This window comes from Streptomyces sp. NPDC057616, from assembly GCF_042800575.1.
Lineage (GTDB): Bacteria > Actinomycetota > Actinomycetes > Streptomycetales > Streptomycetaceae > Streptomyces.
This window is the reverse complement of sequence record NZ_JBHVGU010000034.1, coordinates 1-113313: the sequence shown is the minus strand read 5'-3', so window position 1 is coordinate 113313 and position 113313 is coordinate 1. Positions and strand designations below refer to the sequence as shown.

General features: G+C 70.3%; 107 protein-coding genes, 2 pseudogenes and 1 riboswitch. Of the genes and pseudogenes, 40 read left to right on the top strand and 69 right to left on the bottom strand.

The window, feature by feature from the left end:
• Positions 1 to 441, top strand: a pseudogene (locus ACFU97_RS34535) (2-oxoacid:ferredoxin oxidoreductase subunit beta); the annotation flags it as partial.
• Positions 442 to 451: 10 nt separating this feature from the next.
• Here ACFU97_RS34535 and ACFU97_RS34530 read toward each other — a convergent pair.
• Positions 452 to 847, bottom strand: coding sequence for a winged helix-turn-helix transcriptional regulator (locus tag ACFU97_RS34530; protein WP_384264512.1), 396 nt, complete (start codon positions 845 to 847; stop codon positions 452 to 454).
• A gap of 90 nt (positions 848 to 937) precedes the next feature.
• Here ACFU97_RS34530 and ACFU97_RS34525 point away from each other — a divergent pair, with 90 nt between their 5' ends.
• From ACFU97_RS34525 to ACFU97_RS34510, 4 genes are all read left to right on the top strand, one after another.
• Entirely contained in the window at positions 938 to 1792 is an 855-nt protein-coding gene (locus ACFU97_RS34525; protein WP_384264510.1) for an SDR family oxidoreductase, read from the top strand.
• 145 nt (positions 1793 to 1937) lie between these two features.
• A complete protein-coding gene (rarD, locus tag ACFU97_RS34520) occupies positions 1938 to 2885 on the top strand; it encodes an EamA family transporter RarD (RefSeq protein ID WP_384264509.1) in 948 nt (315 codons plus the stop codon).
• 42 nt (positions 2886 to 2927) lie between these two features.
• Positions 2928 to 3386 (top strand): VOC family protein, encoded by a 459-nt coding sequence (locus tag ACFU97_RS34515; protein ID WP_384264507.1) that lies wholly within the window; start codon positions 2928 to 2930, stop codon positions 3384 to 3386.
• 144 nt (positions 3387 to 3530) lie between these two features.
• On the top strand, positions 3531 to 4484 hold the full coding sequence (locus ACFU97_RS34510; protein WP_384264506.1) for a M28 family metallopeptidase: 954 nt from the start codon (positions 3531 to 3533) through the stop codon (positions 4482 to 4484).
• Between the two features lie 22 nt (positions 4485 to 4506).
• Here the strand turns inward: ACFU97_RS34510 and ACFU97_RS34505 are convergent, their stop codons facing one another.
• The gene (locus ACFU97_RS34505) at positions 4507 to 5988 is read right to left on the bottom strand and encodes a tetratricopeptide repeat protein (RefSeq protein ID WP_384264504.1); all 1482 of its coding nucleotides are present in this window, start codon (positions 5986 to 5988) and stop codon (positions 4507 to 4509) included.
• A gap of 254 nt (positions 5989 to 6242) precedes the next feature.
• On the opposite strand from ACFU97_RS34505, the gene ACFU97_RS34500 reads away from it, so the two are divergent.
• The gene (locus ACFU97_RS34500) at positions 6243 to 6758 is read left to right on the top strand and encodes a hypothetical protein (protein WP_384264503.1); all 516 of its coding nucleotides are present in this window, start codon (positions 6243 to 6245) and stop codon (positions 6756 to 6758) included.
• Between the two features lie 42 nt (positions 6759 to 6800).
• Here ACFU97_RS34500 and ACFU97_RS34495 read toward each other — a convergent pair whose 3' ends face one another.
• The 5 genes from ACFU97_RS34495 to ACFU97_RS34475 all read right to left on the bottom strand — a co-directional run bounded on the left by ACFU97_RS34495 (position 6801) and on the right by ACFU97_RS34475 (position 12356).
• Positions 6801 to 7679 carry an ABC transporter permease gene (locus tag ACFU97_RS34495; protein ID WP_384264502.1) on the bottom strand — a complete coding sequence of 293 codons (879 nt, stop codon included), beginning with the start codon at positions 7677 to 7679 and terminating at the stop codon, positions 6801 to 6803.
• Positions 7666 to 8640: an ABC transporter ATP-binding protein gene (locus ACFU97_RS34490; RefSeq protein ID WP_384264501.1), complete on the bottom strand. Its 975-nt coding sequence runs from the start codon at positions 8638 to 8640 to the stop codon at positions 7666 to 7668. The genes ACFU97_RS34495 and ACFU97_RS34490 overlap by 14 nt, the downstream gene beginning before the upstream one ends.
• Positions 8641 to 8686: 46 nt before the next feature.
• Positions 8687 to 9910, bottom strand: coding sequence for an outer membrane lipoprotein carrier protein LolA (locus ACFU97_RS34485; protein ID WP_384264500.1), 1224 nt, complete (start codon positions 9908 to 9910; stop codon positions 8687 to 8689).
• A 266-nt stretch (positions 9911 to 10176) separates the two neighbouring features.
• Positions 10177 to 11190 carry a CHRD domain-containing protein gene (locus tag ACFU97_RS34480; RefSeq protein ID WP_384264499.1) on the bottom strand — a complete coding sequence of 338 codons (1014 nt, stop codon included), beginning with the start codon at positions 11188 to 11190 and terminating at the stop codon, positions 10177 to 10179.
• Between the two features lie 155 nt (positions 11191 to 11345).
• Positions 11346 to 12356, bottom strand: coding sequence for a polyprenyl synthetase family protein (locus tag ACFU97_RS34475; RefSeq protein ID WP_384264498.1), 1011 nt, complete (start codon positions 12354 to 12356; stop codon positions 11346 to 11348).
• A 697-nt stretch (positions 12357 to 13053) separates the two neighbouring features.
• Positions 13054 to 13259: riboswitch (cyclic di-AMP (ydaO/yuaA leader) on the top strand.
• A gap of 4 nt (positions 13260 to 13263) precedes the next feature.
• Here ACFU97_RS34475 and ACFU97_RS34470 point away from each other — a divergent pair.
• Positions 13264 to 13746, top strand: coding sequence for a transglycosylase SLT domain-containing protein (locus tag ACFU97_RS34470; protein WP_384264496.1), 483 nt, complete (start codon positions 13264 to 13266; stop codon positions 13744 to 13746).
• Positions 13747 to 13752: 6 nt separating this feature from the next.
• Here the strand turns inward: ACFU97_RS34470 and ACFU97_RS34465 are convergent, their stop codons facing one another.
• The 3 genes from ACFU97_RS34465 to ACFU97_RS34455 all read right to left on the bottom strand — a co-directional run bounded on the left by ACFU97_RS34465 (position 13753) and on the right by ACFU97_RS34455 (position 17211).
• A complete protein-coding gene (locus ACFU97_RS34465; protein ID WP_384264495.1) occupies positions 13753 to 14559 on the bottom strand; it encodes an HAD family hydrolase in 807 nt (268 codons plus the stop codon).
• A 132-nt stretch (positions 14560 to 14691) separates the two neighbouring features.
• Positions 14692 to 15894, bottom strand: a complete 1203-nt coding sequence (locus ACFU97_RS34460; protein WP_384264493.1) for an FAD-dependent oxidoreductase — start codon at positions 15892 to 15894, stop codon at positions 14692 to 14694.
• A gap of 69 nt (positions 15895 to 15963) precedes the next feature.
• Complete coding sequence (locus tag ACFU97_RS34455; protein ID WP_384264492.1) at positions 15964 to 17211, bottom strand: ATP-grasp domain-containing protein; 1248 nt, start codon at positions 17209 to 17211, stop codon at positions 15964 to 15966.
• A 239-nt stretch (positions 17212 to 17450) separates the two neighbouring features.
• Here ACFU97_RS34455 and fahA point away from each other — a divergent pair, with 239 nt between their 5' ends.
• The 8 genes from fahA to ACFU97_RS34415 all read left to right on the top strand — a co-directional run bounded on the left by fahA (position 17451) and on the right by ACFU97_RS34415 (position 27149).
• Positions 17451 to 18686, top strand: coding sequence for a fumarylacetoacetase (fahA, locus tag ACFU97_RS34450; protein WP_384264491.1), 1236 nt, complete (start codon positions 17451 to 17453; stop codon positions 18684 to 18686).
• 471 nt (positions 18687 to 19157) lie between these two features.
• Positions 19158 to 20099, top strand: coding sequence for a M56 family metallopeptidase (locus ACFU97_RS34445; protein WP_384264489.1), 942 nt, complete (start codon positions 19158 to 19160; stop codon positions 20097 to 20099).
• Between the two features lie 171 nt (positions 20100 to 20270).
• The gene (locus ACFU97_RS34440; protein WP_384264488.1) at positions 20271 to 21059 is read left to right on the top strand and encodes a GntR family transcriptional regulator; all 789 of its coding nucleotides are present in this window, start codon (positions 20271 to 20273) and stop codon (positions 21057 to 21059) included.
• Positions 21060 to 21101: 42 nt separating this feature from the next.
• Complete coding sequence (locus tag ACFU97_RS34435; RefSeq protein WP_030180763.1) at positions 21102 to 21329, top strand: ferredoxin family protein; 228 nt, start codon at positions 21102 to 21104, stop codon at positions 21327 to 21329.
• A gap of 16 nt (positions 21330 to 21345) precedes the next feature.
• A complete protein-coding gene (locus ACFU97_RS34430) occupies positions 21346 to 22689 on the top strand; it encodes an ABC transporter substrate-binding protein (protein ID WP_384264486.1) in 1344 nt (447 codons plus the stop codon).
• Positions 22686 to 23564 (top strand): ABC transporter permease, encoded by an 879-nt coding sequence (locus tag ACFU97_RS34425; protein ID WP_384264485.1) that lies wholly within the window; start codon positions 22686 to 22688, stop codon positions 23562 to 23564. The genes ACFU97_RS34430 and ACFU97_RS34425 overlap by 4 nt, the downstream gene beginning before the upstream one ends.
• Positions 23548 to 24315: an ABC transporter ATP-binding protein gene (locus ACFU97_RS34420; protein WP_384264484.1), complete on the top strand. Its 768-nt coding sequence runs from the start codon at positions 23548 to 23550 to the stop codon at positions 24313 to 24315. The genes ACFU97_RS34425 and ACFU97_RS34420 overlap by 17 nt, the downstream gene beginning before the upstream one ends.
• Positions 24316 to 24326: 11 nt before the next feature.
• The gene (locus ACFU97_RS34415; protein ID WP_384264482.1) at positions 24327 to 27149 is read left to right on the top strand and encodes a fumarate reductase/succinate dehydrogenase flavoprotein subunit; all 2823 of its coding nucleotides are present in this window, start codon (positions 24327 to 24329) and stop codon (positions 27147 to 27149) included.
• A 48-nt stretch (positions 27150 to 27197) separates the two neighbouring features.
• Here the strand turns inward: ACFU97_RS34415 and recQ are convergent, their stop codons facing one another.
• From recQ to ACFU97_RS34340, 15 genes are all read right to left on the bottom strand, one after another.
• Positions 27198 to 29189, bottom strand: coding sequence for a DNA helicase RecQ (gene recQ / locus ACFU97_RS34410; protein ID WP_384264515.1), 1992 nt, complete (start codon positions 29187 to 29189; stop codon positions 27198 to 27200).
• A gap of 189 nt (positions 29190 to 29378) precedes the next feature.
• Positions 29379 to 31037 carry an NADH-quinone oxidoreductase subunit NuoN gene (nuoN, locus tag ACFU97_RS34405; RefSeq protein WP_384264481.1) on the bottom strand — a complete coding sequence of 553 codons (1659 nt, stop codon included), beginning with the start codon at positions 31035 to 31037 and terminating at the stop codon, positions 29379 to 29381.
• Positions 31034 to 32605: an NADH-quinone oxidoreductase subunit M gene (locus ACFU97_RS34400; RefSeq protein WP_384264480.1), complete on the bottom strand. Its 1572-nt coding sequence runs from the start codon at positions 32603 to 32605 to the stop codon at positions 31034 to 31036. Before ACFU97_RS34400 ends, nuoN begins: the two co-directional genes overlap by 4 nt.
• A 5-nt stretch (positions 32606 to 32610) precedes the next feature.
• The gene (gene nuoL / locus ACFU97_RS34395; protein WP_384264478.1) at positions 32611 to 34506 is read right to left on the bottom strand and encodes an NADH-quinone oxidoreductase subunit L; all 1896 of its coding nucleotides are present in this window, start codon (positions 34504 to 34506) and stop codon (positions 32611 to 32613) included.
• 14 nt (positions 34507 to 34520) lie between these two features.
• Positions 34521 to 34820: an NADH-quinone oxidoreductase subunit NuoK gene (gene nuoK / locus ACFU97_RS34390; protein WP_242779136.1), complete on the bottom strand. Its 300-nt coding sequence runs from the start codon at positions 34818 to 34820 to the stop codon at positions 34521 to 34523.
• Complete coding sequence (locus ACFU97_RS34385) at positions 34817 to 35656, bottom strand: NADH-quinone oxidoreductase subunit J (protein ID WP_384264477.1); 840 nt, start codon at positions 35654 to 35656, stop codon at positions 34817 to 34819. The genes nuoK and ACFU97_RS34385 overlap by 4 nt, the downstream gene beginning before the upstream one ends.
• A complete protein-coding gene (gene nuoI, locus ACFU97_RS34380; protein WP_384264476.1) occupies positions 35653 to 36294 on the bottom strand; it encodes an NADH-quinone oxidoreductase subunit NuoI in 642 nt (213 codons plus the stop codon). Before nuoI ends, ACFU97_RS34385 begins: the two co-directional genes overlap by 4 nt.
• Entirely contained in the window at positions 36287 to 37651 is a 1365-nt protein-coding gene (gene nuoH, locus ACFU97_RS34375; RefSeq protein ID WP_384264474.1) for an NADH-quinone oxidoreductase subunit NuoH, read from the bottom strand. The genes nuoI and nuoH overlap by 8 nt, the downstream gene beginning before the upstream one ends.
• Positions 37648 to 40152: an NADH-quinone oxidoreductase subunit G gene (locus ACFU97_RS34370; RefSeq protein WP_384264473.1), complete on the bottom strand. Its 2505-nt coding sequence runs from the start codon at positions 40150 to 40152 to the stop codon at positions 37648 to 37650. The genes nuoH and ACFU97_RS34370 overlap by 4 nt, the downstream gene beginning before the upstream one ends.
• Positions 40149 to 41495, bottom strand: coding sequence for an NADH-quinone oxidoreductase subunit NuoF (gene nuoF, locus ACFU97_RS34365; protein WP_384264471.1), 1347 nt, complete (start codon positions 41493 to 41495; stop codon positions 40149 to 40151). Before nuoF ends, ACFU97_RS34370 begins: the two co-directional genes overlap by 4 nt.
• The gene (gene nuoE / locus ACFU97_RS34360) at positions 41495 to 42364 is read right to left on the bottom strand and encodes an NADH-quinone oxidoreductase subunit NuoE (RefSeq protein WP_384264469.1); all 870 of its coding nucleotides are present in this window, start codon (positions 42362 to 42364) and stop codon (positions 41495 to 41497) included. The genes nuoF and nuoE overlap by 1 nt, the downstream gene beginning before the upstream one ends.
• Complete coding sequence (locus ACFU97_RS34355; protein ID WP_384264467.1) at positions 42361 to 43683, bottom strand: NADH-quinone oxidoreductase subunit D; 1323 nt, start codon at positions 43681 to 43683, stop codon at positions 42361 to 42363. The genes nuoE and ACFU97_RS34355 overlap by 4 nt, the downstream gene beginning before the upstream one ends.
• Positions 43680 to 44435 (bottom strand): NADH-quinone oxidoreductase subunit C, encoded by a 756-nt coding sequence (locus ACFU97_RS34350; RefSeq protein WP_384264465.1) that lies wholly within the window; start codon positions 44433 to 44435, stop codon positions 43680 to 43682. Before ACFU97_RS34350 ends, ACFU97_RS34355 begins: the two co-directional genes overlap by 4 nt.
• Entirely contained in the window at positions 44432 to 44986 is a 555-nt protein-coding gene (locus ACFU97_RS34345; RefSeq protein ID WP_384264463.1) for a NuoB/complex I 20 kDa subunit family protein, read from the bottom strand. Before ACFU97_RS34345 ends, ACFU97_RS34350 begins: the two co-directional genes overlap by 4 nt.
• Before the next feature lie 14 nt (positions 44987 to 45000).
• Complete coding sequence (locus ACFU97_RS34340; protein WP_003992243.1) at positions 45001 to 45360, bottom strand: NADH-quinone oxidoreductase subunit A; 360 nt, start codon at positions 45358 to 45360, stop codon at positions 45001 to 45003.
• A 764-nt stretch (positions 45361 to 46124) separates the two neighbouring features.
• On the opposite strand from ACFU97_RS34340, the gene ACFU97_RS34335 reads away from it, so the two are divergent.
• Positions 46125 to 46925: a C40 family peptidase gene (locus tag ACFU97_RS34335; RefSeq protein ID WP_384264462.1), complete on the top strand. Its 801-nt coding sequence runs from the start codon at positions 46125 to 46127 to the stop codon at positions 46923 to 46925.
• 76 nt (positions 46926 to 47001) lie between these two features.
• On the opposite strand, the gene ACFU97_RS34330 is transcribed toward ACFU97_RS34335, so the two are convergent.
• Positions 47002 to 48816 (bottom strand): FAD-dependent oxidoreductase, encoded by a 1815-nt coding sequence (locus ACFU97_RS34330; protein ID WP_384264460.1) that lies wholly within the window; start codon positions 48814 to 48816, stop codon positions 47002 to 47004.
• A gap of 123 nt (positions 48817 to 48939) precedes the next feature.
• Here ACFU97_RS34330 and ACFU97_RS34325 point away from each other — a divergent pair.
• A pseudogene (locus tag ACFU97_RS34325) lies at positions 48940 to 49068 on the top strand (peptide deformylase); the annotation flags it as partial.
• Position 49069: 1 nt separating this feature from the next.
• On the opposite strand, the gene ACFU97_RS34320 reads toward ACFU97_RS34325, so the two are convergent.
• Entirely contained in the window at positions 49070 to 50362 is a 1293-nt protein-coding gene (locus ACFU97_RS34320; protein WP_384264459.1) for a geranylgeranyl reductase family protein, read from the bottom strand.
• A 98-nt stretch (positions 50363 to 50460) separates the two neighbouring features.
• Between ACFU97_RS34320 and ACFU97_RS34315 the strand changes: the two genes are divergently transcribed.
• Both ACFU97_RS34315 and ACFU97_RS34310 read left to right on the top strand, forming a co-directional pair.
• Positions 50461 to 50985 carry a GNAT family N-acetyltransferase gene (locus tag ACFU97_RS34315; protein WP_384264457.1) on the top strand — a complete coding sequence of 175 codons (525 nt, stop codon included), beginning with the start codon at positions 50461 to 50463 and terminating at the stop codon, positions 50983 to 50985.
• A gap of 110 nt (positions 50986 to 51095) precedes the next feature.
• Positions 51096 to 51404, top strand: a complete 309-nt coding sequence (locus tag ACFU97_RS34310; protein ID WP_384264456.1) for a PASTA domain-containing protein — start codon at positions 51096 to 51098, stop codon at positions 51402 to 51404.
• On the opposite strand, the gene ACFU97_RS34305 is transcribed toward ACFU97_RS34310, so the two are convergent.
• From ACFU97_RS34305 to ACFU97_RS34290, 4 genes are read right to left on the bottom strand one after another with little or no spacing between them, the layout of a single operon-like run.
• Entirely contained in the window at positions 51391 to 52086 is a 696-nt protein-coding gene (locus ACFU97_RS34305; protein WP_384264454.1) for a demethylmenaquinone methyltransferase, read from the bottom strand. The genes ACFU97_RS34310 and ACFU97_RS34305 overlap by 14 nt on opposite strands.
• 23 nt (positions 52087 to 52109) lie before the next feature.
• A complete protein-coding gene (locus tag ACFU97_RS34300) occupies positions 52110 to 53210 on the bottom strand; it encodes an acyltransferase (RefSeq protein WP_384264453.1) in 1101 nt (366 codons plus the stop codon).
• A gap of 1 nt (position 53211) precedes the next feature.
• Positions 53212 to 55500 carry a bifunctional polysaccharide deacetylase/glycosyltransferase family 2 protein gene (locus tag ACFU97_RS34295; RefSeq protein ID WP_384264452.1) on the bottom strand — a complete coding sequence of 763 codons (2289 nt, stop codon included), beginning with the start codon at positions 55498 to 55500 and terminating at the stop codon, positions 53212 to 53214.
• A 19-nt stretch (positions 55501 to 55519) separates the two neighbouring features.
• Positions 55520 to 55807 carry a hypothetical protein gene (locus ACFU97_RS34290; protein WP_384264450.1) on the bottom strand — a complete coding sequence of 96 codons (288 nt, stop codon included), beginning with the start codon at positions 55805 to 55807 and terminating at the stop codon, positions 55520 to 55522.
• Between the two features lie 388 nt (positions 55808 to 56195).
• On the opposite strand from ACFU97_RS34290, the gene ACFU97_RS34285 reads away from it, so the two are divergent.
• Positions 56196 to 57218, top strand: a complete 1023-nt coding sequence (locus ACFU97_RS34285) for a chitinase (protein WP_384264449.1) — start codon at positions 56196 to 56198, stop codon at positions 57216 to 57218.
• Here the strand turns inward: ACFU97_RS34285 and ACFU97_RS34280 are convergent.
• The 4 genes from ACFU97_RS34280 to ACFU97_RS34265 form a co-directional block, all read right to left on the bottom strand.
• The gene (locus ACFU97_RS34280; protein WP_384264447.1) at positions 57215 to 57661 is read right to left on the bottom strand and encodes a hypothetical protein; all 447 of its coding nucleotides are present in this window, start codon (positions 57659 to 57661) and stop codon (positions 57215 to 57217) included. The two genes, ACFU97_RS34285 and ACFU97_RS34280, sit on opposite strands and share 4 nt — an antisense overlap.
• Positions 57662 to 57678: 17 nt before the next feature.
• Positions 57679 to 58878: a cyclic dehypoxanthinyl futalosine synthase gene (gene mqnC, locus ACFU97_RS34275; protein ID WP_384264446.1), complete on the bottom strand. Its 1200-nt coding sequence runs from the start codon at positions 58876 to 58878 to the stop codon at positions 57679 to 57681.
• A 125-nt stretch (positions 58879 to 59003) separates the two neighbouring features.
• On the bottom strand, positions 59004 to 59747 hold the full coding sequence (locus tag ACFU97_RS34270; protein ID WP_384264444.1) for a prepilin peptidase: 744 nt from the start codon (positions 59745 to 59747) through the stop codon (positions 59004 to 59006).
• On the bottom strand, positions 59744 to 62713 hold the full coding sequence (locus ACFU97_RS34265; protein ID WP_384264443.1) for a BTAD domain-containing putative transcriptional regulator: 2970 nt from the start codon (positions 62711 to 62713) through the stop codon (positions 59744 to 59746). The genes ACFU97_RS34270 and ACFU97_RS34265 overlap by 4 nt, the downstream gene beginning before the upstream one ends.
• Positions 62714 to 63045: 332 nt before the next feature.
• On the opposite strand from ACFU97_RS34265, the gene ACFU97_RS34260 reads away from it, so the two are divergent.
• Positions 63046 to 63690 (top strand): hypothetical protein, encoded by a 645-nt coding sequence (locus ACFU97_RS34260; protein ID WP_384264442.1) that lies wholly within the window; start codon positions 63046 to 63048, stop codon positions 63688 to 63690.
• 2 nt (positions 63691 to 63692) lie between these two features.
• Positions 63693 to 64751, top strand: a complete 1059-nt coding sequence (locus tag ACFU97_RS34255; protein ID WP_384264441.1) for a hypothetical protein — start codon at positions 63693 to 63695, stop codon at positions 64749 to 64751.
• 157 nt (positions 64752 to 64908) lie between these two features.
• On the opposite strand, the gene ACFU97_RS34250 is transcribed toward ACFU97_RS34255, so the two are convergent.
• The 15 genes from ACFU97_RS34250 to ACFU97_RS34180 all read right to left on the bottom strand — a co-directional run bounded on the left by ACFU97_RS34250 (position 64909) and on the right by ACFU97_RS34180 (position 75182).
• Complete coding sequence (locus tag ACFU97_RS34250; RefSeq protein WP_384264440.1) at positions 64909 to 65781, bottom strand: hypothetical protein; 873 nt, start codon at positions 65779 to 65781, stop codon at positions 64909 to 64911.
• The gene (locus ACFU97_RS34245) at positions 65778 to 66209 is read right to left on the bottom strand and encodes a hypothetical protein (RefSeq protein ID WP_384264439.1); all 432 of its coding nucleotides are present in this window, start codon (positions 66207 to 66209) and stop codon (positions 65778 to 65780) included. The genes ACFU97_RS34250 and ACFU97_RS34245 overlap by 4 nt, the downstream gene beginning before the upstream one ends.
• A gap of 17 nt (positions 66210 to 66226) precedes the next feature.
• Positions 66227 to 66634, bottom strand: a complete 408-nt coding sequence (locus ACFU97_RS34240) for a hypothetical protein (protein WP_384264437.1) — start codon at positions 66632 to 66634, stop codon at positions 66227 to 66229.
• 133 nt (positions 66635 to 66767) lie between these two features.
• Positions 66768 to 67010 (bottom strand): barstar family protein, encoded by a 243-nt coding sequence (locus ACFU97_RS34235; protein ID WP_384264513.1) that lies wholly within the window; start codon positions 67008 to 67010, stop codon positions 66768 to 66770.
• 238 nt (positions 67011 to 67248) lie between these two features.
• The gene (locus tag ACFU97_RS34230) at positions 67249 to 67668 is read right to left on the bottom strand and encodes an SsgA family sporulation/cell division regulator (RefSeq protein ID WP_384264436.1); all 420 of its coding nucleotides are present in this window, start codon (positions 67666 to 67668) and stop codon (positions 67249 to 67251) included.
• Positions 67669 to 67934: 266 nt separating this feature from the next.
• Positions 67935 to 68402: a TadE/TadG family type IV pilus assembly protein gene (locus ACFU97_RS34225; protein WP_384264434.1), complete on the bottom strand. Its 468-nt coding sequence runs from the start codon at positions 68400 to 68402 to the stop codon at positions 67935 to 67937.
• Positions 68402 to 68821, bottom strand: a complete 420-nt coding sequence (locus ACFU97_RS34220) for a TadE/TadG family type IV pilus assembly protein (RefSeq protein WP_384264433.1) — start codon at positions 68819 to 68821, stop codon at positions 68402 to 68404. Before ACFU97_RS34220 ends, ACFU97_RS34225 begins: the two co-directional genes overlap by 1 nt.
• A gap of 3 nt (positions 68822 to 68824) precedes the next feature.
• A complete protein-coding gene (locus ACFU97_RS34215) occupies positions 68825 to 69286 on the bottom strand; it encodes a TadE/TadG family type IV pilus assembly protein (protein ID WP_384264432.1) in 462 nt (153 codons plus the stop codon).
• A gap of 25 nt (positions 69287 to 69311) precedes the next feature.
• Entirely contained in the window at positions 69312 to 69563 is a 252-nt protein-coding gene (locus ACFU97_RS34210) for a hypothetical protein (RefSeq protein WP_384264430.1), read from the bottom strand.
• A 122-nt stretch (positions 69564 to 69685) separates the two neighbouring features.
• Entirely contained in the window at positions 69686 to 70609 is a 924-nt protein-coding gene (locus ACFU97_RS34205) for a type II secretion system F family protein (protein ID WP_384264429.1), read from the bottom strand.
• Positions 70606 to 71577, bottom strand: coding sequence for a type II secretion system F family protein (locus ACFU97_RS34200; protein ID WP_384264428.1), 972 nt, complete (start codon positions 71575 to 71577; stop codon positions 70606 to 70608). The genes ACFU97_RS34205 and ACFU97_RS34200 overlap by 4 nt, the downstream gene beginning before the upstream one ends.
• Position 71578: 1 nt before the next feature.
• Complete coding sequence (locus ACFU97_RS34195; protein ID WP_384264426.1) at positions 71579 to 72886, bottom strand: CpaF family protein; 1308 nt, start codon at positions 72884 to 72886, stop codon at positions 71579 to 71581.
• Complete coding sequence (locus ACFU97_RS34190; RefSeq protein WP_384264425.1) at positions 72883 to 73740, bottom strand: hypothetical protein; 858 nt, start codon at positions 73738 to 73740, stop codon at positions 72883 to 72885. Before ACFU97_RS34190 ends, ACFU97_RS34195 begins: the two co-directional genes overlap by 4 nt.
• A gap of 19 nt (positions 73741 to 73759) precedes the next feature.
• Complete coding sequence (locus ACFU97_RS34185) at positions 73760 to 74488, bottom strand: hypothetical protein (protein WP_384264423.1); 729 nt, start codon at positions 74486 to 74488, stop codon at positions 73760 to 73762.
• A gap of 487 nt (positions 74489 to 74975) precedes the next feature.
• Positions 74976 to 75182, bottom strand: coding sequence for a hypothetical protein (locus ACFU97_RS34180; protein ID WP_384264422.1), 207 nt, complete (start codon positions 75180 to 75182; stop codon positions 74976 to 74978).
• 43 nt (positions 75183 to 75225) lie between these two features.
• Here ACFU97_RS34180 and ACFU97_RS34175 point away from each other — a divergent pair, with 43 nt between their 5' ends.
• Together ACFU97_RS34175 and ACFU97_RS34170 are read left to right on the top strand one after the other, a co-directional pair.
• Positions 75226 to 77097 (top strand): hypothetical protein, encoded by a 1872-nt coding sequence (locus ACFU97_RS34175; protein WP_384264421.1) that lies wholly within the window; start codon positions 75226 to 75228, stop codon positions 77095 to 77097.
• Positions 77087 to 78340, top strand: coding sequence for a hypothetical protein (locus tag ACFU97_RS34170; RefSeq protein WP_384264419.1), 1254 nt, complete (start codon positions 77087 to 77089; stop codon positions 78338 to 78340). Before ACFU97_RS34175 ends, ACFU97_RS34170 begins: the two co-directional genes overlap by 11 nt.
• On the opposite strand, the gene ACFU97_RS34165 is transcribed toward ACFU97_RS34170, so the two are convergent.
• The 9 genes from ACFU97_RS34165 to ACFU97_RS34125 form a co-directional block, all read right to left on the bottom strand.
• The gene (locus tag ACFU97_RS34165) at positions 78333 to 78929 is read right to left on the bottom strand and encodes a hypothetical protein (RefSeq protein ID WP_384264418.1); all 597 of its coding nucleotides are present in this window, start codon (positions 78927 to 78929) and stop codon (positions 78333 to 78335) included. The two genes, ACFU97_RS34170 and ACFU97_RS34165, sit on opposite strands and share 8 nt — an antisense overlap.
• Positions 78929 to 79627, bottom strand: coding sequence for a hypothetical protein (locus ACFU97_RS34160; protein WP_384264417.1), 699 nt, complete (start codon positions 79625 to 79627; stop codon positions 78929 to 78931). Before ACFU97_RS34160 ends, ACFU97_RS34165 begins: the two co-directional genes overlap by 1 nt.
• Positions 79624 to 80427: a hypothetical protein gene (locus ACFU97_RS34155; protein WP_384264416.1), complete on the bottom strand. Its 804-nt coding sequence runs from the start codon at positions 80425 to 80427 to the stop codon at positions 79624 to 79626. The genes ACFU97_RS34160 and ACFU97_RS34155 overlap by 4 nt, the downstream gene beginning before the upstream one ends.
• Before the next feature lie 13 nt (positions 80428 to 80440).
• The gene (locus tag ACFU97_RS34150) at positions 80441 to 81223 is read right to left on the bottom strand and encodes a hypothetical protein (RefSeq protein WP_384264414.1); all 783 of its coding nucleotides are present in this window, start codon (positions 81221 to 81223) and stop codon (positions 80441 to 80443) included.
• 113 nt (positions 81224 to 81336) lie between these two features.
• A complete protein-coding gene (locus ACFU97_RS34145) occupies positions 81337 to 82746 on the bottom strand; it encodes a hypothetical protein (protein WP_384264413.1) in 1410 nt (469 codons plus the stop codon).
• Positions 82743 to 83045 carry a hypothetical protein gene (locus ACFU97_RS34140; RefSeq protein ID WP_384264412.1) on the bottom strand — a complete coding sequence of 101 codons (303 nt, stop codon included), beginning with the start codon at positions 83043 to 83045 and terminating at the stop codon, positions 82743 to 82745. Before ACFU97_RS34140 ends, ACFU97_RS34145 begins: the two co-directional genes overlap by 4 nt.
• A gap of 241 nt (positions 83046 to 83286) precedes the next feature.
• Complete coding sequence (locus ACFU97_RS34135) at positions 83287 to 83670, bottom strand: hypothetical protein (protein ID WP_384264411.1); 384 nt, start codon at positions 83668 to 83670, stop codon at positions 83287 to 83289.
• A 52-nt stretch (positions 83671 to 83722) separates the two neighbouring features.
• Positions 83723 to 88180 carry an RHS repeat-associated core domain-containing protein gene (locus tag ACFU97_RS34130; protein ID WP_384264409.1) on the bottom strand — a complete coding sequence of 1486 codons (4458 nt, stop codon included), beginning with the start codon at positions 88178 to 88180 and terminating at the stop codon, positions 83723 to 83725.
• An 11-nt stretch (positions 88181 to 88191) separates the two neighbouring features.
• Complete coding sequence (locus ACFU97_RS34125; protein ID WP_384249926.1) at positions 88192 to 88503, bottom strand: hypothetical protein; 312 nt, start codon at positions 88501 to 88503, stop codon at positions 88192 to 88194.
• Between the two features lie 441 nt (positions 88504 to 88944).
• On the opposite strand from ACFU97_RS34125, the gene ACFU97_RS34120 reads away from it, so the two are divergent.
• From ACFU97_RS34120 to ACFU97_RS34065, 12 genes are all read left to right on the top strand, one after another.
• Complete coding sequence (locus tag ACFU97_RS34120; RefSeq protein ID WP_384264408.1) at positions 88945 to 89598, top strand: hypothetical protein; 654 nt, start codon at positions 88945 to 88947, stop codon at positions 89596 to 89598.
• Positions 89586 to 90650 carry a hypothetical protein gene (locus ACFU97_RS34115; protein ID WP_384264406.1) on the top strand — a complete coding sequence of 355 codons (1065 nt, stop codon included), beginning with the start codon at positions 89586 to 89588 and terminating at the stop codon, positions 90648 to 90650. Before ACFU97_RS34120 ends, ACFU97_RS34115 begins: the two co-directional genes overlap by 13 nt.
• A 156-nt stretch (positions 90651 to 90806) precedes the next feature.
• On the top strand, positions 90807 to 91358 hold the full coding sequence (locus ACFU97_RS34110; protein ID WP_384264405.1) for a hypothetical protein: 552 nt from the start codon (positions 90807 to 90809) through the stop codon (positions 91356 to 91358).
• 207 nt (positions 91359 to 91565) lie between these two features.
• Positions 91566 to 91772, top strand: coding sequence for a hypothetical protein (locus ACFU97_RS34105; protein WP_384264404.1), 207 nt, complete (start codon positions 91566 to 91568; stop codon positions 91770 to 91772).
• On the top strand, positions 91769 to 92299 hold the full coding sequence (locus ACFU97_RS34100) for a hypothetical protein (protein WP_384264402.1): 531 nt from the start codon (positions 91769 to 91771) through the stop codon (positions 92297 to 92299). Before ACFU97_RS34105 ends, ACFU97_RS34100 begins: the two co-directional genes overlap by 4 nt.
• 37 nt (positions 92300 to 92336) lie before the next feature.
• Positions 92337 to 92990, top strand: coding sequence for a hypothetical protein (locus ACFU97_RS34095; protein WP_384264400.1), 654 nt, complete (start codon positions 92337 to 92339; stop codon positions 92988 to 92990).
• Positions 92991 to 93412: 422 nt separating this feature from the next.
• Positions 93413 to 93715, top strand: coding sequence for a hypothetical protein (locus tag ACFU97_RS34090; protein ID WP_384264398.1), 303 nt, complete (start codon positions 93413 to 93415; stop codon positions 93713 to 93715).
• A gap of 58 nt (positions 93716 to 93773) precedes the next feature.
• A complete protein-coding gene (locus ACFU97_RS34085) occupies positions 93774 to 94967 on the top strand; it encodes an enoyl-CoA hydratase/isomerase family protein (RefSeq protein WP_384264396.1) in 1194 nt (397 codons plus the stop codon).
• A 41-nt stretch (positions 94968 to 95008) separates the two neighbouring features.
• The gene (locus tag ACFU97_RS34080) at positions 95009 to 95926 is read left to right on the top strand and encodes a hypothetical protein (protein WP_384264394.1); all 918 of its coding nucleotides are present in this window, start codon (positions 95009 to 95011) and stop codon (positions 95924 to 95926) included.
• A gap of 281 nt (positions 95927 to 96207) precedes the next feature.
• A complete protein-coding gene (locus ACFU97_RS34075; protein WP_384264392.1) occupies positions 96208 to 96696 on the top strand; it encodes a hypothetical protein in 489 nt (162 codons plus the stop codon).
• 2 nt (positions 96697 to 96698) lie between these two features.
• Positions 96699 to 97589: a hypothetical protein gene (locus ACFU97_RS34070; RefSeq protein ID WP_384264391.1), complete on the top strand. Its 891-nt coding sequence runs from the start codon at positions 96699 to 96701 to the stop codon at positions 97587 to 97589.
• A gap of 125 nt (positions 97590 to 97714) precedes the next feature.
• Positions 97715 to 98278, top strand: a complete 564-nt coding sequence (locus tag ACFU97_RS34065; RefSeq protein ID WP_384264389.1) for a hypothetical protein — start codon at positions 97715 to 97717, stop codon at positions 98276 to 98278.
• A 55-nt stretch (positions 98279 to 98333) separates the two neighbouring features.
• On the opposite strand, the gene ACFU97_RS34060 is transcribed toward ACFU97_RS34065, so the two are convergent.
• From ACFU97_RS34060 to ACFU97_RS34030, 7 genes are all read right to left on the bottom strand, one after another.
• A complete protein-coding gene (locus tag ACFU97_RS34060; protein ID WP_384264387.1) occupies positions 98334 to 98792 on the bottom strand; it encodes a hypothetical protein in 459 nt (152 codons plus the stop codon).
• A gap of 169 nt (positions 98793 to 98961) precedes the next feature.
• Positions 98962 to 99516: a hypothetical protein gene (locus ACFU97_RS34055; protein WP_384264386.1), complete on the bottom strand. Its 555-nt coding sequence runs from the start codon at positions 99514 to 99516 to the stop codon at positions 98962 to 98964.
• A gap of 47 nt (positions 99517 to 99563) precedes the next feature.
• Positions 99564 to 100175 carry a hypothetical protein gene (locus ACFU97_RS34050; protein WP_384264384.1) on the bottom strand — a complete coding sequence of 204 codons (612 nt, stop codon included), beginning with the start codon at positions 100173 to 100175 and terminating at the stop codon, positions 99564 to 99566.
• Entirely contained in the window at positions 100172 to 100834 is a 663-nt protein-coding gene (locus tag ACFU97_RS34045; RefSeq protein WP_384264382.1) for a hypothetical protein, read from the bottom strand. Before ACFU97_RS34045 ends, ACFU97_RS34050 begins: the two co-directional genes overlap by 4 nt.
• Before the next feature lie 32 nt (positions 100835 to 100866).
• Positions 100867 to 102252 carry a hypothetical protein gene (locus tag ACFU97_RS34040; protein ID WP_384264380.1) on the bottom strand — a complete coding sequence of 462 codons (1386 nt, stop codon included), beginning with the start codon at positions 102250 to 102252 and terminating at the stop codon, positions 100867 to 100869.
• Positions 102253 to 102255: 3 nt separating this feature from the next.
• Complete coding sequence (locus ACFU97_RS34035; RefSeq protein ID WP_384264378.1) at positions 102256 to 102573, bottom strand: hypothetical protein; 318 nt, start codon at positions 102571 to 102573, stop codon at positions 102256 to 102258.
• 118 nt (positions 102574 to 102691) lie between these two features.
• Entirely contained in the window at positions 102692 to 102991 is a 300-nt protein-coding gene (locus ACFU97_RS34030; protein ID WP_384264376.1) for a WXG100 family type VII secretion target, read from the bottom strand.
• A gap of 293 nt (positions 102992 to 103284) precedes the next feature.
• Here ACFU97_RS34030 and ACFU97_RS34025 point away from each other — a divergent pair, with 293 nt between their 5' ends.
• Positions 103285 to 107901 (top strand): FtsK/SpoIIIE domain-containing protein, encoded by a 4617-nt coding sequence (locus ACFU97_RS34025; RefSeq protein ID WP_384264374.1) that lies wholly within the window; start codon positions 103285 to 103287, stop codon positions 107899 to 107901.
• Positions 107902 to 107998: 97 nt separating this feature from the next.
• Here ACFU97_RS34025 and ACFU97_RS34020 read toward each other — a convergent pair whose 3' ends face one another.
• Both ACFU97_RS34020 and ACFU97_RS34015 read right to left on the bottom strand, forming a co-directional pair.
• A complete protein-coding gene (locus ACFU97_RS34020; RefSeq protein ID WP_384264372.1) occupies positions 107999 to 109771 on the bottom strand; it encodes a serine/threonine-protein kinase in 1773 nt (590 codons plus the stop codon).
• 56 nt (positions 109772 to 109827) lie between these two features.
• Positions 109828 to 110676 (bottom strand): menaquinone biosynthetic enzyme MqnA/MqnD family protein, encoded by an 849-nt coding sequence (locus ACFU97_RS34015; RefSeq protein WP_384264370.1) that lies wholly within the window; start codon positions 110674 to 110676, stop codon positions 109828 to 109830.
• A gap of 305 nt (positions 110677 to 110981) precedes the next feature.
• On the opposite strand from ACFU97_RS34015, the gene ACFU97_RS34010 reads away from it, so the two are divergent.
• Positions 110982 to 111185, top strand: a complete 204-nt coding sequence (locus ACFU97_RS34010; RefSeq protein ID WP_003992177.1) for a cold-shock protein — start codon at positions 110982 to 110984, stop codon at positions 111183 to 111185.
• Between the two features lie 117 nt (positions 111186 to 111302).
• On the opposite strand, the gene ACFU97_RS34005 is transcribed toward ACFU97_RS34010, so the two are convergent.
• The gene (locus ACFU97_RS34005) at positions 111303 to 111878 is read right to left on the bottom strand and encodes a helix-turn-helix domain-containing protein (RefSeq protein ID WP_384264368.1); all 576 of its coding nucleotides are present in this window, start codon (positions 111876 to 111878) and stop codon (positions 111303 to 111305) included.
• Positions 111879 to 111947: 69 nt separating this feature from the next.
• On the opposite strand from ACFU97_RS34005, the gene ACFU97_RS34000 reads away from it, so the two are divergent.
• Together ACFU97_RS34000 and ACFU97_RS33995 are read left to right on the top strand one after the other, a co-directional pair.
• The gene (locus ACFU97_RS34000) at positions 111948 to 112646 is read left to right on the top strand and encodes an AzlC family ABC transporter permease (protein WP_384264366.1); all 699 of its coding nucleotides are present in this window, start codon (positions 111948 to 111950) and stop codon (positions 112644 to 112646) included.
• Positions 112643 to 112957: an AzlD domain-containing protein gene (locus tag ACFU97_RS33995; RefSeq protein ID WP_384264364.1), complete on the top strand. Its 315-nt coding sequence runs from the start codon at positions 112643 to 112645 to the stop codon at positions 112955 to 112957. Before ACFU97_RS34000 ends, ACFU97_RS33995 begins: the two co-directional genes overlap by 4 nt.
• Positions 112958 to 113313 lie beyond the last annotated feature (356 nt).

Below are 113313 nucleotides of genomic sequence, written 5' to 3'. Positions count from 1 at the left end.
GCCCTGGTCGAGATCTACCAGAACTGCAACATCTTCAACGACGGCGCCTTCGACGCCCTCAAGGACAAGCAGCAGGCCGAAGAGGCCGTCATCCGCCTCGAACACGGACAACCCATCCGCTTCGGCCCCGACCACGCCCGCGGCGTCGTCCGCGATGCGTCCACCGGCGACCTGACCGTCGTCACCGTCACCCCCGACAACGAGGCCGACGTCCTGGTCCACGACGCCCACGCCGCCTCCCCCACCACCGCCTTCGCCCTCTCCCGCCTCGCCGACCCCGACACCCTGCACCACACCCCCATCGGCGTGCTGCGCTCCGTCGACAGGCCCGTCTACGACACCCAGATGACCGACCAGCTCGATCTGGCCGTCGAACAGCACGGCAAGGGCGACCTCGCCGCCCTCCTCGCCGGCGGCGACACCTGGACGGTCGTCGGCTGACGGAACGGGATCAGGAGGCGTCGGCAGCCCGGCGGCTGTCGTACGCCTCCCGTGCCTCCTGCACCGCGTCCATCCGCTTCTCGGTCCACAGCGCCAGCCCCCGCACCTGCTCCGCCGCCTCCCGGCCCAGGCCGGTCAGGGAGTAGTCGACCCTGGGCGGGATCACGGGCTTGGCGTCGCGGTGGACCAGGCCGTCGCGCTCCAGGGTCTGGAGGGTCTGGGTGAGCATCTTCTCGCTGACGCCGCGGCCGTAGCCGCTGACGGCACGGCGCAGTTCGCTGAAGCGGTAGGGGCGCTCGAGGAGCTCGATCAGGACCAGGACGCCCCAGCGGCTGGTGACGTGTTCGAGGACGAGGCGGTAGGGGCACATCGCCTCGACGACGGCGTCCGTTCTACTTACTGCCATGCCAGTACCTTACTTCAAAGTGGGTACTTTCCGATAGTTAGCGCAGCTCCTAGGGTAAGTGTCATCCGACCCCACAAGGAGTTCTGCATCATGAGCATCGTCGTCACCGGAGCCACCGGACACCTCGGCCGTCAGGTCGTGGACCAGCTGCTGGAGAAGGTCCCGGCGGACCGGATCACCGCGGTCGTACGGAACGAGGCCAGGGCCGCCGACCTCGCCGCGCGCGGGGTGAAGCTCGCGGTCGCCGACTACAACAGCCCCGAGACCTTCTCCGGCGTCTTCGCCGCCGGGGACAAGGTGCTGCTCATCTCCGGCAACGAGTTCGACAAGGGCCGCGTCGGCCAGCACAAGGTGGTCATCGAGGCCGCGAAGGCCGCCGGCGTCGCGCTGCTCGCCTACACCAGCGCCCCGGGCAGCCTGACGGCCGCGCTCGCCGACGACCACCGCGGGACGGAGGAGGCCCTCCTCGCCTCCGGCCTGCCGTACACGCTGCTGCGCAACGGCTGGTACCACGAGAACTACACCGAGAACCTGGCCCCGGTGCTGGAGCACGGCGCCGTCGTCCAGGCCGCCGGCGAGGGCCGTATCTCCTCCGCCTCGCGGGCCGACTACGCGGCCGCCGCGGTCGCGGTCCTGACCGGCGAGGGCCACGAGAACACGACGTACGAGCTGGGCGGCGACGAGGCCTGGGGCTTCGCCGAGTACGCGGCCGAGCTGAGCCGGCAGACCGGCAAGGAGATCGCCTACCGCCCGGTCTCGGTCGACACCTACGCCGGCATCCTGACCGGCGCCGGGCTGCCCGGCCCGCTCGCCACGATCCTCGCGGGCGTGGACGCCTCCATCGAGAAGGGCGAACTGGTGGTCTCCACCGGCGACCTGTCCCGCCTGGCCGGCCGTCCGACCACTCCGCTCGCCGACGCGATCGCCGCGGCCGTCAAGGGCTGACGGGCCGGCGCCGGGCCTCTCGGCGGCCCGCCGAGCCCGCCACCCTCGCTTGTCAGGACTGGGTGGCGATAGGGGAAGGACGGGCGAGGGTGGCGGGCGCTACCTTCTGCCTTGCACGCATGTGCGACGAGGCGAGGAGGGGCCCGTGAGCGGGAAGTCGGGCGGCGAACGCGTGGGACTGCTGAACGGCATCGCCGCCTACGGCATGTGGGGCCTCGTCCCCCTCTTCTGGCCGCTGCTCAAGCCCGCCGGCGCGGTGGAGATCCTGGCCCACCGGATGGCCTGGTCCCTCGTCTTCGTGGCCGTCGCGCTCGCCGTGACACGCCGCTGGGCCTGGGCCGGCGAGCTGCTGCGGCAGCCGCGCAGGCTGGCGCTCGTCGCGGTCGCCGCGGCCGTCATCACGGTCAACTGGGGCGTCTACATCTGGTCCGTGAACAACGGGCACGTGGTCGAGGCCTCGCTCGGGTACTTCATCAATCCGCTGGTCACCATCGCCATGGGCGTGCTGCTGCTGAAGGAGCGGCTGCGGCCCCTGCAGTGGGTGGCGGTCGCGACCGGCTTCGCCGCGGTGGTCGTGCTCACGGTGGGGTACGGGCAGCTGCCGTGGATATCGCTCACGCTCGCCTTCTCCTTCGCCACGTACGGCCTGGTGAAGAAGAAGGTCGCGCTCGGCGGGGTGGAGTCGCTGGCCGCCGAGACCGCGATCCAGTTCGTGCCCGCGGTCGGCTATCTGCTGTGGCTGTCCTCGCAGGGCCGGTCGACGTTCGCGTCCGAGGGGGCGGGGCACGGCGCGCTGCTCGCGGCGACCGGGGTGGTCACCGCGCTGCCGCTGGTCTGCTTCGGGGCGGCGGCGATCCGGGTGCCGCTGTCGACGCTCGGGCTGCTGCAGTACCTGGCGCCGGTGTTCCAGTTCCTGCTCGGGATCTTCTACTTCCACGAGGCGATGCCGGTGGAGCGGTGGGCCGGGTTCGGGCTGGTGTGGGTGGCGCTGTGCCTGCTGACCTTCGACGCGTGGCGCACCGCGCGCCGGCTCGGCCGGGTGCGCGAGATGGCACGGGTGGATGTGCCGGCGTCCGCCGCGGTGGATGCGTGACCGGAGGCTGAGAGATCCGTACCGGCACTGGATAGTGGGGGTATGACACAGACCCCGGTGCACTGGAAACTCGTCATCGACGCCGCCGATCCGCATGCGCAGGCCGACTTCTGGGCCGCCGCGCTCGGGTACGAGGTGGAGGACAACGCCGCGTTCATCGAGCGGCTGCTGGAGCTGGGGGCGCTGCCGGAGGCGGCCACCGTCGACTTCCACGGGCGCCGGGCCTTCCGCGACCTGATCGCCGTACGGCATCCGGACGACCCGTACGACGCGGAGAAGGGGACCGGGCTCGGGCGGCGGCTGCTGTTCCAGCGGGTGCCGGAGCCGAAGAGCGTCAAGAACCGGCTCCACCTCGATCTGCACCCCGGCGAGGGGCGGCGGGACGGCGAGGTCGAGCGGCTGAAGGGGCTCGGCGCGGGCGTGCTGCGCGAGGTGAAGGAGCCGGCCGGCGAGTGGGTCGTGATGGCCGATCCGGAGGGGAACGAGTTCTGCGTCGCCTAGCGACGAGGCCGCCGCCCGGCGTCCGGTATGTGAACCGCCTGTCCTGATACCGCTCTTGACTCGCGGTTAGTAAAGAGTTCACCATCCTGGGACCCCATTCATTGCGGAATCCCCGTGATTCCCAAGGAAATCGGAGCCCCCCACATGAAGTTCTCCGTTTCCGGGCGCACGGCTGCCACCGGTGTGGTCGCGGCCGCCGTCTCGACTGTCATGCTCCTGACGAGCGGATCGATGGCCGGCGCGGCACCCGCGCCGGTGGCCGCCGCGCCCGACATCCCCGTGACCAACGTCAAGGCCCATCTCGCCCAGTTCCAGTCCATCGCCACCGCCAACGGCGGCAACCGCGCGCACGGCAGGGCCGGTTACAAGGCATCCCTCGACTATGTGAAGGGCAAGCTGGACGCGGCCGGGTTCACCACCAGCGTCCAGACCTTCACGTCCTCCGGGAGCACCGGCTACAACCTGATAGCCGACTGGCCGGGCGGGGACGCCAACCAGGTCGTGATGGTCGGCTCCCACCTGGACAGCGTCAGCGCCGGTCCCGGCATCAACGACAACGGCTCCGGCTCGGCCGCCATCCTGGAGACCGCGCTCGCGGTCTCCAGGGCCGGCTACAAGCCCACCAAGCACCTGCGGTTCGCCTGGTGGGGCGCCGAGGAGCTGGGCATGGTCGGCTCCCGCACCTACGTGAACGGCCTCTCCACCGCGAACCGTTCGAAGATCAGCGACTATCTGAACTTCGACATGATCGCCTCGCCCAACCCCGGCTACTTCGTCTACGACGACGACCCGGCGATCGAGAAGACGTTCAAGGACTACTTCACCGGCCTGAACATCGCCACCGAGCCCGAGACCGAGGGCGACGGCCGCTCCGACCACGCGCCGTTCAAGAACGCCGGCATCCCGGTCGGCGGCCTGTTCAGCGGCGCCGACTACATCAAGACGGCGGCGCAGGCCACCAAGTGGGGCGGCACCTCCGGCAAGGCCTTCGACGCCTGCTACCACCGCTCCTGCGACACCTCGTCCAACATCGACGACACCGCGCTCGACCGCAACAGCGACGCCATCGCGCACGCTGTGTGGGGCCTGTCCTCCTAGCCTTCGAGCGGCAACTCGTGTGCTACTGGGCCGACTTGCGGGCGCGTTCCGTGAGCCGGCCCATCCGCGCGCGGGCCGACTCCAGCTGCTCGATGTCGTCCGCGGCCGGACCGTCCTCGGCGGTGAGCTCGGTCCACAGGCCGATCAGGTCGCGGCCCAGTTCCAGACCCTGCTGCGGGTCGCGCACGGCGCGCCAGGCGGACGCCGCGCTCTGGATGTTGCCGTAGGCGGCCTCCGCGTCCCGGGTGCGCCGGCGAATCCGGGCGAGGTCCAGCGAGAGCCGGAAGGACCGCACCGGGTCACCCGCCAAGTAGGCGATGTACGCGCTGAGTTCGCGCAGCCGCAGCACCTCGTCGTGCTCCGGTCCGAGCGCCGCCGACGCCTCGCCGACGGCGCCCTCCGCCAGTCCGGCCGCCGTCTCTATCCGGCCCGCCTTCACGGCCTCGTTGATCTGCGCCATCGGCTCGACGAGGAAGCTGGTGGTGGCCGGCGGCTCGTCGCCGAGCACGGCCTCGGCCACGGCGTCGAAGCCGCGGGCCGGGGTGGGCTTGGGGTCGGGGTCGGCGGCCGGGTCCAGGAGCGGCGGCAGGGTGGTGAGGGAGGTCGACGGACGGGCGGGCGCGGGCTCCGGGCGCGGCGCGGGTGCGTCCTCGGGTTCGGCGCGGCGCTCGGGTTCGGCGCGGCGTTGCGGCACCGCGTCCATCGGCGGGGGCGGGCCGAACGCACCCTTCGGTGCCGCGACCGTGCCGGGGGCCCGGTCCTCGACCGGCTCCGGCTCGGGCACCGCACGCAGCGCGAACGTCGGCGAGACGCCGTCCGTCCCGCCCTGCGGCTCCGGTACGGCCCGCAGGGGGAACGTCGGCACGTTCTCGCCCAGCGGCTGCGGCTCCGACACCGAGCGCAGCGGGAAGGTCGGCGCGGTCTCCCGGTGAGGTTCCTGCGCCGCCCGCAGCACGTGCGTCGGCTTGTCGCGCCCGGGCTGCTGCTCGGGCTCGGGCTGCCGCGGCTCCTCGGCGGCGGGCGCCTCCGGCTCGGCGGGCGGCGCGGGCGGCAGCGGGGACGGAGCCGGGAAGGAGGAGGGAGCGGGCGGGGCGGGCAGGGCGGCAGGCTGCGACCGGGCCGGTGGCGGGGACGGCGCGGGCGGCGGGGGCGGAAGCACCTGGGCCGGCTTCGCCGGCTCCCCCGCGGTCGCCATCTGCGCGGGCTCTCCCGTGAAGCCGCTGGCCCCGTCGGTCTCGACCTGGAGGTGGAGGACGTAGCCGATGCGCTCGTCGTGGACCGTGGCGCGGACCGGCCGGCCGGTCGCGAGGGCGATGCGGGTGAGGTGGTTCAGGACGGCCTGCTGGATCTCCTCGCCGGCCGCCGCGCCGACCGGCACGCCGCCCACCCAGGCGCCGACCGGTCCTGCCGCGGGGACACGGACGTCGATCGGTGCCGCCGCCAGGGCCGCCGAGCCCGCGACGTGGTCCTGTTCCCGCTTCTTGTCGCGGCTGAGTCGAGACATCGCTTCCCTCACTCGGATGCGTCGGGGAGTCCATGGACGGCGCGTCCGGCTTCCATGGTGCTCCCTCCCGCCGTCGGACTTCCGCTCCCCCGGCGTCAAGATCCGGTTGTGCACGTACTGTCGAGTCTCTCCGGTCGCTCCCGGTTCTCACGTCACCGTGGCGTCACAGCATCGTCCCAGGTGCTGCCCGCGCCCTCGCGTGACCGTACCGGTGTCATGAGGATCAGGGGGCGTGACGAGGGAGGAGAGCGGGCATGCGGACGGATGTGCAGCAGGGACCGGAGATATGGCTCCGCGGCCCGGTCGCCGTACCTGGACCGGGACCGCGGGAGGCCGCGCACGCCCACGCCACCGCCCGGCGCTACTCCTGGGTCGGCACCCACGGCGGCGCCGGCGTCACCACCCTCGCCGTCGTCTACGGCGGTCATGACTGCGGCCGGGACTGGCCGGGCCCCGGGGACCCGGCGTCCGTGCTGCTCGTGGCCCGGACGCACGCGTCGGGTCTGGCGGCCCTGCTGCGCGCCCTGGAGGTGTTCCGGCTCGGCGAGGCCCCGCCCGGGCTCGACCTCGACGGCGTCGTGCTCGTCGCGGACGCCCCGGGGCGGCTGCCGAAGCCGCTCGACAAGCAGATCCGGCTGATCGAGTCGATCATCGACGTGTACCGGGTGCCCTGGGTGTCCGACTGGCGCCTGGGCGATCTGAGCGGCCGGCCGCCGCGCGAGACGGAGTCCCTGGCCCGGCTCACCGGAGCGGCCGAGCACCGCCGGTGACCTGCGGCCGAAGTCCGGAGCCCGAAGCCCCGCGCACGGGGCTCAGGCCGTGATGTCCTTCGCCGCGAACCGTGCCCAGGCCGCCGATCCGAACACCGCCGCGTACAGGGCCTGCAGGCCGAGGTTCCTCGTCAGGTCGTCCCAGTAGACCGGCTCGCGCATCAGGTCGGCGAAGGACAGCCAGTAGTGGGAGAAGAAGTACGGCTGGATGGTGTGCAGTTGGGGGATCTGGTCGAGGATCTGGACGGTGATCAGCAGTCCGACCGTGGTCGCCATCGCCGCGATGCCGCTGCTGGTGAGCGTCGAGACGAACAGGCCCAGGGCGGCGACGCCGACCAGGGAGGCGGCGACGACCAGGGCGATCAGCAGGGCGCGGCCCAGGCCCTCGGCGAAACTGATCCGGGTGCCGGAGATCGTCGTGAGATCGCCGAGCGGGAACAGGATGGCCCCGACCGTCAGCGCGGAGACCGCGACGACGAGGGTGGCCACCAGGCAGAAGGCCATCACCGTCGCGTACTTGGTGAGCAGCAGGCGGGTGCGGCCCGCGGGGGCGACCAGGAGATAGCGCAGGGTGCCCGAGTTCGCCTCGCCCGCGATGGCGTCCCCCGCGACGACGCCGATCGCCATCGGCAGGAAGAACGGCAGCGTCGCGGCCAGCGCGGTGAAGACCAGGAACAGGCCGTTGTTGGTGATCTGGGAGATGAAGGCCGGGCCTCCGCCGCCGTCGCCGGGGCCGCCGCCGGCCGTCGAGCCGTCGCTGGTCTCGATCTTGACCGCGATGCCGACCAGGATCGGCACGGCCGCCAGCACGGCCAGCAGCGCGAGCGTGCGCCAGCGCCGGAAGGTGGTGAGCAGCTCGCTGCGCAGGAGCCCGAAGGTCCACAGCGGCCGCGGAGCGCGCAGCGCCTCAGCCTGCGACATCGAAACCCTCCCCCGTGAGTGCCACGAACGCGTCCTCCAGGGAGGCCCGCTCCACGCCGAAGCCGCGGACGCGGACGCCGGCCGCCACCAGCGCGGCGTTCACCTCCGCGAGATCGCGATCGGGCGGCTCGGCGCTCACCCGGTCCTCGGCCGCCACGACGTCGGCGGCGCCCTGCTCCTTCAGCACCCGGGCCGCGTCCCCGGGGTCGGGCGTGGTGACGACCAGCCGGCCGCGCACCCCCGCCGACAGGTCGGCCACCGGGCCCTGGGTGATCAGCCGGCCCTGCGCCATCACCGCGGCATGGGTGCAGACCTGCTCGATCTCGTCGAGCAGATGCGAGGAGAGGAAGACGGTCGTGCCGTCGGAGGCCAACTCCCTGACCAGGGAGCGGATCTCGCGCATGCCCTGCGGATCGAGGCCGTTGGTCGGCTCGTCCAGCACGAGCAGCCTGCGCGGCTGGAGCAGCGCGGCCGCGAGGCCGAGGCGCTGCTTCATGCCCAGCGAGTACGCCTTGGCCTTCTTGCCGGACGCGGCCGTCAGGCCCACCCGGTCCAGCGCGGCCGCCACCCGGGTGCGCCGGGTGCGCGGATCGGCGGTCGGGTCGGCGGCGTCGTAGCGCAGGAGGTTGTCGCGGCCGGAGAGGAAGCCGTACAGGGCGGGGCCCTCGATCAGGGCGCCGACGTGCGGGAGCACGGCGCGTGCGGCGCGCGGAATGGGCCGCCCGAGGACACGCGCCGTGCCCGAGGTCGGCTCGATGAGCCCCATCAGCATGCGGATGGTGGTGGTCTTGCCCGAGCCGTTCGGACCGAGGAAGCCGAAGACGCTGCCCGCCGGGACGGTCAGGTCCAGGCCGTCGACGGCGAGCTGCCCGCCGCGGTAGCGCTTGGTGAGCCGGTGGGTGGCGATGACGCCGTCACCCGGCTCCCCCTTCTCCGGCTCCGTGGCGGACGCATCGCCCATCGGCTCCCTCGATTCGTCGTACGTGTACGGCGGTTGCCCGTGCCGTCTACTTCGCCGCGTCGGCGGCCTTCACCAGCGCGGCCTTGTCCACCGCGCCGACGTAGACCTTGCCGTCGTCGGTGATCAGGGCGTTGATCAGGCGGGTCTTGAAGACCGTGCCCGAGCCGAACTTGCCGGAGACCTTGTCGCCGAGCGAGTCCAGGAAGCCGCCGAGCTGGCCGCCGGCCGCGGAGCCCGAGGGCACGCCCTTGCCGCCGGTGTCGAAGGTGGCGATGGAGTTCCAGCCCTTGCCGAGGACCTTCATGCCGCCCGTCCCCTCGGCGAGGTCCTTGCCGGACCCGGGAACCTTGCCGGTGCCCTTGAGGTCGTGCCCGGCCCTGCCGTGCCCGGCCTTGGTGTCCTCGGTGACCTTCGCGCCCTTCGGCGGGGTGAAGTCGAAGGTCGAGGCGCTCGGCCGGGCGAAGCTGACCTGGGTGAAGCCGGCGTCGATCACGGCGGAGCCGCCGCTCGACGGCGTCAGCGTGAACTTCAGCGGCATGCCCGTCTTGGCGTCCACCGCGACCGTGATCTGGCCGACGGTCGACCCGGACTGCTTCGGCTTCACGACCAGCCGGTAGGCGTCACGGCCCGCGACCTGGGCGGTGCCCTGGACGGTCACGGAGGTGGTGTCGTCGACCGACTTCAGGGCCTCCTCGGTGAAGTCCTTGGGTGTGGCCGGGACGTCCTTCTTCGGCTGGGCCTTCGCGCTGCCTGCCTCGGTGGAGTGGTAGACCTCGTTCGACCGGCTGTCGTAGCCCCAGACGTCCTTGCCGTTGTGGATGAGGCTGTACTCCGCCGCGTTCTCCAGCAGCGAGACCTTCTGCCGGTCCGGGCCGTCGGAGGCGACGCGCAGGGTGTGCGTGCCGGTGGCGAGTTCGGTGAGCTTGGAGCTCGGGTCGGCGGACGAGCCGTCGCCCGACCCGGCCGCGCCGGACGCCAGGCTGTTCTCGAGGCCGCCGAGGTCCGGCAGGCCGAGGTCGGTGCTGACCTTCACCGTGCCGGACATCTGCTGCACGTCCGACTTGGCGATCTTGTCGATGAGTTGCTGCGCGCTGATCTTCGGCAGGTCGGGGTCGCCCGAGTCGGCGAGAGCCGGGACGAGCCCGATGGTCGCCGCGGCCACCCCCACCACCGCGACCGGGACCACGTACCGAGCGGCCTTGCGCCGGCCCGCGCGGAGGTCGTCGGCCTCCTCGGCGGTCGTGCTCTCGTCGGATTCGTACGGTGCCATGTGTGCGCTACCTCCGTCGTCGGCGGCGGCCTGTCCAACTCGCGTGCTTCTGTTGTCCACCCCGTGCCGCCATTCTCACCCGAATCGGTGAGGAGTGGTGATTTCCGTGGTTTCCATCTCACCAAATCCGCCACGCGGAATCGTCAGACCGGGGATTCAACTCCGTGTACGCCTGGGGTATGACGCGGGAGGGCGGCGCCTCCCCCGACCCGTAGGGGTCGTGCGGGGCAGGCGCCGCCCGGATGAGTCTCCGTCAGCGGCCCGCGTCAGCTCTGCAGGAAGACGTAGTCCGCCCGGTAGGGCACGCCGGTGACGGTGCCGGGCGTGCAGGAGCCGGACGGGGCGGTTCCGCCGACGGTGTTGAGCCGCAGGATCTCCGCGGTGTCCGCCAGCAGGCCATGGTGCTTGCCCGACTGCGTGGCCTTGAGGTCCAGCTCGGGGATGTTGCCGTCGCCGTTCGGCGTCTTGGACAGGACGGCCCCGGTCACCGCGCTGCCGTCCGGCGCGACCCACTGCGGCGTACCGGAGTTGGGTGCGACGAAGCTGTGCCGGATGCCGCCGCCGAGCAGGGCGTCGACGTCCCGCTGGGCGAAGGCGTAGCCGCCGCCGTCGGCGGGCTTGCACTCGTAGATCTGCTTGCCCTTGACCACCGACGCCTGGAAGTTGTGCAGGGCGCTGCGGAAGTCGAAGCCGGCGACCGTGACCTTGTGGAGCTGGCCGCGGACGGCCCCGCCGGGAAACTCGGCGGTGTGCAGGTTGGCGTAGAACGAACCGGGGTCGGAGGTCAGGGCCGCGAGCAGGCCGGGGTCGCCGACCTTCACGGTCCCGACGACGCTGTGCCGCCTGCTGTCCTTCAGCAGGCCGGTGAAGTCGACCTTGACGCCGCCGTTGGTGCCCTTGGCGCCCTGGTGGATGTGGAGCATGGTGGGCCTGCCGGTGCCGCGCCAGGTCACGGCCACGGACACCTTGTCCCCCTTCACCTTGATGAACTCCAGTGCGGCGCCGTCCTTGTCCCCGACGGCCGGTCCGCCCGCGACGGGAACCTCGTTGGCTCCCCGGAGGCTGGTGGCGAGGAGGGTTCCCCCGGTGCCACCGGACACGGTCCCGCTCTGGCTCACGATGCTCTCCCCGCCCATGCCGCCGGCGTGCCCCGCGTGGTCGGCGCGGGCGCCCGAGGCGGCGAAGGCGGGAATCACCGCGGCGGCGACACCGCCGGCGGCGGCCACCGCGACAGCGGTGACGATCAGGCTCTTACGGCGCTTCGAAAACGTCGTATTCATGCCCATGATGTTGTTTTCTCCCCGTAGGCCGGCCGACACCCCCTGCGTCGGCCTTCTGTGTATGACTACGGAAGGGATCTCAGATTGGACTCAGTCCAGAGTTGTGACCTGTATCACAACTCGGGTGGACGGTGTCCTGCGCCGCCGGGGACGGCTCAGCCGGCCCGGTGCACCACCGCGTCGCACATCTCCATCAGCGCCAGCTTCGCGTCGCACTCCGTCAGCGGGGCCAGCGCGGCGCGGGCGTCCTCGGCATAGCGCACGGTGTCGCGGCGGGCCTGCTCCAGCGCGGGGTGCGCCCGCAGCCCGGCCAGCGCCTCCTCGAGGCGCGCGTCATCGCTCAGGTCGGAGTCCAGCAGCTCGCACAGGGCGATGTCCTCGGCCAGCCCCAGCCGCGCCGCCCGCTCCCGCAGCCGCAGCACGGGCAGGGTGGGGATGCCCTCGCGCAGGTCGGTCCCCGGTGTCTTGCCGGACTCGCGCGACTCGGACGCGATGTCCAGCACGTCGTCCGCCAGCTGGAAGGCGACGCCCAGCCGCTCGCCGTACTGCGTCAGCACGTCCACGACCGTCTCGTCGGCGCCCGACATCATCGCCCCGAAGCGGCAGGAGACGGCCACCAGCGAGCCGGTCTTGCCGCCCAGCACGTCCAGGTAGTGATCGACCGGGTCCCGCCCGTCCTGCGGCCCCGCCGTCTCCAGGATCTGCCCGGTGACCAGCCGCTCGAACGCCTCGGCCTGCACCCGGACCGCCTCGGGCCCGAGGTCGGCCAGGATGTGCGAGGCCCGCGCGAAGAGGAAGTCGCCGGTGAGGACCGCGACCGAGTTGCCCCAGCGGGCGTTGGCGCTGTCCACGCCGCGCCGCACGGCGGCCTCGTCCATCACGTCGTCGTGGTACAGCGTCGCCAGGTGGGTCAGCTCCACCACCACGGCCGAGGGCACGACACCCGGCGCGTACGGGTCGCCGAACTGCGCGGCGAGCATCACCAGCAAGGGGCGGAACCGCTTGCCACCCGCCCGCACCAGGTGCTGGGCGGCCTCCGTGATGAAGGGGACCTCACTCTTGGTGGCTTCGAGCAAACCCTCCTCGACAGCCGCCAATCCGGCCTGGACATCGGCTTCCAGAGCCTGGTCCCGCACGCTCAGCCCGAACGGCCCGACGACGGTCACGAGGGGTCTCCTGTCTGCTGGTGTCTACCTGCGGTTCACGCGGTTTGTCGATAGGTCGCTGCCATCACTCAAGTCAGCGTATCCGGTCACCTTTCGATCACCCATGCCGCCCACCCGTCCACCACGGGCGGTATCGGATCACGACCGCTATGTTTTTGATCGCCTCATATGAGTGGATATCTATCGACTTGTCTATCGGCGTGCCGGCCGGTCCGGCGGGAGGCGGCGGCCCGTGTCCCGTAGACGCTCGTGACATCACCCCTCCAGAGGACGGCCGCCATGGGAACGATCTGCACCACATGTGGGGTTCCGCCCCGGCGGACATGCAATCCTGCGACCGAAGATCACCGACCCTGATTCGTCCGTTTTTCGCCTTCAATGAGCGATCTGCCCCTAGGCCGAAAAGGGTCCCTGCCAACGGACTTGAGGCCGGCGTTCCTCACGGGCGGCTGTTTGAACATGAGTTGGCCCCATTGCCCGATTTGCCACTCTTGCGGATGCCAGTGAGTTGGGTCACGTCGACCCTCGGCCCGACGGTCCATCAGCTGCCTCCGTTCTTCCGTCGTCCGCATACGAGTTGAGGATTGGCAGCAGCAAAGGATCAAGTGCCCCATAAACCTCAGACCAAGGTCAATAGGCATGGTCTGTGAATCCGGCACTTGTTCCGGACATGTGCTCTCGCATACGTTCCCGGCCAGTCGGGCAGACGCCGAATCCTGCCGCAGCCCGGCCGACCCATCGACCAACTCACTCGCACGGCAGGAGCGGGGGACCCAGGTAAGTCGCCGGACCGGGCATTGCCCCGGACCGGCTCGGGGTGAAGCCGCGCCGCCGCAAGGCCGCGCGGCCGGGCCGCTCCCGCCCGAACCCGACAGCTCACCTCGCAGGCGCCGGAGAGGAATCCCCCATGTCCGCTGCCGCTCAGCACCGTCGTCCCAAGAACTCCCGCCTGGCCCGCAAGCTCGCCGTCCTCGGCACCGGTGCCGCCGTCCTCGCCCTGCCGGTCATCGGCGCCACCAGCGCCTCGGCGGCCACGCCGACGACGCTCACCGCGACCTCCATGGGCTACACCGACAACCTCGACGGCTGGATCCGGGCCTCCCTGCAGGTCATGGCGCAGCACGGCATCCCCGGCTCGTACGACGGCATCTACCGCAACATCATGCGCGAGTCCTCGGGCAACCCCGCCGCCATCAACAATTGGGACTCGAACGCGCTCGCCGGCACGCCCTCCAAGGGTCTGCTCCAGGTCATCGACCCGACCTTCCTCGCCTACCACGTGCCCGGCACGCTGATGAACCCGTACGACCCGGTCGCCAACATCACCGCCGCCTGCAAGTACGCGGCCGCGCGCTACGGGTCGATCGACAACGTCTACGGCGCCTACTAAAGGCTCCTACCACAGCAGTCGCTCGAGGACGACGGCGATGCCGTCGTCCTCGTTCGACAAGGTGACCTCGTCGGCCACCGCCTTGAGTTCCGGATGGGCGTTGGCCATGGCGACGCCGTGCGCCGCCCAGTCGAACATCGGGATGTCGTTGGGCATGTCGCCGAAGGCGATCGTCTCCAGCGACCCGAGCCCCAGGTGCGCGGCGGCCAGGGCGAGACCGGTCGCCTTGGTGATGCCGCATGGCTGGAGTTCGACGGTTCCGGGTCCCGACATGGTGACCGTGGCCAGTGAGCCCACCACCGAGCGCGCCGTCGCCGCCAACTCGTCGTCGGACAGGTCGGGATGGCGCAGCAGCACCTTGCTGATGGGCGCGCACCACAGGTCGTCGCGCCGGTCGACCCGTACGGCCGGCAGCGTGGGGTGCGGCATCAGGTAGCCGGGCTCGATCAGCGTGAGCCCGTCCACGCCGTCCTGGTCGACGGCCGCGTACACCTGTCCCACCTCCGCCTCGATCTTGCCGAGGGCCGTCTCCGCCAGCTCCCGGTCCAGCGTGACGGACCACAGCAGACGGTCCGCGCCGGCGTCGTACACCTGCGCGCCCTGTCCGCACACCGCGAGCCCCGTGCTGCCCAGGATGTCGAGGAGCGGCCGCACTCTGGGGGCCGGGCGGCCCGTCACGACCAGGTGCCGGGCGCCGGCCTCGGCCACCCGCGCGAGCGCGGCGAGGGACCGGTCGGACAGCGTGTCGTCGCCTCTCAGCAGCGTGCCGTCCAGGTCGGTGGCGATGAGTGCATATGCGGTGGGTGCGGCCATGATCAGAGAATACGGACCGGACGCGCCACCGACTCATCGCGAACCGGACGACCACGGTACCCGCCGCGCCGCCCACCCAACTCCCGCGCCCCGGCCGGTCCTTCGTCCTCGCCCGGTCTCCCGGGCCCCGGTCTACCCATGAGCCGACGCCAGGTGCGCGGTCAGCCTCGGCGAGGCGAACTCCGTGCCGCACACGAAACGCATCACCGGGCCGTACGACGCCGCCGCCGGCAGGCCGGTGAAGTACAGACCCGGCTCCGAGGAGACGTATCCCGCGCCCAGCCGGGGCGTGCCCCGGCTGACCGCCAGACGGGTGCGCAGCTCGTGCCCGAGGAAGTCCATCGCCGCGATGTCGACCCGGTAGCCGGTGGCCGCGATCACATGGTCCGCGGACAGCTCCTCGGGGCGGCCCGCGTGCGTGCGGACCGTCAGCCTCGGGCTGCCGTCGGACGTGTCTGCCCGCACGATCCGCTCGACCTCGCTGACCTGCACCTTCCCCTCGAAACGATCGCGCAGCCACCACGCGCCGAGCGGGCCGAGCACACGGCGCACCAGGTAGTGGCGGGTCCCGGCCGGCAGGTGGCGGTAGGGGTGCGGGTAGTAGCTGAGCGCCCACAGGGACCAGGCGCGGCCGAAGGGCGACTCGGGGCGCAGCCTCGGCTGCTGCCACGGCGGCGCCCCGAAGGCGACCTTGCCGCGGCCGCGGGAGACCACCCGGACCTGCGCGCCTGCCTCGGCCGCCAGCGCCGCCGTCTCCAGCGCGGACTGCCCGGCGCCGACGACGATCAGGTCCTTGCCGGCGTAGCGGGTGAGGTCGTGCTCCTGGGAGCTGTGGGAGACCGGGCCCGTGGGTGCCGGTCCCTCCGGGACGGCCGCGGCGAGCTCCGCCGGCAGGTGCGCCAGGCCGGACAGGCCGGTCGCCACGACGACCGCGCGGGCGGTGAACAACTCCCCCGAGTCCAGCTTCAGTTCGAAGCCGCCGCTCTTGTGCCGGTCCACGGAGACGACCCGCACCTGCTCCAGTTCGGGCACGAGCCGGTCCCGGAACCACTCGCCGTAGCCGATGAAGGTCTCGATCGGGATGATGTCCTCGTCCGTGACCAGCCGCTTGATGCCGGCGGCGTCGCAGTAGTCGGCGAGGCGGTGGCCCCGCTGGGGGGCGTCGATGCTGGAGGCGACCGGGGTCGACTTCAGGAGCATGCCCGCGGGCATGTGGTCGCGCCAGCTGACCATGGGGTCGCCGAAGACGCGGACCGGGATGCCACGGCCCTTGAGATGGGCGGCGGTCGACAGGCCGAACGGCCCGGCGCCGATGACTGCAACCGGATGCCTCACGAAGTCCCTCCCCAGGACGTCACTTCGCCACTTCGTGTCCGGCTCGCGCAGCTGGTCGGGTCTGCTCGGTCAGCTGCTCGAACCGGTGCCGCTGCCGCGGCGGTTGGTCCGCCACAGCTGATACAGGTGCTTCGCGCCGGGCCGCACGAAGCGCGCCAGCATCGTGAGGAACGGCAGCGGGTCGTCACCCGCGAGCCAGGCCAGCTCCGTCCCGCTGGCACGCGCCGGTGCGTGCGGCGTCGTGTAGCCGCTGCGGCGGTAGGCGAGCAGGGCGGGCAGGTCGATGTTCTCCACGATGTACCGGTGGCCGGCGCGCTGTTCCCCCTCCGGAACGGTGCGGCCGGTCAGATTCAGATGCATGGCGCGGACCACGTCCACCCCCGACTCGTTCTCGAAGAGCCGGAACTGGGCGCCCATGCGCGGGTTGAAGTCGAGGAGCTTGTACCGTCCGTCGCGCCGGTCGAAGCGCAGGTCGAGATCGATGACGCCGGTGAAGCCGATCTGCTTGATGAAACGCGCGGCGAGGTCCGCGAGTTCCGGATTGTCGACGACGTACGCGTTCGCCGTCATGCCCGCGTGCGGCGGCCAGGAGCGCACCTTCACGCCCGTGAACATGGCGAGCGGGGTGGAGTCCTGGTCGAAGTAGGCGTGCACGATCCAGTCCTCCGCCTCCTCCCTGGGCAGGTACTCCTGGAGGATCACGCCGGGGTGCTCGCCCCAGTCGCGGGCGAGCCGCAGCAGGCCGTCGCGGGTGGCGATCCGCGTGGTGCCGTTCACGGCCGGCTGCCGGCGCCGCAGGAACGCCTCCCGGTTCTTGGCCACCACCGGGAAGCGGGCCTTCTCGGCGAAGGTCACGATGTCGTCGTACGACTGCGGGAACGCGGCTGTCGGGCTCGGGATGCCGTGCTCCACGCACAGCTCGTGCAGGCCCTGCTTGCTCGCGAGGCGGCGCGGCAGGCCGGGGTCGACGGGCGGGAAGAGAAAGCGGCCGGCGAGCGCGTCCTGGTGCTCGGCGATCAGGACGGCCGCCTCCTCGTCGGTCGGGACGAGGACGGTGGGACGGCCGATGCGGCGGCCGATCCGGATCAGTCCTTCCACGAGGTGCTCGGGGGCCTCCGTGCCGGTGGTCGGCCAGACGAAGGCCTTCTTGAGATAACGGGAGGAGGCGGCGGGTGTGTAGCGGTCCTCGGTGATCGCGTACATGGGCACGCCGAGGCGGCCCAGACTGCGGATCGCGCCGACCCCGCCGTGGTGCAGCGGATAGCCGCCGATCTTGACGATCAGGCCGGGCACATCACGGTCGGCGTCAAAAGGCACACTGCCGCTGCTCCTGGCCACGGGTCCCCCCACGCGTCCCCCCTACGGACCGGACCCACCCCGTCCGTGTCCCCCAAAGGACGCTAAGCCGGAATTGGGGCCTCCGACAAGGCCAATTCGGACATTGCAAACTCTTTAGACACTGCCCAAGGGGGCGACTCGGCCGTAACGTGTGGCCCGGCCACATGACGGCCCGTGACAGAACGCTCGCGACCTGGTGAGAGTGAGGCAGCCACCCCATGCCCCCCTTCGATGTCCCCGAGGGCGACCCCTTCGGACCCCACAACCTCCCCTACGGCGTCTTCTCGCTCGGCGATCCGGCGGAGCGGAGCGTGGGCGTCCGGCTCGGCGACCACGTCCTCGACGCGGGCGCGGCGGCGCACGCGCTCGGCTCGCCGTACGCCTCCCTGCTCGCCCGGCCCTCGCTCGGCCCGCTCCTCGCCGCGGGCCGCACCGCCTGGTCGGACGTGCGGCGCGCGCTGACGGCGTGGGTGACGGTGCCGGCGCACCAGGAGGCCGTCGCCCCCTTCCTGCACCCGCTGTCCTCGGTGACGCTGCACCTGCCGTTCGAGGTCGCGGACTACGTCGACTTCTACGCGTCCGAGCACCACGCCCGCAACGTCGGCCAGATCTTCCGCCCGGACGCGGCGGACTCGCTGACGCCGAACTGGAAGCACCTGCCGATCGGCTACCACGGGCGGTCCGGCACGGTCGTGGTGTCGGGCACCGACGTCGTACGGCCGTCCGGGCAGCGCAAGGCCCCGGCCGACGCGGCACCCGTCTTCGGGCCGTCCGTCCGCCTGGACATCGAGGCCGAGGTCGGCTTCGTGGTGGGCGTGCCCTCGCCGCAGGGCACGCCGGTGGCGCTCGGCGACTTCCGGGAGCACGTCTTCGGGCTGTGCCTGCTCAACGACTGGTCCGCGCGCGACATCCAGGCCTGGGAGTACGTGCCCCTCGGCCCGTTCCTCGGCAAGTCCTTCGCCACGTCGGTGTCGGCCTGGATCACCCCGCTGGACGCGCTGGAGGACGCGCGCGTGGCACCGCCGGAGCGCACGCACCCGCTGCTGCCCTACCTGGACGACACCGAGGACGCCGACGCCGAGCCCGGCGGCTACGACCTGCGCATCTCCGTCGCGCTCAACGGCCACGTCATCTCCGAGCCGCCCTTCTCCACCATGTACTGGACGGCCGCGCAGCAGCTCGCCCACATGACGGTGAACGGCGCCTCCCTGCGCACCGGCGACCTCTACGGCTCGGGCACGGTGAGCGGTACGGGGCCGGCCCAGCGCGGGTCCCTGCTGGAGCTGACCTGGAACGGCCGCGACCCCCTCGAACTCCCCGACGGCAAGCGGACGTTCCTGGAGGACGGCGACGTCGTCACGCTCTCGGCCTGGGCACCCGGCCCGGGCGGGGTCCGGGTGGGCCTGGGCGAGGTGAGCGGCCGGATCGTGGCGGGGGCGCGCCCACGGGAGTGAGCATCCCCCCTCGGAGGCCGCGTCCGCGGAAGTGAGCGCGTCGACCGACGGAGCGGGCGGGTTGTCGTTCCCAGGAGTTGGTGGACGGAGCGTGACCGGTCCGCGGTCGTGAGCGCGGGCCGGGCCGCGGGTGCGGGCCTGGGTGAGCGGGCGGGTGTGAGCGGGGAGTTCGCGGCGCGTGCGCGGGCGCGAGTCCGGCGGGAGGAGCGGGCGGGTGCGGTGCGTGCGCCGGACCCGGTGGCCGATCATGGCAAGGGCGTTGAGGCGGCCCGGAGTTGCAGGGCGTGACGGGGGTCGCACGGGACGTACGGGATGGTCTTCGTCTCCTGACTCCCGCGCCGTTCGCCGTCATACTGGCGGCGGGCGCCCCGCGCGCCGAGCCGCACCACCCCCTGCATCACCCCACGCACCACCCCACCGCATCACCCCTCCGCACCGCCCCTCCTCCGACCAGGATCCGGAGACCGTGGCATGACCGTCTGCCTGCTCCTGCTGAGCTTCGTCGCCCTCACGGCCGCCGTGCCCGTTCCGCGTGCGCTGGTGCGGGCGGCCTGGCCCGAGCGGGAACCCGTGGTCGCGCTGTGGGTGTGGCAGTGCCTGGTCGCCACCGTCCTGCTGTGCTGTCTGACGGCGCTGGTGCTCGGCGCGGCCGCCGTCTTCCACACCTTCCGCGACCACGTCTTCGCACCGGCGCCCCCGGCCGTGACCGCGGCCTACGACCTGACCGCCGCCCCCGCCTGGGCCACCGCCCTCACGCTGCTGCTGGCCTGCGGCGCCGCCTGGACGACGGCGATGCTCGCCCGGGAACTCGTCGAGGCCCGCCGACGCCGCGGCCAGACCCGGGCCCACCTGCGCGAACGCGCCCCCGAACTGCCCGCGGGCCTGGAGGAGGCGGCGCGTGGTCCGCTGCTGGTGCTGGAGGACGAGTACCCCGACGCCTGGTGGATGCCGGGCCACCCGCCCCAGCTCGTCGTCACCACGGGCGCGCTGCACCGGCTCACCGACCACCAGCTCGACGCCGTCCTCACCCACGAGCGCGACCACGCCCGAGCCCACCACGACTGGCTGCTGCACCTGTCGAGCGCGCTGGCCACGGGCTTTCCCCGGGTGCCGCTGTTCGCCCACTTCTGCGAGCAGACGCACCGGCTGGTGGAGCTGGCGGCGGACGACACGGCCTCGCGCCGGTGCGGCCACCTCACCACCGCGCTGGCTTTGATCGAGCTGAACCAGCACCGCGGCGTCCTGTCCTGCGCCTCCAGCCACCGGCTCCTCGGCGAACGGGTCGACCGCCTTCTCCAGCCCCCGCCACGGCTCGGCCGCCGGCACCGCGCCCTGACCACGACGGTAGCCGCGCTGGTACCCCTGCTCCCGCTGCTGATCATGTTCGCACCGGGGCTGACGGCACTGGGCTGAGCGGCCGGACCGCCGCTCCGCTCGCAGGGATCGTCACGCGCTACCCCAGTTGTGGCAGATCTTGCCCTCGCAGTGTCGTTTCCCCAGGTCAGAGTCGCGCCTGACACCTCGGCAGGTGGCGCAACACCACTGCAACACTCCTTTCCCTACCGACTCGGTATGGTTCGAGACATGCCACCCAGCGACCGCATCCGAGACCACGCCGGCCAGGGCGCGACCACCGTCGCCGCCCACCGCGCGCGGCGCCGGCTGCGCGCCGACCAGGCCAGGCAGCTCGCCGACCTGCTCCGCCACCAGCTCCTGGCCGGCGGCTTCCCGGACGGCACCCTCCCCCACGAGACGGCCCTCGCCACGGACTACCGCGCGACCCGCAACACCGTCCGTCAGGCCCTGGACCTGCTGAGGGCGGAAGGTCTCGTGGACCGGCTCCCCGGCGTCGGCACGGTCGTCGTCGGCCAGAAGTACCGGCACGGCCTCGATCGCCTGATGGGCCTCGCGGAAACCCTCCGCGAGCACGGCCGGGTCACCAACGAGGTCCGCACCATGGGCCCCGCCTCCGCACCCGCCCCGGTTGCCGAACGCCTGCAGGTCCGTCCCGGCGCGGACGTCCTCTACATCGAGCGCCTGCGCCGCCTGAACGGCCTTCCCCTCTCCCTCGACCTGACCTACATCCCGCTCGACATCGGCACCGCGCTGCTCGGCGCCGACCTGGAGAACACCGACGTCTTCGGCCTGCTGGAGACGATCACCGGGCAGCGGCTGGGCCACGCCGAGATCACCCTGGAGGCGGTCAGCGCGGACACCCACTCCGCCGCCGTGCTGGAGGCCCCGCACGGCGCGGCCGTCCTGATGCTGGAACGGCTCACCCACCTCGCCGACGGCCGCCCCGTCGACCTGGAGTTCATCCGCTTCCGCGGCGACCGCATCACCATGAGCGGCCTGCTGCACCGCTCTCTCTGACGCACCGCCCCCGTCAAGCTCGACCCCTTCCTGGAGACAGCCATGCCTTTGGCGCCCCAGCGGGCCGACGTGCCCGTGACCATCGACGAGTCGAAGTGCATCGACGGCTGCACGCTCTGCGTGGACATGTGCCCGCTGGACTCCCTCGCCATCGACGACAGCACCGGCAAGGCCTACATGCATGTCGACGAGTGCTGGTACTGCGGCCCGTGCGCGGCCCGCTGTCCCACCGGAGCCGTGACGGTCAACATGCCCTACCTGCTCCGGTGAGAGGTCCCGAACTCCCATGAAACGCACAGCAATCGCCGCGTCCGCCGCCCTTCTCCTGCTCCCCCTGTCCGCCTGCGGCGGCAGCGCCGAGGCGGGCGACGGCAGGACGGTCACCATCACGGTCGGCTATCAGTCCAAGACCATCAACACGGTCACCGCGGGCACCCTCCTGCGCTCGCTCGGCTACTTCGAGCGGGACCTCAACGCCCTGCACGACGGCCACACCTACAAGGTCGACTGGCAGGACTACGCCACCGGCGCCCCCATCACCGCCCAGATGACCGCCGGGAAGATCGACATCGGCTCGATGGGCGACTTCCCGCTGCTCATCAACGCGGCCCGGGGCAAGCAGCTCGGCAAGCCGACCCACCTGGTCTCCGTCACCGGCTACAACCTGCGCGGTGGTCTCAACACGATCGTCACCTCCCCCGGTTCCAAGCTGTCCTCCCTCACGGGCCTGAAGGGCAGGAAAGTCTCCACGAGCATCGGCTCCGCGGCCGACGGCACCCTCGTACGGGCCCTGCAGCGGGCCGGCATCGACCCCGACCACGGCATCGAGAAGCTCAACCAGCAGCCCGCGGTGGGCGCTTCGGCCCTCTCCGCCGGCAGCGCGGACGCCCTGTCGCAGTTCGTCGCCTGGCCCGGCCTGCTCGCCTACCAGGGCAAGGCGAAGGCCCTGTACGACGGCGCCCAGCTGAACCTCCCCACCTTCCACGGCGTCACCGCCCGCGCGGACTTCGCCCAGCGGCGGCCGACGGTCCTGGACGCCTTCCTCAAGGCCCAGGCGGAGGCGACCGACTACCTCGAGGCCCACCCGGTCGCCGCCGCCGAGAAGGTCGCCAAGGCCACCGACCTGCCCGCCGAGGTCGTCTACCTCTACAACGGCGCCCACGGCATCTCCACCTTCGACCCGGCGATCAAGCCCCAGCTGGTCTCCGCCCTGAAGCAGGACGTCTCGGTCCTGAAGTCGGAGAAGCTGACCGGCGACGTCGACGTGGACTCCTTCGTCGACGACCGGTACGTCAGGAAGGCCCTCGGCACGGACTACGCCAAGCGGCTCGCCTCGGCACCACCGGCGGCCGCGAGCGAGGTCTGGCCCAAGGGCTCGGAGCAGACGATCGGCTTCAAGTCCCCCGCCCAGCTGCTCGGTTACGTCGCCGCGCACAAGAACGGCATCCGCGCCGCCTACGTCCCCGACGCCACCACCGGCACCCTCTGGTTCGCCGACCGGGCGGTCTGGGTGGCCGACGGCAAGCGGCTCCTCCCCTTCGTCGCACCGGCGACCGCGAAGGCGTACACCGCCGCACACGGCGGCGCTCGCGTCATCACGTACGCCGAGGCGCTGGGGCGGGCGTCATGACCCGGCGGCCCCTGGCCCGCTATGCGCTCCGGGCGGTGTCCCTGGCCGCCGCCCTCGGCCTCTGGCAGCTGCTGACCAGCCTGAACGTCGACCTGTGGCTGCGCTTCTCGCAGTTCCCCACCGTCGCCGACGTGGCCCGCGCCTTCGCCTACCGGCTGTCCGGGCCCGACTACTGGACGGACCTCACCGACAGCCTCACCCGCATCGTCACCGGCTTCCTCCTCGCCGCCGTCGTGGGCGTGGCGACGGGCGTGCTCGTGGCGCGCTCCCGCCTCGCCGAGGACCTGCTCGGCCCGCTCCTCGAAGTCGTCCGCCCGATCCCGGCGATCGCCCTGGTCCCGGTCGCGATCCTGCTCTTCCCCTCCAACGAGCAGGGCATCGTCTTCATCACCTTCACCGCCGCCTTCTTCCCGGTGCTGGTCTCCACCCGGCACGCGGTCCGTGCCCTGACCCCGGTGTGGGAGGAGGCGGTGCGCACGATGGGCGGCGGCCGGTGGCGGATCCTCGGCTCGGTCGTCCTGCCGGGCGCGCTGCCCGGCATCTTCGGCGGTCTGTCGGTCGGCATCGGCGTCTCGTGGATCTGTGTGATCTCCGCCGAGATGATCTCCGGCCAGTACGGCGTCGGCTACCGCACCTGGCAGGACTACACCGTCGTCAACTACGCCGGCGTCCTGGTCGGGATGGTCACGATCGGCGTGCTCGGCTGGGTCACGTCCACGGCCGTGGAACTGCTCGGCCGCCGGCTGACCCGCTGGCTGCCGCGCACCTCGTACGTTCCCGCCGGCCGGCCCCCGCGACGGGCGCGCGGCGCGGGGGTCCCGGTCGCGGTGAGCCCCACCACCAAGGAGGACGTGCCCCATGACCAGCTCGTCTGACGTCCGCCCGGCTTCCCGCACCGGAGCGGCTCTCGCGCTGCGCGGCGCGGTCCTCGGCCGTCCCGGCGCACCCGTGCTCGACGGCGTCGACCTCGACGTGTCCCCCGGCGGCATCCTCACCGTCGTCGGCCCGTCCGGCTGTGGCAAGTCGACCCTGCTGCGCACGCTGGCGGGACTGCTGAGCCCGCTGGCCGGGTCCCTGGAACAGGACGGCCGCCCGCTGACGGGCCCCGCCGCCGACCGCGCCCTGATCTTCCAGGAGGACGCGCTCCTGCCCTGGCGCACCCTGCGCGCCAACGTCGAACTCCCCCTCGCCATCCGGGGCCTGCCGCGTGCCGAGCGGCGCGCCCAGGCCGAGTCCTGGCTCGGCCGGGTCGGGCTCGCCGACCACGCACGGCACCTGCCGCACCGTGTGTCCGGCGGGCAGCGCCAGCGCGCCCAGCTGGCCAGGGCCCTCGCGGGGACGCCCCGCGCGGTCCTCATGGACGAGCCCTTCGGCGCCCTCGACGCCCAGACCCGCGCCGGCATGCAGGACCTGCTGGTGGAGGTGCTCCAGGGCACGGGCGCGACCGTCGTCTTCGTCACCCACGACGTGGACGAGGCCCTGTTCCTCGGCGACCGCGTGGCGCTCCTCGGCAACGGCCGGCTGACCGCCGTACGCGACGTGCCGCGTCCGCGCGACCGCACGGCGCACGACGACCCCGCGCGCGTGGCGCTGCGGCGCGACGTCCTCTCCTCGCTCGGTACCTGAAAGGCCCCCCGGTGACCACCTCCGTGAACACCCCCCTGGAGATCCCCGCGCTCGGTGACGCCGAGGAGATCAGTTGCGACGTCCTCGTCGTCGGCGGCGGCACCGCCGGCACCATGGCGGCGCTCACCGCCGCCGAGCAGGGTGCGGACGTGCTCCTGCTGGAGAAAGCGCACGTCCGCCACTCCGGCGCGCTCGCCATGGGCATGGACGGCGTCAACAACGCGGTCGTCCCGGGCCGCGCCGAGCCCGACGACTACGTCGCAGAGATCACCCGCGCCAACGACGGCATCGTCGACCAGAGCACCGTCCGCCAGACCGCCACCCGCGGCTTCGCCATGGTCCAGCGGCTGGAGTCGTACGGGGTCAAGTTCGAGAAGGACGAGCACGGCGACTACGCGGTCCGCCAGGTCCACCGCTCCGGCTCCTACGTGCTGCCGATGCCGGAGGGCAAGGACGTCAAGAAGGTCCTCTACCGGCGGCTGCGGCGGCGCGAGATGCGCGAGCGCATCCGCATCGAGAACCGCGTGATGCCGGTGCGCGTGCTCACCGCGCAGGGGCGGGCCGTGGGAGCGGTCGGGTTCAACACCCGCACCGGCGGCTTCGTCACCGTCCGCGCGGGCGCCGTGATCCTGGCGACCGGCGCCTGCGGCCGCCTCGGCCTGCCCGCCTCCGGCTACCTCTACGGCACCTACGAGAACCCGACCAACGCGGGCGACGGCTACGCGATGGCCTACCACGCGGGCGCCGAGCTCACCGGCATCGAGTGCTTCCAGATCAACCCGCTGATCAAGGACTACAACGGCCCGGCCTGCGCCTATGTCGCCAACCCCTTCGGCGGCTACCAGGTCAACCGGCACGGCGAGCGCTTCGTCGACTCCGACTACTGGTCGGGCCAGATGATGGCCGAGTTCGCGGCCGAGGTCGCGAGCGACCGCGGCCCGGTGTACCTGAAGCTCAGCCACCTCCCCGAGGAGTCGGTCTCCGCCCTGGAGTCGATCCTCCACTCGACCGAGCGCCCCACCCGCGGCACCTTCCACGCGGGCCGCGGGCACGACTACCGCACCCACGACGTCGAGATGCACATCTCCGAGATCGGCCTGTGCGGCGGCCATTCGGCCTCGGGGGTACGGGTCGACGACCACGCGCGGACGACCGTGCCCCGCCTGTACGCCGCCGGCGACCTGGCCTGCGTGCCGCACAACTACATGATCGGCGCGTTCGTCTTCGGCGATCTGGCGGGGGCGGACGCGGCCCAGTACACGCCCTACGAGGGCGAGTTGCCGGCCGATCAGCTCCGGGAGGCGCACGAGCTGATCTACCGCCCGCTGCGCAATCCGGACGGCCCGCCGCAGACCCAGGTCGAGTACAAACTGCGCCGCTTCGTGAACGACTACGTCGCCCCGCCGAAGTCCGGCGCCCGCCTCTCCCTGGCCCTGGAGTCCTTCGAGCGGATGCACGACGACATCGCGAAGATGGGCGCGCGCACGCCGCACGAGCTGATGCGCTGCGCCGAGGTCTCCTTCATCCGCGACTGCGCGGAGATGGCCGCGCGCGCCTCCCTGGCCCGCACGGAGTCCCGCTGGGGCCTCTACCACGACCGTCTCGACCACCCCCGTCGCGACGACGCCTCCTGGTTCCACCACCTCGATCTGCACAAGTCCCCCTCCGGATCGATGGAGTTCACGGCCCGTCCCGTGGCTCCCTATCTCGTCCCCGTCGACGAGTTCACCCCCGTCGGCGGCCCGTCCCGTCACCTCGGCGAGATCCACCCCGAGGACGTCGCCACGGCCGGCTCGCGCGACGTGGCGCCGGTGGCCTCCGGCGCGCAGAGCACGCCATCGGCCGCGACCGGAACCGGGACCGGGCTCACCGGATCCGAGCCCCCGCTCGCGGACCCGGGCCCTGACCTCGCCTCGGCCCGCCTGCTGGAGCTCGTCGCCCTCGCCGAGGAGGAGCCCGAACTCGACGCCTTGCGCCCCTACTTGACCGACCCCGCCCCCGCCGTCCGCCGCGAGGCCGTCGCCGTCCTCACCGAGACGGTGCCGCCGGGAACCGGGCCCGCACTCGCCGCGGCCCTGCGCGACGCCGCCGCCCAGGTGCGGGCCGCGGCCGCCGCGTCCCTGCGCGAGCTCGTCGAGACGCTGCCCGCCGAACCGGCCCTCCGCGACGGCCTCGCCGCCGCGCTGGCCGAGCCCGACCCCGTCGTCCGCGCCGCCTCCCTCGACGTGCTGCGCGCCCTGCGCCTGGGCGACGCCGCCCTGTTCGCCGGGGCCCTGACCGACTCGGACATCCCGGTCCGTGTCGAAGCCGTCCGCGCGCTCGTCTCCGTGGACGCCGCCGGGGAACTGGCCCAGGCCGCGACCACCGACCCCTCCCGCGAGGTCCGCGTCACCATCGCCAAGGGCCTGGCGACCGTGTGGGCGAGCCGCGGTGACCTCGCTGAAGGAGCGGAGCCGGCCGGCGACCTGCCCGCCGTCCTGACCGCCCTCGCCGACCTCACCGGCGACCCCGACGCCCTGGTCCGGGGCGCCGCCTACGGAGCGCTGGGCACCACGGGATGCCCGGCACCGCTCGCCGTACGCGCCGTGGCCGCGCTGTCCGATGCGGCCTGGCAGGTGCGGTCGGGTGCCGCGACCGCGCTGTCCGCCGCCGATCCGGACGTCGCGGTCCCCGCTCTCGCCAAGGCCCTCGCCGACCCGAACGCCGACGTGCGCAAGGCGGCCGTCCTCGCCCTGACCCGGCACGGCGGCGCCGAGGACGCCCGCGCCGCCCTCGCCACGGCCACCTCGGACCCGGACGCGGACGTCAGGGCGTACGCGTCCCGGGCGTTGTGACGGTGCCCCACCCCGCGGGCCGGTGCCGCAACGGTGCCGGCCCGCTCCTTATATCCAGTCGTCCGGTTCCGGCTCCGCGTCCATCTCGGGCCAGTGGTCCTCGGCGCCCGGACCGGCGTCCGCAGCAGCACTGGCTGCCGGAGCCGCTGGCGCCGAGCCGGGTGCGCCGCCCAGCGAGGCCAGGACCTCCAGCACACCCTCGCCGTACGTCGTCAGCTTCTTCTCGCCGACGCCGCCGATGCCACCGAGCTGCTGCACCGACGTCGGCCACACGGTCGCGATCTCCCGGAGCGTGGCGTCGTGGAAGATGACGTAGGCCGGAACGCCCTGCTCCCGGGCCTGCTCGGCGCGCCAGGCGCGCAACGCCTCGAACGCGGGCTGCAGTTCCTCGGGCAGCTCGGCCGCGGCCGCCTTGGCCTTGCGCTCGCCCCTGCCGGAGGACGACCGCGCGGTCGCCGGCTTCTTCGGCTCCTTGCGCAGCGGCACCTCCCGCTCGCGCCTCAGCACCGTTCCACTGTCGTCGGTCAGCACCAGCGTGCCGTACTCGCCCTCGACCGCGAGCAGCCCCTGTGCCAGCAACTGCCGTACGACGCCCCGCCATTCGCCCTCGGTGAGCTCTTCCCCGATGCCGAACACGGACAGCTGGTCGTGGTCGAACTGGATCACCTTGGCCGTGCGCCGCCCGAGCAGGATGTCGACGATCTGCACCGCGCCGAACTTCTGCCCGCGCTCCCGCTGCAGCCGCACCACCGTCGACAGCACCTTCTGGGCGGCGACCGTGCCGTCCCAGGTCTCCGGCGGGGTGAGGCAGGTGTCGCAGTTGCCGCAGCCCGTCGGCTCGGGGTCCTGGCCGAAGTAGGCCAGGAGCTGGCCGCGGCGGCAGCGGACCGTCTCGCACAGCGCCAGCATCGAGTCCAGGTGGGCGGCGGCCCGGCGCCGGAACGCCTCGTCGCCCTCGCCGGTCTGGATCAGCTTGCGCTGCTGGATGACGTCGTTGAGGCCGTACGCCATCCATGCCGTCGAGGGCAGTCCGTCCCGGCCGGCCCGGCCCGTCTCCTGGTAGTAGCCCTCGACCGACTTCGGCAGGTCGAGGTGGGCGACGAAGCGGACGTCCGGCTTGTCGATGCCCATGCCGAAGGCGATGGTCGCGACCACGACCAGGCCCTCCTCGCGCAGGAACCGGGACTGGTGCGCCGCGCGCGTGCCCGCGTCCAGGCCCGCGTGGTAAGGGACCGCCTCGATGCCGTTGCGCGAGAGGAACTCCGCCGTCGCCTCGACGGACTTGCGCGAGAGGCAGTACACGATGCCCGCGTCGCCCGCGTGCTCCTCGCGCAGATAGCTCAGCAGCTGCTTCTTGGGATCGGCCTTGGGCACGATCCGGTACTGGATGTTGGGCCGGTCGAAGCTCGCCTCGAAGTGCCGGGCGGTCGGCATGTGCAGCCGCTCGGTGATCTCCTGGTGCGTGGCGCGCGTGGCCGTGGCCGTGAGCGCGATCCGGGGGACGTCCGGCCAGCGCTCGCCGAGCAGGGACAGGGCGAGGTAGTCGGGGCGGAAGTCGTGGCCCCACTGGGACACGCAGTGCGCCTCGTCGATCGCGAAGAGCGCGATCTTGCCGCGGGAGAGCAGGTCGAGCGTGGAGTCCAGACGCAGCCGCTCCGGCGCGAGATACAGCAGGTCCAGCTCGCCGGCCAGGAACTCGGCCTCGACCACCCGGCGCTCGTCGAAGTCCTGCGTGGAGTTCATGAACCCGGCACGCACACCGAGCGCCCGCAGCGCGTCCACCTGGTCCTGCATCAGCGCGATGAGCGGGGAGACGACGATGCCCGTGCCGGGTCTGACCAGGGCCGGGATCTGGTAGCACAGCGACTTGCCGCCGCCGGTCGGCATGAGGACCACGGCGTCGCCGCCGGCCACCACATGGTCGATGATCGCTTCCTGCTCACCGCGGAAGGCCTCGTACCCGAAGATCCGGTGGAGCGTGGCCAGCGCCTCGCTGTCGGTCACCCCTGGCATGTCGCTGATCCCGCCCGTCCCGCGCATCGTCGTGTCCCCCGTACGTCGTCCCTCGACCACTGCCTCCACGATAGGGGCCCGCACCGACAGCCTCGGAGTTATCCACAGACCCGTATCGGTGACTCTCCGTGATCGACCGTCACCCGGGTCCGGAGCGCGCACGGCGAAGGGCCCCGGTTCCGTCGGGAACCGGGGCCCTCCCACACGTACCGCAGGTCAGCGCACGAACACTCCCGCCTGGTTCGCCAGGTCGAGGAAGTACTGCGGTGCCACACCGAGCACCAGCGTGACCACCACGCCGAGGCCGATGGCCGTCATCGTCAGCGGCGACGGCACGGCGACCGTCGGGCCCTCGGGCCGCGGCTCGCTGAAGAACATCAGCACGATCACGCGGATGTAGAAGAAGGCCGCGACCGCGGACGAGATCACACCGATCACGACCAGCGGGGCCGCCCCGCCCTCCGCCGCCGCCTTGAAGACGGCGAACTTCCCGGCGAAGCCCGAGGTCAGCGGGATACCGGCGAAGGCCAGCAGGAACACCGCGAACACGGCCGCCACCAGGGGTGAACGGCGGCCGAGCCCCGCCCACTTGGACAGGTGCGTCGCCTCGCCGCCCGCGTCGCGCACCAGCGTGACCACGGCGAACGCGCCGAGCGTCACGAAGGAGTACGCGGCCAGGTAGAACAGGACCGAGGACACGCCGTCCTTCGAGGTCGCGATGACACCCGCGAGGATGAATCCCGCGTGCGCGATGGACGAGTAGGCCAGCAGCCGCTTGATGTCGGTCTGGGTGATCGCGACGATCGCGCCGCCCAGCATGGTGACGATCGCGACGGCCCACATCACCGGCCGCCAGTCCCAGCGCAGTCCGGGCAGGACGACGTAGAGCAGGCGGAGCAGCGCGCCGAACGCCGCCACCTTCGTCGCCGCCGCCATGAATCCGGTCACCGGGGTCGGAGCGCCCTGGTAGACGTCCGGCGTCCACATGTGGAACGGGACGGCGCCCACCTTGAACAGCAGCCCCATGACGATCAGCGCGCCGCCGACCAGCAGCAGCGCGTCGTTGCCCATGGTGCCGGCGAGCGCCGGGTCGACGTTCGTGACCGTGCCGTCGACGACCTGCGCGATCCGCGCGTACGACACCGAGCCCGCGTAGCCGTACAGCATCGCGATGCCGAACAGCGTGAAGGCGGAGGCGAAGGCGCCGAGCAGGAAGTACTTGACCGCGGCCTCCTGCGACATGAGCCGCTTGCGGCGGGCCACCGCGCAGAGCAGGTAGAGCGGCAGCGAGAAGACCTCCAGCGCCACGAACAGCGTCAGCAGGTCGTTGGCCGACGGGAAGACCAGCATGCCCGCGACCGCGAAGAGCAGCAGCGGGAACACCTCGGTGGTGGTGAACCCGGCCTTGACCGCGGCCTTCTCACTGTCGCTGCCCGGCACGGACGCGGCCTGCGCGGCGAAGGAGTCGACGCGGTTGCCGTGCGCCTCCGGGTCCAGGCGCCGCTCGGCGAAGGTGAACAGGCCCACCAGACCGGCCAGCAGGATCGTGCCCTGCAGGAACAGGGACGGCCCGTCGACCGCGATCGCGCCCATGGCCGCGATGTGCGCCTTGGTGGTGCCGTACCCGTCGGCCGCGAGGGCCACGACCGCCGCGAAGGCGGCGCAGAGCGCGACCGCGGAGACGAACACCTGGGCGTAGTAACGGGACTTGCGCGGCACGAACGCCTCGACCAGCACCCCGACGATCGCCGCGCCCACGACGATCAAGGTGGGCGACAGCTGCCCGTACTCGATCTTCGGCGCGGGGATCTTCGAGATCGGATCGGCCGCCGTTGCCGCCGTTGTCCACAGGCTGTGGACGGCTGTTGCGCTCACTTGGCCGCCTCCACCGAGGGCTTGGGGTCCTTCTTGTGTACGTCGGACAGGGTCGACTTCACGGCCGGGTTGACGATGTCCGTCACCGGCTTCGGATAGACGCCCAGGAAGATCAGCAGCACGATCAGCGGCGCGACCACCACGAGCTCACGCACCCGGAGGTCGGGCATCGCCGAGACCTCGGGCTTCACGGGGCCCGTCATCGTCCGCTGGTAGAGGACGAGGGTGTAGAGCGCGGCGAGCACGATGCCGAACGTCGCGATGATCCCGATCGCCGGGTAGCGCGTGAACGTGCCGACCAGGACCAGGAATTCACTGACGAACGGCGCGAGACCGGGCAGCGACAGAGTCGCGAGGCCACCGATCAGGAAGGTGCCGGCGAGCACCGGGGCGACCTTCTGCACACCGCCGTAGTCCGCGATGAGACGCGAGCCGCGGCGGGAGATCAGGAAGCCCGCGACCAGCATCAACGCGGCCGTGGAAATACCGTGGTTGACCATGTAGAGCGTCGCGCCGGACTGGCCCTGGCTGGTCATCGCGAAGATGCCCATGATGATGAAGCCGAAGTGCGAGATCGACGCGTACGCCACCAGCCGCTTGATGTCCCGCTGGCCGACGGCCAGCAGCGCGCCGTAGACGATGCTGATCAGGGCGAGGACGAGGATGGCGGGCGTGGCCCACTTCGACGCCTCCGGGAAGAGCTGGAGGCAGAAGCGGAGCATCGCGAAGGTGCCCACCTTGTCGACGACCGCCGTGATCAGGACCGCGACCGGCGCGGTGGACTCCTGCATGGCGTTGGGCAGCCAGGTGTGCAGCGGCCACAGTGGCGCCTTCACCGCGAAGGCGAAGAAGAAGCCGAGGAACAGCCAGCGTTCGGTGCTCGTCGCCATGTGGAGCGAGCCGTTGGCACGGGCCTGCGCGATCTCCTGGAGGCTGAAGTTCCCGGCGACCACGTAGAGGCCGATCACCGCGGCCAGCATGATCAGACCGCCGACCAGGTTGTAGAGCAGGAACTTCACCGCCGCGTACGACCGCTGCGTCGACGCCGCCGCCTCGCCGTGCTCGTGGGCACGGTCCCCGAAGCCGCCGATGAGGAAGTACATCGGGATGAGCATGGCTTCGAAGAAGATGTAGAAGAGGAAGACGTCGGTGGCCTCGAAGGAGATGATCACCATCGCCTCGACGGCCAGGATCAGGGCGAAGAAGCCCTGCGTCGGCCGCCACCGCTTGCTTCCGGTCTCCAGCGGGTCGGCGTCGTGCCAGCCCGCGAGGATGATGAACGGGATCAGCAGCGCGGTCAGCGCGAGCAGCGCCACCCCGATGCCGTCCACGCCCAGTTCGTATCTGACCCCGAAGGCCGCGATCCAGGAGTGGGACTCGGTGAGCTGGTAGCGGCCGCCGTCCGGGTCGAAGCGGACCAGGACGGTGATCGCGAGGGCGAGGGTGGCCAGCGAGACCAGCAGCGCCAGCCACTTCGCGGCGGTGCGCCGCGCGGCCGGCACGGCGGCCGTGGCGACCGCCCCGATCGCCGGGAGCACCGCCGTCGCTGTCAGCAGAGGAAAGGACATCGGTATCAGACCGCCCTCATCAGCAGGGTCGCGGCGATGAGGACCGCCGCACCGCCGAACATCGAGACCGCGTAGGAGCGCGCGAAGCCGTTCTGCAGCCTGCGCATGCGTCCGGACAGGCCCCCGACCGAGGCCGCCGTGCCGTTGACGACGCCGTCGACCAGGGTGTGGTCGACGTACACCAGGGAGCGCGTGAGGTGCTCGCCGCCGCGGACCAGGACGACGTGGTTGAAGTCGTCCTGCAGCAGGTCGCGCCGGGCGGCCCGGGTGAGCAGCGAGCCGCGCGGGGCGACGGACGGGACCGGGCGGCGGCCGTACATGGCGTAGGCGATGCCGACGCCGATGACCAGGCAGACCATGGTCGCGGCGGTGACCGTCGTGGCGCTGACCGGCGAATCGCCCTCGCTGTGACCGGTGACCGGCTCCAGCCAGTGCAGGAAGCGGTCGCCGATGCTGAAGAACGCGCCGCCGAAGACCGACCCGACGGCCAGCACGATCATGGGGATCGTCATGACCTTGGGCGACTCGTGCGGGTGCGGTTCGTTGCCGTTCTCGTCGGGCTCCCAGCGCTTCTCGCCGAAGAACGTCATCAGCATCACGCGCGTCATGTAGAAGGCGGTGATCGCGGCGCCCAGCAGGGCGCAGCCGCCGAGGATCCAGCCCTCGGTGCCGCCCTTCGCGAAGGCCGCCTCGATGATCTTGTCCTTGGAGAAGAAGCCGGACAGACCAGGGAAGCCGATGATCGCGAGGTAGCCGAGGCCGAAGGTGATGAAGGTGACCGGCATGTACTTGCGCAGGCCGCCGTACCTCCTCATGTCGACCTCGTCGTTCATCCCGTGCATGACCGATCCGGCACCGAGGAAGAGCCCGGCCTTGAAGAAGCCGTGGGTCACCAGGTGCATGATCGCGAAGACGTAGCCGATGGGGCCGAGGCCCGCGGCCAGCACCATGTAGCCGATCTGCGACATCGTCGAACCGGCCAGCGCCTTCTTGATGTCGTCCTTGGCGCAACCGACGATCGCACCGAACAGGAGCGTGACGGCACCGACCACGGTGACCACCAGCTGGGCGTCCGGCGCCGCGTTGAAGATCGCTCCGGAGCGGACGATCAGGTAGACGCCCGCGGTCACCATCGTCGCGGCGTGGATGAGGGCCGAGACCGGGGTCGGGCCCTCCATCGCGTCCCCGAGCCAGGACTGCAGCGGCACCTGGGCGGACTTGCCGCAGGCGGCGAGCAGGAGCATCAGCGCGATGGCGGTGAGCTTGCCCTCGGACGTGTCGCCGACGTGGCTGAAGACCGGCCCGAACGCGAAGGTCCCGAACGTCGCGAACATCAGCATGATCGCGATGGACAGGCCCATGTCGCCGACGCGGTTGACCAGGAAGGCCTTCTTCGCCGCCGTCGCCGCGCTGGGCTTGTGCTGCCAGAAGCCGATCAGCAGGTAGGACGCGAGGCCCACGCCCTCCCAACCGACGTACAGCAGGAGGTAGTTGTCGGCGAGGACCAGCAGGAGCATCGCCGCGAGGAACAGGTTCAGGTAGCCGAAGAAGCGGCGGCGGCGCTCGTCGTGCTCCATGTACCCGACCGAGTACAGGTGGATCAGCGAGCCGACGCCCGTGATCAGCAGGACGAACGTCATCGACAGCTGGTCGAGGCGGAAGCCGACGTCCGCCTGGAAGCTCTCGACCGGGATCCACGTCCACAGGTGCTGCGTCAGCGTCCGGTGTTCGGCGTCCTTGCCGAGCAGGTCGGCGAAGAGGATCACCCCGAACACGAAGGACGCCGTCGACATCAGGACGCCGATCCAGTGGCCGACGGCATCGAGCCGCCGGCCGCCGCACAGCAGTACGGCCGCTCCGAGCAGTGGCGCCGCCACCAGCAGCGCAATCAGGTTCTCCACGATTCAGCGACCCCTCAGAGCTTCATCAGGCTGGCGTCGTCGACCGAGGCCGAGTGGCGGGAACGGAACAGGGACACGATGATCGCGAGCCCGACCACGACCTCCGCCGCGGCGACGACCATCGTGAAGAAGGCGATGATCTGGCCGTCGAGGTTGCCGTGCATCCGGGAGAAGGTGACGAACGCGAGGTTGCAGGCGTTCAGCATCAGCTCGATGCACATGAACACGACGATCGCGTTGCGCCGGATCAGCACGCCGGTGGCGCCGATCGTGAACAACAGGGCCGACAGATACAGGTAGTTGACCGGGTTCACTGCGACGCCTCCTCCTTCTTGAAGGTGGCCGGTTCGATCTCGGTGCGCTCCAGGCGCTCCTCGGCGCGCTGCTCCAGCGCCTTGAGGTCGTTGAGCGCCTCGGCCGACACGTCGCGGATCTGGCCGCGGTCGCGCAGCGTCTTGCTGACGGTGAGGTCGGACGGGGTGCCGTCGGGCAGCAGACCCGCGATGTCCACCGCGTTGTGCCGCGCGTACACGCCCGGCGCCGGCAGCGGCGGGATGTACTTGCCCTCGCGCACGCGCTGTTCGGACAGCTCGCGCTGCGTCTTGGCGCGCTCGGTGCGCTCGCGGTGGGTGAGCACCATGGCGCCGACGGCGGCCGTGATCAGCAGGGCGCCGGTGATTTCGAAGGCGAAGACGTACTTGGTGAAGATGAGGGCCGCGAGGCCCTCCACATTGCCGTTCGCATTCGCCTGGGCGAGGCCGTCGAAGTCCTTCAGCGACGCGTTGCCGATCCCGCCGAGCAGCAGGACACCGAAGCCGAGGCCGCACAGAAGGGCCAGCCAGCGCTGGCCCTTGATGGTCTCCTTCAGGGAGTCCGCCGCCGTCACGCCGACCAGCATCACCACGAACAGGAACAGCATCATGATCGCGCCGGTGTAGACGACGATCTGCACGATGCCCAGGAAGTAGGCGCCGTTGGCGAGGTAGAACACCGCCAGGATGATCATGGACCCGGCGAGCGACAGCGCGCTGTGGACGGCCTTCTTCATGAAGACCGTGGACAGCGCGCCGATCACGGCGACGGTGCCGAGGACCCAGAACTGGAAGGCCTCTCCGGTGGAGGTGGAGTAGGCGGCGAGTTGAGCGCTCATCGGCCGATCACCTTCTCCGAGGCGGGCTCGTCCTCGCCGAAGGTCGAGGCGGCCTCCTGGACGACCTCGCCCTTGGAGACGGCGACCTGGCGCTCCGTGCCGGGTGCGGCCTCGGTGACCAGCCCCCGGTAGTAGTCCTGCTCGTCCATCCCCGGGTAGATGGCGTGCGGGCTGTCGACCATTCCCTCTTCCAGACCGGCGAGCAGCTGCTCCTTGGTGTAGATGAGGTTGGCCCGGCTCGAGTCCGCGAGCTCGAACTCGTTGGTCATCGTCAGCGCGCGCGTGGGGCACGCCTCGATGCACAGGCCGCACAGGATGCAGCGGGCGTAGTTGATCTGGTACACGCGGCCGTACCGCTCGCCCGGCGAGTAGCGCTCCTCGTCCGTGTTGTCCGCGCCCTCCACGTAGATCGCGTCGGCGGGGCAGGCCCAGGCGCACAGCTCGCAGCCGACGCACTTCTCCAGGCCGTCCGGATGGCGGTTGAGCTGGTGCCGTCCGTGGAACCGGGGGGCAGTGGTCTTCTGCTGCTCCGGGTACTGCTCGGTCAGCCGCTTCTTGAACATGGCCTTGAAGGTCACGCCGAAGCCGGCGACGGGGTTCATGAAACCGGGCTTGGTCTCCTTGGGCTCCTCAGCCATCGGACGCCTCCTTTCCATCCGAAGATCCGTCACTGGCAGTATCCGACCCACCACTGACAATCAACTCCCGCTCGCGGCGCGGGCTGCGCCTCGGCACCGGCGGGAGCTCCTGTCCGGGGAGCGGAGGCACGGGGAATCCGCCGGCCATCGCGTCGAAGCCGGCCGGTTCGGCGACCGGCTGCCCGACCGTCCGGTTCTTCTCGCGGAACATGTCGGCGACGAAGGACAGGAGCAGCAGGGCCAGGACGCCGCCGCCGATGTAGAGGGCGATGTCGGCGAAGTCGTAGTTCTCGTTCCTGAGGGCCCGGACGGTCGCGACCAGCATCAGCCAGACGACGGAGACCGGGATGAGGACCTTCCAGCCGAGCTTCATCAGCTGGTCGTAGCGGACCCGCGGGAGCGTGCCGCGCAGCCAGATGAAGAAGAACAGCAGCAGCTGGACCTTGATCACGAACCACAGGAGCGGCCACCAGCCGTGGTTGGCACCCTCCCAGAAGGTGCTGATCGGCCAGGGGGCGCGCCAGCCGCCGAGGAAGAGCGTGGCCGACACGGCCGAGACCGTCACCATGTTCACGTACTCGGCGAGCATGAACATCGCGAACTTGATCGACGAGTACTCGGTGTTGAAGCCGCCGACCAGGTCGCCCTCGGACTCCGGCATGTCGAAGGGGGCGCGGTTGGTCTCGCCGACCATCGTGACGACGTAGAGGATGAAGGAGACCGGCAGCAGGACGATGTACCAGCGGTCGTGCTGCTGCTCGACGATCGTCGACGTCGACATCGACCCCGAGTAGAGGAAGACGGAGGCGAAGGCGGCGCCCATGGCGATCTCGTACGAGATCATCTGCGCGCAGGAGCGCAGGCCGCCCAGGAGCGGGTAGGTGGAGCCGGAGCTCCAGCCCGCGAGCACGATGCCGTAGATGCCGACCGAGGCGACCGCGAGGATGTAGAGCATCGCGATCGGCAGGTCGGTGAGCTGCATCGTCGTACGGTGGCCGAAGATCGAGATCTCGTTGTCGGCCGGGCCGAAGGGGATCACCGCGATCGCCATGAAGGCCGGGATGGCGGCGACGATCGGCGCGAGGACGTACACCACCTTGTCGGCGCGCTTGACGATGACGTCTTCCTTGAGCATCAGCTTGATGCCGTCGGCGAGCGACTGGAGCATGCCCCAGGGGCCGTGCCGGTTGGGGCCGATGCGCAGCTGCATCCAGGCGACGACCTTGCGCTCCCAGACGATCGAGAACAGCACGGTCACCATCAGGAAGGCGAAGCAGAACACCGCCTTGACGACGACCAGCCACCAGGGGTCGCGGCCGAACATCGAGAGGTCTTCAGCGGCGAGGTACGGGCTCATGCCTCCACCTCCTTCGGGGCCTCGCCGACGAGCGTCGCCGGGCCGATGCGGACGAGAGCGCCGGGCAGCGCCCCGGTGTCGGAGGCGACGCCCCTGCCGACGGAGTTCAGCGGGAGCCAGACCACGCGGTCGGGCATCTCCGTGATGCGCAGCGGGAGTTCGACCGATCCGGCGGGGCCGGTGACGGCGAGGAGGTCACCGTCCTTGACGCCCGCCTCGGCGGCGGTCGCGGCCGACACGCGCGCGTGGGCGGCGTGCCGGGTTCCGGCGAGCGCCTCGTCGCCCTCCTGGAGGAGGCCCTGGTCGAGCAGGAGACGGTGGCCCGACAGGACGGCCTCCCCGGCGGCGGGCCGCGGCAGTGCGCCGCCGCGCTCCAGCGGTTCGGTGGCCCGCGGTCCGTCCCAGGGGCCCAGCCGGTCGATCTCCGCACGCACGGTGCGCAGATCGGGCAGTCCCAGGTGGACGTCCATGGCGTCGGCCAGCATCTGCAGCACGCGCGCGTCGGTGGGCGCGAGGCGGCGGATCATCTGGTCGGGCTTGAGCGCGGCGTCGAAGAAGCGCACCCGGCCTTCCCAGTTGAGGAAGGTGCCGGCCTTCTCGGCGACCGCGGCGACGGGCAGCACCACGTCCGCCAGCTCGCTGACCTCGCTGGGCCGCAGCTCCAGCGAGACCACGAAACCGGCCTCGTGAAGTGCTTCACGCGCGCGTGCCGGGTCGGGCAGATCGGCGATCTCGACGCCCGCGACGACCAGTGCCTGCAGCTCGCCGCTCACGGCGGCCTCGACGATCTGGCCGGTGTCGCGGCCGTAGCGGTGCGGGAGTTCGGCCACGCCCCAGGCCGCGGCGACCTCCTCGCGCGCGCGGGGGTCGGTCGCCGGGCGCCCGCCCGGCAGCAGCGACGGCAGCGCGCCGACCTCGAGCGCACCGCGCTCTCCGGCCCGGCGCGGGATCCACGCCAGCTGGGCGCCGGTCGCGGAGGCGGCCCGCACGGCGGCGGTGAGCCCGCCGGCGACCGCGGCCAGCCGTTCGCCGACGACGATGACCGAGCCCTCGGCGCGCAGCGCCTCGGCGGCCTTCGAGCCGTCGCCCTCCAGGCCGACCCCGCCCGCGAGGGCGTCCAGCCACTCCGACTCGGTGCCGGGAGCCGCCGGAAGCAGCGTGCCGCCGGCCTTCTCCAGACCGCGCGTGGCGTGCGTGGCCAGCGAGAACACCTTCAGTCCGTGCTTGCGCCAGGCCTTGCGCAGCCTCAGGAAGACGCCGGGCGCCTCCTCCTCGGCCTCGAACCCGACCAGCAGGACGGCGGGTGCCTTCTCCAGCGAGGCGTACGTGGCGCCCGTACCGTCGAGGTCGCGTCCGCGTCCGGCGATCCGCGCCGCCAGGAAGTCGGCCTCCTCGCTGGTGTGCACCCGCGCGCGGAAGTCGATGTCGTTCGTGTCGAGCGCCACGCGCGCGAACTTGCTGTAGGCGTAGGCGTCCTCGACGGTGAGGCGGCCGCCGGTGAGGACGCCGGTCCGGCCGCGCGAGGCGAGCAGCCCCTGCGCGGCGATCTGCAGCGCCTCCGGCCAGGAGGCGGGCTCCAGCTCGCCCTCGGCGTTGCGCACCAGGGGGTGTTCGAGCCGGTCGCGCTGCTGCGCGTACCGGAACGCGAACCGCCCCTTGTCGCAGATCCACTCCTCGTTGACCTCGGGGTCGTTGGCCGCGAGGCGGCGCATGACCTTGCCGCGCCGGTGGTCGGTGCGGGTGGCGCAGCCGCCGGAGCAGTGCTCGCACACGCTCGGCGAGGACACCAGGTCGAAGGGGCGGGAGCGGAATCGGTACGCCGCCGAGGTCAGCGCGCCGACCGGGCAGATCTGAATGGTGTTGCCGGAGAAGTACGACTCGAAGGGGTCGCCCTCACCGGTGCCGACCTGCTGCAGCGCGCCTCGCTCGAGCAGCTCGATCATCGGGTCGCCCGCGACCTGGTTGGAGAACCGGGTGCAGCGGGCGCACAGCACGCACCGCTCGCGGTCGAGCAGCACCTGCGTGGAGATCGGCACGGGCTTCTCGTACGTCCGCTTCTTGCCCTCGAAGCGGGAGTCGGCCTGGCCGTGCGACATGGCCTGGTTCTGCAGCGGGCACTCGCCGCCCTTGTCGCAGACCGGGCAGTCCAGCGGGTGGTTGATGAGCAGCAGCTCCATCACACCGTGCTGGGACTTCTCGGCGACGGGCGAGGTCAGCTGCGTCTTGACGACCATGCCGTCCGTGCACGTGATGGTGCAGGACGCCATCGGCTTACGCTGGCCCTCGACCTCGACGATGCACTGGCGGCAGGCACCGACCGGGTCGAGAAGGGGATGGTCGCAGAACCGGGGGATCTCGATGCCGAGCTGCTCGGCGGCCCGGATGACCAGGGTGCCCTTGGGCACGCTGATCTCGGCGCCGTCGATCGTCAGCGAGACGAGATCTTCCGGCGGGACCGCCGCCTCTCCCCCTCCGGAGGGAGCGCTGGTGGTCACAGTCATGCGTTCACCTCCGTGCGGTCGGCCCAGGCCGTCGACTTGGCCGGGTCGAAGGGGCAGCCGCGGCCCGTGATGTGCTGCTCGTACTCCTCGCGGAAGTACTTCAGCGAGGAGAAGATCGGCGAGGCGGCGCCGTCGCCGAGGGCGCAGAACGACTTGCCGTTGATGTTGTCGGCGATGTCGTTCAGCTTGTCGAGGTCGGACATCACGCCCTTGCCGGCCTCGATGTCGCGCAGCAACTGCACGAGCCAGTACGTGCCTTCGCGGCACGGTGTGCACTTGCCGCAGGACTCGTGGGCGTAGAACTCGGTCCAGCGGGTGACGGCGCGCACGACGCAGGTCGTCTCGTCGAAGCACTGCAGGGCCTTGGTGCCGAGCATGGAACCGGCGGCGCCGACGCCCTCGTAGTCGAGGGGTACGTCGAGGTGCTCGTCGGTGAACATCGGCGTCGAGGAGCCGCCCGGCGTCCAGAACTTGAGGCGGTGGCCCGCCCGCATGCCGCCGCTCATGTCGAGCAGCTGGCGCAGCGTGATGCCGAGCGGGGCCTCGTACTGGCCGGGGCTCGCGACGTGGCCGCTGAGGGAGTAGAGCGTGAAGCCCGGGGACTTCTCGCTGCCCATCGAGCGGAACCATTCCTTGCCCCGATGGAGGATCGCGGGAACCGACGCGATCGACTCGACGTTGTTCACAACAGTCGGGCACGCATAGAGGCCCGCCACGGCGGGGAAAGGGGGACGGAGCCGCGGTTGACCCCGGCGGCCTTCGAGCGAGTCGAGCAGTGCGGTCTCCTCACCGCAGATGTACGCGCCGGCGCCGGCGTGCACGGTGAGTTCCAGGTTCAGGCCGCTGCCCAGGATGTTCTCGCCGAGGTAGCCGGCCTCGTAGGCCTCGCGCACGGCCTCGTGCAACCGCCGCAGAACGGGGACGACTTCACCCCGCAGATAGATGAAGGCATGCGACGACCTGATGGCGTAACACGCGATGACGATGCCCTCGATGAGGCTGTGCGGGTTGGCGAAGAGGAGCGGGATGTCCTTGCACGTCCCGGGCTCCGACTCGTCGGCGTTGACAACTAGATAGTGCGGTTTTCCATCTCCCTGGGGAATGAACTGCCATTTCATTCCCGTCGGGAATCCCGCGCCGCCGCGGCCGCGCAGACCGGAGTCCTTGACGTACGCGATGAGGTCGTCCGGCGACATCGCGAGCGCCTTGCGGAGTCCCTCGTATCCCTCGTGCCTCTTGTAGACGTCCAGCGACCAGGACCTGTCCTCGTCCCAGAAGGCCGACAGCACGGGTGCGAGCAGCTTCTCGGGGCTGGTGTCTTTGAGTTCGGGTGCCAAGGTCATCACTCCCCCTCCTCAGCGGTGGGCCCGGCCGGGTGGGCCGGGTCGGAGGCCGACGTCTCCTGCGGCGCGTCGTGTGCGCTCAGGCGCTCGGTCGGCGACGGGTCGTGCACGGCCCTGTCCTGCTCGTCGTGCGGCCCACCGTCCCGCGGATGGACCACGCGCGCGGGTGCGGCCTCTCCCCTGGCCAGGCGGAGGCCCACCAGCGAGGCCGGTCCCGCACTGCCGCTCTCCTCGACGGCCCCGGGCCGCTCGTCGGGGAAGCCGGCCAGGATCCGCGCGGTCTCCTTGAAGGTGCACAGACGCGCCCCGCGCGTGGGCTCGACCTCCCGTCCCGCGCGCAGGTCGTCGACGAGGCGCTTGGCGCTGGCCGGGGTCTGGTCGTCGAAGAACTCCCAGTTGACCATCACCACGGGCGCGAAGTCGCAGGCCGCGTTGCACTCGATGTGCTCCAGGGTGACCTTGCCGTCGCCGGTGGTCTCGCCGTTGCCGATGCCGAGGTGCTCCTGGAGCTCCTCGAAGATCGCGTCGCCGCCCATCACCGCGCACAGCGTGTTGGTGCAGACGCCCACCTGGTAGTCACCGCTCGGCTTGCGCCGGTACATCGTGTAGAAGGTCGCGACGGCGGTGACCTCGGCCGTGGTCAGCTCCAGCATGTCCGCGCAGAACTGCATCCCGGTGCGCGTGACATGGCCCTCCTCGGACTGCACCAGGTGCAGCAGCGGCAGGAGCGCGGACCGGGAGTCGGGGTAGCGGGCGATCACCTCGCGCGCGTCCGTCTCGAGCCGGGCCCGGACGTCGTCCGGGTAGGCGGGCGCGGGCAGTTCGGGCATGCCCAGGCTGACGCCTCGCTCCGAAGAACTGGTGGTCACCGGTCGACGCCTCCCATCACGGGGTCGATGGACGCGACGGCGACGATGACGTCGGCGACCTGGCCGCCCTCGCACATCGCCGCCATGGCCTGCAGGTTGGTGAAGGACGGGTCGCGGAAGTGGACCCGGAAGGGGCGGGTGCCGCCGTCGGACACCGCATGCACCCCGAGTTCGCCCTTGGGCGACTCGACGGCCGCGTACGCCTGTCCCGGCGGAACGCGGAAGCCCTCGGTGACCAGCTTGAAGTGGTGGATCAGGGCCTCCATGGAGGTGCCCATGATCTTCTTGATGTGGTCGAGGGAGTTGCCGAGCCCGTCCGGTCCCAGGGCGAGCTGGGCGGGCCAGGCGATCTTCTTGTCGGCGACCATGACCGGTCCGGGCTGGAGTCGGTCCAGGCACTGCTCGACGATCCCGAGCGACTGGCGCATCTCCTCCAGACGGATCAGGAAGCGCCCGTAGGAGTCGCAGGTGTCGGCGGTCGGGACCTCGAAGTCGTACGTCTCGTAGTCGCAGTACGGCTGCGCCTTGCGCAGGTCGTGCGGCAGACCGGTGGAGCGCAGGATCGGGCCGGTGGCGCCGAGGGCCATGCAGCCGGCCAGGTCGAGGTAACCGACGTCCTGCATACGGGCCTTGAAGATGGGGTTCCCGGTGGCGAGCTTGTCGTACTCCGGGAGGTTCTTCTTCATCTTCTTCACGAACTCGCGGATGTGGTCCACCGCGCCGGGCGGCAGGTCCTGCGCGAGTCCGCCGGGGCGGATGTACGCGTGGTTCATCCGCAGGCCCGTGATGAGCTCGTAGATGTCGAGAATCATTTCACGATCACGGAATCCGTAGATCATGATCGTGGTGGCGCCGAGCTCCATGCCGCCGGTGGCGATGCACACCAGGTGGGAGGAGAGCCGGTTCAGCTCCATCAGGAGCACCCGGATGATCTTGGCTCGCTCGGTGATCTGGTCCTCGATGCCGAGGAGCTTCTCGACGGCGAGACAGTAGGCGGTCTCGTTGAAGAAGGACGTCAGGTAGTCCATGCGCGTCACGAACGTGGTGCCCTGCGTCCACGTGCGGAACTCGAGGTTCTTCTCGATGCCCGTGTGGAGGTAGCCGATGCCGCAGCGGGCCTCGGTGACCGTCTCGCCGTCGATCTCCAGGATCAGGCGGAGCACCCCGTGGGTGGACGGGTGCTGGGGACCCATGTTGACGACGATGCGCTCGTCGTCGGCGCGGGCCGCGGACTGGACGATCTCGTCCCAGTCGCCACCGGTGACCGTATATACGGTGCCCTCGGTGGTCTCGCGGGCCGATGCTGACTGCGTGCTCACGAGTACGACCTCCGCTGGTCCGGAGCCGGGATCTGGGCGCCCTTGTACTCGACGGGGATGCCGCCGAGGGGGTAGTCCTTGCGCTGCGGGTGGCCCTGCCAGTCGTCCGGCATCATGATCCGGGTCAGGGCCGGGTGACCGTCGAAGACGATGCCGAAGAAGTCGTAGGTCTCGCGCTCGTGCCAGTCGTTGGTGGGATACACGGAGACCAGCGACGGGATCCTCGGGTCGCCGTCGGGGGCGCTGACCTCGACGCGGATCAGCCGGTTGTGGGTGATCGAGCGCAGGTGGTAGACGGCGTGCAGCTCGCGGCCCTTGTCGTGCGGGTAGTGCACGCCGCTGACGCCGGTGCACAGTTCGAAGCGCAGGGCCGGGTCGTCGCGCAGGGTCTGGGCTACGCGCAGCAGGTGCTCGCGCTCGACGTGGAAGGTGAGCTCGCCGCGGTCGACGACCGTCTTCTCGATCGCGTTGTCGGGGAGCAGTCCCTGTTCCTCCAGGGCGCCCTCGAGTTCGTCGGCGACCTCGTCGAACCACCCGCCGTAGGGGCGGGCCGCGGGTCCCGGGAGGCGGACCGAGCGGACCAGGCCGCCGTAGCCGGAGGTGTCGCCGCCGTTGCTGGCGCCGAACATGCCGCGCTGGACGCGGATCTCCTCGCCGCCCTCGCCGCGCTGGCCGGGGAGGTTGGAGGCGCCGAGGTCCTTCTCCGGGTTCACCCCGTTCGACGCTTCGTTGGTGCCGTTCGCCTCGCTCACCGCAGCAGCCCCTTCATCTCGATCGTGGGCAGGGCCTTGAGGGCTGCTTCCTCCGCCTCGCGGGCCGCTTCCGCGGCGTTCACGCCGAGCTTGGAGGACTGGATCTTCTGGTGCAGCTTGAGGATGGCGTCCAGCAGCATCTCGGGCCGCGGCGGGCAGCCGGGCAGGTAGATGTCGACGGGGACGATGTGGTCGACGCCCTGGACGATCGCGTAGTTGTTGAACATGCCGCCCGAGGAGGCGCAGACCCCCATGGAGATCACCCACTTCGGGTTCGGCATCTGGTCGTAGACCTGGCGCAGCACCGGCGCCATCTTCTGGCTCACCCGGCCGGCCACGATCATGAGGTCCGCCTGGCGGGGCGAACCTCGGAAGACCTCCATGCCGAAGCGCGCCAGGTCGTAGCGCCCGGCGCCGGTGGTCATCATCTCGATGGCACAGCAGGCGAGGCCGAACGTGGCCGGGAAGACGGACGCCTTGCGCACCCAGCCCGCGGCCTGCTCGACGGTGGTCAGCAGGAATCCGCTCGGCAGCTTTTCTTCGAGTCCCATGTTCTAAAGGCCCCTCAGTCCCATTCCAGGCCGCCGCGCCGCCATACGTACGCGTACGCGACGAAGACGGTGAGCACGAAGAGCAGCATCTCCACGAGCCCGAAGATCCCCAGGGCGTCGAAGGTGACGGCCCAGGGGTAGAGGAAGACGATCTCGATGTCGAAGACGATGAAGAGCATCGCCGTCAGGTAGTACTTGATGGGGAAACGCCCGCCGCCGGCCGGCGTGGGGGTCGGCTCGATGCCGCACTCGTAGGCCTCGAGCTTGGCCCGGTTGTAACGCTTCGGACCGATCAGCGTGGCCATGACCACGGAGAAGATCGCAAAGCCTGCCCCGAGGGCTCCCAGTACGAGGATGGGCGCATACGCGTTCACCGCTCCTCGCTCCTCTCAGTCGGCACTGACTGCTGGCGATGGCGGGCTCACACCCACCTCATACGCCCCTCTCACCCCGTCCGTCCCGGCGAAGATCGAGAACATGTGAAGCAGGTCACAAGCCCAACTGCCTCGCATCTTATGCCCGACGCTCTGTGATCTGCGACACGGGGTATTGCACAAGCTTTGTGATCTCCACCACCTGACGAAGGATCATGAAGTCGGATGAGCAGTGATCTTCGTACGTGAAGCGTCCGACTGATCACCAGAGGTGACATTTCCGCTTGTCGGCGCAGTTCGGAAGGGGCGTCTCCATATCAAGATGCTTCCCTTGCATGCAAATTGGCGGTGGACGACCTGTCCTGATAAAGGCGCCCGTTCACACATCAGAGGGAGGAGCGCGGTGCGATGTGGACGCGTGCACGCGTTCACGAGCGGAGCCCGGTCGTGACCCCGGCGCGATCTCGTCGTGATCTACGCGCGTGACGCACGCACCGGCGTGACCGTTGCGTGACCTCCGCCACACTCATGAGAGGCGCATGAGAACGGGGCTTGGCCAACTGCCTCAACCGGTGGTAAGCGCGGGGCAATTCGGGCGTAACGATGAAAGACCGTGATCACGAGGGCAATGGGTGACGCCCGCAATGTCCGTTACGGCGTCAATAAGGGCCGCTGGAACCAGGTTTCGGGGCGTCAGTTGAACAACTGTGGCGCAGCACACGTTTCTTGAAGGTATGGAGGAGCCCCTGATACCGGTTGTTCTCATGTCCCACACCGCTCACATACGCAGCCACCGGAAACCCCGCCGCACCGCGACGACGTCGCTCGCGATGCGCGTCGGTGTGACCGGTGGCGTCCTCAGCATGGCAGCGGCGGGCGCGTCGGCTTCGGCGAACGCCGCCGAGCCGGTGACGCAGACGCTCGAACTGCCCACCCTGACGGCCGATCTGGCCTCTCAGGTCGCCCAGTCCGCGGACGCCACGCAGCAGGCGGCCGCGAACTACCAGCTGCAGGCCGAGCGTGACGCGGCCGCCGCAAAGGCCGCCAAGCAGGCCAAGTCGGACCTCGCCGAGGCCAAGCACAAGGCCGCGGCCAAGAAGAAGGCGGCCCAGGAGGCCGCTCGCAAGGCCGCTGCCGAGCGCGCCTCGCGCAGCACGGAGCGGACCACCCTGTCCGCCTCCACGAGCACCACCAGCTCCTCCACGGCCACCGGTTCGGCCGCGGCGGTCATCGCCTTCGTGAAGGCTCAGGTCGGCGACGCGTACGTTTCCGGCGGCACCGGCCCCAACTCGTGGGACTGCTCCGGTCTGGTGCAGGCGGCCTTCAAGCAGGTCGGCGTCGACCTGCCGCGCGTCTCGCAGGACCAGTCGACGGCCGGCACCCAGGTCTCGCTGAGCAACCTCCAGCCGGGCGACATCCTGTACTGGGGTGGCGCGGGCAGCGCGTACCACGTCGCGGTGTACGTGGGCGACGGCATGTTCGTCGGCGCGCAGAACCCGTCCACCGGCGTCGTGGAGAAGCCGCTCTCCTACGACCCGCCGACCGGCGCGGTGCGGGTGCTCTGACGCACGGCGCAGCACGAACGGCCGGAAGGGCCGCAGCCGCTCGGGGGCTGCGGCCCTTCCGCCCGTTTCGCCGGGTTCAGCCCAGATCGAAGGTGTTGGGCAGGCCCAGCCTGTAGCGGAGCTCGTCGACCCGCTTGAGGGGTTCCATCTCCGGCGGGCGGTACAGCTCCTGGATCTCGCAGGGCGGCGCGTCCGAATTGTCCGCACTCAGCAGGGCGTTGACGGCCCGTCGCGCGGCCTCGTTGGCCCCCTCCATCGTCGCGAGGTCGACGTCCGTGCGGACGTAGTCGCCGGCGAGGAAGAAGTTCGGCACCCTCGTGCGGGCCGAAGGACGGTTGTAGAGCGTGCCCGTGGGGTGGATGAGGAGCTGCTCGCGGTTCTGCGGGTCGGGGCCGCCCAGGCCCGTCACCGCCGGGTCCATGAACCAGCCGAGGCGGTCCTCGTCGGTCAGCGTCGTCTTGCCGGAGTCGTTCAGGGCGTCCTTCAGCTGCGCCCAGAGTTCGGCGACGATTTCGTCCTTGGTGCACTCCTTGGCCGTTTTGCCGTAAAGAATGCCGGGCTTGTCCCACTCGGAGATGATTGCGGACAGGCAGTCGTGGGCCCGTCCGTCGCCGTAGTCGCGCGAGAAGTCCCGTACGTCCCAGAACTGGGCCTGGCCGATGCCCGTCACCGACCAGGGCGAGTCGAGGCAGTTGATGTGACCGTGCACGACGGGTGTGGGCGTGCGCAGGTAGAACATCACGCCGGTCATCCAGTCCGTCCGCAGCGCGTCGCACCTGGCGAGCTGCGGGTCGGCCGCCCGCAGCGCCGCGCCCCACGTCGCGCGCGCGTGCTCGACGGGCAGCGCGGAGACGTAGTGGTCGGCGGTGACCGTGCGCTCCTGGCCGCCGTCGCGCGCGGAGACGCGTACGCCGGTGACCCGGCCGGCCTCGCAGACCACCTCGTGCACCTGGGTGCCCGTCACGAACTCGACGCCGAGCGAGCGGAGGTGGGCCTCCCAGGGGTCGATCCACGCCTCGCTCGTCGGGGCGTTCAGGACACGGTCGATGTCGGCGTCGCCGTCCAGGCCCCGGCCGAGCAGACCCCACAGGATCAGGGCCTCGATGATGACGCGGCCGACGGTGCGGGTGGACGCCACCTCCGCGCGCGTGGCGACGAGGTTGCGGGTCTGGCCGATGCCGAGGAGGGTGCGGTACTCGTCGCTCATCTCCCCGGCGCGGATGAAGTCCCACCACGCGACCTTCTCCCACTGGTCCTCGCGGCGGGCGTCGCAGCTCGTGAGGTGGACGAGGACGCGGTCGGCGAAGTAGGCGGCCTCGTGGGCGGGCAGGCGGGTGCCGAGGTCGAGGACGGAGAGGATCTGGTCGCGGATCCACGACGGGGTGAGGTCACCGGGAGCGGGCGGCGTGGTGACGCGGCGCAGCGGGAAGTGGAGGTCGGGCCGGCCGGCGCTACGGGCGAACAGCTCCTCGGTGGCGCCCCGCAGGTTGCCGTGGACGCCGCTCGCGTTGCCGGGGAAGGGGATGCGGCGCATCGTGTCCGGCAGGTTCCGGTAGAAGCCGGGGAAGAAGCGGAAGCCGTGCTCGCCCGGGAGGGGGCTGCGGCCACCGCTCGCGGTGCCCGGCACGTCCATCGAGCGGGCCTTGCCGCCGAGGATGTCGTAGTACTCGTAGACGGTGACCGCGTAGCCGCGTTCGGCGAGTTCGTGGGCCGCGCTGAGGCCGGAGACCCCGCCGCCGAGGACGGCGACGCGCTTGCCCGCGCCCGCCGCGCTCGCGCGTCCCGCGGGCCATAAGGCGAGGGCGCCGGCCGCGCCGCCGGCTCCGGCGAGGAAGCGTCTGCGGGTGTGACCGGAGAACTCCTGCGCCTGCTCTGTGTGTTCTGTTGTCATGAGAACCGGAGGGTAGGCAGGGGCTCCGCAGGCCGGAACCCGCTTTTCCCGCCACCCACAGCATCCTCACAACCACAGGGAGACACAGACACGCCCGGCGTGTTCGCGCAGGGCAGGCCCGTCGAGCGGTGCCTGTCGGTGCCGGGTGCCGAGATGGACGTGCCGCGTCCGGACGCGCTGCGGCAGGTGGCGGACCGGCGCGAGGAGGTGTTCGCCCGCCGGGCCGCCGACGTCGAGGCGCTGAGCCGCTGACTCAGGCCTTCGGGGCCACCTTGCTCAGGCCGTTGATGATGCGGTCCATGGCGTCGCCGCCGGTCGGGTCGGTCAGGTTCGCCAGCATCTTCAGGGTGAACTTCATGAGCACCGGGTGGGTCAGGCCGCGCTGGGTCGCGATCTTCATGACCTTCGGGTTGCCGATGAGCTTCACGAAGGCGCGGCCCAGCGTGTAGTAGCCGCCGTAGGTGTCCTTCAGGACGCGCGGGTAGCGCTGCAGCGCCAGTTCGCGGCTCGCGGGCGTCGGGCGGGCGTGGGCCTGGACGATGACGTCGGCGGCGATCTGGCCGGACTCCATGGCGTAGGCGATGCCCTCGCCGTTGAAGGGGTTCACCAGGCCGCCGGCGTCGCCGACCAGGAGCAGGCCCTTGGTGTAGTGGGGCTGGCGGTTGAAGGCCATCGGGAGGGCGGCGCCGCGGATCGGGCCGGTCATGTTCTCCGGGGTGTAGCCCCAGTCCTCGGGCATGGAGGCGCACCAGGCCTTGAGGACCTCGCGCCAGTCCAGGTCCTTGAAGGAGGCCGAGGTGTTGAGCACGCCGAGGCCGACGTTCGAGGTGCCGTCGCCCATGCCGAAGATCCAGCCGTAGCCGGGCAGCAGCCGGTCCTGGGAGCCGCGGCGGTCCCACAGTTCCAGCCAGGACTCCAGGTAGTCGTCGTCGTGACGGGGCGACTCGAAGTACGTCCGCACGGCCACGCCCATCGGGCGGTCCTCGCGGCGGTGCAGGCCCATCGCGAGTGACAGGCGGGTGGAGTTGCCGTCGGCGGCTACCACCAGCGGCGCGTGGAAGGTGACCTCGCGCTTCTCGTCGCCGAGCTTGGCGTGCACGCCGGTGATGCGGCCGGTGCGGTCGTCGATGATCGGGGCGCCGACGTTGCAGCGCTCGTACAGCCGCGCGCCCGCCTTCTGGGCCTGCCGGGCGAGCTGCTCGTCGAAGTCGTCGCGCTTGCGCACGAGGCCGTAGTCGGGGAAGGAGGCGAGATCCGGCCAGTCGAGCTGGAGGCGGCTGCCGCCGCCGATGATGCGCAGGCCCTTGTTGCGCAGCCAGCCGGCTTCCTCGGAGATGTCGATGCCCATCGCCACGAGCTGTTTGACGGCGCGCGGGGTGAGGCCGTCGCCGCAGACCTTCTCGCGCGGGAACTCGGTCTTCTCCAGCAGCAGGACGTCCAGGCCCGACTTGGCCAGGTGGTAGGCGGTCGTGGAGCCGGCCGGCCCCGCGCCCACGACGATCACATCGGCGGTGTTCTCGGAGAGCGGCTCGGTCGCGACGGTCACGGCGGGATCTCCCCAACTTCGAAATCTCTGTGCCGGACGGCACGGGACAGGGGCAGTCTATTCAGCAGCACTGATCACCCGGCTGAAGGGCTGCCCTCGTGAACCGAGCTCTCCCCGTCGTACGGCTGCGCGTCCCCACCGACGAGGACGCGGTCGCCTGGCACCGGATCTTCGACGATCCGGAGGTCATGGAGTTCCACGGCGGCACGTCCGCCGAGCTGTCCGTCTACGAGGAGCTCACGGCCCGCCAGCGCCGGCACGACGCCGAGCTGGGGTTCTGCCTGTGGACCATGGTCGACGACGCCGGGCGGGTCGCCGGATTCACCGGCGCCCAGCCGTGGCCGCGGGACTGGGGGCCGACGGGCGAGATAGAGATCGGGTGGCGGCTCGGGCGGGAGTTCTGGGGCAAGGGCTACGCCACCGCGGCCGCGCAGATGACGCTGGAGCGGCTGCGGGCGGCCCAGGTCGCACACGTCGTGGCCATGGTCAGACCCGGAAACGAACGGTCCATCGCGGTCACCGAGCGACTCGGCATGGAGCTGAGGGAGACATATCCGCATCCCCAGCTCCCGGAAGAGGCACTCTGCTTCGGACTCGACCTCAGAAACGGTCACGCCGAGTAACCGACTGCTACAGAAAGACACTTGGCGCTTCCGGACGGCACCCCCTTGCGGTTACCCTGCCAGTACCGCTGGGGGTGACATCTGTGCGCATAACGCCCAAAACACCCGAAGTGCGCGTACCGCGGCTGGTCGGACTGATGGCCATGGACGCGCGCAGGACGGCCGAGGCCACCGGCCTCTTCCTGAACGCCCCGGATCGTCCCGACTTCCACCAGACCGTCGTCGAGTACGTCGTACGGCAGTACCCGCAGCCCAACGCCGAGGTGCCGCGGGACTCCGTGATCTACGTGTGGTTCGACTTCGGCGAGGGGGACGGCGGCGGAGGCGTGCGCGAGCCGCGCATCCCCGGGCCGCCGAGCGGTGGGCTCCAGCGCGAGCTCGACGAGCCGGGCGACCCGTACGTGGTCAGCTCTGCTTGAACCCGCGGTGCAGGGCCACGACCCCGCCCGTGAGGTTGCGCCACGCCACCTTCGACCAGCCGGCCTTCTGCAGCCGGTCGGCCAGCGCGGGCTGGTCGGGCCAGGCGCGGATGGACTCGGCGAGGTAGACGTAGGCGTCGGGGTTGGACGAGACCGTGCGGGCGACCGGCGGGAGGGCGCGCATCAGGTACTCGGTGTAGACCGTGCGGAACGGCGCCCAGGTCGGGTGCGAGAACTCGCAGATCACCACCCGGCCGCCGGGCCTGGTCACCCGGTACATCTCGCGCAGGGCCGCGTCGAAGTCCTGCACGTTGCGCAGCCCGAAGGAGATGGTGACGGCGTCGAAGGTGTCGTCCCTGAACGGCAGCCTCGTCGCGTCGCCCGCGGTCAGCGGCAGCCAGGGGTGCTTCTGCTTGCCGACCTGGAGCATGCCGAGCGAGAAGTCGCACGGGACGACGTACGCACCCGTGCGCGCGAAGGGCAGCGAGGAGGTCGCCGTGCCGGCCGCGAGGTCCAGGACCTTCTGCGCGGGCCGGGCGTCGACCGCCTTCGCCACCTCCTTGCGCCACACCCGGTCCTGGCCGAGCGACAGCACGTCGTTGGTCAGGTCGTACCGTTCCGCCACGTCGTCGAACATCGAGGCGACTTCGTGCGGCTGCTTGTTCAGGGAGGCGCGGGTCACCCCGCCATTGTTGCAGCCCGCCCTCACGGCACGAGTCGCGGCTTCTTCTTCGCGGCCACGTCCTCCACCCAGCCGCACAGCAGGACGAACACCGCGATCAGCAGCCAGCCGATGCCGAACATGAACCACTGGCTGTCGAGCGGCAGGTACCTCTCGAACGCGGGCACGTTCCAGAACTGGTCGATCAGCGGGACCGCCAGGATCAGCGCGATCTCGTGCCAGAGGTAGATCGTCACGGCGCGCGCGTTGAAGATCGTGACGATCCGGTCCAGCCGCCGCAGGCGCTGCAGCCCGGCGAAGTCGATCCGGAAGCGCGCCTTCGCCCACATCAGCAGCATCACGAAGCCGGCCGACCAGAAGGCCTGGGCGAGCGGGTTCTCGTCGAGATCGTAGGTCCCGAAGTCGGCCTGGTGGGCGAAGGCGTACCAGCCGCCGTAGGCCATCGCGGCGAGCGAGACCACGACCACCAGGGCCGGCCTCGTCCGCTGGAGGACGCCGTCGCGGTGGGCGAAGCCGAGCATCCAGCAGAAGAGGTACGTCGACAGGTCCCACAGGGCGCTGCCGAAGCGGTTGTCCGGGCCGGACCAGAGGAAGTTCAGGACCAGGACCGGGACCAGGGACAGCAGCAGGACGGGGACCGGGGCGAGCCGGAAGATCCGCAGCAGCAGCGGGGACAGCAGGACGAACCAGAGGTAGGTCCGCAGGTACCAGAGGATCTCCCACGCCTGCTCGCCCCAGGCGTTGCCCGGCGGGTCGCCGAGCGGCACGATCCAGTAGACGATCTGCCGGCCCGGCATCCAGCCATGGATCAGCATCGCGAGGACCACGAAGACGCCCCAGAACCAGAACGGCGGGAGCAGGCGCCTGAGGCGGCTCCTCAGCACCTTCGGCGCGGGGCGCTCCAGGGACTTCGCCATCAGGGTGCCGGCCAGGCCGAACATGACACCCATGGAGGGGAAGACCAGGCCGGCCCAGGCCCAGCCGAAGGTGTGGTACGTGACGACCCGGACCAGCGCCACGGCGCGCAGCGTGTCGAAGTAGCGGTCGCGTGCCGGGATGTGAGGCAGCGGGGCGGTGGTCACCACGTCCGTCGCGGTGGCGACCCCTCTTCGGTGCGAACCCATCTCAGCTCACCCCCGCCGGTGTTGCGACCTCGCCGGTCCGCTTCAGCTTCTGCCAGCGCAGCCGGCCGCCGGTCAGGGCGGTGATGCAGGAGTGGATGAGGACGAGGTACATCATCTGGCGGTAGGCCAGTTGCTGGAGCGGCATCATCAGCAGATACCGGTACTTCTCCCGGTCGAGGCCGAACGCGTAGGCCGCGCACCCGAGTTGGACGGCGAGCACCGCGAGCCAGGCGAGCAGCGCCGCCGTGAAGTCGACGAAGATCATCGAGTACGCGGTGAACACGTCGATCAGCGGGGCGCACACCGGCGTGACGATCTGGAAGATCACCACCAGCGGCATCCCGACCCGGCCGAAGCGGCCCGAAGGCCCCTTGTCCGTCAGGGACTTGCGGTGCTTCCACAGCGCCTGCATGGTGCCGTAGGACCAGCGGTAGCGCTGCGACCACAGCTGCTTGAGCGAACCCGGCGCCTCCGTCCAGGCCCTGGCGTGCTCCTGGTAGACGACCCGCCACCCGGCGCGGTGCATGGCGATGGTGATGTCGGTGTCCTCGGCGAGGGTGTCCTCGCTCATGCCGCCGACCTGGAGCACCGCCTCGCGGCGGAAGGCGCCGATCGCGCCCGGGATGGTGGGCATGCAGCGCAGCAGGTCGTACATGCGCCGGTCGAGGTTGAAACCCATGACGTACTCGATGTGCTGCCAGGCGCCGATGATGGTGTTGCGGTTGCCGACCTTGGCGTTGCCGGCGACCGCGCCGATCCCGGGGTCGGCGAAGGGCTGCACGAGCTGCCGTACGGTCTCCGGCTCGAAGACCGTGTCGCCGTCCATCATCACGACGATGTCGCAACTGGCGCTGCGGACGCCGTTGTTGAGGGCGGCCGGCTTGCCCCCGTTCTCCTGGCGGATCACCCGGACATTGGTCATGCCGAGCGCGTACGCCGCCTCGCGCGCGATCTCGGAGGTGCCGTCCGTGGAGCCGTCGTCGACCACGATGATCTCGATGGGATGGCTGCTCCTCGACAGCGACTCGAGGGTGTTGGCGATGCACTCCTTCTCGTTGTACGCCGGCACGATCACGCTGACCGGCCGGGTGACCGGTGGCCCCCAGCCGAACCGGCGTCTGTTGCGCTGTCTGTAGTGCCGCCGGGCGAGGATCACCATCATCCCGAAGCGGCCCATGACGGCCACGCCCACCACGATCAGCCCGGCCGAGAGCACCGGCAGCGCGTACTCGGCCACGGCTACGGCCACGATCAGCGCCTTGCCCTCGTAGAGGGTCGCGCCGGTGGCCTTGCGGTGCGCGGCCTGCAGCCGGCCGGTGGCCGAACCGTCCTGCGCCGCCTGGCCGTTGGGACCGTTCCCCGAGCGCGCGCCCGCGACCGCGGGAGCCGCGGTCCGCCCGCCGCCCGCGTTCCGCTGCTCGATGACGCCGCTGACGGTGGTGAAGGTGTAGCCCTTCGCCTTCATCCTCTTGATGTACTTCGGCAGCGCCTTGATCGTCTGCTCGCGGTCGCCGCCCGCGTCGTGCATGAGGACCGCGGCGCCCGACGTCCCCTTGGGCGTCGCCCAGCCGACGATCTTCGAGACGCCCGGCTTCTTCCAGTCGTCGCTGTCGGTGTCGACGAAGACGCTGGTGTAGCCCTCCTGGCCGAGCCTCTTGTAGACGGGCCAGCTGTAGTTGTCGATGGCATCCGTCTCCGAGGAGTACGGCGCCCGGAACAGCGTGGTCGTGATGCCGGCCGCGCCCGCGAGCGCGAGCTGGGTCTGCTCCATCTCGCGGTCGACCCGGGCGTCGCTCTGGTACGACAGGTCGACGTGCGTGAAGGTGTGGATGCCCACCTCGCTGCCCTGTTGGACCATGTCCCGCACGATCCCCGGGTAGCGCGAGACCATCGAGCCGACCAGGAAGAACGTGGCCGGGACGTCGTTCTCCGCCAGGATCTTCAGCACCTGGGGCGTGTACGTGGGGTTCGGGCCGTCGTCGAAGGTGAGGGCGATGGTCTTCTTCGGCACCGAGACCGTCGTGGCCCGCCCGCCCCGGAAGGTGAGGATGGGCCCGCCGTCGATGATCCGGTCCGGGACCTCGCTGGAACTGGCCCCGGTGCGCACGCGCTCGTCGCCGCCGACCTCGGCGCGCAGATAGCCGTCGAGCAGCATGACGCTGGTCAGCCCGAGCAGGACCAGCAGCGCGAGGATGACGCGCGGCTTCTGGAGGGCGGCGGCCCGGCCCGCGGCCCGCCGCATACGGGTGGGCGCCCGGCGACGGCCGCGGCTGGTGGATGTCGTCGTCATGAGTGTGGCCGCGTCCCGGTCATCCGGCCGTGGCGGAGGCGGACGGGGTGGAGCTCGGCGGCCCGCCGAGGGAGGTGCCCGTGGGCGGCCTCCCGCTGGGCCGCGCGCGCGGGGTGCCGGTGCCGCCCTGCGGCTCGGCGCCGCCGGGCCCGCCGCCCGCGAAGGGCAGCAGCGAGGACGGGGTCCCGGTACCGATCCCCATGAAGGCCAGCCCCAGCACCACGGCGTACCCGAGGCAGAGCACGCCGGCGAGGAGGCCGACCCGGCGCAGCAGCTTGGAACGGCGCCCGGAGTTGTCAACGAACACGGGCCCCTCGGCGGGCCCGTTGCCGCGTTTGCGGCGGCGACCATGCCCGGTCGCATGGTTTTCGATGGCAGGCTCGGAATGCATTCCCCAGACGTTAGGGAGTCTTTATGTGACCGGGTCGCGCCTTCTTGTGAGGCAGATATGAGAAACGGCTCAGACTGTCTCCCGCCTGTGGAATATCGTGAATCCCTGCACAACTCCACACGAGGAGGAAGGGGTTGAATGTTCCGTTCCGCCTGTCCGACTCATCCGGTTCACTCCGTTCCTCCCCTGGGTTTCCTGTGCATGAGCTGGTTTCATGAACACCAGCGGCGTGTGAGACGTTTCCCTTTCGAATGGGCCTTTGTTTCGAGCTTGAGACAGAAATCACGAGAGCGGGTGCTTACGAATGCCGAGTTTCCGGAAGCCGGTGGCCGGGCTCACTTGTCTGTTCGCCCTGGCCACTGCGGGCTGCTCCGCGGGCTCGGACGGGAGCACGGACGCGGCGCCGCGACCGGCCACATCCGGCACCGCGTCGGCCGCCGGATCGTCCGGCATGTCGTACGCCCCCTACGTCAGCGCCACGGACGCCGCCGCCACCGACTCCAGCGGCTCCCCCTCGACGTACAACCTGGCCTTCGTGATCTCCGACGGCAGCGGCTGCACGCCGAAGTGGAACGGCGAGCGGGCGCTGACCGACCCGGCGGTGGCGTCCCGGGTGGCGAAGCTGAAGAAGAGCGGTGGCTCGGTGCGCGTCTCCTTCGGCGGCGCCTCGGGCAAGGAGCTGGCGTCGACCTGCGACAGCGCGTCCGCGCTGGCGGCGGCGTACGGCAAGGCGCTGGACGCGGCCGGCGCCACCCGCGCCGACTTCGACATCGAGGGCGACGAGCTGACCGACTCCCGCTCGGTCGCCCTGCGCTCCCGGGCGATCGCCCTGCTCCAGAAGGAGCGCGACGACCTGGAGGTCTCCTTCACGCTGCCCGTCATGCCGTCCGGGCTGGACTCCGGCAGCCTGGCGCTGCTGGAGTCCGCCAACACCTACGACGTCCAGGTCGCCACGGTCGACCTCATGACCATGAACTACGGCGAGTCGTACACCGGCGACATGGGCGACTACGCCCTCACCTCGGCGACGGCGGCCCACGCCCAGCTGAAGAAGGTCTTCGGCCTGTCCGACGCGGCGGCCTGGCAGGGGATGGCGCTCACCTCGATGATCGGCGTGAACGACATCACCGCCGAGACGTTCACGCTCTCCGACGCGGCGCAGGTCCGGACGTTCGCCGAGCGCAAGGGGATCGCCTGGGTGTCGATGTGGGCGACGTTCCGGGACCAGCAGTGCGAGAAGGGGAAGTCGACGCGGGACGACGCGGCGACCAACTGCAGTGGGGTGCGGCAGAGTTCGGGGGCGTTCGGGAGGGCGCTGGCGGGTTAGCGGCGCCGGTGCACCAGGCGCCCGGCGCACACCGTGGCGATGCAGGCGCCGGTCTCGTCGAACACGGCGAGGTCGGCGCGGCCGGTCCGGGTGATCGCCGTGGGCCGGGTGCGCTCGAGGACGACGACGTCGTTCCGCTCGGCCGCGGCCCGCAGGTCCGGTGAGTCGGCGTACTGCTCCAGGACCGCGACCGCGCCCAGCTTCAGCACGGCGTGGATGCGCTCACGCGGCGACGGGGCGTCCGGGAGCGGTCCTTCGTGGATGCGCGCCGGCCCCAGGGTGCCGGGCCACCGGCGCACCCGCGCACCCGGGAACCGCTCGCGCAGCTCCTCCAGCGTGCCCACCGCGTCGATCCGGTCCCGACCCACCACGACGGCGCCGTTGCCGATCGGCTCCGACTCCCAGGTGCACCGGACCTCGTCCGCCGCGTGAATGGTCTCCAAGTCGTCCTCGGGACCGCTCAGTTGGAGGCCAGGAGCTTCAGCTCCGGGTGGGCCGTGCCGCCCGCGATCGCCGTGGAGGAGATGTGGGACATGACCCGCTCGTCGACGGGGTCGTTCGCCGGGTCGTCGTGCACGACGAGGTGCTCGTACGTCGTCGCCCGCTGGGCCGGGACGCGCCCCGCCTTGCGGATCAGGTCGATGATCTCCAGCCGGTTGGAGCGGTGCTTGGCGCCGGCCGAGGAGACGACGTTCTCCTCCAGCATGATCGAGCCGAGGTCGTCGGCGCCGTAGTGCAGCGACAGCTGGCCGACCTCCTTGCCCGTGGTCAGCCAGGAGCCCTGGATGTGCTGGACGTTGTCCATGAACAGCCGCGCGATGGCGATCATCCGCAGGTACTCGAAGAGCGTGGCCTGCGTACGGCCCTTCAGGTGGTTGTTCTCGGGCTGGTAGGTGTACGGGATGAAGGCGCGGAAGCCGCCCGTGCGGTCCTGTACGTCACGGATCATCCGCAGGTGCTCGATGCGCTCGGCGTTGGTCTCGCCGGTGCCCATGAGCATGGTGGACGTGGACTCCACGCCCAGCCGGTGCGCGGTCTCCATGATCTCCAGCCAGCGCTCGCCGGACTCCTTCAGCGGCGCGATCGCCTTGCGCGGCCGCTCGGGCAGCAGCTCGGCGCCGGCGCCCGCGAAGGAGTCGAGACCGGCGGCGTGGATGCGCTGGATCGCCTCCTCGACGGAGACCTTCGAGATCCGCGCCATGTGCTCGACCTCGCTCGCCCCCAGGCTGTGGATGACGAGCTGCGGGAACTCCTTCTTGATGGCCGCGAAGTGCTTCTCGTAGTACTCCACGCCGTAGTCCGGGTGGTGCCCGCCCTGGAACATGATCTGCGTACCGCCCAGCTCGACGGTCTCGGCGCAGCGCCGCAGGATGTCGTCGAGGTCGCGCGTCCAGCCCTTCGCCGTGTCCTTGGGGGCGGCGTAGAAGGCGCAGAACTTGCACGCCGTGACGCAGACGTTCGTGTAGTTGATGTTGCGCTCGATGATGTACGTCGCGATGTGCTCGGTGCCCGCGTACTTGCGGCGGCGCACGGCGTCGGCGGCGGCGCCGAGCGCGTGCAGCGGGGCGTCGCGGTAGAGGTCGAGCGCCTCCTCGGGGGTGATCCGCCCACCTGCGGCGGCACGGTCGAGGACGGACTGAAGGTCGGCCTTCTCGGTCACCGGGGCGTCCCTTTCGTCAAGGGTTGTGGACAGACCAGACCAGCCTACGCCAGGCGTTTTGCGCGCCCGACGTCAGGCCGTGCGCGCCTTCCGGTGCCGCCGCGCCGCGCGGGCGCCCGATGCCGTCACGCCGCGTAGGCACCGATCAGGAGGCCGGCGAAGGCCCCGGCGATCAGGAACGGCCCGAACGCGATGGCCGTCTTGCGCCCGGCCCGCCGTACGGCGACGAGCGCGCCCCCGTACACCGCCCCGAGCAGGAACGCGGCGAAGGTGCCCAGCATGAGCGTCGGCCAGCCGTACCACCCCAGGGCGGCGCCGAGACCGAGCGCCAGCTTCACGTCGCCGAAGCCCATGCCGCCGGGGTTGATCAGGAACAGCACGAAGAAGGCGCCGCCGAGCGCGAGGGCGCCGTAGAGGGAGGTGAGCCAGTCGCCGGCGTGCTCGGGCAGCAGGGCGGCCACACCGAGCAGGACGAGCGCGCCGCCCGCGAGCGGCAGCGTGAGCACGTCCGGCAGCCGCTTCACCCGGAGGTCGACGGCCGCGAGCAGCACCCCGACGGGCCCGAGCAGCAGCCAGACGCCCAGCTCGGGCCGGGGCCCGGTGGCCGCGGCGAGCGCCGCGCAGACGAGCGCGGTGGCGACGGCGAGAGGCACCGCGGACCCGTAGGACGCCTCCGCGGACGGGCACTGCGCGCAGCGCGCCCGGCCGAGCCACCCGGTCACCGGGTGCCCGCCGGGACACCGGTCGCGCCAGTCCTCCCCGGACGGCGCGGCGAAGCGGTAGGCGGCCCGCGGCAGCAGCGCTCCCGCCGCCGCGCCCCACAGGGCGGCGACGGCGATCAGCAGGGCCGTGCTCACACCGCCGTTCATCCCACGGCGGCGACGCCGCTGCGCCAGGACGGCAGCAGCTCGTCGAGCAACGCCTCGGTGCGCGGCGGCAGTCCGCGCGCGCCGCTGCGGTTGACGAGGTCGGCGGCGAGGGTCTGGAGGCGGTCCGTGTCACCGGTGGCGTGAGTGGCGCGCAGCAGCTCGTTCCAGAGCCGCTCGTCGGCCGGGGCGGAGTTGAGGGCCGCGCCCAGTGCCTCGATCGCCTTCTCCGCGCGGTCCTTCTCCAGGTGGAAGGCGGACAGCGCGAGCCCGATGTCCGCGACGAGCAGCGGGAGTTGGGCATCGACGATCTCGTGGGTGAGCCAGCGGTAGCGCCCCTCGGGACGGTCGGCGAGCAGCGGGCCGCGCACCAGCACGAGCGCGTCGGTGAGCAGCCGCCCGCGCACGGCACGGCTGTCGACGCCCTTGCCCTGCATGGCCTCGTGGTAGAGCGAACGCAACACGTCCAGGTCGGACACCACGGACTTGGCGAGCACCAGCCGTCCGGTCGCGTCGGCGGAGAGCCGGGGCCGGCCGTCCGGATCGGCGCCGAGCCAGTCCGCCAGCCGTTCCAGCAGCGCGTCGCGAACGTCCTCGGTGACGCCCCGCGGCCACAGCGCGGAGGACAGCACCCGCGGGTGCACGCCCTCGCGGTGCAGGAGCAGCAGCGCGAGCGCTTCGTGCAGCAGGGCGCTCCGGTCGCCGTCCGGGGTGTCGAGGCCGATGATCTCGTACGGGCCGACGAGGCGCGCGTACACCGCGGGCCGCCCCTGCTCGCTGATGTCGACGAGGAACGGCGGGGTGGGCACGGGCCCGTCCGGCTCACGCTCGGGGTCGGCCTCGACGAACAGCTCGACGACGGCGCGCTGGGTCGCCAACGGCAGCATCTGGGCGTCGAGTTCGAGCCCGAGCAGCGGGGCGAGCAGCTTGCCCTCGCCGGTGACCTCCATCTCCCAGGCGGCGCCGGGCAGATCGCCGGTCTCGGTGCCGACGAGGTAGCCGATGCCGAGCCGGCTCGCGTCGGAGGCGAGTTCGGCGAGCTTGACGGCGTCCTCGGCGGAGGGCTGCGCGGCGAGCAGGACGAGGTGGGGCGCCCAACGGGTGTGCTGGGCGGGCCCGGTACGCCCGGTGAGCACGGAGTCCTGCCCGGCGGCACCGAGCGCCCCGCGCCGCTGCCGCGTCTCGGCCTCCATGGTCTCGATGAGGTCGTCGATGCCGTCGAGGTGGCGCAGCCGGTTGGGCGCGAGCGGGGTGAGGTCCTCGCCGAAGCCGACGAGGGTGATGGTCATGCGGTCCGACCACCCGTTGGTGGCGAGCTCCGCGGCGACGGAGGCGAAGACGGCGGCCCGGTCGGCCTCGCGGCCGCTCAGGGAGACGATGCCGGGCACGGACTCCAGGTTGAGCAGCAGCCGGGAGTCGTCCATGGTGCCGAGGCTGACGAGGCCCGGGTAGGGCGCGGCGGTGTCGACGTCCTCGTACCGCTCGCCGTCGCTGCGGGCCAGCATCCAGAACGTCTGGTCCTGCCCGAGCTGCCAGGGCGCGGGCGGCTTCCCGGCGGGCTGGGCGAGTTGCAGATGCAGATCGCCGTTGCTGAGCCAGGCGGCGTAGACGGTGGGCAGGGCGCGGGACTCACCGGCGAGCTGGGCCGCGAGGCCCCGCAGCGACCGGTCCAGCAGCCGTACGCCGTCGGGGTCGGCGCCGACGAGCAGGGCGTCCTGCGCGTCCGCGGCGTCGCCGGTCGGCATCGGCGGCTCCATGCCGCGCCGCCCGCCGACGGCACCGAGCGCCGACTGCCACAGCGCCTGCCGGCGCCTGCGCCCGAGGGCGCCGAGGAGACCGGCGGCGAGCAGGGGGGCGCCGATGAGGGCCTGGGGCAGGCCGAAGGCGCTGCCGGCGTTGTTCGCGGTGGCGGACGCGGCGGGCGCGGTGTGCTGCCGGCCGCCGTCGGCGGCGGGGCGCTGCTCGGGGATGGAGACCTGCTGGGCGCCGTCCTGGGCGTGGGCGCCTTGGGCGTGGTCGCCGCCCTGGGCGTGGCTGCCGGACTTGGCGTAGTCGTGGATCTGCTGCTGGACGCCGGGCGAGGCATGGGTGCCGGGCGCCTCGACGAGCTCGCCGCCGTGTGCGTCGCCGGGCATCTCCATGATCCACCCGGGCCGGATGAGGCTGGCCTCGGACAGCCGCGAACCGTCGGGCTGCACACGGTCCTTGTTGAGCTCGTAGATCTCCTTGTACCGGCGCCCGTCACCGAGGTGCCGCTGGGCGATCTCCCAGAGGGAGTCGTGGTGGCGGCCCTCGGGCGGCTGGATCCGGTAGTACTTCGTGTCGCCGTGCTGCTTGGCGTTGCTGCCGGCGTCGGCGGCCTGCGCGTGCGAGGCCTGCTCGGCGAGGGCGGCGGCGGTGTTCGCGGCCTGCTCCTGCTGCTGGGCGAAGATGCCCGGGGTCGCCTGCGCCGCGGCGACGGTGGGCTTCTGGTTGCCCTCCAGGCTGTGCCCGAGCTGCGACAGCCCCGGCGTGAGGCTGGCGGCGGTCGCGCCGACGAGCAGCAGCGCGGCGACGAGCTGCCGCGCGAGCAGCTGGCTCGGCCCGGCTCCGGGAACGCGCCCGGGCACCCCGACCCCGGACAGCGCGGCCTTCACCTCGACCAGCACGCACGCGGTGAACTGGGCCCAGGCCAGCCACACCACGACGGTCAGGATGTGCAGGAAGGTCGTGACGGTGATCTCCTGCTGCAGCCAGTCCAGACTCGGCACGCCGTGCGGCAGCGGCCACCCGATCAGCACGGCGAGCGCGCCCGGGACGCCGACCACGAGGACGAGCAACGCCACGAACGCGAAGAACGCCTTGACGATGTCCCCGAACGAACGCCGCCGGATCCGGACGGCCTGAGGCGTCCGGTTCCTCGGCGCCGTGGAGGCCGTCGAGTTGCCCGTCGAGCGTCCCGTCGAGCTTGAGGTGCTGCGTCGCGGCATGGCGGTGTCCTGGGTTGTGAGCGAGGTGCGGTGGCGGTGGGACTGGTGAGCCTACAGAGATCTTATGGACTCTTATTTGGGACGTCGAAGGCCGGACGTGACGGCGAACGCGCGCATCCCCTCCAGTACGTCACCCCGTGCCCCCTAAGCCCGATTGGTCCGGCGACCCCCGTCGCCACGGCCTCACTCGCCTACGATCCACGCTCCCGCGCCGGTCACGCCACACTCCTCACATCCCCCACACAATCCCCCACCGGCACGCCAGACCCTCTCACCCGCCCCTGATAGCTTCGTTCCCCGTTGCACACAGCCAACCCCGGGGGAGATCAACCGTGGCCCGCCACGCACTGCCGACCACAGCCGCCGCGCTCGCCGCCTCGGCGGCACTGCTACTCACCGGGTGCGGCGGAGGTGACAAGTCGTCCTCGGGGGACATCAAGGGGGCAGACACGGGGTCGAGCAGCCCTTCGGCCACGGCGGCGCAGTCCTCGGGAATCAAGCGCCCCGGCATCACGCTCCCCAGTGAGTTCCAGCTGACGTTCGAGAACTGGACGAGCAGCGATGCCGTCGAACAGGCAGTCCTCAACGACACCAAGGAACAACTCCGGGCCGGGTATGCGGCGATCATCGCCAACAAGCCTGACGGCGGCGACGCCCTAGCCTTCTACGACACCGCATCGGGCCTCTCGCAGGACCAGCAGTGGATCAAGACGTATACGAGCAAGAACCTCACCGTCTTCGGAAAACTGCCCGCGTACGACCCCAAGCCCACGCTCCTCGGCAACAAGCAGACGCGCGCCGTAGTGACGTACTGCACGGACGAAAGCAAGGCCTACACAAGGGACCGCAAGACCAAGGAGGTCCAGGGGAACCCCAAGGGCACGGATCCCAAGGTCTTCTACACGGTCACTCTGACCAAGAACCCGAACGGCGTCTGGCAGAACATCTCCACGCGCGCGAAGAGGGGTGGCTGCTGACGATGAGGCCCGGACATGCAGCGGCCGCGTCGATCGCGTCCTTGGCCGGAGTCCTCCTCCTGTCCGTACCCGCAGGCGCAGTTGGCGGTGGCGGCACCAACAACGGGACGCAGGGCGGCAAGCACGGCAAGAACGTCTACGCCTCCGCCACGTACTCCACGATCAAGGTCCGCCAGGTCAGCGGTCCGACCGGAGGCAAGCGCGGCAGCCTCGCCTCCGTGGACGTCAACTGGAAGCCCCCGGCCTGCTGGTACGAACCCGTCTTCACCGGTCAGGAACTGAAGGACTTCGTCGACGCCAACGACGGCGACGGCGACGTGGGCATCCACGAGTCCTGGTACGGCAAGGAGCTCTGGACCGACCACTACCAGGACGGCAAGCCGGAACACAATTTTGACGACGCGTACACCGTCGCCGAGGGCTACAAGAACTGGAACATCGGCAAGGACGGCTACTTCTGGCGCAGCGTCGCTCCGGATGACTCCGATCCCGATTCCTGGGACTGCGGCAAGATCATGTTCTGGCAGGACGCCAACGTCGTCCCCAAGGTCGCCCACGCCCCCACGCCGCAGATGCTCGCCGAGTACGCCTACAACAAGGTGCAGGTCCCCGACACCGAGATCGAGGTCAAGCCCACCGACAAGTCGACGGTGAACCTGCCCACTTGGGTCTGGCTGGACAAGGGCAAGTTCAAGGAGATCAAGGTCCGCGCCGAACTCCCCCGCACCAACCTCTGGGCCGAGACGACCGCCAAGCCGGTCGCTCTCCATCTCGACCCGGGCACCCAGGACGCGACGACGTTCCCGGCCTCCGGCGACTGCAAGATCAACGACGACGGCTCGATCGGCACGCCGTACGAGAAGGGCGACGCGAAGAGGACCCCGCCCTGCGGCATCACATACCTCCACGCCACGAACGGCACGCCGTACCACCTGAAGGCCTCCATCACCTGGCAGGTCTCCTGGGAGGGCACGGACGGAGCGAAGGGCGACCTCCCGAACGGCACCTTCGACACGACCCAGGACATGAACGTCCAGGAGATCCAGGCCGTCAACCGCTGAGCGGTCCAAGGCCGGCCCGCATCCTGGACCTGTCCATGACGGAGCACGTGACGGTGAGGGTCGTCTCCTCCGGCCTTGACGACTTCGCCGACGCAGGAAGCGCGACGGTGCGCGTCGGCGGAGCTGTCCCCAGTTGGACACCGCGGAAAAGGGCACCTCACTCAAGCCCGTCTGCCCCGACCCCCACCCCGAGCAGCCCGTCGAGCGCTTGCTCATACGCCCGCAGCCGCGCCTTGTCGTCCTCCTCCGCGCCGGAGCCAGGCTCAAGGAGGCCCGGAAGATGAGCGACCCGCCACATCCTGAAGATCTCCGCCGGACGGACGCCCCTGCCGACACTGCCGCCCGCCAAATCGGCGCCGTAGTCCAGGACTTCGACGACCTTGGGCGCTCCCCGCGACACGTCGGTCCCGGCAGCAACCGCAGCGGCGATCACCCCCTGCAAGAAACGGGTCAGTTGCAGGTCCGCCGCGACGCGGCACATCCGGCGCACCACGCTCGGGTCGTCGAGCCTTTCGAGCCCTTCGAGCGAACGTGGCGCACCCGCGGCGCCTCCCGACCAGAGAAGCAACGACACCCCGGACACCTGATGATCACGGAGCCACCCGAGTTCGTCGGCGATCGCCATGACCGGGTCACCGAACCCGCAGAGCGACCGGATAGCGGCCCGCAGCCGCTCCACGTCCTCCTGCCTGCGCGCCAGGAAGTCCCCCACCGAGACGTCGGCAAGCTGCCAACTGCCCGTGGCGTTCACCGCGCCGACGTCGACCACGCCCCCGAGCGGCCCGAACACGTCGCGCGCAAGCAGTTCTTCCGAGACCCGGGTGACCTCCCGACCCGCCTCGTCCGAGGCAACCAGGAGTTCCAGCTCATGGGCGTACGACCGGAGACTCTCCTTCACGCCCTCGCGGGATGGTGCATCAGGCCGCAACACCTCGGGCAGACATCTGACGCGCCACATCCGAAAGGTCTCCAGCGCGACCTGACTGCTGTCAATGCCCACCAACTCACCCGCGATGCGAACGGCAGTCACGATGAGCGCCGACGCGGTCTTCGGCTCGGCGCCCGCCCGACGGCAGCCCCCACCAAGGCATCCATGAGGGTGGCCAACTGGAGATCGGCGCCCATGCGAACCAGCCGCCGCAGTACGGCAGGCTCTTCGGCATCGGGCGGATACCCTTCGATGCACCCCGAGTACATCAGCAGCGCTTCGGCCGTCACTTCATGGCGGCCGTTGCTCCACCCACCTTGCTCATCGAAGATGGCCATGGTCCCGGGAGAGAAGTCACCGACGCGCCGCACCACTTCAAGAAGGCGAGCCACCTCCTCCCGCCGGCCACCCACGAAGTCGGCAAGCGATACGTCCCTCAGGGATCGCGCCCCCGAAGCCACGACCGCCCCCACCTCCAAGATGCCCCACAGAGGTGCGAATACGTCGTAGCCAAGCCCCGTCTCGGACACCGGGGCGCACCTCTCCGTCATTCAGACGTCCCGGATCCGCGAAGCGGACGTCCACGCCGAGCTCGCCAGGCCCCACCCACCGCATCCGCGAACCGCAGCCACCACCCTTCCGCGGCATTCCGCACCGCGCTCACCACCCATCGCCACTTGAACCACGGCGGCAACTTCCGGAACGGCACGACCGTCAGCGTGTCGCGGATGGCGTACGCGGCGAGCCCTTGGGGACCTTCCGCACGAAGCGCGGCATACAACTCGGGCGTCAACTCCCCATGCCGCCGGGCAGCCACCCCCACGGCGGTGAACGCGAACCCCCGCTGCGTGGCATCGTCCAGCCGCGTCGCCCTCACAATGTGAGGCGACGCCTGCTCCAGCGAACAGTTGAAAGCCAACCCGATCACTTCCGAACCAAGATCCTGCTCATCCACTCCGTCACCGCCATTCCGCTGGATTGAGGGCCGCCCCGACCCATCGGTCACCAGCCGTGACGGCCAAGTCGGGCTGCCGCACCCTGGAAGCGATCTCAGCAGGGTCGAACTCTGGAACTCGAACACGAAGTACTCACAGACGGCAGGGAAAGTAGTGGGCCTCTACCAACCGATCCGCGTCGTGAACGACGACTGCGCCCCCGACTCCTCCGGTGACCGCGCCGCACACATCGCCCAGGCAATCCACCAACGCGTCCCAGTTCCTTCCGAAATAGCCGGGGAACTGCAAGGCATCCGTGAATGAGGAGAAGATCCCCTGTTCGGTCAGCAGATCGCGTGAGTCGAGGTGGCAGACACGCCCGCCCTTCGACTCCAGCGCCGAGAGCTCTTGCCGGACCTACGGCTCCTCGTGAGGAACGAAGATCGCCCAGGGCGGCTGCGAAGTCCCCATACGGTCCAAGTTACTGATGTCAGGTCCTCAGTCGTACAAACGTGCCGTGCCGCACTCCACGAGTTCCTCGATCCCCGTCTCACGCGGGGTACAGCTTTGCGTGTCCCACTCCGCTCGATCCAAGCCGTATTGAGATCTAGCGCTCACGGCATGGTCGAGTTTCTTACGCCGCCCCCGCCCCGAACAGCGAAGCCACCCCCCGGTCCAGTTCCCGTTCTGCCGGTTCGCCCTCCTGGTCCGTGAGTTCGTGGGAGCGGGTCAGGAAGCGGTGGAGGGCTCTTCTTTCGAAGCGGACCGCTGCCGTGCCCTGCGGGGTGTGGAGTTCTACGACGGTGTGGGACGGGCCGTGCGGGCGCAGGCGTACGGAGCCGAGGCTCGCCGGGCCCGCGAGGCCCGCCTCCAGGAGGGTGCGGGCGAAGGTCCAGGTGACCTCCTCGTCGTCCAGCGAGATCCACGCCGGGAAGACCAGGTGCACCGCCTGCGGGTCGTCGGAGGTGTACCGGAGGGTCACCGGCACCGCCACCAGGGCGTCGTCGGGCGTGAGCAGATGGGCGCCGGTGGGCTGCTCCAGGGCTATGTACACGGGCGGTGTCTCTTTCCGGGCAGGGCGAGCGGTCGGGCAAGTCGGGGCGAGCGGCGGCCGGTTGGGCCTGTGCATCATGTAGAGCGCGAAGAGCGGCCTGCATTACGCCGTGACAGGGGGCAATTTTCGTGGCGTGCGTCACATGGCCCGAAAGGCTGCCGTCGTGGCGCGGTCTGGAACTCGCTTATGCCCGCTCGACCGTCAGGAACGCCCAGGCGGAAACCTCCATGCCCCGCGCAGCTTCCGGGTCGCTTCCGGCCCCGGCCTCAGCCGACCTCGTTCTCCGCGACGCCCTCTCCGTGCACGACGACGTCGCCGCCGTAGAACATGCCCGTGAAGACCGGTGAGTACGTCAACTGGACCTGGACCTCGACCTGTTGGGCGTCCGCCGCCACGCAGTGGGTCGCGGCGATGTCCGCGCCGGACATGTCCATCTGCCGGGCGAAGGTCTTCACCCGGGCGTCGCAGTTCTGGTAGTTGATCGGGGCGGCGCCGCCCCCGTTCTCGTAGAGCGCGTCGAGGTCGATGTCCTGGGCGGCGTAACGGGCCGCCTGTTCCGCTATGTCGGCCGCCCGCTCCCGCTTGGAGATGGACAGGCCGCCGTCGATGACGAAGGCGGAGAGGGAGAGGAAGACCAGCGTGAAGATGATGACCGCGCCGGCGCCCGAGCCCCGGTCGTCGAAGTGGGCCCGGCGTGACTCCCACCAGGTGCGCACGTGCCGCAACTGCCCCATCACGCCTTCCTCTTGTACGGGTCCAGCGGCGCGGTGAACGAGCCCGACATGTGCGTCTTGATGTCCAGGCCCAGCATGGCGAGGCCGCGCACCTGGCAGCTCACCTGGACCGTGAACAGGTCGGCGTCCGCGAAGCCCGCGCTGGTCTTGGTCACGTCGACCGGTCCGGAGCAGACGTCCGTCAGGTCGGCCTCGGCCGCCTTGCGGGCCTCGGCCATGGCGTTGCCCTCGTCCCACTGGAGGGAACCGGAGCGGGCCGCGTCCCGGGCCGCCCCGTCGATCGCTCCGCGTCCGTCCACCATCTGGCCGAAGGCGACCAGGACGAGGATGAAGAGGATCATCACCGGGGCGAGGATGACCACCTCGATCGCGGACATGCCCCGGTCATCTCTTAGGTCCCTGAGAGGGGAGAGAGTCATCGGCTAGTTCCCGTTCTCCCGTACGAACCTCTCCACCGGGCCCTCCGACTGCGCGTGGACGGTGAAGTCCAGCCCGGGAAACACCGTCGGCACCTTCGCCGTGATCTCCACGCCCACCGTGTTCTGCTCGGGCTGGAGCATCTTCACGTTCGGCGACAGCACCAGCTGCGGGCCCAGTTGGCTGATGTAGCTGTCGACGACGCCCTGCGCCTCGCCCCGCCACGCACCCGGCTGGTCGTGCGCCGTCGCGCGGGCCTTGCGGGCGCCGGCCTGGGCGGCCGCCTGGGCCACGTGGTCGGCGAAGAAGTACAGCGCGAACTGCACCGTCGCGAAGATCATGAAGAAGAGGACCGGCGTGAGCAGCACGAACTCGATCGCGGTCATGCCGGAGTCACCGCGGGTGGCGGCCGCCTCGCGTGCGGTCCTGACCCTGCGGCGCATCCATTCGCCCACGTTGGCCGGCATCCCTTCAACCCCGTTGCAGCCGCGGTCAGCAGGTGCCGCTGGCCTTGGCGCCGTTGATGCAGTTGGAGACCTTCTTCGCGCCGTCGCTCAGGGCGGCGTTGATGATCGCGGCCACCACGCCGACGATCGCCACGACGACCGCGGAGATGATGACCCACTCGACCGCGGAGGCGCCGCGGTCCAGCTCGCCGGAGCGGGCGCGCTGCACGCGGCCCTGCAGGAAGGTGACCAGGAAGTCCACCGCCGGAATGCCGGTGTTGAAGTTCCGTCCCGTCATGGTGAGTTGTCCTCTCAGAAGCAGAAGCAGAAGTCAGATGCAGAAGCTGTTGCGGATGTGGCGGATGCGGATGCTGTTCGGTGACGTGTGGCCGCCGGACGGATGAGCGCGGGTCGCGGTCGTCATTGCACCTGGAACACCCGCATCGCCGCCGGGAAGATCAGGAACACCAGGAAGCCCGCACACAGCAGCAGCTGCGCCACGAGCATCGACTGCGACTTCTCGCCCGCGCTGCCCTCGATCTCGGAGAGCTCGCGGTGGCGCATGGTCTCGGCGCGGGAGGCGAGTGACTCACGCACCTTCGCGCCGTCGTCCGCCACCAGGGCGAGGGAGGCGGAGAGGTCCTTGAGCTCCTCCACGCCGATCTCCTCACCGAGCTGCCCCAGCGCCTGCCACTGGCTGATGCCGGTGATGCGGGCGTCGGCGAGCACGTTGCGGATGCGCTGCGTCGCCCAGCCGTCGGAGACCTCGGCGGCGGCCATCAGCGCCTCGGGCAGACCGCGGCCGCCCGCCAGGCTCATCGAGACCAGGTCGAGGTACGCGCCGATCACGCGCCGCAGGTCGCGCCGCTTCTCGGCCGCGTCCCGCCGCACCTCCAGGTCGGGCAGGAAGAAGAAGACGAGGGCGAAGGCCAGCGCCAGCCAGACCGGGATGACCGGGCTGCTGCCGACGCCCAGCGTCCAGGCAACCGCGAACAGGAACGGACCGAAGAACAGGCCCGCCACGCTCAGCAGCACCTTGGTCGCCAGGAACTTCTCCCAGCTGCGGTCCAGCACCGAGAGGTCCGCCCGCAGCGAGCGCTGCTCCCAGCCCTGCTGGAGGTAAAGCTCGGCCACCCGCTCGCCGACCTGGGCCCGCAGCGTGCCGAGACGGCTCGTGTCCGCGGTCGTCCGCGCGGACTCGTACGCCGCCCCCCGCGCCCGCATCGCGTCGATCCGCGCGACCTGCGAGACCGCGCTGCGCTTGGACGGCATCAGGGCGCGTACGAGGGCGTAGATGCCCAGGCCCAGGACCGCGCCGACCAGGATCGGCATCGTGAGGTTCACCGTCGTACCCCCTCTTCCTGCGGCGTCTGCCGCTCCGGCGTCCGGGGCCGGACGAACTGCACCGACGACTCGTCCTTCACCAGGAACCGCTCCGGCGTCTCGATGGTCGACAGCTTGCGCAGCCACCAGAAGCCGAGCGCGAACAGGCCGCAGACGCAGGCGAGGACGAGCTGGCCGACGGGCGTGCCGTACGGCGCCACGAAGTCGCGGTTGAAGATGGACAGGCCCAGGACGAACGCGATGGAGACCGCGACGACGATCTGGACCGAGCGGCGGGTGGAGGCGCGCTGCGCCATCACGCGCTGGCGCATGTCCACCTCTTCACGCGCCGACTTGGCGAGTGCGCCGAGGACCTGGCGCAGACCGGGGCCGCGCAGCCGGGCGTTGAGGATCAGCGCAGCGACGATGATGTCGGCGGAGGCGTCGTCGATCTCGTTCGCGAGGTGCTGGAGCGCCTCGGGGAGCGGGGTGCGCGACCGCAGCCGGTCGACGAGCGCGTCCAGGTGCGGGCGCAGGATCGGGGCCGCGGCCCGGGCCGAGGCGGGGATGGCCTGCTCCAGGCCCACCGCTCCGGCGATGGTGTCGCGCAGCGACTCCGTCCAGGAGGCGAGGGCCTCGACGCGGCGCATGGCCGCCCGTTCCTCGGCCGCGCCGCCGAAGAGACGGTCCCAGAAGAAGACGAGGATGCCGGCCGCGATGCCGGCCACCGCCCAGCGGGTCAGCAGCAGCACGACCAGGCCGACGATGGCGGCCAGCGAACCGCGCTGACCGGCGAACCGGATCAGCTCGCCCGCCCGTTCGGCGGCCTTCTGCTTCTCGTGGTCGGGCTTCGCGGGCAGACCGCGCAGGGCGATCATGAACAGCGCGAGCCCGCCGCCGACGGCGACACCGCAGCCGATCGAGTACAGGACGGTCGTGGAGAACAGGCCGCCCATGGAACCGAGCGAGCCGAGAGCCTCGTAAGTCATGTCACCCCCACGTGCCGGTGGGCCGGTAGCCGTACGCGATCAGTTCCTCCAGGCACGCGATGGGCGCGTGCGGCACCACCCGCCCGTCCGGGGCCTCCGCGAACACCTCGCTGGACAGCACGCGGCCGTCCACGCCGTTGACCTCGCGGACCGAGGTGACCACGCGCTGGAGGCGGCCGCCGCTCTGGTAGTTGTTGCGCCGCTGGATGAAGACGACGAAGTTCACCGCGCCCGCGATGAGCATCTGGCTGGCCTCGATGGGCAGCCGCTCGGACGCCTGGAGCGCGTAGGTGGAAATACGGTTGAAGACCTCGCTGGAGCTGTTCGCGTGGATCGTCGACAGCGAGCCGTCGTTGCCCTGCGACATCGCGTTCAGCATGGTCACGATCTCGTCGCCGAGCACCTCACCGACGATGACCCGGGAGGGGTTCATACGCAGGGACCGGCGGACCAGTTCGGCCATCGAGATCATGCCCTGGCCCTCGGAGTTGGGCAGCCGCTCCTCGAACGCCACGACGTTCGGGTGGAGTTCGGGGAAGGTGTCGAGGCCGAGCTCCAGCGCGCGCTCGACGGTGATCAGGCGCTCGTGCGGCGGGATCTCGTTCGCCAGGGCCCGCAGCAGCGTCGTCTTGCCGGCGTTGGTGGCGCCCGCGATCATGATGTTCTTGCGGGCGCGGACGGCGCAGGCGAGGAAGTGCGCGACCTCGGGGGCCAGCGTCCCGTTGCCGACGAGGTCGGAGATGAAGACCTTGCCCATGCGGGCGCGGCGGATGGAGAGCGCGGGGCGCCGGGTCACGTCCATGACGGCGGACAGACGCGATCCGTCCGGCAGCCGCAGGTCGAGCTGCGGGTTGGCGGAGTCGAAGGGCCGGGAGGAGAGACCGGAGTAGGCGCCGAGCACCTGGATCAGCTCGATGAGCTCCTCGTCGGTCTCGGCGACCGGATCGCCCACCACCTCGCGGCCGTCGGCGTAGCCGACGAACACCTGGTCGGAGCCGTTGATGTCGATGTTCTCGACATCGGGGTTGTCGAGCAGCGGCTGGAGCCGGCCGACGCCGAAGAGGGCCGCGTGCACGGCGGCCGCGTACTGCTCCTCGGTCTCGGCGTCGAGGGGGGTGCGGCCCGCGTTGATCTCGGTGCGGGCGTACTCCTCCAGGATCTGGGCTATGACCGCACGGGCGTACTGCCGCTCGTCCTCGGTGGACATCGGCGTGACGTTGTTCGCCTGGTCGAGGCGGCGCTGCTCGGCGATACGGTCACCGGCGTCCTGCCGGAACCGCTTGACCAACTGGTGGTCGACAGCGGTCATGCCCCGGCCCCCGCATGGCCGTTGACATGGCCCTGGTGGGCCTGTGCCGAGACGGACCAGGCGGCGCCGTACTGCTGGTAGATGTCCGCGGTGACCTTGCGGGCCGAGCGGATGAGCAGGGACTTCTCCAGGCGGCCGCGCTTGCGCCCGGCCAGCTGGTCGGCGCCCGCGGGGTCGTCGGCGATGGTGCCGACGACGCGAGCGCCGGTCTGGGCGTGCACCAGCATGTCGTTGACCTGGCCGGCGATCTTGGCCGCGTTGTTGGTGTCGGCGATCAGCACCACGCCGATCAGCGGGGTCGCGAGGCCGGCCGCGCCGCGCGGGCCGCCGTGCAGCTTCGCGGTGAGCGCGGCGGCGCGGTCCCGGACGCGCGCGATGGACTCGGGCTCCGTACGGGAGACGAGCAGGACCAGCGCGGCGTGCGGGAACAGGTCGACCGCCGGGGTGTCGCCGCTGATACGGCCGCAGTCGGCGATGACGTCGGCGGGCGCGTTCGGCGAGTCGGCGAGCGAGGCGAAGGCGTGGCCGAGGGTCGGCCAGAGCCCGGCGAGACCGGCGGCGTGCTCGGCGTTCCCGAGCCCGACGAGGACCTCGAGTCCGCCGCTCAACGGCTGCACGTGGTCCCAGAGTTGGTCGGGCACGAGCCCGCGGCGCGCGGTCGCGGCGATGGACAGCATGCCCGTGTTGGGGTTGAGCGGTCCGCCGTGCGCCGCGGCGCTGCGGTAGACCAGGTCACCGCCCGCCGGGTCGGTCTCGGCGAGCAGGACGCGGCGCGGCCAGACCGCCGAGAGGGCGACGGCCGCGGTGGTGACGCCGGGGGAACCCTTGTCGGCGGCGAGGGCGATGAGGGCCATGGTCTGCTTCAGCCGCCTTCTACTTGCTGGAGACGAGCACGAGAGCGACCTGGCCGTTGGAGGCGGCCTGGGCGAGATCGGCGGCCTTGTCGGAGTCGACGGTCACCGTGATCGACTTGTTCGTGCTGCTGACCAGTTCGTCGCCGCCGTCCTTGGGGACGGTGCTGACGGTGGCCCGCTCGACGATCAGCGAGTTGCTGCCGCCGGCCGAGGAGGGCGAAGAGGACGAGCTGCTGCCGGAGTTGGAACCGGTGTCGCTGGTGACGCGGTAGGCGGCCACGACGTCGCCGGGCTCGATCCCGGTCGGGTACTGGCCCGCCTTCAGGGAGAGGCCGACGAGGGCCTTGCCCTGTCCGACACCGCTCTGGTCGCCGAACATCTCGCCGACGGCGACGACGCCGCCCGGGATGGTGCTGACGGCCTTGAGCTTCTTCAGGTTGGCCAGCTGGGACCACGGCACGTAGTGGATGCCGCTGTCCTCGGCGACCATCACCGACGTCACGTTGCTGTCGGTGACGGAGCCGCCGGCGGGGATCTCCTGCGTGACCTTGACGACCTCGATCCGGTCGCCGGCCCGCAGCACGAGCATGGTCGCGCCGAGCGCGCCGACCAGGATCAGCAGCACGGCCAGGGCGGCCAGTGCCGGTTTGCGCTCGCGAGGCGGAGTGGGAAGCCGGTCACCGACCGACGGCTGAGCCGGAGCCGCGGAACGACCATGAGTCGCCCCCGTACGCTCTTGGATCTTCACGCAACCGCTCCCCGTACAACCAAGAATGTGTTTGACACGCCCGTCAAATACCTTGCAAATCCGGACACTTCACCCGGCTTCATCCGCACACCGACGTGCGGGACGCGCCGGACATACCCCCCGACCTGGGCGGTTAGCCACGGCGGGGGCGAGTGTCAAGCCATGGCACCGTATCAGCCGCACATAAGCCCCTCAAGGTGCGTCCTGACCCATGGGCCACACCTCGCCCACCGTTACTCATCTGCAACTTGAAGTGCACGTTTCCCAGTTGGCGACCCGGCAGCGGAGGCCCGTCACCTGTGCGTGCGCGAATCCGCGGCCGTGCCGACATGTTGCCCGAAGCGGGGCGTTCCTCACGGTCCGGCCATCAGGCCTGCACGATTCACTCACGAAGCGCCGTGCCCGGTGCACAAGCAAAGCGGTCAGTAGAGTGCGGGTGACAGCAGCCGAGGCGGCACGGGGGACTGCATCAGTGCACACGGTCAGGTCATACGGCACCGTCGGGACCGGGCGTCCGGCGCGCGTACGCGGCGGCCGCGTGCTGCTCACCCTCCTCGTCCTGGCCGCCGCCCTCCTCGCCGCCGCCCCGGCCGCCCGCGCCGGCGAGCCCGGCTCCCAGGCCGCCTACCTCGCCGCCCGGCTCCGCGCCGACCCCGTCTACGTCACCGACCAACTGCCGCGTGAGCTGCCCCACTCGACGGCTCCGGACTTCGCCAAGCTGGCGCGCCGGACCGGGGGTGCCGACGTACGTCCTCGTCCTGGCCGGCACGGCCGGCAACGGCAAGGGGCTGCTCGGCGCGGTCCACGACCGGCTCGGCCGGGACGGCCTCTACGTGCTGGTCGACGCCACGGGGGTCACCGCCGCGACGGCCTACGGCGTACGCGCCCCCGCCGACGACGCCTCGACGGTCGCGCTCTACGAACTCCCCTACGACGCCGGTCCCTTGCGCAGCTTCGAGCGCTTCGTGGACGTCGTCGCCCAGGGCGGCGCCAAGGCCGCGCAGCGTGCGGCGAGCGCGCGCGAGCGGTACGGCGACCACGACCCCGCCGCCCTCTACATCGGCCCGGGCGACCGCGACAACCAGTCCTTCCTCACGGGCGCGTTGCTCGCCGGCGTACCTGTGTCGATCCTGCTGCTGGTTCCCTACGTACGGCGGTGGCGCGGCCGTCTCGCGGGGGCGACGAGGAGCAAGAAGCCCGGCTCCGGCAGGCCGCGCCACCCCTGGCTCGTCCCCGCCGCGGCGCTCGCGAGCGCCGCGGCCGTCGCCCTGACGGCGTCCCTCGTCTTCGACCAGACCAGGTCGAGTGCCGCTCCCCCGCCCACCGCCGCCGACCTCGGCTCCCGCCTGGACCGCGTGACGGAGGGCCTGAAGCACGACGCCGTGTACGTCGACCCGGAGAGCCCGCGCGTGCTGAGCGCCGGCCGGCTGTCCGAACTCCACGACCGCATCCGCGCGTTCACCCGCTCGGCGGGCGGCGGCCCGGTGTACGTCCTGCTCGTCCCGCAGATCAGCGAGGACGAATCGGCGGGCCAGGAGGACGTGTTCACCGCGGCCGTGCACAAGAGGTTCGGCAAGGACGGCCTGTACGTGGTGGCCGACCCGCTGGGCGGCTTCATCGACGTCTACAACTACGGCCTCCGCCTGGACGGCGACAGCCTCTCCTTCGACCTCCCCGACGCGATCTCGTTCGGGGACCGCGCGGCGGAGGAGGCCGACGACCACGCCCTCGGCGACCGCCTCGACGCCTTGATGACGTACCTGGACAAGGTCCCGCGCACGGACGAGCCCACCACGGAGGACGGCTGGTCCCCCACCCCCGAGCCGGTCGGGGACAACGTCCTGCCGCCGCTGTTCTCCGGGGACTTCAAGCCGGGCCTGTTCGTGGGTGCCGTCACCGCGCTGCTCGCGCTCGCCCTGACGGCCGGGGCGCTGGCCGTCGCGGGCAGGGTGCTGCGCCGCCGTCGTCCGGTCCCGCAGGCGTCCTCCGCCCCGCCCCTCACGGCGCCCACGAATCCCTCACGGTCGTACCTGCGACGCACCGCCCGCACCGAACTCGGCGCGCTGGCCGACGAGTTCACGGATACCGCGCGGAATGCGGCACAGGGGGACGCACCGACGGGCGCCCCGGACACCCCGGACACCCCGCGCCCGGACCTCCCCTCCCAGGCCCGCGCCTGGGACTGCTTCGACGCGGCCATGCTCCTGGTCGACGGCGAGCTCGACACCCTCGGCGCCCCCGAGCCCGGGCCCGCCGTCCTCGTCGCGGTCGTCGTCCTGTCCCGCGCCGGGCGTGCCGCGCTCCGGGGCGAGGCCGGCGACCTGTGCTGCGGCGTGAACCCGCTGCACGGCCCCGCGGTGGGCCGCCACCATGTGCGCGTGTCCGCCGAGGGGACGCGCCGCCGGAGGCTCCCGGTCTGCGCGCTGTGCCGCGACACCGCCGTCGCCGAACCGGCCGCCGTCCACAGCCTGTTGATGACGCTGCCCGCACCGGACGACGGCGACGGCGGACGGGTGGCGTACTTCGATGCCGACGGTCCGCTGACCGCCGTACCCCAGGGAATTCCCCGGCTGATCGACGAGGTGAGGGAGACCACCGGTGTCCAGTGATCCGAAGCGGATGGCTGTCGTCCTGGCGGCGGCCCTCCTGGCCGTGGTCCCCGCCGCCTCCGCGCGCGCCTCGGACCACCGCCAGAGCGCCGGCGCGCACATCGCGAGCGCGCTGCGCGGCTCCCCGGTCTACGTCGATCCCGCGTACGGCACCGCCGTACCCCCGTCCCGGCAGCGGCGGTTGGCCGCCGAGATCAAGAGGACGCGCCTGCCCATCAAGGTCGTCCTCACCCCCCTGACCAAGGGTGACGCCTTCGACGGCGAGTCGGACGTCCTCGCGGACGTGGTCCACGACCGCCTCCCCCAGCGCGAGCTCATCCTCATCACCACCGACGGCGACTTCCCCGACACCCTGAACGGCTACGAGTGGCCGAGCGACACCCACCAGACGGAGGACGCCGTCCGCGCGACCGCCTTCCTGGACGAGACGCGTGAGGCGGGCCTCGCCGACATGACGGCGAAGGCGGTGCGGCTGGTGGCGGAGGGCGACGGCACGAAGGTGTACGAGGAGGCGACGAAGGATCTGGACGGCCCCTCTCCCGAGGCCGACGCGGCCGGCGCGACCAAGTCGGCATCCCACGGGCCGCGTTCCTGGCCGTGGCTCCCGATCGGCGGGGCGGCGCTCACGGTCCTCGCCCTCGCCCTCGTAGGCGGCCGTCTGGCGGCGCGGCGCCGCCGCTCCCGTACCGCCGCCGTGCCGGAGCTGGTGTTCGCGACGGCCCGCGCGGCCGACGAGACGGAGCTGCGGCGCCGCGCGGAGACCGAGGTCCTGGCCCTGGGCGAGGCGACCCGTGAGGCCCCCGTGGAGCGAACTCCCGCCCTCCAGCGGGCCCTTGACGCCTACACGGCCGCCGGCACGGTCCTCGACGCGGCACGCGGCGTACCGGACCTGGCGGGGGTCCTGGCCCTGGTCGCGGAGGGTGAGAACGCCCTGTCCGGCGCCGCCGCCCCGCTTCCCCTGTGCTTCTTCAACCCCCTGCACGGCCGGGCGACCACCCGCGCCACCTGGCGCCCCCTCGGCCGCCGCGACCGGCTGCGCGTCGCCACCTGCCCCGACTGCGCGAGCGCCCTGGCCCGCCACCGTCCCCCGGAGGTCCTCACGGACACCGGACCGGACGGCCGCACCGTCCCCTACTTCGAGGTCCCGGCGCGCCGCAGCGTGTGGGCGGCGACGGGATACGGCTCGTACGGCTCCCCGACCGAGCAGGTCAACCGCGGCGACTTCACCCGCTCGCTCAGCTGACGGCGACCGTCCGGGCCAGCTCGTCCGTCAGCGCGCACAGGGCGTCGCCGTAGACCTGCTGCTGCCACGAAGTCAGCAGCACCAGGCCCCAGCCGGTGTCGGGGACGATGCCGTAGGCGCAGGTCTCCAGGACCGTGCCGGTGCCGTCCCGGCCGGGGTCCTGGACGTACGCGTGCCGGACGCGCACCGCCGGTCCGGCGGGCAGGGTGCGCGGCTCGGCCTCGGGCATGCGGTACGAGTCGGCCGTGGGGGCCGCGAGATACCGGTGCAGGAGCTCGACGGTCATGGTCGGGTGGGTGTCGTCCGCGACCAGCACCGACAGCTCGACGCGCGCGAGTTCACCGAGGTGCGGCTCGGGGACGTACGACAGCGCGGTGACCGGGCCCCGGGCGCGCGCGTCCTCGGCGGCCAGCCGCAGCTCCTCGGCCAGCGCCTCGACGAGCCGCCCGTCCCGGCCGGCGTCCGTCCCTGCGCGCCTGAGCGCCGCGCCCCTGGACCAGGCGGCGAGGTCGACCGTCTCGCGCACGGGCAGGGAGACGGCGCCGTCGGGCGTCCTCATGCGGACGGTCGACGTGGAGAACGCGGGCATCAGGCCATCCATTGCAGGGTGCGGGCCATGGAGTCGAAGAGGCCGACCAGGGCCTCGGCCAGGGGCTCCATGGGCGTGGAGAAGGAGAGCAGCAGGCGCTGGTCGGCGTGCGGGACGGCCAGGTAGACGTCCAGGTGCGTGACCAGCAGCTTGTTGCCGTCCGGGTCGTCGGGCGCGGGGCGCCGGCGGTAGAGATGGCGCACGGCCGGGCCGGCGGGCAGCTCGACGGTGGTGACCTCGTCGCCGGTGGCGGCGCGCGCGGCGAGGGAGAGGGCGATGTCGCCGAGGTCTCCCGCGGCGGTGCCGGCCGGGGGCCGCATGACGGTGACCACCAGGCCGGCGGAGACCGGCACCTGTCCGAGCAGCTGGTTGAGGAGGTACATCTCCACACCGCCGTTGGCGTGCGCGGCCCGGGCCTGCGCCGCCATCCGCTCGGCGAGGGCCGCCTTCAGCTGCGGGCTCGCCTTCGTACGGCGCAGGCTGCGGTTGACCAGCCTGTCGATGCGGTGCGGCCAGCGGTCGGGGTCGAGGACGACGCGTTCCCAGCCTTCGGGGACGGCGAGGCGGTAGTCGGAGGGGGGCGGCGGGGTGCGGTCGGGGGTGTCGGTCGCCGTACTCATGCTCGTCTCGTGGGTGCTCGTGGGGTCGGGGGTGGTGACGTCGGCGTTCGTGAGGCCGGTGTTCGTCTCGTCGTTCATCCCGTCGCGCCGTCCGTCCCGGGGAGGCGCCGGGGCCGGCTCCGCACCACGGCGGTCGCCGGGGCCAGGAGCAGTACGGCGGCCGAGGTCAGGGACACGGCGGTGGGCAGGGTGCTGTCCATGTCGGTCCGCCTGCCGAGGAAGGGGCCGTAGAGGCCGGACGGGTCGACCACGGCCGTGGCCCTGTCGCCGATGCGGCTCGGGGCCGCGCAGTTCTCCCGGTTGCCGAGCACCCGGTGGGCGGAGCCGTCCGCCGTCCGGACCCTGCAGTAGGTCTGGCGGAACCCGCGGGACACCGTGTGGTCCGGCGTGGTGATGGTGACCGTCTGTTCCACGCCGCGCAGTTGGAGGTACCACTGGTGGGTGGTGAACGTCGCCACCACGATCAGCACGTGGTACGCCAGCACGGTGAGCCGCCGCAGGGCCGTGTCGCGCCGCGACGCGTCGATCCCGAACCCGGCCATCCGGACGCCCACGCCGAAGACGAGCCCGACGAACAGCGCCAGGTCGCCCATGAGCGGGTTCAGCAGCTCGCACACGGCGAAGCCGGCGACGGCCACGAGGAGCATCCACAGCCACGGCCGCACGTCGAGCCACCGCAGCGGCCCTTCGCCGTCGAAGCGCCGCGGGCGAGAGCTGACGGAGAACTCGGACAGGATGCCGGCCACCCGCCGCATGCCGCCCTCGCCGGCAGCCCTGCGGCGCAGTTCCGGCAGCCCGAGGCCGGCCTCCTCCAGCGCCCGCCGCGAGCCCTCCGGCAACTCCGCGAACAGCTCGTCGACGGACCGCTCGTGGGTCACGCGCTCGCTCCCGTCACGCGGGCACGCCGGTCATGGGGCGGTTCCGGGGACGGCGGGACAGGGTGACGGCCGCCGCCGGGGCCAGCAGGAGCACCGCGGCGGCGCCGAGGCAGAGACAGTCGTAGACACTGCCGCCGATGTCCGACGGCCGCCCGAGGAACGGCCGGTAGTGGCCCGCGGGATCGACCACCGCCTGCGTCCTGGTGCCCACCGCGCTCGGGTCGGTGCACCGGTCGTCGTTGCGGACCACCTGGTGGATCGACCCGTCGGGAAGCCGGACGCGGCAGTACAGCGTGGTCACGCCGTGCGAACCCCGGTCGACGGCCTTGGCGTACGTGACCGTGGTCTCCTGCCCGCGCACCTGGAGGTACCACGAGTCGGCCTGCTGGGACCCCAGCCAGATCAGTACGACGTAGGCGACCCCGACCAGGCACCGCACGACGACGCCGCCGCGCGGCAGGGGGGCTCTCAGCGCCGCCCAGATCACGGCCAATCCCCAGGCCAGGCCCACGAGTACGGCGTACCTGTCGAAGAGGTACGTGGAGGCCAGGCAGACGACGACACCGGCCACGGCGATCAGGGGCAGCCGGATCCAGGGCCACACGCCCGCGGTGCCCTGCGGGCGATCCGGTTCGTCGAAGGCCAGGATCAGCCGCACGCGCCGCAGATCGCCGTCCTCCTCGGCGATCCGCCGAAGTCGCGGCAGCCCCAGGCCGTTCTCCTCGAGCGCGCGTTGCTTGGCCGCCGGTAGCCGGGCGAACAGTTCGTCGACGGTCCGGCCGTCCTCAGTGCCCACGTTCTCCGTACTCCTTCGTCCCTCACCTCGGCTCCGGGTGGCCCCGATCCGGTGGTTCAGCGGCTGGCCGGTTGCGCGGCCGCCGGCTGGTTGTTCAGCCTCCGGCTGGTCGTTCAGCCTCCGGCCACCTTCAAGTGGCCGTTGTAGAAGGGGATGCCGTTCGCTCCCCAGCCCGTCGTGTGCTTCAGGCCGTCGAAGACGTTGAGTTCGAGCCCGCTCGGTTCCCAGCTGTGCAGCGGGGACAGGTTCAGGACGCCCGCGGCCGTCGGCCCGTACTGGCTCGCCTGGTACAGAAGCGACCGCGTGCGGGCCATGGTCTTGAAGGCGGAGTCGGACAGGTCGCCCAGCCCGGGCAGTTTGCCCCCGGCGAGGATTCCGTCGTCCTCGGCCGTCTTCGTGACGGCGACGCGGATGTCGTTGTAGTACGCCCTGAAGTCGAGGGAATCCTTGACGATCGACCGCATCGTCGGCAGGACGCTGTTCGGCCCCTTCGCCAGCGCCTCGCCGATCTTGCCGGCCTTGACGCCGGTGAGCAGTTCGGCGCTCTCACCGGCCAGTTTCGTGCCCACGCCGAGCTCCCGCAGGGCGAGGAACTGCTTCAGGGCCGCCGATCCGCGCGCGGCGACCGCTGCCTCCTTCGCGGCGGTCCCGAGGATGCGCCCGGCGCCGAAGGACAGCACGCCGACCACGTCGATGGCGACGTCGAGCCAGGTGCCCTTGCCGTCGAGGGCGGAGACCGTGTCGCAGGCCAGCGCCACCACGGAGGCGACCAGGGCCAGCGCCACGATGATCTCGCCGAGAATCGGTACGGCGCCCAGCACGAGCGCCAGGACGCAGAGCACGCCGGCCGCCACCCCGGCCCAGTGCCCGATCTCCGCGACCCAGTCCTTCCAGTTGTCCCACCAGTGATGCTTCGGGTCCTTGAGGCCGTCGTGGTCGATGGCGTCGCGGATGGCCTGGGCGGCGTATCCGGCCTGGGTGTCCCGGTAGTCCAGCGCGTGCCGCAGATCCCGCTTCGCGTCCTCCAACTCGCCGTCCGCGGCGTCCTTCTGCCGCTTCAGCCTCTGCTTGTCGGGGTGCTCGTCGGGCCCGGGGTGCTGATCGATCTGCTTCTGGTAGCGACTGCCGTCCGCGTCGGCGTTCTTGGCCTTCGTGAGCGCCGTACGCACCAGCTCCTGGGCGTGGTTGAGCGCGACGGCCCAGTTCTCCCGCATCTGGTCGACGACGGGCCCGTACGGGACGGAGGACCCGAGGGCGGAGGCGGCGGCCGCGTAGCGCCGGTGCGTCTTCGTGAGCAGTCCGACCGTGTCATGGGTCTTGTCCTGGAAGACCCGCCCGGCATCGGAGTCCCACCCGTTGCCGTCGACGAGGTTGTTCAGCTTGCCGGCCTGCTCCTCGATCAGTTTGGCGGTGTCGGCGATGCGCTTGCCCAGCCGGGCCACCTCGTACGGGTCGCCGGGCGTGAACTCCTTGTCGTCGTACCGTGCCGTCTGCCAGTCGACACCGGAGAAGTCGTCGCTCACTTGTCCCCCGGCTGGGCCTTCAGCAGCGCGTCGGCCAGATGCCGGTCGAGCCCGTCGTACGCCTTCGCCGCGGCCCCGGCGGTCTTCCCGAGGAACTCCAGCCCGTCGCAGAGCTGCTTGCGCTTCTTCTTCCAGTCGTCCGCGAAGTCGTCGAGCGCGCCCGCCACATCCCCGGAGCCCATCTCGGCGTCGTAGGAGTCGACGAGGTCCCTCGCCCCCTCGAACTGCGACTTGAGCTTGCCCACGGCCCGGCTGATCTCCTTCAGCTCGGACGTGGACACCTTGACGTGTTCCGCCACGACGACCCCCGTACACCTACGCCTACGCCTACGCCTACGCCTACGCCCACCTATGCCACGCCCGCCCCGCAGACATGGGGCGGGCAGGGTCACTCTCCGCCGGGGGATTTCGCGGCTGCAACCAACGGGGTGCAAAGGGAGGGTCTAGAAGGCGCCACGCGGTCGCCCGCGCCAAGGACGGGAAAGCCGGAAGTACTTCGCCCTGGTCGAGCAATTCCCGATTTCGTGCAGGTTCGACCTCCTACGCCACATGCGCGACGAAGAATTCGTACCGATACTCCTGCTCGCTGACCGCGGCCACCGTATTGAGGTCATGCGCGAGGAACACCCATGGCGTGTCCTTGGCCTGCCGGATCGAGGAGAACCAGGCCCCCACCAGGCTGAACTCGATCCAAGAGGCGAGTTCCAGGTCGGTGTACAGGAAGGCCGATGCGTGGAATCCGTGCGAAGGAAGGAGCTCCTCCACCCAGGTTTCCAGGGTTTCCCGGGAAGCCTCGTCGCTCAGTGTCGCATTCGGTTCCGTGGACATGTTCCAGAAACTTCGCACGGCTTCCATGACACGCTCGGGCACACTCGCGGAGGACAGCGTGTGCATGGTGACGACCTCTGAGGCGTCGCGCAACATGCGATCCAACTCCTGGCGCTCTCGCCGCTCCCTGAGCGCACGCTGCAACTCGCTAGCCACCGCATTTGCCCTGTTCGTAGTAGAGATGGTGCTTGGGCTGGATTTCCTTGTAGATCTTTCCGGTCATGTCCACATCTGCAGGCAGACCGTCCTGCGGGGTTCCCGCATGGAAATGTGGCAGTGGCGCGTTGGGATCAGCCGTGTGCTCGGCGATGACGCGCATGCCGTGCGGTGTCTCGTACTGATAGTAGCGACCCCACGAGCCTCTGGGGTTGTAGTCGGGATCCTTGATCCTGGGATTCCAATTTTTCAACACGTAGTTCGGGGAGTTGGCTCGCTTACTGTCTCCGCCGACGGTCCATTGACGAATGGGCTGTGCGGAGCGAGGGACACCAGCCATGTCCTTTGCGGCGTTGAACGCTTCACGACGCTCTGGATAGATCGGGTTATGGGTCGCAGCGAGACCGAGCGGGTCTATCCACCCGTGCGGATTGTCGACGTAGCTGCACGGATTGGGTGCAGGTGCCAGACCGAGCGGGTCGGGAGTGACGTACCTCGCGGTCTGCGGGTCGTAATGCCGGAAGTAGTTGTAGTGCAAGCCGGTTTCAGGGTCGGCGTACTGACCGGGAAAACGCAAGGGGGTATAGGCGGTGAAGTCTGCGTTCCACGCCGTCTCGCCCCAGATGGCAGTGCGCGTGCGCCAGGCAATGCGATCGGTCTCGTCAACCAATTCGGTGGGAGCACCCACCAGGTCGGTGACGATCGCAAAAAAGCGGGAATCCAGGTCTGACTGCGGGCTGTCCGCGGCAATCCCGTCGACGTCGCACGCCGTCATGTTGGGACTGCCGCCCATTGGCGTTGCCCTGCGTTCGAGCTGAGTCAAGGGGCGGTGCCCCTGGTAGTCCCAGGTGATGACGACGCCCGTGCCGTGATCGTGCTGTTCGACAAGTCGCGTGCCATCCCAGGCGAAGTCAATCTGTTCTACGACGACCTCACCATCGGAAGCCACTCTTTGCTTGGCCGTGCGGCGACCGAGAGCATCGTAGGTGTAATGCCAGGTCGCACCGTCGGGGGTGGTGACCTCCGTCAGTTGGTCTTCCGCATTCCAGGTGTAGTGCCAGGCTTCTTCTCTCCCGGAGAGGGTGTGCCGCGTACGCCGGATCAGCCTGCCGGCGTCGTCGTGCTGGTAGCGCATTCGTCCCGCGGCGCGAACCCGTGTGCCGTCGTAGTCCCGGGCCCCACGGGCTTCCGGGTGAGGAAGTCCGTCGGGCCAGGATGCATGCACCTGGTTGCCTGCAGCGTCGTACGCGTATGTCTCCGACCAGTTGGCACCAGTGGCCTGCAGAGGACGGCCGACCGGGTCCAGGGTGTAGTGACGCGCCGTACCGGTCACCGCTTCAACGGCTTCCGTCATATGGCCGTCGGGGCGGTAGGCGTACGACCGGCTACGCAGTGTCGTCTCGGGGGTGGAGAGGGACTGGCTGATGACGTGGCCGAGTTGGTCGAAGGAATGGCTGAGGCTGAGTCGTTCACCGACACGGCGGTTCGTCTCCCGGCCGGCCGCATCCCGTTCGAACCGCATGTGCCTTCCGGCGACGGACAGCGTCGCAGGGCGTCCCGCCGAGTCGTACGTCCAGGCACTTACCGCGCCGGTCGGTGTCGTCCGCGAAACGCATCGTCCGAGATCGTCGTAGGCGTAGGTGACTGAGCGACCGGCAACGGACTCCGAGCGGAGTTGTCCCCGCTCGTCCCAGCGCCATTCGACATCCGTGTCGGGTGCCGTGGCCGTGAGAATGCGACCCATGGCGTCGTAGGTGAAGCCGGTGATTCGGCCTGCGACCTCCTTCGAGGTCACCTGGTCAAGGACATCTCGTTCATAGCGGATGAAGTCGCCGAGGGGAGTGACCCGCTCCATCAACTGACCTGCTGGGTCGTACACATAGCGCTGCACGCGACCGTCGAAGTCGGACTCGGCGACCTGACGGCCCGCGGCGTCGTACTCGTAGTTCCAGGTCATCCCCTGCGGATTGGTGACCTGGGTGAGTCGTAGCTCGGTGTCGTAGGAGAACGTGTAGCGCACGCCGTCAGCGCCGGTGCGCGCCGACAGGAGATCGAAATACGTGTACTCGAATGTGTCGACTCCGCCGTGAGCGTCGACGTACCGAGTGCAGTTGCCCTCGTCGTCGTACAGCCACTTCTCCTCACAGCCGTCGGCGGTGATGCGGCGGGAGAGCTTTCCTTCCGTGGTCCATTCCAGGCGTGTCTGCGCACCCACCGGGTCGGTGAAGAGGGTGACACGGCCGAATGCATCGTGCTCCCAGCCACTGGATGCGCCCAGGGGATCCGTGACTTCCACGGGCACGCCCACTCGGTTGGTGCGCACGAGTGTCGTGTGGCCGAGTGCGTCGCGGACGGAGGTCGGCCTGCCGGCACCGTCGAATGTGAAGTGAGTGGGCCGGCCGGCTGCGTCGACCACCTGCAAGGGATTGCCCGTTGGGGAGTAGTCCCTCAAGACAGCCGTGCCATCCGGGTTTCTCACCTCGGTCGCCAGCCCCAGCGCGTTGTACTCGGCGGTGATCTCCGCGCCGTCCGGGCGCACAACCCGTGTTACGAGGCCCCGTTCGTCGTACGTGAAGCGCATGGTCCGTCCCAGCGGGTCGGTGCACGCGATCAGCTCATGCTCGGCATTCCACTCCTGTGTGGTGGTGTTGCCGAGTGGGTCGGTCTCGCGGGTCAGGCGCAGCGCCTCGTTGTGTTCGTAGACGCGGGTGTGGCCGAGGGAGTCGGTGACGTGGGTGGTGCGGGTGGTGTCGTCGTAGGTGAGGGTGGAGGCGAGGGCGCCGGCGGTGCCGCCGGTGGCGATGACGCGGCCCTGGTCGTCGTAGCGGTACCAGTAGGTGGTGTCGTTGCGGTCCCTCCAGGAGGTGATGCGGCCGTCGGCGTCGTAGGTGTAACGCATCGGCAGGCCGGAGGAGTTGTACTCCTCGCTGAGGTGGCCGTGTTCGTCGTAGCCGAAGGTGAGCAGGGTGGTGCCGGGGCGGTCCGGGTGGGCCGGGTCGAGCAGGCGCAGGCCGGTGATGCGGGAGCGGGCCGGGTCGTGGTCGAGGGCGAGGTGGTAGCCGCCGGAGTGGACGACCGCGCAGGGGATGTCGCTCTCGGCGTAGACGATGGTGATGCGGTTGTTGTTGCGGTCGGTGATGTGCTGCAGGGGCAGGTCGACGGCGGTGTCGCCGGCTGCCGCGACCGGGGAGTGGAAGACATGGGTCAGGCCGCTGTCCGGGTCGCTGATGCGGATCGCGCCGTCGGTCTCGGTGTCCCAGGACAGCATCAGGCGGGAGCCCGGCGTCAGCGGGCGCACCGGGTCGCTGCCGGCCGGGTCGAGGGGCGGGAAGCACAGGCGGGCGCCGTCCGCCGCCGCGAACACGAAGCCGTCCTCGTCGGCCTGCACCCGCTGGTCCAGGGTGGAGGCCCAGGACGGGCCGAACCAGCCGCCGAAGCGGTAGGAGGAGAGGTGGGTGCGCTCCAGGATCAGGGGCAGCACGCCCGGCAGGGACACATCGGTGCGGGGCAGGGCCATGTCGCCGGTCGCCACGTCGATCGGGTCCCGTACGAACTTCTTGACCATGTTGCGCACCGAGGCGGGCAGCTTGTCGAAGCCCGGGTTCAGCTTCAGCCGCTCAAAGGCCGCGCAGTCCATGCCCAGCGACTTGCTGAGCTTGGCCAGCGCCGCCGGCCCCAGCGCCTTCAGCCCCTTGCCCAGCGCCTTGCCCAGCACGCCGAAGCCGACGCCCATCACCGCGCCCTCGGCCAGGATCCCGGCCAGCTTGCCCGGGTCCTTGAACGCGCCCGGGTCCTTCAGCAGCGTCTCGAACGCGGAGAACTCCGCGCCGCCCTTGGCCATCCTGGCCACCTCGGCGACCCCGCGGATCTCCTTGAGCGCCTTCAGCGCCCGTTCCACCCCGCGGACGACCTCCATCACCCCGCGCACCACCGAGCCGAGCGCGGTGCCCTCCTCCTCGATCCGGCCGACCAGCGCCACCACCTTCAGCGCCCGCTCGCCCGCCATCAAAGTCGAGGCCACCTCGGAGGCACCCGCGGTCAGGATGGACAGGGCCAGACCGGCGATCTCGAACTCGGCGATCTCCGCCAGCATCACGCCGATCTCGGACAGCAACTCGTGCGCCTTGTCCGCGAAGTCGTCCAGCGCCTTCGCGCCCTCGCGCAGCGAGTGCGCCATGTCCGTGGCCTGCTTGCGGGCCGCCTTGGAGCGCTTGGTGAACGCCTTGGCCGCCTTGCCCTCCCACTCCACCCCGGACAGGGACTTACGGGCCGCCTCCGCCGCGTCGTCCAGCCCGGTCGCCAGATGCCGCCACTTCTTGGCGATCTCCCGCACCCCGTCCGGGTCCACGGCCGGATCCGAGATGCCCAAAAACTCCAGGCCGCTGGCGACACTGTCGCCGAACATGTGGTTGAACTTGTTGACGTAGTGCAAGGGGTTGAGATCGACCATGACGCTGCCGCTCAGCCCTTCCCGTCCCGGGCCGCGGCCGCGATCAACACATCCAGCAGATCGAACGCGGTGGAGACCTCACCGATCAGCTTCGCCTCCGCCTCCCACTCCTCATCCAGCTGCTTGGCCAGCTTGACCAGAGTGGTCATGCCCTTCTCGATCTCGCCCTTCGCCCCCAGCAGCGAGCCCAACGCCCCCAACGCCCCCAGGTCGTGCGACTGCGCCTCGAACTGCTGCAACGGCTTCGCCGTGTGATGCCCCACCCCACGCAGCCCCGACGCCGCCTTGTGCATCGACGTCGCTTCCTTCTTCAGGTCCGACACCCGAACCAGCCCCCCGAACCCCGTACACCCAACACGTCAATTGCTTCACTCTGTGCACATGCCAACCCCACGACACTAGGGAGAGCAGTTATCCCACAGGTATGCCAGACGTCAAGGGGGAGTAAAGATCGACTGGGGGCTGGGCTGAGCTCGCCTTGTGCGAGCTTCGGACGACGACGCCACCATCGTCCCGGCCGCAGACTCCGCGGTCCTCGAAGGGATCGTCCCACAGCAGCGCGCGGCACTTCCCGCACACACCGGCCGAACGTAATGGAGGCCACGCCGGCTTGAGCACGATCGGGACACATCCCACACCGCGGCAAGCCCGATACGCCCTTAATTGCACATGTTCGCAGGGAAGTTCGCTCTGGCGAAACCAAGAACCCCACCGATAGCGTTCTTGCTCTTGACGAACTTCAGTCTCACGGGGAGTCCAACACTGTGAAGCGCCGCACTTTGCCCGCTGCCACCGCGCTCGCCGCGGCCGCAGCCCTCCTACTGACGGCCTGCGGGGGCGGGGACGACAACAGCAAGGGCAACGACAAGATCGCGGGAGCGAACGCGGGGAGCGAGAAGTCGGCTTCGCCGAGCGCTTCGGCCACCGCCACGGCCGGCCGCCCGAAGATCACACTGTCGGCAGACAATACGATCACGTTCACCCCCGAGGATGCCGCCGATCAGCCGCAGGACGAGATCCTCAAGGACAACGCGGAGTTCATCCGTGCGCTCAATGCGGCCATCTCCGCACAGAATCCGCGACTTCCCGCTCTCGAGTACTACACGGAGGGCGAGGGGGCCGTGGCGGCCCAGAAGTGGGTCCAGTCCTTCAAGGACGCAGGTTTGACGGTCACCGGAACCGTCCGCTACTTCGACCGCCAGGTCTCCCTGGAGTCCAAGAAGGCGGCCTCGCTGACCTACTGCGGCGATGAGAGCAAGGGGTTCACCAAGGTCGTCAAGACCAACCAGGTCAAGAAGACCAAGGCCGACAAGAACAGCTACGTCTCCTACGGCGTGAAGGTCGAGAAGAACGCGAAGGGCGTCTGGGAAACGGTGAAGATCGTTTCCGTTCGGGGGGCAGCGAAGTGCCAGCCGTGAGGCGATGCCGCCGCGGCGTAGCTGCGGCAACACTCGCAACCGCGATGTGCATGCTTTCGGCCCCCACCGCGCTGGCGGCACAAGATCCAGGCGGAGGTGGTTCGGTCGGCGGCGGCAAGGACCCGGGGAAGGGCACCAGCACGTCGGGCGACGCCAGCGACGACGGGACCCTCTCCGCCGGGGTCATCGTCTACGACCGCTCCAAGAACGGCAGCGGCAACGCCGCCGGCCCCGTCACCTCCACCACCTCCTGGACCCCGCCCGCCTGCTGGTACGCCCCGAAGTACTCACCCGCGGGACTCAAGTCGTACCTGGAACCCATCTGGCAAGCCGAGTCCACCGGCTCGCAGTGGGACCTGGAGCAGCGCAACAAGTACGAGGACGGCGGCAAGGATCCCGGCACGTACAAGGACTTCAACAAGGAGAAGACCGGCAAGGGCTACTGGTGGGACTCGTACGTCAACGAGAGCTTCCCGCCCGGCTGGGACAAGTGCACCAAGCCCTTCTTCTGGGTGGACAAGGGTGACCCCCCGCCGGCCGACGCCGTGAACGCCGTAACCTCGAAGGTCCTCGGCGAACTCGCCTACAACGAGATCCGCGTGCCCGGCACCAAGGTCACCCTCGCCCCGGCCGGCACCACCAAGGTCAACCTGCCGACCTGGGCCTGGCTGGACGGCGCCGCCTTCAAGCCGGTCTCCGTCACCGCCTCCGTACCGGTCCTCGGCATCTCCGCCACGACCACCGCCGAACCGGTCTCCCTGAAGATCGAACCCGGCACCGCGGACGCGCAGACCTACCCCGCCTCCGGCGTCTGCCAGATCAACAACGGCCATATCGGCGAGCCGTACGCCAAGGGCAAGGCCCACCAGACCCCACCCTGCGGCGTGAAATACCTGCGCTCCTCGGGCGACGGCACCTACCCCCTCAAGGCCACCATCACCTGGAAGATCCACTGGACCGGCTCCGACGGCACGGGCGACAACCTGCCCGACGGCACCTTCGGCGCCACCCAGAACGTCACCGTCCAGGAGATCCAGGCCGTCAACCGCTGACGCAAGGTGGACGGCCCTCAGCGTCTCGGGCCGTCCACCACTCGTCCGACAAGCAGGGCGTCCTCCAGAAGGTCCGAACGTCGACGGACAGTGGCTACCGGGAATCAGGACATGGGAAGCTCCGCCAAACCACGCCGCCGTAGAGCTGCGGCGCCAATGCTGCAGTACGAGCGTCACCGCGGCAGGTCGGACTCGGCCGGAACCAAGGAGAAGAAGAGCGGGGAGTACACCTCTGGATGCCTGATCGCCCTGCTCGTCGTGACGGCACTCCTCCTCACCGCCACTCTTGACTGGTTCTGGGGCGACGGCACTTGGCACTGGGCCGCCGAGGCCTGGCCGGGCGGTGCGTACGCCTTCGCGGTCTGCGTCGGAGTCGCCGGCCCCTGCCTGGTCACCCTTTCGGTGCTCTCCCTGAGCAGCCTGAAGGGGAAGCCCTGGAAGCAGCACAGGGTCCGCACCCTTACCAAGGCGGGCCTCGGTATCGCCTCGGCAGCCTCACTCGTGCCCTACGTGGCTCTCGTCTTCAACACTCAGGACACGGGCAAGTGGGGGCGAGGCCGCTCGACTCCGCCGAGTTGGGCCTTCAGCCACTACCCCTGGCTCTGGGCGGTCGGACTACTCTCCAGCGTCGCGACGATCGGCCTTCTCGTCTGGTTCTTCGTCGCCCGCGGTCGACGACGCGACGCTACGGAAGTCGTCGCGGCGTGACCAGGGAATGAAGGCGACCAAGGACCGCAAGTGAGCCGAGACCACAGCACTTCTTCGTCGTTGGACCGACTCACAGCACTCGCCCCTCCCCCGTCCCCAGCCGAGACTCCGGACTGGAAGGGAACCGAGCGGGCGCTCGGCTCACCACTCCCGTCGGCATACCAGCTGCTCGTCGAGCGCTACGGATGCGGAAGATTCGGCGACCACATGCGCCTGTTCGCGCCTCGGCGTCACGCCCAGGACTTCGACATCGTCACCAACAACGTCGAATACGCCGAGAACATGGAGGACTTGTGGGAGGGCGAGCCCGACGCACCCGACGACATCGGAGAAGGTTCCGAGAACATGCGCGAACCCCTTCCTCGCCCGCTTTCACGTCACTCGACACCCAACGCCCAAGTAACGAGTAAATGACCTCAACTCTCTGCAGACTGATCGACATCGCGCCGCCCCCACAGACGCTCTCGGCAGCCGCGGAATGGGCACCGGTAGAGGCCGCCCTTCACCGCGAACTCCCGCCGGATTACAAGGAACTGGTCGACTCGTACGGTTCCGGCGCCTTCTGCGGTCTGCTGGTCGCCACCGACGTCCGGAAGCGGTACGACATCGTCGAGTTCAACGACGGACGCAGCGACTTCGCGGCGGAGATCTGGGAGGAGGAGGAGGACGAGAAACCGCACGAGTTCAGCGCCGACAACGGCTACGAACTCATCGCCTGGGCGAAGACCATCGACAGCGACACCCTCAACTGGCTCGCCCACGCCGACCAGAAACCCGAAGCCTGGCGCACCCTGCTCGTCTCCCAGGACCTGGCCGAGGCATGGGAACACCACGACGCCCCGGCGGCGACCGTCCTCCTCGGCCTGCTCACCGGCGAGATCACCTCGGACATCGTGACACCCGACCTGTCGACCGTGACCTTCCAGCCGTACACGACGTAGTTCCGACCATCTCCAGACTCACGGGGAGTCCAGCGCTGTGAAGCACCACACTTCGCCCGCCGCCATGGCATTGGCCGCGACCGCAGCCGTACTACTGACGGCCTGCGGAGGGGGAAGCGACAACAGCAAGGGCGACGCCAAGACCGCGGTGTCCACACCGAAGAGCGAAACCTCGGCTTCGCCGCACGCTAAGGCCTCCAGCTCCACCGACCGACCGGCGATCACCTTCCCGTCCGACGCCAAGAATGTCTTCGAAGACCAGAAGACAGGAAACGCGACGAAGGACGCGGTCCTTGCGGACAGCGCACTGAGCGTCAGTTCAATGGACGACGCGATCTTCAAGGGAAGCACGGACACAAAGGCTCTTGGTTTCTACAACGCAGGCAAGGCCTTGAACACGGCGGTCACCTTTGTGCAGGGGTATATCGACAAGAACGACACCTGGATCGGTGAAACCCGCTACTTCGACCGCAAGGTAACCCTCACGGGGGCCAGTAAGGCATACGTGACCTACTGCTCCGACGAAAGCAAGTCGTTCCTCAAGAACAAGAAGACCAAGAAGGTCGACAACACGCCGACCTCAGCTGACAGCTACGTGCTCTACCACACCGTGCTCGCCAAGAGTGCCGAAGGCACCTGGCAGACCACCGACATCGTGTCGAACAGAGGGGACAAGGCCTGCCAGCCTTAGGTGCAGCCTTAGGGGATCACTGACGAACCGAGCGGAAGGGCGCTCGTGACGACCGCCCTCCCGTGCCTTCTGGTCGTGGTGGGCTCCGGTACCGCCTCGCCACCTGGTGCCGCGGCACGCTCGAGCGGGATCGGCACACATTCCACACACTCAAGGGGTCCGGTGCGCCCTGAATTGCGCCGGTTCGCAGTGCGATCCGCGCTGGCGACATCAGGAACCTCGTGGATAGCGTCTGTGTTCTTGACGCACTTCAGTCTCACGGGGAGTCCATTGTGAAGCGCCGCACGCAGTCCGCTGCCGTCTTGCTCGCCACGACCGCCGGCTCGTGATCGTGCACGGAACCCCAGCCGTCAACCGCTGATCAGAATTGGGCGGTCCGCGCAGCGGCGGATCGCGCACTTCCCGTAGACACCGGATCTGCCATGAGTGATCTCCGACTCGAAGACACGATCTTCCAGGACCTGAAGAAGACGTTCTCCTCCATCAGCGACCGTATGGACACGGCCCGCCGCACCCTGAAGAGCACCGACGCCTCGGCCGTCGGCGACGGCAAGCTCATCGACGACGTCCACGACTTCGCCGACGACTGGGCCTACGGCATCAAGCAGCTCGGCAAACACACCGAGGGCGCCGTGAAAATGATCAACAAGATCGGCGAGAGCTTCGGCAAGCTCGACTACGACCTGGCCCACTCCCTCAAGGCCCCGCAGCAGAAGGGCAAGTGACGTGGCTGGTCAGCGGCCCGCGTTCCCGCACATAGGCTGGGACCCGACGCCGGGGAACGTGGACGACACCCGGGAACTCGCCAAGCAGATCGGCAAGTTGGCGGGTGACCTCGGTACCGCCGTCAAGGAGCTGGACGAGGTCGGGGCGGGCGCCTGGAAGGGCAAGACCGCGATCGCCTTCGTCGAGTACGTCGGCCAGGACGTCACCCCCCTCATCCGCAAGAGCTACGACTCCTTCGACAAGGCCTCGCGAGCCCTGCACCGCTGGGCCAACGAACTCCAGCACTTCCAGGAGCGGGCGGACCGGCTGGAGAAGGCCGCCGGCGAGAAACTCGACGCCAAGTCGAAGGCCGAGGGGAAGGCCGACGGCAAGGGCAGCGACGACCTGGCCAAGGCCTCCAGCGCGGTGGACGGCGTCATCCAGAAGGTCCACGAGCTGGAGGAGGACTACCGGCACGCCGCCCGGCAGATCAGCAAGGAGCTGGACAAGGCCGGTGACATCGCGCCGGACGAGCCCGGATTCTGGGACAAGCTGGGCAACGCCGTCTCGGACGCCTGGGACGCCACCGGCGACTGGATCAAGGACCATGCCGACCTGATCAAGATGATCGGCGATGTACTCAGCGACATCACGGCGGTGCTGGGCATGCTCGCCATCGTCACGCTGCCGTTCCCGCCCCTCGCGGCCATCTTCGGTACGGCCGCACTGATCGGCAGCGGGCTCGCCCTGGCTGCCCACGGCATCGCCAAGGCTGCAGGCGCTGACGTGAGTTGGATGACGCTCGGTACTGACGCGCTGGGGCTGATGCCGGGCATCGGCATGTTCGGCAAAGGGATCAAGGTTGCCGGCAAGACCGCCGTCGCAGCGGAAGAGGCGGCGTCAGCCACCACCAAACTGCTCGGTACGGGCTTCAAGGCCACCAGCCTGGGCAGGTCACGTGTCCTGTTCGCCATGGGCAAGGCTTCGGACGGACTGACCCAAGGACTCGGCAAGGCCGGCTTGGTGAAGATCGGCGGGATGTCCGACCATGTCTTCGAGGTTTCACACGCGACCAGCGGCCTGTCGTCACGGATGGGAGGCCTTGTCAATGCCGGCTATCGCGAGGGGCAATGGCTGGGATCGAAAGGTATCAACACGTTCACCAAGTTCAACGTGGATCCGATCAGTGGTCTCGGTAGGGCAATCGACGGCAGCATGAAGATTGCGCCCAAGATTGGCACATCCATTGCACAGGCCGTATCCGGGAACTAGTTGGAAGAGCGAGGGCGCCGTATGAGGAAGTGCGTGCAGCAATGAAGATCTGGCAGCCCGAACCGGGGGAGACGCTGCTTTCCCGCACCCCCGTCACCTTCGCCACCGGCGCTGCAACCCGGGTCAGGGGCATGCGCTGGTTCCGTGACACCCAGCGCAACGACATTCAGCATGAGTTGCCGGGCTGGCCCGGGGGCCCTTCCTATGTGGCCCGCTCGACCGGCGGCGTAGTTGCCCAGAAATCCCTGAAGGCCACCGCGATGGCCGTGGGCGCAGCCACCCTGGCCTTCCTCAGCTCCGCAGGGGGCAACATCAGCGGTGGCGGCCAGTCCGACGATTCGGGTTCGGACACCCCGGACGATCCGGCCGACGAGGTGGATGACTTTCCCGTCATGTGGGCCGCCGCCGGCACCACCGCACGCACCCTCCCCTGGCAGTTGGACCCCGGGCGCTCGGACGAGAAGCACTACCGCACCCACTTGATCGTCACCGACCGCAGGCTGGTCATCGTCGGCCTCCCCTTCCACAAGAAGGATCTGGAGCGCATCGACGACGAACTGCTCTGGGAATGCGCCCGCACCGACATCAAGAGCATCGAACTCAAGAATTTCAAGGACGGATACGACTTCAAGGTCACCTTCATGGACGGCTCATGGTGCAGGCTGCGTTCCGTCTGGCGGGTGAGGATCATGCAGTACCTGGTGCCCCCACGCGATGTGGTATCTCTCGATTCCCTGACTCCGGAACAGCGAGAAACAGTTTCGAACTTTGCCACGCAGAACCAGATGCCGGATTCCGTGTCACCCATCATCAGCCGCAATCCGACCGGTCGATTGCGAGTGGACATCCTCCTCCCGAGCAGGTTCACGTCTGCCTTCGGGGCTTCGGAGGCGACCATGACCATGGACTCCGCAGGGCAGAAGGTCGACATCGACGACTACCTTCCCGAGGACTTCTGACCTATGTCGGCCCTCACTTCACTCGGAATGGCTTCTCTTCGATGACGTCACCTGCAGCGCTTCCCCCGCCGCTCACCGATCCTCCACCCATCTGGTTCCTCGCTCCGGAGGGATTCTTCGCCCTCCCTCTCGCCGCCACCCCTGACGAACGAGCACGGCTTGCCGATTCCTTCGTACGTGAGCTGTACTCCCGTGGCGACGAGGCCGTCTGGGATCCTGCCGCTCCCTACTTCACGGCGATAGCCGAACTCATGGAGGACACAGGCGTCTCGTACGCTGCCATGGGCCTGTTCTCCACCTCGGAGGAAGAGCGGACTCCCGACGGGGACGTGGCCAGGCACGACCTCTCCGACGGTGCGGCCCAGTGCGTCTTCACCTTGTCCGCCGTTCCCACCGACCAGGCTGAGGGTGCCGTCGACGTTGTCGCGCAGGGAATTCTCGCCACCCTCTCCACCGACCCGTACGACGACGTCCAATGGCTTGATCTTCCGTGTGGTCCGGCAGTCTCCTGCGTCACCTGGCGTCAGTTCCGGCTGAACCCGGAGGTCACGGAGAGCGGCGAGGCGACCGGACTCGTGACCGCACAGATCCAGGTCCACGCCCCGTTTCCCACCGGCCCGTTCACGGCCGTCTTCACGCTCTTCACCGCGGCCGTGGACTATTGGCCCCGCTTCATCGACATGATGGGCGCCATTCTTCGGACGGTCTCTTTCACAGATCCGCTGGAAGAGCTGTCCGAGGACGAATCGTCGACGGCCCAGGCGGAGTAGCGATGGACTGGTATCCCCATGCGGACGAGGACCTGCTGCTCAGGACCACCGCCAAGTTCGCCACCGGCATCTCGCCCGCCGTCGCGGGTTCCCGGTGGTTCCGGGACGCCGAGCGCAACGACATCCAGGGCGAGCTTCCGGGCTGGCCCGAAGGTCCTTCCTACTCCCTCCACTCGACCGGGGACCGCGTCGCGCAGCGCACCGGCCGGGCCTTCCTGGTCGGGATCCCGCTGATCGCCAACATCATCGCGAACATCGGTGGAGCCTCCGGATCGCCCTTCGGCGACGTCGCCGTGCGGGGCAAGCCGGAGGAGCCGGAGAACGAGGTCCAGGACTTCCCGGTCATGTGGGCCGCGCCTGCCGCCCTGGCACGCACCGTCCCCTGGCAGCTCGACCCGGCCCGCCGCCCGAAGGGCTACGCCACCGACCTCGTCCTCACCGACCGCCGCCTGCTCTTCCTGGGCACCCGGACGGGCACGCTCGACAAGGCCGACGTCCTCGCCGAGTTCCCTCGTGAGTCCGTCGCCGGCGCCCGGCGGATGACGTACAGCGAGATCGAGGCGGACGTCCGGCTGGCCTTCGCCGACCAGTCCTGGATCCGCCTCTTCGCGGGCAATCCCGACAGCGCCGAGCGCCTGTCCCAACTGCTCGCGGGGACGGTCCGAAACGTTCCCCAGAACGAACTGACCACCGGCCAGCGCGAGCGCCTGACCCGCTTCCTGGCCGAACTCCCGGCCAACGCCCAGGCCCCACTCCTCACCCGCCTGCCGAGCGGAATCGTCATGGTCGAGGTGAACGTGCCCGCCAAGGCGTCCAAGGACCTCCATGAGACCCACTCGATCTTGATGGGGGCCTCGGGAGAGGCGGCCAAGCCGGAACCGGGTGACCTGTAGCGGTGGCCAACTCCGGCGGGCATCCTTCCGCTTCGCCCGCACCTGCTTCTTTCTGGACTTTCTGGACCGCGCCTCTCCCGCAGGCACCCGGCGCGGCCGACGGCTGGCCCGATGGCGTTTCAAGGTTGCGGGACCAGGCGGACGCGCTCACCGCACTCCTTCGTGAGGACCTGTCTCGTCGGCGTGCTGTCGCATTCCTGCTGTGTGCAGGCGTCGTCACGCTCGCCGTCGGTTTGGCGTCGGCGATGGTGATCACTGCGGACGGAATCACCACGGCCGACGTACTGGGCGTCATGATGCTCGCGCTCGTCGCCGTACCGGCACTGCTGGGATTGCGAGCCCTGCGTAGACGGGCGGGCAGGCGCTTCGAGTTGATGCGGCAGTGGGCGGCGGTGGATCGCGGGCACGCCGCAGCGGTCCCCACGCGCTATGGCACGACGGTCTATCCGCATCCGCGCTTCTTCAACGCAGGCGTGGTCCTCGCTGCTGCGCTGCTCCTCGCCCTGGCTGTTGGTGTCGGTGCCGACCGCTCCGACGGCGCTGAACTCGCCCTGCTGCCCTGTCTGAGCGTCGCGGGGCTCTTCGCCTGGAGCACCGTCGCAAAATACGCGGGCCGCCATCGCTGGGCCGCGCGGGAACGGATGATGCGTATCCAGGCAGCGGGGAGCGCCGGCCAGCACGGGGGCTAGATGGTTGTCTCCCCGGACACAGGGAGGACGACGAGCCCTGCGCACCGGGCGCTTGCTACAGTCCGCCGCCCGGCAGCGCGTCCTCCGGGACGTCTGCCTCCCTGGCCTTGTCCCCCGCCTCCAGCTGATCGGCGTATCCCGCCTCGGTCCACACCAGCTTCTTGAACTGTTCCGGGGTGAGGAAGCCCTGCCACGGTGTACCGGCCGGGCAGAAGACGCCGGCGCAGGCGTAGCAGTACAGCGCCGGCCGCCACAGTCGCTCCGCCCGTGAGGCACCGGCCTCGGCGGCGGCCTTCTCCCGCGAGTCGCCGCGGACGACCGCGATGGTTCCGGCGAAGCAGACCAGGGCGAACAGGACACCGCCGGCCAGGTACAGGGTCTTGTGCTGCTGGACGCCCGTGTACGCGAGGGCGATACCGATGCCGGTCAGCACCATGCCTTCCGCGAAGTACATCAAGCCGTCACCGGACTTGTCCGGCCCAGGTGCCAGCCGGCCGTAGAGGCCCTCGCGCATCGCGCCCTTGCCCCGAGCGCGCCTGCTCGACCGTCCGCACCTCGTCGCCACCGCAGTTCGGACACGTCTCAACTGGCCTTCCGGCCGACTCGGTTGCCATGTCGATCAGCCTATCGACCGCCTGTGCACGGGCGTTCGGGCGCTGTTCGGTGGCGGCTCAGGCCGTGGTTCAACTGCGGCGTGCCGCGCGGCTCTTGCCTCCGCCCCGCCTGCGGAGCTTCCGCAGGCGTTCGCGTTCCTCGGCGCGTCTGGCCTCGGCTCGGGTGGTGTGGCGGTGGCGGAGGAGCCAGGCCAGGGCGGCGGCACCTATCACGTACGCGGCGAGCGCGCTCCACGCTCCGGTGATGTGCTCACACCCTTGCCGGTAGGCAGGGCAGTTCCGCCCGGGGAGGGCGGCGAGCACGTACATCAGGGGTCCGAAGGCCGCCACGGCGGACGCGGCGGCTGCGATTCCTTGTACGGCCTTCGACGGCGTCGTGCCCGAGGCCGAGGTCGAGGGCGACGCCGGGGCCGTGAAGCGCAGGAGGTACGTGGCGCCGATGACCGTCAGCAGCCCGAGCGCCGCCCCCACCACCCATGGCGCGCCCGGCCGGCCCAGCAGGTCCGGCGCGGTCGTACGGACGAATCGGCGCCACGTGCCGAGGGCCAGGAAGGCCACTGCCGCCGCGGCCACCACCGCGACGCCGGCCGCGGCGACACCGGTGCCCGTACGGGTCCGGGACACTCCCGACCGGGTCTCTCCGGTCCGGGACGCTCCACTCCCCCGGTCCGTCAGTCCCAATGCAGTGTCCCCGCCACCGTGTCGAACAGCTCCACCATCTGGTCCGCGAGCGGGTCGACGGGTGTGGAGAAGTTCAGCAGCAGCCAGCGCATGCTCGCCGGGATCGGCACGTAGTACGTGAGGGTCGTGGTCGGCAGGGTGTTGCCCAACTGCTTCTCGGGATCCGGCGCTTCGCGTTGGCGGTGGCGCACGGCCCGACCTGCCACCGCCAGCTCGACGACACCCAACTCGCCCTTTTCGCCGAGGTCTTGTCCTGCCAGATGTTCGGCCAGCGCGTCGGCGTCCGACGTCTGCGGCCATTCGTCCGGCCCGGGGATGCTGATGAGCAGCGAGGACGCGAGCGGTACCGGGCCGATGGTCATCGTGGAGAGATAGAGCTCGGTGCCCCCGACCTTGTAGGCGTCCTTCGCCTTCCGCTGGAGGTCCAGCATGAACTGCTTCTTGATGTGGGGGGCGTTGTCCACCCCCCGGAACGTCAGGTCGGCCAGGGCGATGATGCCCCTGTCCCGGTCATCCGGGTCGAGCGGGATCTGGAACCACCCGTCCGGGACGACGACGTTGTAGTCCTTGGGCGGCGAGGTGAACTGGTCGGCGGTCTTCACGTGGTGCCTCCGTCGGCGGGGGTTGCGGTGCCTCCCGTCGGAAGCGGTGTGATGCGCAGGGTCCGTACCGCCTCGTCGGCCAGCTCCGTGATCTCCTCGGTGAGAGCGATCTTCTCCCAGGTCACGGTGACGACGATGAGGCTCTGCATGCCGGGCGGGAAGACGGCGTACTTGACGAACTCCGTCAGCTTCCTGCCGAAGCCGAGCATCCGCCTCACCTGGAGCATGGACTGCACGCGGACGGCGGGCCCTGCGGCCAGTTCGAGGTGGGTGATCTGGGGCTCGCCGGTGACCTGGGCATTTCCCCATTCCAGAAGCAGCGGGACGATCTCGTCCGCGCCGGGGCGGGGCACCCCCTCGTCGCCGTAGGAGTCGACCATGAGGTTGGCCAGGGCCTCGCCCGCCTCGGAGTAGTACGCCGCCGCGAGGGTGGGCACGTCCTCGTTGAGGTCGACGGCCCGCTCGACCATGTCGTCGAAGACCGCGCTCTTCTCGATCTCCAGGGCGAGCGGGTTGAGCCGGTTGACGACCTCCGTGGCCAGTCCCTTGGCCTCGGCCTTCGTGCCCTCGCGCAGCGTCAGGTCGATCCAGCCCGGCCGGAACTCGAAGGTACATTCGAAGGTTTCGTCCAGGGGTGCGCCCTCGTCGGGTGCCGTCATGCTCATTCCTTTCGCGGGGCGTGGTCGTCGGCTCAGCCGAGGAGCGGGTCGAGGTTGCCGTCCAGGCCCAGGCCGCCCAGGGTAATCCCGGCTCCGGCTAGGGACATACGGCCGGCCGTCTTGGAGATGGTGTTGAGCGCTGTTCCGTCGAATTGACTGGCCAGCGCCGCTGTGCCCAGTTTTACGGATTTCAGGTCGGACGCGACCCCGGGATCGGCCATGGAGAACGACTTGGGGATTCCCTTGAACAGACTGCCCCCACCACGGAGTTGCAGCTCGTTCTTGGCCAGGGACCAATTCCCGCCGCCGGGCTTGAGCGCCTTGAGGTTGTCGCTCCACGCGGACTTGGAGAAGGGCTCCGTGAACGGTTCCTTGATGGATTTCCAGACGTCGCCCTTGCCGAGTTTGAACTGTTTCCCGGACAGCCTGCGCAGGTTCTTGTTGGCACGGCTGAGCTGCCGGGCGGTCCGGGCGACACCGGCTTTGCCGAGCTTGCCCAGCGCTCCCTTGGCGAACTTTCCCGCGATCTTGGAGAATCCCTTGCCGACGCCCATCAGCACGAATCCGAGAGCCGCCATCCCCAGGTCCAGCCAGTCCGCGTTTCCTTGCAGAACCTGGACGAAGGTGGCGATGAAGTTGATCAGTGTCGCGATCATGGCGATGGCGCCCAGTACCCCGGCCAGGGCTTGGCCGATCACCGGGATCCAGCCCACGACCAGGGACAGGATGCCGCAGACGGTGGCGATCCAGGAGGTGACCGATGCGATGTCGTCGACGAGGGTCTCCCAGAAGCCGTCCTTCAGGGAGTCGTGGTTGATCACCGCGTCCAGGGAATCCCGTGCGCGCTTGGCGGCGTCGTCGCGAATCTTCTTCGCTTCGTTGATCTTCTCCCGCGCGGCGTTGATCTCGTCGCCGGCGGTGTCCCGCTTCGTCTCCAAGTCCTTGCGGTCCTTGTCGACGTCCTCTTTCTTCCGGTCCTTGCCCGACAGACCGTCAATACTCTTCTGCGCGGCGCCTTTTCGCTCGTCCGCGTCCTGGGCGTCCTTGAGCGCGGCGTCGGCCATCTCCTGGGCGCGGTTCAGGTCGGACGCGTAGTTGCGCGGACTCGCGTGCAGCTTGTCCTGGTATCCGCCGCCCACTTCGTCGACCCGGCTGCCGATCGCCGTGGCGGCGGTGTCGTACCGCTTGAATGCGGCCTCGAGCTTCTTGACGTTGCCCTTGGCCTTCTCGCGGAACTCCTTGCCGGACTTGTTGTCCCAGGCGTCCACCTCGGCAACGGCCTTCAGATTGCGGATCTGACGCTCGAGTTCGTCCGCGGTCTTGCGCATTTGCTTGCCCAGCGCCGCCATACGATCCGGATCACCCGGAATGGGGTCGCTGTCCGCGACCGGATGCCAGTCACGCGGCCTTCCCGCCATCGGTCACTTCCCCTTCTTCGGATCCTGGGCGCCGCGAATCGCCTCGGCCAGCTGGTGGTCGATGTCCTCGTACGCCTCCGCCGCCGCCTTGGCGATCTGCGACAGGGCGTCGATCTCATCGGTCAGCCGCTTGCGGCTGAGCTTCCAGTTGTCGGCGAAATCACCGAACTTGTCCGCCAGGTCCCCGTTGCCGAAGTCGTCCTCGTACTTGCCGCCCAGATCCTCCAGGCCGTCGAACGCCTTCTTGATGCTGCCGAGCCCTCGCCCCATGCCCTTGATCACGTCAAGGTCGAGCCGCGTGTGATCGTTCTCGCCGCCCATGGCACCCCCGTGCAAAGTTGCAGACTTGCTTGAATGACTGAATGTTGCGCAGAACGCAACTGTGCGACGGGGCGCCTCGCGCTCCGTCGCACAGGAGTGACTGCTCTCGCCGGGCGGACTAGCCCTTGGCGCTCTTCGCCAGCTGGTCGTCCAGGTCCTCGTACGCCTTCTTGGCGTTGGTCAGGAACTTGGACAGGCCTTCCAGGCCCTTGATGGTCTTCGCCGCGCCCTTGGTGAAGTCCTTGATGGACTCGTCGTAGGCGCCGGAGGCCTTCTGGGTGGTGAACCCGTTCTGCACCAGGTGCTCGACACGCTTCTCGATGCTCTTCAGCATGTCTTCCATGTCGCCCATGGCTTTGATGAGCTCGCCGGCCTCCTTCTCCATCTCGGAGTAAGTGAGGTCTGTGTCTTTGGCCATGACGGCTCTCCCTCCCGTTGCGGTCGCCGCAGGGCCTTCCCCCGTGGCTTGCCTGATGCGGTCCGCGCGGTCGCGTACCGGCCGTCCGCATGAGCAAAGATCTTACGGGTGGGGCTGGTGTGATGACAGGGATGCCTGGCAACGGAAGCGTGAACCAGTGCACACCACGGCGCATCGCCGGACTGTGAAAGCAGTGTGCAGCCCGTTGCGCAGGTGAAAGATGCGGCGGCTAATGTCACTCCCATTGTGTTCAGCGTTCCGGGGGCGGCCTCAGCCCAGCGAGGAGGACGAACGTGCGCCTGAGTCTGACCGTTGTCGACCCCATGGTCGGCGCCAGCGCCGACGTGGTGCTGGACGCGGATCCGGAGTCGTCGGTCGGCGACATCACTCGGGAGCTGGCGCGGCACGTCGGCCTCGACGGTGGTGCGCAGATCATCCCCATCGGCGGGCACGCGAACCCCAGTGGTGCCCCGCAGGCGTTCGTCGACGGCTACGCACTGGACGACGGCGCGAACATCGTCGGCTCGCCCCTGCGCGACGGCGTCGTCGTCAGCCTGCACGATCCGGCCGGCTGCCTCCTCGGCGAGCCCACCGGTGTCGTCGAGTTCCGCGTGGCCGGCGGCCCGGCCGCCGGTGCCGTGCACCGGCTGGGCGTCGGGCGCTACGACATCGGCAGCGGCGCCGCCGCGCACATCCGCATCGACGACCCCGAACTCGCCGAGCGCGCCGCCTCCTTGTCCATCGCCATCGACGGCGCCTGCACCGTCACCCTGCACGGCGTCGAGAAGAAGGACGTCGAGAAGAAGGACACGGCCGACAGGAGGAACGACAAGGGAAGCGAAGAGAGCGGCGGCGACCAACCCCGCCTCGACGGCGAGGACTTCGAGGGCGGCTCCTGGCCGCTCGGTTCCCAACTCTCGCTCGGCAACACCCTGTTGGAGATCGACGGGTACGCCCCGCCCAACGCCGCCCTGAAGTGGTCGGACGACGGCTCCGGGCTCGACTACAACCGGCCGCCGCGGCTGCGCCCGGCCGAACGCACGACGCACTTCCGGCTGCCCACGCCGCCCAAGGAGTTCGAGGCACGGCCGCTGAACTGGCTGATGGCGCTGGCGCCCCTGGTCGGTGCCGTGGTCTCGGTCATGATCTTCGGCAGGTGGTACTACCTGATCATGGCGCTGATGAGCCCCCTGATGCTCTTCGGCAACTACTTCATGGACAAGAAGCACGGGCGCAAGTCCCATGCGAAGCAGGTCAAGGAGTACAAGGAGCACAAGGAGCGGATCGAGAAGGACGCCCAGGACGCCCTGCGCCTGGAGCGGACGGACCGGCGCAGCGCCATCCCCGACCCCGCCTCCGTGCTGGCCTTCGGCACCGGGCCGCGCACCCGCCTGTGGGAGCGGCGGCGTACGGACGCCGACCATCTGCTGCTGCGGGTCGGCACCGGCCGGGTGCGCTCCGAGGTGGTGCTCGACGACCCGGAGCAGGACGAGCACAAGCGCCAGGTGACGTGGCGGCTCGAGGACTCGCCGGTCGCGCTGCCGCTGAAGGACCTCGGCGTCGTCGGTATCGCCGGCCCGGGTGACTCCGCCGAGGCGCTCGGGCGATGGGCCGTGGCGCAGACCGCCGTGCTGCACAGCCCGATGGACGTGCAGTTCTACGTGCTCACCGAGAACGACGCGCACCAGCGCTGGGACTGGGTGCGCTGGCTGCCGCACGCGCGTCCCGCGAGCGGGCAGGACGTCAACGTCCTCATCGGGACGGATTCCGAGACCGTCGGTGCGCGGGTCGGTGAGCTGACCCAGCTGCTCGACGCGCGGCAGAAGGCCCTCAAGGAGGGCGGCCGCGGCGCCGACGGCCCCGCCTTCTCCGACCCGGACATCGTGGTCGTATGGGACGGTTCGCGGCGGCTGCGGTCGATGCCGGGTGTCGTACGGCTGCTCCGGGAGGGGCCGGCGGTCGCCATCTACGCCATCTGCCTCGACGAGGAGGAGCGGTTCCTGCCCGGCGAGTGCCAGGCCTTCGTGGTCGCCGAGCCGTTGCGCCGGGACGACACCGCCGCCGCCTCGCCGATGGGCGCCCCTCAGGCGTCCGCCGGCGGATTCCCCTCCTTCCAGGGGTGGCACCAGAACGCCCGGCAGGCCGAGGAGGTCCAGGAGCAGGCCCTCGAACTGCGCCTGCGGGTCGAGCAGACCGGCGCCCGGCGCAGGACCGGTGTCCGGCCCGACTTCGTCTCCAGCGCCTGGTGCGCCCGCCTGGCCCGCTCGCTGTCGCCGCTGCGCGACATCAGCGGCGAGACCGAGGACTCCGCGCTGCCCGCCGCCAGCCGGCTGCTCGACGTGCTGCGGCTGGAGCCGCCGACGCGCGACGCGATCGCCGCCCGGTGGCGCATGGGCGGGCAGTCGACGATGGCGGTCATCGGTGAGTCGTACGACGGCGCGTTCGGCATCGACATCCGGCGGGACGGCCCGCACGGCCTCATCGCCGGTACGACCGGTTCCGGCAAGTCGGAGCTGCTGCAGACCATCGTGGCCGCGCTCGCGGTCGCGAACACCCCCGAGAACATGACGTTCGTCCTCGTCGACTACAAGGGCGGATCGGCGTTCAAGGACTGTGTGAAGCTGCCGCACACCGTCGGCATGGTCACCGACCTCGACGCGCACCTCGTCGAGCGCGCCCTGGAGTCGCTGGGCGCCGAGCTGAAGCGGCGCGAGCACATCCTCGCCGCCGCCGACGCCAAGGACATCGAGGACTACCAGGACCTGGTGAAGCGGGATCCGTCGCATGCGCCGGTCCCCCGACTGCTCATCGTCATCGACGAGTTCGCCTCGATGGTGCGCGACCTGCCGGACTTCGTGACCGGTCTGGTCAACATCGCCCAGCGCGGCCGTTCGCTCGGCATCCACCTGCTCCTGGCCACCCAGCGGCCGTCCGGCGTCGTCTCCCCCGAGATCCGCGCCAACACCAACCTCCGTATCGCGCTGCGCGTGACCGACGCCGGTGAGTCGACGGACGTCATCGACGCACCCGAGGCCGGGCACATCAGCAAGAGCACCCCCGGTCGCGCCTACGTCCGGCTCGGCCACGCCTCGCTCATCCCCTTCCAGTCGGGCCGCGTCGGCGGCCGCCGCCCCGGTGCCGCCGACCCGGCGACGCTCGCGCCGTGGGCCGGCGCCCTGGCCTGGCAGGACCTGGGGCGTGCCGCGCTCACCAAGCCCAAGAGCGAGGCCCGCGAGGACGACGAGATCACCGACCTCAAGGTGCTGGTGGACGCCGTACGCGAGGCCAACACGGCGCTGGGGATCCCGGCCCAGCACTCGCCGTGGCTACCCGCCCTGGACGAGATGCTGCTCCTGGACGACATCCCGGCGGTGCGCGGCGCGGGGGCGCTGCCGGCGGCCCCGTACGGCATCGAGGACCTGCCGGCCGACCAGGCCCGCCGGCCCGTGGTCGTCGACTTCGCCACCTTCGGGCACGTGCTCGTCGCGGGCGCGCCGCGCAGTGGCCGGTCCCAGATCCTGCGCACCATCGCGGGATCGCTGGCCCGCACCCTGTCGTGCGCCGACGTCCACCTCTACGGCATCGACTGCGGCAACGGCGCCCTCAACGCGCTGACCCGGCTGCCCCACACCGGCGCTGTCGTCAGCCGCAACCAACTGGAGCGGGTCGTCCGGCTGTTCAACCGGCTGACCGGTGAACTCACCCGGCGCCAGGAGCTGCTGGCCGACAAGGGCTACGCCGACATCGGCGAGCAGCGGGCCTCCGCGGCCGAGGACGAGCGGCTGCCGCACATCGTGGTGCTGCTCGACCGCTGGGAGGGCTGGCTGCCCACGCTCGGCGAGTACAACCACGGTGATCTCACCGACCAGTTGATGGCGATGATGCGCGAGGGCGCGAGCGTCGGCATCCACATGGTGATGACGGGCGACCGCCAGCTGCTGACGGGCCGGATCTCCTCCCTCACCGAGGACAAGTACGGTCTGCGGCTCGCGGACCGTGGCGACTTCTCGATGCTGGACATCAACGCGCGCAAGATTCCCGAGGAGATCCCGCCGGGGCGCGGCTTCGCCAGTGAGACGGCGACCGAGACCCAGTTCGCGCTGCTGGCCGAGGACACCTCCGGTCAGGGCCAGGCCGCCGCGCTCGTCGCGATCGGCGAGGCCGCGGCGGCGCGGGACGGTGAAGTGCCGCGCTCGCGGCGCCCGTTCCGCGTCGACGTCCTGCCGAGCCGGATCTCCTTCGCCGACGCGTGGGCCATGCGCGACCCGGCGACGGCCGCCGGCCCGCTGTGGGCCCTGGTGGGCGTCGGCGGCGACGAGCTCACCGCCTTCGGACCCGACCTCGCCCAGGGCATCCCGGCGTTCGTGATCGGCGGACCCGCGAAGTCCGGGCGCAGCACGGTGCTGGTGAACATGGCGCGTTCGTTCCTGGCGCAGGGCGCGCGGGTGGTCCTGGCCGCGCCCCGGCCCTCCCCGCTGCGCGAACTGGAGGGGCAGGACGGGGTGCTGAAGGTCTTCACGGGCCGCGACATCGACGAGGACGAGCTGGAGGCGCTCGTCGAGTCGGCCGGTCCCGAGCAGCCGATCGTCGTCCTGGTCGACGACGCGGAGGTGCACGACGACTGCGACGCCGAGGACGTGTTCAAGCGGATCGTCGAGCGCGGCGCCGAGGAGGGCCTGGCCGTCGTCATCGCCGGTGACGAGGAGGAGATCTGCGACGGCTTCTCCGGCTGGCAGGTGGAGATGAAGAAGGCCCGCCGCGGCATCCTGCTGTCTCCGCAGGACAGTTCGGCGGGCGAGTTGATCGGCATCCGCACCAACCGGAGCATGGTCGGCGGCTCCGTCACCCCGGGCAAGGGGATGCTGCATCTGGGCAGCGGGGAGCATGTGACGGTCACGACGCCGATGTAGTGCGCCGGATGGCACGACCACGTACGAGGGCCGCGGGACGAGCCGGATCCCGCGGCCCTCCGCATGCCGGGTGTCGGACGGCCCGGTCTCGGGGGCGTCAGTCGATCTTCGACATCCGGGCCGTCGGATTCCCCTCCGCCTCGCTGTCCGACGCGTACTTCAGGTCGTCGCCGACGTGCGACAACCGGACCGTGTGGGGTGTGGGGTTGCAGCCGCTGTGGTTGGACTTGGCGCCGACCGAGGTGGCGACGATCTGCTGTGCGGTGACCGTCTTGACGGTCAGGATGTCGTTGCAGACACCGCCGAGCTGGTCGGTCTGGCGGAGTCTGCCGAGTTCCTCGCCGACGGACGCGGGGTGGACGGTCAGGCGGAAGGTGCCGACCGGGAGGGTGCCGTCGAGGGCGAGGGCCTGGCCCTCCCAGGTGCCGAGGTAGGAGGCGGGGACGGCGGAGGACGCGGCGCCGGTCGGCTTGGGGCTCGGTCGGGCGGTGGTGCTCGGGGTGGCGGCCGTGCTCGGCCCGCCGGTGGTGCTCTGCGTCGCGCTCGAAGTCGGCTCGCTGCCCGCGCTGTTGTCCTTGCTGCCGTCCCCGTTGCCGGGCAGCAGGTCGAACAGGAACGCCGAGCCCACCGTCACGGCCGCGAGCGCGCCCGCGACCGCCAGCGCCACCGTGCAGCTCATCCGGCGTCCCCGCCCGCCGTCGCCCGGCCCGGACGAGGCGGCCACGGAGACGGAGAGCCTGCCGGGGGGCGCGTCCCGCGGCTCGGGCACCGACGGCGGCGCGGACGCCGGCATCACCGGTGCCGGACCGAACTCCCCCACCGTCCGCCATCCGGCCCCTTCACCGCCCGAGGTCACCTCGCCGGACGTCGCCTCACGGGAAGACGCGCCGTCGGACGCGGGCGTCACCCCGTCGGCGACCGACAGGCTGCTGAACCCGACCGGCCCCGAGGCCACTCCCGCCCCCGCCCCGGACGTCGCCTCCAGATTCAGCAGTTGTACGGCGCTGCGGCTCACCTGTTCCACCAGCGTGCCCGGCAGCCAGCCCGCCGTCACCAGCCGGGCGGTGCCCTCGGGGGCGAGCCGTCGCGCCAGTTCGGCCGGGGCCGGGCGCGCGCTCGGGTCCTTGGCCAGGCACGCCTGCACCACCTCGCGCAACTCCCCGTCCAGGGAGCCGAGTTCGGGCTCCTCGTGGACGACCTTGTAGAGCAGCGCGGCCGAGGAGTCGCCCGGGAAGGGCGGTTCACCCGTCGCCGCGAAGGCCATCACCGCACCCAGCGAGAAGACGTCGGCCGCCCCGGTGGCGCCCTTGCCGAGGATCTGCTCGGGGGACATGTAGCCGGGCGAGCCGATGGAGACGCCGGTGGAGGTCAGGGACGCCGTGCCGTCCGTGGCGCGGGCGATCCCGAAGTCGATCAGGAGCGGGCCGTCGAGGGTGAGCAGGACGTTGGAGGGCTTCACGTCCCGGTGGACCAGGCCCAGTTCGTGCACCGCCGCCAGCGCTTCGGCCAGCCCCGCGCCCAGCACCCGTACGGAATGGGCCGGCAGCGGGCCGCCGTCCGCGACCGCCCCCGCGAGGGACGGGCCCGCGGCGTACCCCGTGGCGACCCAGGGCACGGCGGCCTCCGGGTCGGCGTCGAGGACCGGGGCCGTCCAGGCGCCGCCGACCCGCCGCGCCGCCTCGACCTCGCGGCGGAAGCGTGCGCGGAACTCCTCGTCGAGGGCGAAGTGCGGGTGCACGATCTTGACCGCGACCGTACGGCCCCCGGCACTGCGCCCCAGATAGACGCGGCCCATGCCGCCCGAGCCCAGCCGGCCGAGCAGCCGGTAGGGCCCCACGACCGTAGGCTCGTCGACTCCCAGTGGCTGCATGGCGTCACCCCTCCCCCGTACCACGAGAAAAGGGTAGTGCGCCGTTCCCCTGCGGCTTACGGCTGCAGCAGATCCACCTTCACGTCCGCCGGGAAGCCGGTCGTCGGCCCGACGCGCCGGGCGAACTCCTCGACCGCGGCCAGCTGCGGGGCGCCGAAGCGGAAGTCCAGGGTCGTGAAGTACTGCTCCAGGACCTTCTCGTCGAAGGCCTCCCAGCGGGCCGCCTGTTCGGCGACCTTGCCGACCTCGTCCAGGGAGAGGTTGCGGGAGGCGAGGAAGGCCTCGTGCACCTTGCGGGTGATCTCCGGCTCGCGTTCGAGGTAGTCGCGGCGGGCGGCCCAGACGGCGAAGACGAACGGCAGGCCGGTCCACTCCTTCCACATGGCGCCGAGGTCGTGCACCTCGAGGCCGTAGCGGGGACCGTCCAGCAGGTTCGCGCGCAGGGCCGCGTCGCCGATGAGGACGCCGGCCTCGGCCTCCTGCATCATCAGGCTCAGGTCCGGCGGGCAGGTGTAGTAGTCGGGCTGGACGCCGTGGCGCTCGGCCAGCAGCAGCTGGGCCAGGCGGACGGACGTGCGCGAGGTCGAGCCGAGGGCGACACGGGCGCCGTCCAGCTCCGACAGGGGGACCTGCGAGACGATCACGCAGGACATCACCGGGCCGTCGCATCCCACCGCGATGTCCGGGAAGGCGACCAGTTCGTCCGCGTGCTTGAGGAACTCGACCAGGGTGATGGGCCCGATGTCGAGGTCGCCCTGCACCAGCTTCTCGTTGAGCTTGTCCGGGGTGTCCTTGGTCAGCTCGAAGTCGAGAAGCGTGCCCGTTCTCGCGAGCCCCCAGTAAAGGGGCAGGCAGTTCAGGAACTGGATGTGGCCGACGCGCGGCCGGGTGCGAGAAATGTCCACATCGCGAGACTAGCCCCCATGGGGTACGGTGCTGCGTTCAGGGTGGCGCGGAACCGTCACCGTCTTCCCGTCAAGCTCACCCGCCCCTTTCAAACATCTGGGTGACGTGATCTTGACCTCTATTGCTTTCGGCTGCCCGCGTGCTAGGCTCGCCGCAAGTTGCAGTTTGGTTTCCCTTGCAGTACAGAGCCTGCGGAGCATGTAACCGCGGGCTCTAGTCGTTTTCAGACGTATGCAGTTGTGCGGCACAGTTTCACACTTGCAGGTTCTGGAGCAGGGCGACCCTTTGGGCCCAAGGAGGGCTTATGGCTACCGGAACCGTGAAGTGGTTCAACGCCGAAAAGGGCTTTGGTTTCATCGCCCAGGAAGGCGGCGGCCCCGACGTCTTCGTTCACTACTCCGCGATCAACGCGAGCGGCTTCCGCTCGCTGGAGGAGAACCAGCAGGTCTCCTTCGACGTGACCCAGGGTCCGAAGGGCCCGCAGGCGGAGAACGTCACCCCCGTCTGATCATTCGGTCTCGGAGCCTGGTGCTTTGATCCGGAACTGAGAGCAGTACCCAAGGAGCCCCGCGCCGCAAGGCAGCGGGGCTCCTGCCTTTTCTCCCGCCCTTCCCGGCGCGGCGGTTCATACGTGCTGCATGATCAGCACGAACGTCGTCCCGGCCTCCAGCGCCTCGTACGCGTGCGGCACGTCCCCGCGGTAGGCCATGTAGTCCCCGGGCCCCAGCTCGGTCCGCTCCTCCAGCGGCCCGGCCATCACCCGGCCGGTGCTGACCACGATGTGCTCCACGGTTCCCGGGATGTGCGGCCGCGAGTCGCGTACGGAACCGGGCTCCAGCCAGACGCGGTAGATGTCCCGTCGGGCGCCGGGCGGGCTGACCGCGAGCAGCGAGGCCGTGTAGCTGGACTGCTCGGAGTGCACGGCCGGGCCCTCGCCCGCCCGGATCACCTGTACGGCCGGCACCGGCGGCTCCACCAGCGTGCCGAACGGCACGCCGAGCGCCACGGCCAGCGCCCAGATCGTCTCCATGCTCGGGTTGCCGCTCGCCGCCTCCAGCTGGGACAGCGTGGATTTCGCGATTCCGGCCCGTTTGGCCAGCTCGGAGAGGGAGAGCCCGGCGCGGGTGCGTTCGCGGCGCAGGGCCGCGGCGATCCAGTCGAGGGGGAGCCGGGAGGGCGGGGGCTGGGGTACGTCGGGCACTTCGTTCGCTCCATCGGTACGTTTCGTTCGGCTTGACGAACAGGGTAGCTGCTGTTCATTCTAGGAAACATGCGTTCGCTGCACCGAACATCCCTGGCGTCCCGCGCACCGCGGCGGGACCTCGTCCGCGACAGTTCACTCGTCTGGCTCGCCGGCGGGATCGTCGGCGTGTCCTTCGGCGCGATCTCCGTGGCCGGCGGGCTGCCGGTGTGGGTGCCGGTGGTGATGTCACTGATGGTCTACGCGGGCTCGGCCCAGTTCAGCGCGGTCGGGGTGCTGCTGGCCGGGGGCGATCCGCTCGCCGCGGCCGCCACGGGGCTGCTGCTCAACATCCGCACGGCCGCCTTCGGCCTCGCCGTCGCGGACGTGGCCGGGCGGCGGTGGCCGGCGCGGCTGCTCGGGGCGCACCTGGTGACCGACGAGACGGTGGCCTTCACCCTCGCCCAGGCGGATCCCGGACGGCGCAAAGCGGCGTTCTGGATCTCCGGGCTCGGCCTGTTCGCCGTGTGGAACGTCGGCGTCCTCGCGGGCGCGCTGGCCGGGGACGCCCTCGGCGACACGGCGAAGTACGGCCTGGACGCGGCCTTCCCCGCCGTCCTCGTGGCGCTGGTCCTGCCCGCCCTGCGCACGGACACGCGGGTACGGCGCTGCGCTCTGGCCGGGGCCGCGGTGGCCTTGGCCGTGACACCGGCCGTCCCGGCGGGCGTGCCGGTGCTGCTGGCACTGGCGGGGCTGTTCCTGCACGGCCGGACGGAGGCGGAAGCGTGAACGGCACGGTGCTGCTGATCCTGGCCCTGACGGTGGGCACGTACGCCTTCCGCCTGGTGGGGCCGGTGCTGCACGGACGGGTACAACTGCCGGCACGTGTCCAGGAGTTGTCGTCGGCAGGTGCGGTCGTCCTGCTCACCGCACTCCTGGCGACGGGCGCCCTGACGGAGGGCGGCGACCCCGCCGGCTGGGCACGGCCGGGCGGTGTGCTGGTGGCGGGAGTACTGGCGTGGCGACGGGCACCCTTCGTGGTGGTGGTACTGGGGGCGGCGGCAGCAGCCGCGGGGCTGCGGTTGGCCGGGGTGGCGTGACCGGCCCGGCGGCGCGCTGTCGATGGCCGCGATGGCGCGACCGCCCGGCGCGATGCCGCCGGACGCCGGGATGGCGTGACAACCCGACGCGGCACGGTCGATGCCGGGGTGGCGTGACCGGTTCGGCACGGCACTGCCGGTGGCCGGGGTGGCGTAACCGCCCGGCGCGGCACTGCCGGACGTCGCGATCGCGCGACCGACCGGCACGACACCGCTGAAGACCGGGATCACGCGATGACCCGGCGCGGCGCACCCTGACGTCGGGATGGCGTAACCGCCCGGCGGGGCGCTGTCGGTGGTCGCCGGTAGCGTGCGCGTCCATGACCGACGTCGACTTCCTCATCGCTACCCGTACC

Coding starts and splice junctions, on each gene's coding strand:
- ACFU97_RS34110 (WP_384264405.1), top strand. CDS start 90,807: ATGCTGCAGTACGAGCGTCACCGCGGCAGGTCGGACTCGGCCGGAACC.
- ACFU97_RS34295 (WP_384264452.1), bottom strand. CDS start 55,500: ATGACGACGACATCCACCAGCCGCGGCCGTCGCCGGGCGCCCACCCGT.
- ACFU97_RS34130 (WP_384264409.1), bottom strand. CDS start 88,180: ATGGTCGATCTCAACCCCTTGCACTACGTCAACAAGTTCAACCACATG.
- ACFU97_RS34225 (WP_384264434.1), bottom strand. CDS start 68,402: ATGGGGCAGTTGCGGCACGTGCGCACCTGGTGGGAGTCACGCCGGGCC.
- ACFU97_RS34030 (WP_384264376.1), bottom strand. CDS start 102,991: ATGGCCAAAGACACAGACCTCACTTACTCCGAGATGGAGAAGGAGGCC.
- ACFU97_RS34075 (WP_384264392.1), top strand. CDS start 96,208: ATGGGCCTGTTCTCCACCTCGGAGGAAGAGCGGACTCCCGACGGGGAC.
- ACFU97_RS34080 (WP_384264394.1), top strand. CDS start 95,009: ATGAAGATCTGGCAGCCCGAACCGGGGGAGACGCTGCTTTCCCGCACC.
- ACFU97_RS34215 (WP_384264432.1), bottom strand. CDS start 69,286: ATGCCGGCCAACGTGGGCGAATGGATGCGCCGCAGGGTCAGGACCGCA.
- ACFU97_RS34265 (WP_384264443.1), bottom strand. CDS start 62,713: ATGCCGCGACGCAGCACCTCAAGCTCGACGGGACGCTCGACGGGCAAC.
- ACFU97_RS34525 (WP_384264510.1), top strand. CDS start 938: ATGAGCATCGTCGTCACCGGAGCCACCGGACACCTCGGCCGTCAGGTC.
- ACFU97_RS34480 (WP_384264499.1), bottom strand. CDS start 11,190: ATGAATACGACGTTTTCGAAGCGCCGTAAGAGCCTGATCGTCACCGCT.
- nuoH (WP_384264474.1), bottom strand. CDS start 37,651: ATGAGCCCGTACCTCGCCGCTGAAGACCTCTCGATGTTCGGCCGCGAC.
- ACFU97_RS34100 (WP_384264402.1), top strand. CDS start 91,769: ATGACCTCAACTCTCTGCAGACTGATCGACATCGCGCCGCCCCCACAG.
- ACFU97_RS34285 (WP_384264449.1), top strand. CDS start 56,196: ATGCCGAGTTTCCGGAAGCCGGTGGCCGGGCTCACTTGTCTGTTCGCC.
- ACFU97_RS34010 (WP_003992177.1), top strand. CDS start 110,982: ATGGCTACCGGAACCGTGAAGTGGTTCAACGCCGAAAAGGGCTTTGGT.
- ACFU97_RS34165 (WP_384264418.1), bottom strand. CDS start 78,929: ATGCCCGCGTTCTCCACGTCGACCGTCCGCATGAGGACGCCCGACGGC.
- ACFU97_RS34445 (WP_384264489.1), top strand. CDS start 19,158: ATGACCGTCTGCCTGCTCCTGCTGAGCTTCGTCGCCCTCACGGCCGCC.
- ACFU97_RS34210 (WP_384264430.1), bottom strand. CDS start 69,563: ATGACGGGACGGAACTTCAACACCGGCATTCCGGCGGTGGACTTCCTG.
- ACFU97_RS34510 (WP_384264506.1), top strand. CDS start 3,531: ATGAAGTTCTCCGTTTCCGGGCGCACGGCTGCCACCGGTGTGGTCGCG.
- ACFU97_RS34160 (WP_384264417.1), bottom strand. CDS start 79,627: ATGAACGACGAGACGAACACCGGCCTCACGAACGCCGACGTCACCACC.
- ACFU97_RS34420 (WP_384264484.1), top strand. CDS start 23,548: ATGACCAGCTCGTCTGACGTCCGCCCGGCTTCCCGCACCGGAGCGGCT.
- ACFU97_RS34505 (WP_384264504.1), bottom strand. CDS start 5,988: ATGTCTCGACTCAGCCGCGACAAGAAGCGGGAACAGGACCACGTCGCG.
- ACFU97_RS34330 (WP_384264460.1), bottom strand. CDS start 48,816: ATGACAACAGAACACACAGAGCAGGCGCAGGAGTTCTCCGGTCACACC.
- ACFU97_RS34060 (WP_384264387.1), bottom strand. CDS start 98,792: ATGCGCGAGGGCCTCTACGGCCGGCTGGCACCTGGGCCGGACAAGTCC.
- recQ (WP_384264515.1), bottom strand. CDS start 29,189: ATGCGCGGGACGGGCGGGATCAGCGACATGCCAGGGGTGACCGACAGC.
- ACFU97_RS34020 (WP_384264372.1), bottom strand. CDS start 109,771: ATGCAGCCACTGGGAGTCGACGAGCCTACGGTCGTGGGGCCCTACCGG.
- ACFU97_RS34195 (WP_384264426.1), bottom strand. CDS start 72,886: ATGACCGCTGTCGACCACCAGTTGGTCAAGCGGTTCCGGCAGGACGCC.
- ACFU97_RS34430 (WP_384264486.1), top strand. CDS start 21,346: ATGAAACGCACAGCAATCGCCGCGTCCGCCGCCCTTCTCCTGCTCCCC.
- ACFU97_RS34270 (WP_384264444.1), bottom strand. CDS start 59,747: ATGAACGGCGGTGTGAGCACGGCCCTGCTGATCGCCGTCGCCGCCCTG.
- ACFU97_RS34500 (WP_384264503.1), top strand. CDS start 6,243: ATGCGGACGGATGTGCAGCAGGGACCGGAGATATGGCTCCGCGGCCCG.
- ACFU97_RS34345 (WP_384264463.1), bottom strand. CDS start 44,986: ATGGGACTCGAAGAAAAGCTGCCGAGCGGATTCCTGCTGACCACCGTC.
- ACFU97_RS34190 (WP_384264425.1), bottom strand. CDS start 73,740: ATGGCCCTCATCGCCCTCGCCGCCGACAAGGGTTCCCCCGGCGTCACC.
- ACFU97_RS34255 (WP_384264441.1), top strand. CDS start 63,693: ATGAGGCCCGGACATGCAGCGGCCGCGTCGATCGCGTCCTTGGCCGGA.
- ACFU97_RS34385 (WP_384264477.1), bottom strand. CDS start 35,656: ATGAGCGCTCAACTCGCCGCCTACTCCACCTCCACCGGAGAGGCCTTC.
- ACFU97_RS34200 (WP_384264428.1), bottom strand. CDS start 71,577: ATGACTTACGAGGCTCTCGGCTCGCTCGGTTCCATGGGCGGCCTGTTC.
- ACFU97_RS34040 (WP_384264380.1), bottom strand. CDS start 102,252: ATGGCGGGAAGGCCGCGTGACTGGCATCCGGTCGCGGACAGCGACCCC.
- ACFU97_RS34300 (WP_384264453.1), bottom strand. CDS start 53,210: ATGGGTTCGCACCGAAGAGGGGTCGCCACCGCGACGGACGTGGTGACC.
- nuoF (WP_384264471.1), bottom strand. CDS start 41,495: ATGACCTTGGCACCCGAACTCAAAGACACCAGCCCCGAGAAGCTGCTC.
- ACFU97_RS34400 (WP_384264480.1), bottom strand. CDS start 32,605: ATGTCCTTTCCTCTGCTGACAGCGACGGCGGTGCTCCCGGCGATCGGG.
- nuoI (WP_384264476.1), bottom strand. CDS start 36,294: ATGGCTGAGGAGCCCAAGGAGACCAAGCCCGGTTTCATGAACCCCGTC.
- ACFU97_RS34495 (WP_384264502.1), bottom strand. CDS start 7,679: ATGTCGCAGGCTGAGGCGCTGCGCGCTCCGCGGCCGCTGTGGACCTTC.
- ACFU97_RS34490 (WP_384264501.1), bottom strand. CDS start 8,640: ATGGGCGATGCGTCCGCCACGGAGCCGGAGAAGGGGGAGCCGGGTGAC.
- ACFU97_RS34435 (WP_030180763.1), top strand. CDS start 21,102: ATGCCTTTGGCGCCCCAGCGGGCCGACGTGCCCGTGACCATCGACGAG.
- ACFU97_RS34070 (WP_384264391.1), top strand. CDS start 96,699: ATGGACTGGTATCCCCATGCGGACGAGGACCTGCTGCTCAGGACCACC.
- ACFU97_RS34220 (WP_384264433.1), bottom strand. CDS start 68,821: ATGACTCTCTCCCCTCTCAGGGACCTAAGAGATGACCGGGGCATGTCC.
- ACFU97_RS34370 (WP_384264473.1), bottom strand. CDS start 40,152: ATGACTGTGACCACCAGCGCTCCCTCCGGAGGGGGAGAGGCGGCGGTC.
- ACFU97_RS34425 (WP_384264485.1), top strand. CDS start 22,686: ATGACCCGGCGGCCCCTGGCCCGCTATGCGCTCCGGGCGGTGTCCCTG.
- ACFU97_RS34090 (WP_384264398.1), top strand. CDS start 93,413: ATGAGTGATCTCCGACTCGAAGACACGATCTTCCAGGACCTGAAGAAG.
- fahA (WP_384264491.1), top strand. CDS start 17,451: ATGCCCCCCTTCGATGTCCCCGAGGGCGACCCCTTCGGACCCCACAAC.
- ACFU97_RS34485 (WP_384264500.1), bottom strand. CDS start 9,910: ATGGCACCGTACGAATCCGACGAGAGCACGACCGCCGAGGAGGCCGAC.
- ACFU97_RS34470 (WP_384264496.1), top strand. CDS start 13,264: ATGTCCGCTGCCGCTCAGCACCGTCGTCCCAAGAACTCCCGCCTGGCC.
- ACFU97_RS34000 (WP_384264366.1), top strand. CDS start 111,948: ATGCGTTCGCTGCACCGAACATCCCTGGCGTCCCGCGCACCGCGGCGG.
- ACFU97_RS34035 (WP_384264378.1), bottom strand. CDS start 102,573: ATGGGCGGCGAGAACGATCACACGCGGCTCGACCTTGACGTGATCAAG.
- ACFU97_RS34105 (WP_384264404.1), top strand. CDS start 91,566: ATGCGCCTGTTCGCGCCTCGGCGTCACGCCCAGGACTTCGACATCGTC.
- ACFU97_RS34135 (WP_384264411.1), bottom strand. CDS start 83,670: ATGTTGCGCGACGCCTCAGAGGTCGTCACCATGCACACGCTGTCCTCC.
- ACFU97_RS34335 (WP_384264462.1), top strand. CDS start 46,125: ATGTCCCACACCGCTCACATACGCAGCCACCGGAAACCCCGCCGCACC.
- ACFU97_RS34530 (WP_384264512.1), bottom strand. CDS start 847: ATGGCAGTAAGTAGAACGGACGCCGTCGTCGAGGCGATGTGCCCCTAC.
- ACFU97_RS34515 (WP_384264507.1), top strand. CDS start 2,928: ATGACACAGACCCCGGTGCACTGGAAACTCGTCATCGACGCCGCCGAT.
- ACFU97_RS34440 (WP_384264488.1), top strand. CDS start 20,271: ATGCCACCCAGCGACCGCATCCGAGACCACGCCGGCCAGGGCGCGACC.
- ACFU97_RS34465 (WP_384264495.1), bottom strand. CDS start 14,559: ATGGCCGCACCCACCGCATATGCACTCATCGCCACCGACCTGGACGGC.
- ACFU97_RS34045 (WP_384264382.1), bottom strand. CDS start 100,834: ATGACGGCACCCGACGAGGGCGCACCCCTGGACGAAACCTTCGAATGT.